The 112,690-nt window shown below is 39.9% G+C and carries 131 protein-coding genes and 2 pseudogenes (2 of these 133 only partly in view); 38 read left to right on the top strand and 95 right to left on the bottom strand.

Annotated elements, in window-relative coordinates:
* Nucleotides 1-254, bottom strand: partial view of a ubiquitin-like small modifier protein 1 gene (locus ACZ5AE_RS08105; protein WP_464571156.1) — the 5' portion only. It extends 19 nt beyond the left edge of the window; 254 of the gene's 273 nt are visible here — the first part of the coding sequence; it begins with the start codon at nucleotides 252-254; its stop codon lies beyond the left edge, outside the window.
* A gap of 180 nt (nucleotides 255-434) precedes the next feature.
* Nucleotides 435-794 (bottom strand): YisL family protein, encoded by a 360-nt coding sequence (locus ACZ5AE_RS08100; RefSeq protein WP_213141041.1) that lies wholly within the window; start codon nucleotides 792-794, stop codon nucleotides 435-437.
* Between the two features lie 189 nt (nucleotides 795-983).
* On the opposite strand from ACZ5AE_RS08100, the gene ACZ5AE_RS08095 reads away from it, so the two are divergent.
* From ACZ5AE_RS08095 to ACZ5AE_RS08065, 7 genes are all read left to right on the top strand, one after another.
* The gene (locus tag ACZ5AE_RS08095) at nucleotides 984-1,205 is read left to right on the top strand and encodes a spore germination protein (RefSeq protein ID WP_464571154.1); all 222 of its coding nucleotides are present in this window, start codon (nucleotides 984-986) and stop codon (nucleotides 1,203-1,205) included.
* Nucleotides 1,206-1,222: 17 nt separating this feature from the next.
* Complete coding sequence (locus ACZ5AE_RS08090) at nucleotides 1,223-1,465, top strand: spore germination protein GerPB (protein ID WP_464571152.1); 243 nt, start codon at nucleotides 1,223-1,225, stop codon at nucleotides 1,463-1,465.
* Nucleotides 1,466-1,574: 109 nt separating this feature from the next.
* The gene (gerPC, locus tag ACZ5AE_RS08085) at nucleotides 1,575-2,186 is read left to right on the top strand and encodes a spore germination protein GerPC (RefSeq protein ID WP_464573572.1); all 612 of its coding nucleotides are present in this window, start codon (nucleotides 1,575-1,577) and stop codon (nucleotides 2,184-2,186) included.
* A complete protein-coding gene (locus ACZ5AE_RS08080; RefSeq protein ID WP_464571150.1) occupies nucleotides 2,183-2,389 on the top strand; it encodes a spore gernimation protein GerPD in 207 nt (68 codons plus the stop codon). Before gerPC ends, ACZ5AE_RS08080 begins: the two co-directional genes overlap by 4 nt.
* A complete protein-coding gene (locus tag ACZ5AE_RS08075; protein ID WP_464571148.1) occupies nucleotides 2,370-2,837 on the top strand; it encodes a spore germination protein GerPE in 468 nt (155 codons plus the stop codon). Before ACZ5AE_RS08080 ends, ACZ5AE_RS08075 begins: the two co-directional genes overlap by 20 nt.
* Nucleotides 2,803-3,021, top strand: a complete 219-nt coding sequence (locus tag ACZ5AE_RS08070) for a spore germination protein (RefSeq protein WP_464571146.1) — start codon at nucleotides 2,803-2,805, stop codon at nucleotides 3,019-3,021. The genes ACZ5AE_RS08075 and ACZ5AE_RS08070 overlap by 35 nt, the downstream gene beginning before the upstream one ends.
* A 72-nt stretch (nucleotides 3,022-3,093) precedes the next feature.
* Entirely contained in the window at nucleotides 3,094-3,312 is a 219-nt protein-coding gene (locus ACZ5AE_RS08065; RefSeq protein WP_464573571.1) for a spore germination protein, read from the top strand.
* 42 nt (nucleotides 3,313-3,354) lie between these two features.
* Here the strand turns inward: ACZ5AE_RS08065 and addA are convergent, their stop codons facing one another.
* From addA to ACZ5AE_RS08035, 6 genes are all read right to left on the bottom strand, one after another.
* Complete coding sequence (gene addA / locus ACZ5AE_RS08060; protein ID WP_464571144.1) at nucleotides 3,355-7,134, bottom strand: helicase-exonuclease AddAB subunit AddA; 3,780 nt, start codon at nucleotides 7,132-7,134, stop codon at nucleotides 3,355-3,357.
* Nucleotides 7,127-10,624 carry a helicase-exonuclease AddAB subunit AddB gene (addB, locus tag ACZ5AE_RS08055; RefSeq protein WP_464571142.1) on the bottom strand — a complete coding sequence of 1,166 codons (3,498 nt, stop codon included), beginning with the start codon at nucleotides 10,622-10,624 and terminating at the stop codon, nucleotides 7,127-7,129. The genes addA and addB overlap by 8 nt, the downstream gene beginning before the upstream one ends.
* 130 nt (nucleotides 10,625-10,754) lie before the next feature.
* Nucleotides 10,755-10,922, bottom strand: a complete 168-nt coding sequence (locus ACZ5AE_RS08050) for a hypothetical protein (protein ID WP_464571140.1) — start codon at nucleotides 10,920-10,922, stop codon at nucleotides 10,755-10,757.
* Nucleotides 10,923-11,265: 343 nt separating this feature from the next.
* Nucleotides 11,266-11,820 (bottom strand): signal peptidase I, encoded by a 555-nt coding sequence (gene lepB / locus ACZ5AE_RS08045; protein WP_464571138.1) that lies wholly within the window; start codon nucleotides 11,818-11,820, stop codon nucleotides 11,266-11,268.
* Nucleotide 11,821: 1 nt separating this feature from the next.
* The gene (locus tag ACZ5AE_RS08040; RefSeq protein ID WP_464571136.1) at nucleotides 11,822-12,475 is read right to left on the bottom strand and encodes a TVP38/TMEM64 family protein; all 654 of its coding nucleotides are present in this window, start codon (nucleotides 12,473-12,475) and stop codon (nucleotides 11,822-11,824) included.
* A 48-nt stretch (nucleotides 12,476-12,523) separates the two neighbouring features.
* On the bottom strand, nucleotides 12,524-13,408 hold the full coding sequence (locus tag ACZ5AE_RS08035; RefSeq protein ID WP_464571134.1) for an LCP family protein: 885 nt from the start codon (nucleotides 13,406-13,408) through the stop codon (nucleotides 12,524-12,526).
* Between the two features lie 324 nt (nucleotides 13,409-13,732).
* Here ACZ5AE_RS08035 and ACZ5AE_RS08030 point away from each other — a divergent pair, with 324 nt between their 5' ends.
* The gene (locus tag ACZ5AE_RS08030) at nucleotides 13,733-14,098 is read left to right on the top strand and encodes a hypothetical protein (protein ID WP_464571132.1); all 366 of its coding nucleotides are present in this window, start codon (nucleotides 13,733-13,735) and stop codon (nucleotides 14,096-14,098) included.
* Nucleotides 14,099-14,116: 18 nt separating this feature from the next.
* Here ACZ5AE_RS08030 and ACZ5AE_RS08025 read toward each other — a convergent pair whose 3' ends face one another.
* Complete coding sequence (locus ACZ5AE_RS08025) at nucleotides 14,117-14,659, bottom strand: competence protein ComK (RefSeq protein WP_464571130.1); 543 nt, start codon at nucleotides 14,657-14,659, stop codon at nucleotides 14,117-14,119.
* A 192-nt stretch (nucleotides 14,660-14,851) separates the two neighbouring features.
* On the opposite strand from ACZ5AE_RS08025, the gene ACZ5AE_RS08020 reads away from it, so the two are divergent.
* Nucleotides 14,852-15,088 carry an IDEAL domain-containing protein gene (locus tag ACZ5AE_RS08020; RefSeq protein ID WP_464571128.1) on the top strand — a complete coding sequence of 79 codons (237 nt, stop codon included), beginning with the start codon at nucleotides 14,852-14,854 and terminating at the stop codon, nucleotides 15,086-15,088.
* 513 nt (nucleotides 15,089-15,601) lie between these two features.
* Here the strand turns inward: ACZ5AE_RS08020 and ACZ5AE_RS08015 are convergent.
* From ACZ5AE_RS08015 to hemE, 9 genes are all read right to left on the bottom strand, one after another.
* Nucleotides 15,602-16,873, bottom strand: a complete 1,272-nt coding sequence (locus ACZ5AE_RS08015) for a M48 family metallopeptidase (RefSeq protein WP_464571126.1) — start codon at nucleotides 16,871-16,873, stop codon at nucleotides 15,602-15,604.
* Nucleotides 16,874-17,009: 136 nt separating this feature from the next.
* Nucleotides 17,010-17,786 carry an enoyl-CoA hydratase-related protein gene (locus tag ACZ5AE_RS08010; protein WP_464571124.1) on the bottom strand — a complete coding sequence of 259 codons (777 nt, stop codon included), beginning with the start codon at nucleotides 17,784-17,786 and terminating at the stop codon, nucleotides 17,010-17,012.
* A 73-nt stretch (nucleotides 17,787-17,859) separates the two neighbouring features.
* Nucleotides 17,860-19,422, bottom strand: coding sequence for a fatty acid--CoA ligase family protein (locus ACZ5AE_RS08005; RefSeq protein WP_464571122.1), 1,563 nt, complete (start codon nucleotides 19,420-19,422; stop codon nucleotides 17,860-17,862).
* Nucleotides 19,423-19,590: 168 nt separating this feature from the next.
* On the bottom strand, nucleotides 19,591-20,580 hold the full coding sequence (locus ACZ5AE_RS08000) for a lipoate--protein ligase (protein WP_464571120.1): 990 nt from the start codon (nucleotides 20,578-20,580) through the stop codon (nucleotides 19,591-19,593).
* 17 nt (nucleotides 20,581-20,597) lie between these two features.
* On the bottom strand, nucleotides 20,598-21,332 hold the full coding sequence (locus ACZ5AE_RS07995; protein WP_464571118.1) for an MBL fold metallo-hydrolase: 735 nt from the start codon (nucleotides 21,330-21,332) through the stop codon (nucleotides 20,598-20,600).
* A gap of 116 nt (nucleotides 21,333-21,448) precedes the next feature.
* Nucleotides 21,449-23,683 (bottom strand): YhgE/Pip family protein, encoded by a 2,235-nt coding sequence (locus ACZ5AE_RS07990; RefSeq protein WP_464571116.1) that lies wholly within the window; start codon nucleotides 23,681-23,683, stop codon nucleotides 21,449-21,451.
* 200 nt (nucleotides 23,684-23,883) lie between these two features.
* On the bottom strand, nucleotides 23,884-25,311 hold the full coding sequence (gene hemY, locus ACZ5AE_RS07985; RefSeq protein ID WP_464571114.1) for a protoporphyrinogen oxidase: 1,428 nt from the start codon (nucleotides 25,309-25,311) through the stop codon (nucleotides 23,884-23,886).
* Nucleotides 25,312-25,347: 36 nt separating this feature from the next.
* Complete coding sequence (gene hemH / locus ACZ5AE_RS07980) at nucleotides 25,348-26,280, bottom strand: ferrochelatase (RefSeq protein ID WP_464571112.1); 933 nt, start codon at nucleotides 26,278-26,280, stop codon at nucleotides 25,348-25,350.
* A 164-nt stretch (nucleotides 26,281-26,444) separates the two neighbouring features.
* Entirely contained in the window at nucleotides 26,445-27,491 is a 1,047-nt protein-coding gene (hemE, locus tag ACZ5AE_RS07975; protein ID WP_464571110.1) for a uroporphyrinogen decarboxylase, read from the bottom strand.
* 235 nt (nucleotides 27,492-27,726) lie between these two features.
* Here hemE and ACZ5AE_RS07970 point away from each other — a divergent pair, with 235 nt between their 5' ends.
* Together ACZ5AE_RS07970 and ACZ5AE_RS07965 are read left to right on the top strand one after the other, a co-directional pair.
* Complete coding sequence (locus tag ACZ5AE_RS07970) at nucleotides 27,727-28,221, top strand: antibiotic biosynthesis monooxygenase family protein (RefSeq protein ID WP_464571108.1); 495 nt, start codon at nucleotides 27,727-27,729, stop codon at nucleotides 28,219-28,221.
* A 97-nt stretch (nucleotides 28,222-28,318) separates the two neighbouring features.
* Nucleotides 28,319-28,840, top strand: a pseudogene (locus ACZ5AE_RS07965) (TRAP transporter large permease subunit); the annotation flags it as partial.
* Nucleotides 28,841-29,014: 174 nt separating this feature from the next.
* On the opposite strand, the gene ACZ5AE_RS07960 reads toward ACZ5AE_RS07965, so the two are convergent.
* The 3 genes from ACZ5AE_RS07960 to ACZ5AE_RS07950 all read right to left on the bottom strand — a co-directional run bounded on the left by ACZ5AE_RS07960 (nucleotide 29,015) and on the right by ACZ5AE_RS07950 (nucleotide 30,356).
* Nucleotides 29,015-29,575 (bottom strand): hypothetical protein, encoded by a 561-nt coding sequence (locus ACZ5AE_RS07960; protein ID WP_464571106.1) that lies wholly within the window; start codon nucleotides 29,573-29,575, stop codon nucleotides 29,015-29,017.
* Between the two features lie 5 nt (nucleotides 29,576-29,580).
* Entirely contained in the window at nucleotides 29,581-29,973 is a 393-nt protein-coding gene (locus ACZ5AE_RS07955) for a hypothetical protein (protein ID WP_464571104.1), read from the bottom strand.
* A 221-nt stretch (nucleotides 29,974-30,194) separates the two neighbouring features.
* A complete protein-coding gene (locus ACZ5AE_RS07950; protein WP_464571102.1) occupies nucleotides 30,195-30,356 on the bottom strand; it encodes a hypothetical protein in 162 nt (53 codons plus the stop codon).
* Between the two features lie 95 nt (nucleotides 30,357-30,451).
* On the opposite strand from ACZ5AE_RS07950, the gene ACZ5AE_RS07945 reads away from it, so the two are divergent.
* A complete protein-coding gene (locus ACZ5AE_RS07945) occupies nucleotides 30,452-30,697 on the top strand; it encodes a hypothetical protein (protein ID WP_464571100.1) in 246 nt (81 codons plus the stop codon).
* A 145-nt stretch (nucleotides 30,698-30,842) separates the two neighbouring features.
* Nucleotides 30,843-31,766 (top strand): hypothetical protein, encoded by a 924-nt coding sequence (locus ACZ5AE_RS07940; RefSeq protein ID WP_464571098.1) that lies wholly within the window; start codon nucleotides 30,843-30,845, stop codon nucleotides 31,764-31,766.
* A gap of 39 nt (nucleotides 31,767-31,805) precedes the next feature.
* Here ACZ5AE_RS07940 and ACZ5AE_RS07935 read toward each other — a convergent pair whose 3' ends face one another.
* Genes ACZ5AE_RS07935 through xerA form a run of 6 tightly spaced genes read right to left on the bottom strand, consistent with a single transcriptional unit; the run spans nucleotide 31,806 to nucleotide 37,204 of the window.
* Nucleotides 31,806-32,714 (bottom strand): GH25 family lysozyme, encoded by a 909-nt coding sequence (locus tag ACZ5AE_RS07935; protein ID WP_464571096.1) that lies wholly within the window; start codon nucleotides 32,712-32,714, stop codon nucleotides 31,806-31,808.
* Nucleotides 32,714-33,079, bottom strand: a complete 366-nt coding sequence (locus ACZ5AE_RS07930) for a phage holin family protein (protein ID WP_464571094.1) — start codon at nucleotides 33,077-33,079, stop codon at nucleotides 32,714-32,716. The genes ACZ5AE_RS07935 and ACZ5AE_RS07930 overlap by 1 nt, the downstream gene beginning before the upstream one ends.
* A gap of 47 nt (nucleotides 33,080-33,126) precedes the next feature.
* Entirely contained in the window at nucleotides 33,127-33,264 is a 138-nt protein-coding gene (locus ACZ5AE_RS07925) for a hypothetical protein (RefSeq protein WP_464571092.1), read from the bottom strand.
* Nucleotides 33,264-33,563: a hypothetical protein gene (locus tag ACZ5AE_RS07920; protein WP_464571090.1), complete on the bottom strand. Its 300-nt coding sequence runs from the start codon at nucleotides 33,561-33,563 to the stop codon at nucleotides 33,264-33,266. The genes ACZ5AE_RS07925 and ACZ5AE_RS07920 overlap by 1 nt, the downstream gene beginning before the upstream one ends.
* An 8-nt stretch (nucleotides 33,564-33,571) precedes the next feature.
* Nucleotides 33,572-36,169 (bottom strand): phage tail spike protein, encoded by a 2,598-nt coding sequence (locus ACZ5AE_RS07915; protein WP_464571088.1) that lies wholly within the window; start codon nucleotides 36,167-36,169, stop codon nucleotides 33,572-33,574.
* A gap of 42 nt (nucleotides 36,170-36,211) precedes the next feature.
* Nucleotides 36,212-37,204, bottom strand: a complete 993-nt coding sequence (gene xerA / locus ACZ5AE_RS07910) for a site-specific tyrosine recombinase/integron integrase (protein WP_464571086.1) — start codon at nucleotides 37,202-37,204, stop codon at nucleotides 36,212-36,214.
* Between the two features lie 120 nt (nucleotides 37,205-37,324).
* On the opposite strand from xerA, the gene ACZ5AE_RS07905 reads away from it, so the two are divergent.
* Complete coding sequence (locus ACZ5AE_RS07905) at nucleotides 37,325-37,543, top strand: helix-turn-helix domain-containing protein (RefSeq protein ID WP_464573570.1); 219 nt, start codon at nucleotides 37,325-37,327, stop codon at nucleotides 37,541-37,543.
* Nucleotides 37,544-37,557: 14 nt separating this feature from the next.
* Here the strand turns inward: ACZ5AE_RS07905 and ACZ5AE_RS07900 are convergent, their stop codons facing one another.
* From ACZ5AE_RS07900 to ACZ5AE_RS07685, 44 genes are all read right to left on the bottom strand, one after another.
* Nucleotides 37,558-37,821: a hypothetical protein gene (locus ACZ5AE_RS07900; protein ID WP_464571084.1), complete on the bottom strand. Its 264-nt coding sequence runs from the start codon at nucleotides 37,819-37,821 to the stop codon at nucleotides 37,558-37,560.
* Between the two features lie 109 nt (nucleotides 37,822-37,930).
* Nucleotides 37,931-40,423 carry a GDSL-type esterase/lipase family protein gene (locus ACZ5AE_RS07895; RefSeq protein ID WP_464571082.1) on the bottom strand — a complete coding sequence of 831 codons (2,493 nt, stop codon included), beginning with the start codon at nucleotides 40,421-40,423 and terminating at the stop codon, nucleotides 37,931-37,933.
* Between the two features lie 15 nt (nucleotides 40,424-40,438).
* Complete coding sequence (locus ACZ5AE_RS07890) at nucleotides 40,439-41,263, bottom strand: phage tail family protein (RefSeq protein ID WP_464571080.1); 825 nt, start codon at nucleotides 41,261-41,263, stop codon at nucleotides 40,439-40,441.
* Nucleotides 41,263-44,169: a phage tail tape measure protein gene (locus ACZ5AE_RS07885; RefSeq protein ID WP_464571078.1), complete on the bottom strand. Its 2,907-nt coding sequence runs from the start codon at nucleotides 44,167-44,169 to the stop codon at nucleotides 41,263-41,265. The genes ACZ5AE_RS07890 and ACZ5AE_RS07885 overlap by 1 nt, the downstream gene beginning before the upstream one ends.
* Before the next feature lie 150 nt (nucleotides 44,170-44,319).
* On the bottom strand, nucleotides 44,320-44,802 hold the full coding sequence (locus ACZ5AE_RS07880; protein WP_464571076.1) for a hypothetical protein: 483 nt from the start codon (nucleotides 44,800-44,802) through the stop codon (nucleotides 44,320-44,322).
* Nucleotides 44,803-44,818: 16 nt separating this feature from the next.
* Entirely contained in the window at nucleotides 44,819-45,403 is a 585-nt protein-coding gene (locus tag ACZ5AE_RS07875) for a phage tail protein (RefSeq protein WP_464571074.1), read from the bottom strand.
* Nucleotides 45,400-45,759 (bottom strand): hypothetical protein, encoded by a 360-nt coding sequence (locus ACZ5AE_RS07870; RefSeq protein ID WP_464571072.1) that lies wholly within the window; start codon nucleotides 45,757-45,759, stop codon nucleotides 45,400-45,402. Before ACZ5AE_RS07870 ends, ACZ5AE_RS07875 begins: the two co-directional genes overlap by 4 nt.
* 58 nt (nucleotides 45,760-45,817) lie before the next feature.
* The gene (locus ACZ5AE_RS07865; protein ID WP_464571070.1) at nucleotides 45,818-46,222 is read right to left on the bottom strand and encodes a hypothetical protein; all 405 of its coding nucleotides are present in this window, start codon (nucleotides 46,220-46,222) and stop codon (nucleotides 45,818-45,820) included.
* On the bottom strand, nucleotides 46,215-46,565 hold the full coding sequence (locus ACZ5AE_RS07860) for a phage head closure protein (protein WP_464571068.1): 351 nt from the start codon (nucleotides 46,563-46,565) through the stop codon (nucleotides 46,215-46,217). The genes ACZ5AE_RS07865 and ACZ5AE_RS07860 overlap by 8 nt, the downstream gene beginning before the upstream one ends.
* Nucleotides 46,549-46,845, bottom strand: coding sequence for a phage head-tail connector protein (locus ACZ5AE_RS07855; RefSeq protein ID WP_464571066.1), 297 nt, complete (start codon nucleotides 46,843-46,845; stop codon nucleotides 46,549-46,551). Before ACZ5AE_RS07855 ends, ACZ5AE_RS07860 begins: the two co-directional genes overlap by 17 nt.
* Before the next feature lie 9 nt (nucleotides 46,846-46,854).
* Nucleotides 46,855-47,160 (bottom strand): hypothetical protein, encoded by a 306-nt coding sequence (locus tag ACZ5AE_RS07850; protein WP_464571064.1) that lies wholly within the window; start codon nucleotides 47,158-47,160, stop codon nucleotides 46,855-46,857.
* A 13-nt stretch (nucleotides 47,161-47,173) separates the two neighbouring features.
* The gene (locus tag ACZ5AE_RS07845) at nucleotides 47,174-48,325 is read right to left on the bottom strand and encodes a phage major capsid protein (protein WP_464571062.1); all 1,152 of its coding nucleotides are present in this window, start codon (nucleotides 48,323-48,325) and stop codon (nucleotides 47,174-47,176) included.
* Complete coding sequence (locus ACZ5AE_RS07840) at nucleotides 48,325-49,032, bottom strand: head maturation protease, ClpP-related (protein ID WP_464571060.1); 708 nt, start codon at nucleotides 49,030-49,032, stop codon at nucleotides 48,325-48,327. Before ACZ5AE_RS07840 ends, ACZ5AE_RS07845 begins: the two co-directional genes overlap by 1 nt.
* Complete coding sequence (locus tag ACZ5AE_RS07835) at nucleotides 49,029-50,195, bottom strand: phage portal protein (protein ID WP_464571058.1); 1,167 nt, start codon at nucleotides 50,193-50,195, stop codon at nucleotides 49,029-49,031. Before ACZ5AE_RS07835 ends, ACZ5AE_RS07840 begins: the two co-directional genes overlap by 4 nt.
* A 15-nt stretch (nucleotides 50,196-50,210) precedes the next feature.
* Nucleotides 50,211-51,863 (bottom strand): terminase TerL endonuclease subunit, encoded by a 1,653-nt coding sequence (locus ACZ5AE_RS07830; protein WP_464571056.1) that lies wholly within the window; start codon nucleotides 51,861-51,863, stop codon nucleotides 50,211-50,213.
* Nucleotides 51,847-52,164 carry a P27 family phage terminase small subunit gene (locus ACZ5AE_RS07825; RefSeq protein ID WP_464571054.1) on the bottom strand — a complete coding sequence of 106 codons (318 nt, stop codon included), beginning with the start codon at nucleotides 52,162-52,164 and terminating at the stop codon, nucleotides 51,847-51,849. The genes ACZ5AE_RS07830 and ACZ5AE_RS07825 overlap by 17 nt, the downstream gene beginning before the upstream one ends.
* A 113-nt stretch (nucleotides 52,165-52,277) precedes the next feature.
* Nucleotides 52,278-52,592 carry an HNH endonuclease gene (locus ACZ5AE_RS07820; protein ID WP_464571052.1) on the bottom strand — a complete coding sequence of 105 codons (315 nt, stop codon included), beginning with the start codon at nucleotides 52,590-52,592 and terminating at the stop codon, nucleotides 52,278-52,280.
* Nucleotides 52,593-52,594: 2 nt separating this feature from the next.
* Nucleotides 52,595-53,005 (bottom strand): hypothetical protein, encoded by a 411-nt coding sequence (locus tag ACZ5AE_RS07815; protein ID WP_464571050.1) that lies wholly within the window; start codon nucleotides 53,003-53,005, stop codon nucleotides 52,595-52,597.
* Entirely contained in the window at nucleotides 53,002-53,163 is a 162-nt protein-coding gene (locus tag ACZ5AE_RS07810; protein ID WP_464571048.1) for a hypothetical protein, read from the bottom strand. The genes ACZ5AE_RS07815 and ACZ5AE_RS07810 overlap by 4 nt, the downstream gene beginning before the upstream one ends.
* Before the next feature lie 251 nt (nucleotides 53,164-53,414).
* Nucleotides 53,415-53,957: a site-specific integrase gene (locus ACZ5AE_RS07805; RefSeq protein ID WP_464571046.1), complete on the bottom strand. Its 543-nt coding sequence runs from the start codon at nucleotides 53,955-53,957 to the stop codon at nucleotides 53,415-53,417.
* A 389-nt stretch (nucleotides 53,958-54,346) separates the two neighbouring features.
* Nucleotides 54,347-54,730, bottom strand: a complete 384-nt coding sequence (locus ACZ5AE_RS07800) for an ArpU family phage packaging/lysis transcriptional regulator (RefSeq protein WP_464571044.1) — start codon at nucleotides 54,728-54,730, stop codon at nucleotides 54,347-54,349.
* Between the two features lie 20 nt (nucleotides 54,731-54,750).
* Complete coding sequence (locus ACZ5AE_RS07795) at nucleotides 54,751-54,978, bottom strand: hypothetical protein (RefSeq protein ID WP_464571042.1); 228 nt, start codon at nucleotides 54,976-54,978, stop codon at nucleotides 54,751-54,753.
* The gene (locus ACZ5AE_RS07790) at nucleotides 54,971-55,228 is read right to left on the bottom strand and encodes a DUF3310 domain-containing protein (RefSeq protein WP_464571040.1); all 258 of its coding nucleotides are present in this window, start codon (nucleotides 55,226-55,228) and stop codon (nucleotides 54,971-54,973) included. The genes ACZ5AE_RS07795 and ACZ5AE_RS07790 overlap by 8 nt, the downstream gene beginning before the upstream one ends.
* 2 nt (nucleotides 55,229-55,230) lie before the next feature.
* Nucleotides 55,231-55,476 carry a hypothetical protein gene (locus tag ACZ5AE_RS07785; RefSeq protein WP_464571038.1) on the bottom strand — a complete coding sequence of 82 codons (246 nt, stop codon included), beginning with the start codon at nucleotides 55,474-55,476 and terminating at the stop codon, nucleotides 55,231-55,233.
* A gap of 37 nt (nucleotides 55,477-55,513) precedes the next feature.
* The gene (locus ACZ5AE_RS07780) at nucleotides 55,514-55,684 is read right to left on the bottom strand and encodes a hypothetical protein (RefSeq protein WP_464571036.1); all 171 of its coding nucleotides are present in this window, start codon (nucleotides 55,682-55,684) and stop codon (nucleotides 55,514-55,516) included.
* Between the two features lie 63 nt (nucleotides 55,685-55,747).
* Nucleotides 55,748-56,212, bottom strand: a complete 465-nt coding sequence (locus ACZ5AE_RS07775) for a hypothetical protein (RefSeq protein ID WP_464571034.1) — start codon at nucleotides 56,210-56,212, stop codon at nucleotides 55,748-55,750.
* Nucleotides 56,213-56,222: 10 nt separating this feature from the next.
* Nucleotides 56,223-56,558 (bottom strand): YopX family protein, encoded by a 336-nt coding sequence (locus ACZ5AE_RS07770; protein WP_464571032.1) that lies wholly within the window; start codon nucleotides 56,556-56,558, stop codon nucleotides 56,223-56,225.
* A gap of 165 nt (nucleotides 56,559-56,723) precedes the next feature.
* On the bottom strand, nucleotides 56,724-57,248 hold the full coding sequence (locus tag ACZ5AE_RS07765; RefSeq protein WP_464571030.1) for a DUF5651 domain-containing protein: 525 nt from the start codon (nucleotides 57,246-57,248) through the stop codon (nucleotides 56,724-56,726).
* A gap of 541 nt (nucleotides 57,249-57,789) precedes the next feature.
* Entirely contained in the window at nucleotides 57,790-57,915 is a 126-nt protein-coding gene (locus tag ACZ5AE_RS07760; protein WP_464571028.1) for a hypothetical protein, read from the bottom strand.
* A gap of 17 nt (nucleotides 57,916-57,932) precedes the next feature.
* Complete coding sequence (locus ACZ5AE_RS07755) at nucleotides 57,933-58,466, bottom strand: dUTP diphosphatase (protein ID WP_464571026.1); 534 nt, start codon at nucleotides 58,464-58,466, stop codon at nucleotides 57,933-57,935.
* A gap of 56 nt (nucleotides 58,467-58,522) precedes the next feature.
* Complete coding sequence (locus ACZ5AE_RS07750) at nucleotides 58,523-59,239, bottom strand: hypothetical protein (RefSeq protein WP_464571024.1); 717 nt, start codon at nucleotides 59,237-59,239, stop codon at nucleotides 58,523-58,525.
* 22 nt (nucleotides 59,240-59,261) lie between these two features.
* On the bottom strand, nucleotides 59,262-59,639 hold the full coding sequence (locus tag ACZ5AE_RS07745) for a replication terminator protein (protein WP_464571022.1): 378 nt from the start codon (nucleotides 59,637-59,639) through the stop codon (nucleotides 59,262-59,264).
* Nucleotides 59,639-59,824, bottom strand: coding sequence for a hypothetical protein (locus ACZ5AE_RS07740; RefSeq protein WP_464571020.1), 186 nt, complete (start codon nucleotides 59,822-59,824; stop codon nucleotides 59,639-59,641). Before ACZ5AE_RS07740 ends, ACZ5AE_RS07745 begins: the two co-directional genes overlap by 1 nt.
* Nucleotides 59,821-61,128, bottom strand: a complete 1,308-nt coding sequence (gene dnaB, locus ACZ5AE_RS07735) for a replicative DNA helicase (protein WP_464571018.1) — start codon at nucleotides 61,126-61,128, stop codon at nucleotides 59,821-59,823. The genes ACZ5AE_RS07740 and dnaB overlap by 4 nt, the downstream gene beginning before the upstream one ends.
* A 5-nt stretch (nucleotides 61,129-61,133) precedes the next feature.
* Nucleotides 61,134-61,490, bottom strand: a complete 357-nt coding sequence (locus ACZ5AE_RS07730; protein WP_464571016.1) for a hypothetical protein — start codon at nucleotides 61,488-61,490, stop codon at nucleotides 61,134-61,136.
* Entirely contained in the window at nucleotides 61,483-62,247 is a 765-nt protein-coding gene (locus ACZ5AE_RS07725) for a DnaD domain-containing protein (RefSeq protein ID WP_464571014.1), read from the bottom strand. The genes ACZ5AE_RS07730 and ACZ5AE_RS07725 overlap by 8 nt, the downstream gene beginning before the upstream one ends.
* Before the next feature lie 206 nt (nucleotides 62,248-62,453).
* Nucleotides 62,454-62,624, bottom strand: coding sequence for a hypothetical protein (locus ACZ5AE_RS07720; protein WP_464571012.1), 171 nt, complete (start codon nucleotides 62,622-62,624; stop codon nucleotides 62,454-62,456).
* 207 nt (nucleotides 62,625-62,831) lie between these two features.
* Entirely contained in the window at nucleotides 62,832-63,569 is a 738-nt protein-coding gene (locus ACZ5AE_RS07715; RefSeq protein WP_464573569.1) for a phage antirepressor KilAC domain-containing protein, read from the bottom strand.
* 21 nt (nucleotides 63,570-63,590) lie between these two features.
* Nucleotides 63,591-64,049, bottom strand: coding sequence for a hypothetical protein (locus tag ACZ5AE_RS07710; protein WP_464571010.1), 459 nt, complete (start codon nucleotides 64,047-64,049; stop codon nucleotides 63,591-63,593).
* Between the two features lie 142 nt (nucleotides 64,050-64,191).
* The gene (locus ACZ5AE_RS07705) at nucleotides 64,192-64,389 is read right to left on the bottom strand and encodes a hypothetical protein (protein ID WP_464571008.1); all 198 of its coding nucleotides are present in this window, start codon (nucleotides 64,387-64,389) and stop codon (nucleotides 64,192-64,194) included.
* A gap of 6 nt (nucleotides 64,390-64,395) precedes the next feature.
* Nucleotides 64,396-64,773, bottom strand: coding sequence for a hypothetical protein (locus tag ACZ5AE_RS07700; RefSeq protein WP_464571006.1), 378 nt, complete (start codon nucleotides 64,771-64,773; stop codon nucleotides 64,396-64,398).
* 9 nt (nucleotides 64,774-64,782) lie between these two features.
* Nucleotides 64,783-64,974, bottom strand: coding sequence for a hypothetical protein (locus ACZ5AE_RS07695; protein WP_464571004.1), 192 nt, complete (start codon nucleotides 64,972-64,974; stop codon nucleotides 64,783-64,785).
* A gap of 13 nt (nucleotides 64,975-64,987) precedes the next feature.
* Entirely contained in the window at nucleotides 64,988-65,110 is a 123-nt protein-coding gene (locus tag ACZ5AE_RS07690) for a hypothetical protein (protein ID WP_464571002.1), read from the bottom strand.
* Nucleotides 65,111-65,223: 113 nt separating this feature from the next.
* On the bottom strand, nucleotides 65,224-65,424 hold the full coding sequence (locus ACZ5AE_RS07685; protein ID WP_464571000.1) for a helix-turn-helix domain-containing protein: 201 nt from the start codon (nucleotides 65,422-65,424) through the stop codon (nucleotides 65,224-65,226).
* A gap of 173 nt (nucleotides 65,425-65,597) precedes the next feature.
* Here ACZ5AE_RS07685 and ACZ5AE_RS07680 point away from each other — a divergent pair, with 173 nt between their 5' ends.
* From ACZ5AE_RS07680 to ACZ5AE_RS07645, 8 genes and pseudogenes are all read left to right on the top strand, one after another.
* Nucleotides 65,598-66,023, top strand: coding sequence for a helix-turn-helix domain-containing protein (locus tag ACZ5AE_RS07680; RefSeq protein ID WP_464570998.1), 426 nt, complete (start codon nucleotides 65,598-65,600; stop codon nucleotides 66,021-66,023).
* Between the two features lie 83 nt (nucleotides 66,024-66,106).
* Nucleotides 66,107-66,892, top strand: a complete 786-nt coding sequence (locus ACZ5AE_RS07675) for a hypothetical protein (RefSeq protein WP_464570996.1) — start codon at nucleotides 66,107-66,109, stop codon at nucleotides 66,890-66,892.
* Nucleotides 66,893-66,915: 23 nt separating this feature from the next.
* Entirely contained in the window at nucleotides 66,916-67,530 is a 615-nt protein-coding gene (locus tag ACZ5AE_RS07670) for a hypothetical protein (RefSeq protein ID WP_464570994.1), read from the top strand.
* Nucleotides 67,517-68,122, top strand: a complete 606-nt coding sequence (locus tag ACZ5AE_RS07665; RefSeq protein ID WP_464570992.1) for a hypothetical protein — start codon at nucleotides 67,517-67,519, stop codon at nucleotides 68,120-68,122. Before ACZ5AE_RS07670 ends, ACZ5AE_RS07665 begins: the two co-directional genes overlap by 14 nt.
* 77 nt (nucleotides 68,123-68,199) lie before the next feature.
* Nucleotides 68,200-68,718, top strand: coding sequence for an ImmA/IrrE family metallo-endopeptidase (locus ACZ5AE_RS07660; RefSeq protein WP_464570990.1), 519 nt, complete (start codon nucleotides 68,200-68,202; stop codon nucleotides 68,716-68,718).
* 62 nt (nucleotides 68,719-68,780) lie between these two features.
* Nucleotides 68,781-70,208: a recombinase family protein gene (locus ACZ5AE_RS07655; RefSeq protein WP_464570988.1), complete on the top strand. Its 1,428-nt coding sequence runs from the start codon at nucleotides 68,781-68,783 to the stop codon at nucleotides 70,206-70,208.
* 14 nt (nucleotides 70,209-70,222) lie between these two features.
* Nucleotides 70,223-71,191 (top strand): annotated as a pseudogene (locus ACZ5AE_RS07650) (hypothetical protein); the annotation flags it as partial.
* Nucleotides 71,192-71,312: 121 nt separating this feature from the next.
* Nucleotides 71,313-72,488, top strand: coding sequence for a M20 family metallopeptidase (locus ACZ5AE_RS07645; RefSeq protein ID WP_464570986.1), 1,176 nt, complete (start codon nucleotides 71,313-71,315; stop codon nucleotides 72,486-72,488).
* 358 nt (nucleotides 72,489-72,846) lie between these two features.
* Here the strand turns inward: ACZ5AE_RS07645 and ACZ5AE_RS07640 are convergent, their stop codons facing one another.
* The 3 genes from ACZ5AE_RS07640 to ACZ5AE_RS07630 form a co-directional block, all read right to left on the bottom strand.
* A complete protein-coding gene (locus tag ACZ5AE_RS07640; RefSeq protein ID WP_464570984.1) occupies nucleotides 72,847-73,569 on the bottom strand; it encodes an EcsC family protein in 723 nt (240 codons plus the stop codon).
* Between the two features lie 85 nt (nucleotides 73,570-73,654).
* On the bottom strand, nucleotides 73,655-74,881 hold the full coding sequence (locus ACZ5AE_RS07635) for an ABC transporter permease (protein ID WP_464570982.1): 1,227 nt from the start codon (nucleotides 74,879-74,881) through the stop codon (nucleotides 73,655-73,657).
* Nucleotides 74,874-75,614 (bottom strand): ABC transporter ATP-binding protein, encoded by a 741-nt coding sequence (locus ACZ5AE_RS07630; protein WP_464570980.1) that lies wholly within the window; start codon nucleotides 75,612-75,614, stop codon nucleotides 74,874-74,876. The genes ACZ5AE_RS07635 and ACZ5AE_RS07630 overlap by 8 nt, the downstream gene beginning before the upstream one ends.
* A 573-nt stretch (nucleotides 75,615-76,187) precedes the next feature.
* Here ACZ5AE_RS07630 and ACZ5AE_RS07625 point away from each other — a divergent pair.
* Nucleotides 76,188-76,607, top strand: a complete 420-nt coding sequence (locus ACZ5AE_RS07625; RefSeq protein ID WP_464570978.1) for an HIT family protein — start codon at nucleotides 76,188-76,190, stop codon at nucleotides 76,605-76,607.
* A 142-nt stretch (nucleotides 76,608-76,749) separates the two neighbouring features.
* A complete protein-coding gene (locus tag ACZ5AE_RS07620) occupies nucleotides 76,750-77,277 on the top strand; it encodes a tryptophan transporter (RefSeq protein WP_464570976.1) in 528 nt (175 codons plus the stop codon).
* Nucleotides 77,278-77,328: 51 nt separating this feature from the next.
* Here ACZ5AE_RS07620 and ACZ5AE_RS07615 read toward each other — a convergent pair whose 3' ends face one another.
* Entirely contained in the window at nucleotides 77,329-77,520 is a 192-nt protein-coding gene (locus ACZ5AE_RS07615; RefSeq protein ID WP_464570974.1) for a hypothetical protein, read from the bottom strand.
* A gap of 303 nt (nucleotides 77,521-77,823) precedes the next feature.
* Between ACZ5AE_RS07615 and ACZ5AE_RS07610 the strand changes: the two genes are divergently transcribed.
* The gene (locus ACZ5AE_RS07610) at nucleotides 77,824-78,399 is read left to right on the top strand and encodes an HTH-type transcriptional regulator Hpr (protein WP_464570972.1); all 576 of its coding nucleotides are present in this window, start codon (nucleotides 77,824-77,826) and stop codon (nucleotides 78,397-78,399) included.
* 4 nt (nucleotides 78,400-78,403) lie between these two features.
* Here ACZ5AE_RS07610 and ACZ5AE_RS07605 read toward each other — a convergent pair whose 3' ends face one another.
* Entirely contained in the window at nucleotides 78,404-78,742 is a 339-nt protein-coding gene (locus tag ACZ5AE_RS07605) for a DUF1878 family protein (RefSeq protein WP_464570970.1), read from the bottom strand.
* Nucleotides 78,743-78,915: 173 nt separating this feature from the next.
* On the opposite strand from ACZ5AE_RS07605, the gene ACZ5AE_RS07600 reads away from it, so the two are divergent.
* A complete protein-coding gene (locus ACZ5AE_RS07600; protein WP_464570968.1) occupies nucleotides 78,916-79,095 on the top strand; it encodes a hypothetical protein in 180 nt (59 codons plus the stop codon).
* A 135-nt stretch (nucleotides 79,096-79,230) separates the two neighbouring features.
* On the opposite strand, the gene ACZ5AE_RS07595 is transcribed toward ACZ5AE_RS07600, so the two are convergent.
* The gene (locus tag ACZ5AE_RS07595) at nucleotides 79,231-79,323 is read right to left on the bottom strand and encodes a YjcZ family sporulation protein (protein ID WP_423801450.1); all 93 of its coding nucleotides are present in this window, start codon (nucleotides 79,321-79,323) and stop codon (nucleotides 79,231-79,233) included.
* Nucleotides 79,324-79,536: 213 nt separating this feature from the next.
* Between ACZ5AE_RS07595 and ACZ5AE_RS07590 the strand changes: the two genes are divergently transcribed.
* Nucleotides 79,537-80,397 (top strand): peptidylprolyl isomerase, encoded by an 861-nt coding sequence (locus tag ACZ5AE_RS07590; RefSeq protein WP_464570966.1) that lies wholly within the window; start codon nucleotides 79,537-79,539, stop codon nucleotides 80,395-80,397.
* 43 nt (nucleotides 80,398-80,440) lie between these two features.
* On the opposite strand, the gene ACZ5AE_RS07585 is transcribed toward ACZ5AE_RS07590, so the two are convergent.
* From ACZ5AE_RS07585 to ACZ5AE_RS07560, 6 genes are all read right to left on the bottom strand, one after another.
* Nucleotides 80,441-80,635 carry a sporulation YhaL family protein gene (locus ACZ5AE_RS07585; protein ID WP_464570964.1) on the bottom strand — a complete coding sequence of 65 codons (195 nt, stop codon included), beginning with the start codon at nucleotides 80,633-80,635 and terminating at the stop codon, nucleotides 80,441-80,443.
* A 102-nt stretch (nucleotides 80,636-80,737) separates the two neighbouring features.
* Nucleotides 80,738-81,682, bottom strand: coding sequence for a 3'-5' exoribonuclease YhaM (yhaM, locus tag ACZ5AE_RS07580; RefSeq protein WP_464570962.1), 945 nt, complete (start codon nucleotides 81,680-81,682; stop codon nucleotides 80,738-80,740).
* Between the two features lie 52 nt (nucleotides 81,683-81,734).
* A complete protein-coding gene (locus ACZ5AE_RS07575) occupies nucleotides 81,735-84,722 on the bottom strand; it encodes an AAA family ATPase (protein ID WP_464570960.1) in 2,988 nt (995 codons plus the stop codon).
* Between the two features lie 17 nt (nucleotides 84,723-84,739).
* Nucleotides 84,740-85,957: a metallophosphoesterase family protein gene (locus ACZ5AE_RS07570; protein WP_464570958.1), complete on the bottom strand. Its 1,218-nt coding sequence runs from the start codon at nucleotides 85,955-85,957 to the stop codon at nucleotides 84,740-84,742.
* Between the two features lie 115 nt (nucleotides 85,958-86,072).
* The gene (locus ACZ5AE_RS07565) at nucleotides 86,073-87,326 is read right to left on the bottom strand and encodes an ABC transporter permease (RefSeq protein WP_464570956.1); all 1,254 of its coding nucleotides are present in this window, start codon (nucleotides 87,324-87,326) and stop codon (nucleotides 86,073-86,075) included.
* Complete coding sequence (locus ACZ5AE_RS07560; protein ID WP_464570954.1) at nucleotides 87,319-88,218, bottom strand: ABC transporter ATP-binding protein; 900 nt, start codon at nucleotides 88,216-88,218, stop codon at nucleotides 87,319-87,321. The genes ACZ5AE_RS07565 and ACZ5AE_RS07560 overlap by 8 nt, the downstream gene beginning before the upstream one ends.
* A gap of 123 nt (nucleotides 88,219-88,341) precedes the next feature.
* Between ACZ5AE_RS07560 and ACZ5AE_RS07555 the strand changes: the two genes are divergently transcribed.
* Nucleotides 88,342-88,527 (top strand): YhzD family protein, encoded by a 186-nt coding sequence (locus ACZ5AE_RS07555; RefSeq protein WP_464570952.1) that lies wholly within the window; start codon nucleotides 88,342-88,344, stop codon nucleotides 88,525-88,527.
* Between the two features lie 37 nt (nucleotides 88,528-88,564).
* Here ACZ5AE_RS07555 and ACZ5AE_RS07550 read toward each other — a convergent pair whose 3' ends face one another.
* The 5 genes from ACZ5AE_RS07550 to ACZ5AE_RS07530 form a co-directional block, all read right to left on the bottom strand.
* Nucleotides 88,565-89,356, bottom strand: coding sequence for an enoyl-CoA hydratase (locus ACZ5AE_RS07550; protein WP_464570950.1), 792 nt, complete (start codon nucleotides 89,354-89,356; stop codon nucleotides 88,565-88,567).
* Between the two features lie 131 nt (nucleotides 89,357-89,487).
* The gene (locus ACZ5AE_RS07545; RefSeq protein WP_464570948.1) at nucleotides 89,488-91,107 is read right to left on the bottom strand and encodes a long-chain fatty acid--CoA ligase; all 1,620 of its coding nucleotides are present in this window, start codon (nucleotides 91,105-91,107) and stop codon (nucleotides 89,488-89,490) included.
* 154 nt (nucleotides 91,108-91,261) lie between these two features.
* Nucleotides 91,262-92,773 carry a coproporphyrinogen III oxidase gene (locus ACZ5AE_RS07540; RefSeq protein ID WP_464570946.1) on the bottom strand — a complete coding sequence of 504 codons (1,512 nt, stop codon included), beginning with the start codon at nucleotides 92,771-92,773 and terminating at the stop codon, nucleotides 91,262-91,264.
* 432 nt (nucleotides 92,774-93,205) lie between these two features.
* Entirely contained in the window at nucleotides 93,206-94,075 is an 870-nt protein-coding gene (locus tag ACZ5AE_RS07535; RefSeq protein WP_464570944.1) for a Cof-type HAD-IIB family hydrolase, read from the bottom strand.
* A gap of 112 nt (nucleotides 94,076-94,187) precedes the next feature.
* A complete protein-coding gene (locus tag ACZ5AE_RS07530) occupies nucleotides 94,188-94,535 on the bottom strand; it encodes a YlbF/YmcA family competence regulator (RefSeq protein ID WP_213141083.1) in 348 nt (115 codons plus the stop codon).
* 178 nt (nucleotides 94,536-94,713) lie between these two features.
* Here ACZ5AE_RS07530 and ACZ5AE_RS07525 point away from each other — a divergent pair, with 178 nt between their 5' ends.
* From ACZ5AE_RS07525 to ACZ5AE_RS07490, 8 genes are all read left to right on the top strand, one after another.
* Nucleotides 94,714-96,060: a YheC/YheD family endospore coat-associated protein gene (locus ACZ5AE_RS07525; protein WP_464570942.1), complete on the top strand. Its 1,347-nt coding sequence runs from the start codon at nucleotides 94,714-94,716 to the stop codon at nucleotides 96,058-96,060.
* 5 nt (nucleotides 96,061-96,065) lie between these two features.
* Nucleotides 96,066-97,169, top strand: a complete 1,104-nt coding sequence (locus ACZ5AE_RS07520) for a YheC/YheD family endospore coat-associated protein (protein WP_464570940.1) — start codon at nucleotides 96,066-96,068, stop codon at nucleotides 97,167-97,169.
* Nucleotides 97,147-98,511 carry a YheC/YheD family endospore coat-associated protein gene (locus tag ACZ5AE_RS07515; RefSeq protein ID WP_464570938.1) on the top strand — a complete coding sequence of 455 codons (1,365 nt, stop codon included), beginning with the start codon at nucleotides 97,147-97,149 and terminating at the stop codon, nucleotides 98,509-98,511. The genes ACZ5AE_RS07520 and ACZ5AE_RS07515 overlap by 23 nt, the downstream gene beginning before the upstream one ends.
* Complete coding sequence (locus ACZ5AE_RS07510; RefSeq protein ID WP_464570936.1) at nucleotides 98,508-99,554, top strand: YheC/YheD family endospore coat-associated protein; 1,047 nt, start codon at nucleotides 98,508-98,510, stop codon at nucleotides 99,552-99,554. The genes ACZ5AE_RS07515 and ACZ5AE_RS07510 overlap by 4 nt, the downstream gene beginning before the upstream one ends.
* A gap of 72 nt (nucleotides 99,555-99,626) precedes the next feature.
* Nucleotides 99,627-99,836 (top strand): YheE family protein, encoded by a 210-nt coding sequence (locus ACZ5AE_RS07505; protein WP_464570934.1) that lies wholly within the window; start codon nucleotides 99,627-99,629, stop codon nucleotides 99,834-99,836.
* 74 nt (nucleotides 99,837-99,910) lie between these two features.
* Complete coding sequence (locus tag ACZ5AE_RS07500; protein WP_464570932.1) at nucleotides 99,911-100,102, top strand: hypothetical protein; 192 nt, start codon at nucleotides 99,911-99,913, stop codon at nucleotides 100,100-100,102.
* Between the two features lie 101 nt (nucleotides 100,103-100,203).
* Nucleotides 100,204-101,106: a PucR family transcriptional regulator gene (locus ACZ5AE_RS07495; protein WP_464570930.1), complete on the top strand. Its 903-nt coding sequence runs from the start codon at nucleotides 100,204-100,206 to the stop codon at nucleotides 101,104-101,106.
* A 110-nt stretch (nucleotides 101,107-101,216) separates the two neighbouring features.
* Nucleotides 101,217-102,329, top strand: a complete 1,113-nt coding sequence (locus ACZ5AE_RS07490; protein WP_464570928.1) for an ABC transporter ATP-binding protein — start codon at nucleotides 101,217-101,219, stop codon at nucleotides 102,327-102,329.
* A 61-nt stretch (nucleotides 102,330-102,390) separates the two neighbouring features.
* Here ACZ5AE_RS07490 and ACZ5AE_RS07485 read toward each other — a convergent pair whose 3' ends face one another.
* Complete coding sequence (locus ACZ5AE_RS07485; RefSeq protein WP_464570926.1) at nucleotides 102,391-102,633, bottom strand: hypothetical protein; 243 nt, start codon at nucleotides 102,631-102,633, stop codon at nucleotides 102,391-102,393.
* A 444-nt stretch (nucleotides 102,634-103,077) separates the two neighbouring features.
* Here ACZ5AE_RS07485 and ACZ5AE_RS07480 point away from each other — a divergent pair, with 444 nt between their 5' ends.
* Nucleotides 103,078-103,281, top strand: a complete 204-nt coding sequence (locus tag ACZ5AE_RS07480) for a small, acid-soluble spore protein, alpha/beta type (protein WP_464570924.1) — start codon at nucleotides 103,078-103,080, stop codon at nucleotides 103,279-103,281.
* 76 nt (nucleotides 103,282-103,357) lie between these two features.
* Here the strand turns inward: ACZ5AE_RS07480 and fumC are convergent, their stop codons facing one another.
* The 3 genes from fumC to ACZ5AE_RS07465 all read right to left on the bottom strand — a co-directional run bounded on the left by fumC (nucleotide 103,358) and on the right by ACZ5AE_RS07465 (nucleotide 108,812).
* On the bottom strand, nucleotides 103,358-104,737 hold the full coding sequence (fumC, locus tag ACZ5AE_RS07475; RefSeq protein WP_464570922.1) for a class II fumarate hydratase: 1,380 nt from the start codon (nucleotides 104,735-104,737) through the stop codon (nucleotides 103,358-103,360).
* Between the two features lie 302 nt (nucleotides 104,738-105,039).
* The gene (locus ACZ5AE_RS07470) at nucleotides 105,040-107,058 is read right to left on the bottom strand and encodes an ABC transporter ATP-binding protein (protein WP_464570920.1); all 2,019 of its coding nucleotides are present in this window, start codon (nucleotides 107,056-107,058) and stop codon (nucleotides 105,040-105,042) included.
* Entirely contained in the window at nucleotides 107,055-108,812 is a 1,758-nt protein-coding gene (locus ACZ5AE_RS07465; protein ID WP_464570918.1) for an ABC transporter ATP-binding protein, read from the bottom strand. The genes ACZ5AE_RS07470 and ACZ5AE_RS07465 overlap by 4 nt, the downstream gene beginning before the upstream one ends.
* Nucleotides 108,813-109,306: 494 nt before the next feature.
* On the opposite strand from ACZ5AE_RS07465, the gene ACZ5AE_RS07460 reads away from it, so the two are divergent.
* On the top strand, nucleotides 109,307-110,221 hold the full coding sequence (locus tag ACZ5AE_RS07460; protein WP_464570916.1) for a nuclease-related domain-containing protein: 915 nt from the start codon (nucleotides 109,307-109,309) through the stop codon (nucleotides 110,219-110,221).
* A 1,157-nt stretch (nucleotides 110,222-111,378) separates the two neighbouring features.
* On the opposite strand, the gene ACZ5AE_RS07455 is transcribed toward ACZ5AE_RS07460, so the two are convergent.
* The 3 genes from ACZ5AE_RS07455 to ACZ5AE_RS07445 all read right to left on the bottom strand — a co-directional run.
* Nucleotides 111,379-111,537 (bottom strand): hypothetical protein, encoded by a 159-nt coding sequence (locus tag ACZ5AE_RS07455; RefSeq protein WP_464570914.1) that lies wholly within the window; start codon nucleotides 111,535-111,537, stop codon nucleotides 111,379-111,381.
* 441 nt (nucleotides 111,538-111,978) lie between these two features.
* Entirely contained in the window at nucleotides 111,979-112,437 is a 459-nt protein-coding gene (locus tag ACZ5AE_RS07450) for a helix-turn-helix transcriptional regulator (RefSeq protein WP_464570912.1), read from the bottom strand.
* Between the two features lie 118 nt (nucleotides 112,438-112,555).
* Nucleotides 112,556-112,690 carry the 3' portion of a FeoB-associated Cys-rich membrane protein gene (locus ACZ5AE_RS07445; protein WP_464570910.1) on the bottom strand. The gene runs 24 nt beyond the window's last position, so 135 of the gene's 159 nt are visible here — the last part of the coding sequence; its start codon lies off the right edge, out of view; the stop codon is at nucleotides 112,556-112,558.

The raw sequence follows: 112,690 nt of genomic DNA, 5'->3' as shown, positions 1-112,690 counted from the left end.
GGAAATAAGGCGAACTGGTCGCTTTCCACTACTTTTGTCTCCAGGTCATCAAGATGTATGATATTTCTGCCGTTGATGAACACATGGACAAATTGCCGTAATTTTTTTTCCTCTGTAAAGATTTCTTCCCTTAGTGCTGGAAATCTTTCCACCATTTTATCAAGAACATCAATTACCCGATCTCCCTCAGGCACTATATTTACGGATACACCGCCGCAAATCTCTCTTAGGTTAGCAAATACCTTCACAACCACCAGCTTCACTCCTCTCTATTTATTAAAATATTAAAAGAAAAGCACCTAGTTGTCATCCTATTACTAATAATAAAAAAATGAAAACTCGCCGATTGACGAGTCCGATAGGACGGTTCATGAGGCGTAGTTGAATTTCCTATTAACTAAAAAAGCTCTCGGAGATCCGACAGCTTAAAAATTTTATGGGTTTAGAATGGACATTGGCAATTCAACAAAACCCAAATATAAAACAAGAGCCCATGCAATCACAAACTGAATCCAAAATACTGAAGTTTTTCGCTTAGCAGCAGCGCGGCTGAGAATCATTTCAAAAAGGCCGATAATCCAAAGTCCAACAACTGCTTTTAAAATATACAACACGCTGATATTTGACAGCATGAATAGCAGACCAACACCAGTTGCGATGATAACAAGATAAAGCACCCTTAAAATCATTTGTACAATTTTTGCCCCTTTTGCCTTCCCGCTAGAATGCAAGGAAAGGGCTACAAAAAACAATATGAGAGCCAGAGCCCATGCCGTAACGTGACCATGAATCATGTAATTACTGCCTCCTATGTATTATTATCCTGTTTATCATATCACAGACAGAAGGAAAAGACGAAAAAAAAGGATGACTAAAACGGAAACTATTATATAAGATGGCACTAACTTTTTTGGGCTTTTTTATCACATTATAAGAGCCCAATCATAAGATGGTAAAGATAATAAATGCAAAGGGTGTTGTTTATGCCGGCCATTGTTGGAGTTGCTCAAGTCATTACCCTCGGAAACAGCTCGGTTTTCCACATTGGAGACGTGTATAAAATTATGCCGTTTGCCGCTGCGAAAACATTCTCAGGAGCTGGATCCTTTAACACCGGTGAACGATTGGATGTAAATAACAGATTAAGTTCAACAAATACCTACGATCCAGAGCTGATTGACCAAGCAAATGCCTTTAATATGTAATGAATGGGTGGGATATTATGAATTTTTTTATTCAACAGTCCATTCACATCAATATTATCAAAATCGGCGGTATTACCAATTCTTCCATCCTACAAATTGGCAGTGCTGGAATCATAAAATCAGCTGCCTATCTAAGCAATACAGGCGGGTTTACCAAACCAGCGCCGCCTGCCATTAAACCAGGCGAAGCTTTTAGTACTAAGCCTGTTTCAGAATTAATATTTGCCCCTGCTGTACCGCTGCAAGCACCAGTTCAGTAGGAGGGAAAGAAGAGCATTTAAATACCCTGCTCTCAAAAAAAAAGCCAGAATACAATGGCTGATGCATATACTTCAGTAGGAAAGTTGATTTTCTAGTGAGGTGAAGTACATGTATCAGGATAATAACCAATATATTCAATGGCTGATTCGGAGTATTCAAGAGCAGGAATATCGAATCGCTTCATTAGAAAAGGCTATTCAACAACTGATGGAAGAAATCAAGAAATTAAAGGATAAGCCGCCTATCAATGTTGAGAGAATTGAATATAAATTTGACCAATTGAAAGTGGAAACACTCGAGGGTACATTAACCATTGGCTTAAATCCGAATGATCTTTCGGGAATCGAGGATTTTGCCGTACAAAATCAATCTCCAAAGACCCCATTCCCACCTCAAGACCTCATGCAAAAAACAATGAGAATAGAAGAAGCGATTTATCAATATTTAGAATCAGAACTGCCGAAGATTATTGATAATGCCCAAAATCAACTGGCCATCCATCCAAATGAATCCTATTATAGCTTCATTAGGGATGACATTTTGAAACAGCTTCCTAATCGAATTGATTTCCACTTTAAGTCATTAAATCAGGACCGGACAATTGATATCAGTATAATTGAAGAACAAATTATTGAACTGATAAAAAAGGAAATCCAAAGTGGAGTATTTGTTTTTCTGCAAAATTTACCTGATAACATGAAAGGAATGAATATGGAATGATATTTGAAGTCTATAATCGGGACCTTTGCGTCGGCAACATTAAAATCACCGGTGTTGCCAGTTCCTCATTGGTAATGGTCGGTGATACACAAACCATCCAGCTGGCAAGTGCTTTTGATACTCCTGCTGAATCCTTAATTATCGGACCCTTTATACCGCTAGCACCGGATGTGACTCCAGGATATGCTGGGAAGACTGTCTAAAGTTGATTTTTTAGGAGTAAAGGTCGCCTCTTATTCCTCCATTCTTCAATTGGGTGATTCTTGCATATTAGATGGTTTTTCTCGTGCCCTTGCAGTTCAGAGGGAAGCGGAAATCTTTTTTGGTCAGGAAGGAAACACACCTTCATTCACGGTTACAACAAAACCGATTCCATTTCTACCGATAGATGAAGATATCACCATTACGTCGCACCATGCCAATCCGGTTATTAGGGTCAAGAATATGGATATAATCGGTTTTTCTAATGCCTCTGTGCTGCATATTGGCAATACGAGGAATGTTTCAATGGAAGCAAGGGTTAAGCATATTCGGCAGGAACTGCCATATGGGCACGAACAGGACCTGCTGGATTTACCTATGCTGTCACAAAGTCAACTTGCAAAGGAAGTTTCGAATGCCGGCGATAATAGGTCCAGTTCAGATTGTTAATGTAAGCGGCGGAATCGTGCAATTTGGTGATACCGTCTATATTTCGCCAAAATCCACTTCGAAAACAGCCGCGGGTTCTGGAGGGTTTAATACTGGTGGAGTAGTGATAGCTAATAATGGTCTTAGCGGGACTAATGTGGTTGATACAAAGCTGCTTGACCAGCCGATTGTTGGAAACAATTAAAAATGACAGTTCTTCCTTAAACCTTATGATGACTTTAAGTCAATTTAGTCTATTTACAAAGGATGTTTTATGATGCCGGCAATTATAGGACCAGTTCGGATTATAAATATTAGCGACGGACTCGTGCAATTTGGTGATACTGTATTTATTTCTCCAAAAGCTGGCTCGAAAACAGCCGCGGGTTCTGGAGGATTTAATACTGGTGGAGTAGTGATAGCTAATAATGGCCTTAGCGGGACCAATGTGGTTGATACAAAGCTGCTTGACCAGCCGATTGTTGGAAACAATTAAAAATGACATAAACCGAAATTGGGTTTATGTCATTTTTTACTTTTATTCGAGCTTTAAAATATGGGCGCCATCAAAGAAAAATAAATATCTTTCGCTAACATTTCTTTTCCAAATTTGTTCGATTGCTTTTGTATATAAATTAATTTGCACTTTGTATCTTTCTTCAAGAATTGGTTTTGCCTGTTCAAACCCGCCTTTAAACCTGTCGGTAATTCCATCTGATTTATAATCAATTAGGACAAGACCCCGTTCATCCTCGAGAATGCAGTCGATGATACCTTGGACAAATACGGATTCCTCTTCATTCTTCCAATCAGGGTAAACCTCCCTTGCAGGCAAGGCAAGTGTAAAAGGAACTTCTCGATAGGTCGCAGCAGCTTGAAAATATCTTCTTCCCAATTCCGTTTGAAAGAATTGAACAATTAACTCAACTGGAATGACTTCTGCCTGTTCAAGTGTTAATAATTCATTATTAACCATCCAGTATATCTTTTCAGTAACACTTTCTGAATGAACAGGTTTAGTCAAATCAAGATGCTGCATGACCATGTGCATGGCTGTCCCGCGTTCCGCAGGAGTAATCGATTTTTCCTGCATAAACCTCGGCCGCTTCAGAATCGGTTTCTTCATTCTGCGGACAATGTCTGTACCGCTTTGCTCATCCTTTAGCTCCGAGAAGCGTTTAAGCTCCGAAACCGATTGCTTTGAGCGATGAACAGAAGCCTCTGGATACGGATATACCCATGATAGTCTGGCTGTTATCTCATCAGAGAGTGCGGAGGACTGGGGAACCTTTTTCCCTTCCCCTACCAAGTCCAAATAGTGGTTTTCCTCCTCTTCCTGAGCGATTACTTGGTTTTGAATCTCATCTGCATGCAAAATGGCTATTTTCCAGGAGGACGGATGATGGGTGATTTCCTCAGGAACCAGATCATTTAGCGCACCAACAGCCTTTAATACTCCGCTGTCTTGGTGACGGATTATAGCTGGCCCGATCCAGTCTATATAACTTGAGGCAGAAGCCCGTTCAAAGTCCTTCAGCAGCCAATCTAGATGATTAGCGGATTCGTTCCACTGGTCGATTTTCTTTTTGGCATCTTTTAATGTGGCTGTCAAATACAGCTTTTCCTTTGCCCTTGTCATGGCCACATATAATACACGCATTTCTTCAGCCAGCATTTCCATTTTCTTTTTACGCTTAAAGGCAATTTGCGGTAGAGACGGATAGGAGATTCGCTTTTCCGGATTAACATATTTAGATGCAAACCCATATTCTTTATCAAGTAAATAGGGATTGCGTATATCCGCCATATTAAAGCTTCGACCCATTCCTGCCATGAAAACTACTGGAAATTCCAGCCCCTTACTGCTGTGGATGGTCATGACCCTTACAACATCCTCCTGCTCCCCAAGTGCCCTTGCAGCCCCAAGATCCTCGCCTCTCTCCATCATCCGCTCAATAAAGCGCAAAAAGCGGAATAGACCGCGAAAGGAGGTTTTCTCATAGGCCCGTGCCCTGTCATATAATGCTCTGAGGTTAGCCTGACGCTGTTTTCCTCCCGGCAGGCCGCCGACAAAATCATAAAAATGTGTATCTCGGTATAGCTGCCAAATAAGCTCTGAAAGCGAGGCCTGCCGAGCCGCTGGGCGCCATTCCTTCAATAAATCATAGAAGTGCCGAACTTTTTCATAAAAAATTTCAGAGTGTTCAGCTGGTTTACTCATACAAAAAGAATGAACAGCTTCCCAAAATGAGCCGTTTTTCTTACATAATCGGATTTGCGCCAGCTCTTCCTCGTTCAAGCCGACAACGGGTGAACGCAACACTGACGCTAATGGAATATCTTGAAACGGATTATCAATGATTCGCAGCAGCGACAACATAATGGCCACTTCTGATGCCTCGAAATAACCAGATGACAGATTGGCATAAATTGGTATCCCTTGTTGTTTGAATTCCTCCATTATCTGCGGAGCCCATGTCATGGACCGGAGAAGAATGACGATGTCCCGATACATAATAGGCCGGTGCGATTTCGTCTTGGGATTATAAACATGAGCTCTATTTTCCATTAAGTCCTTTATTTTGGCCGCGATCGTCCGTGCTTCCAGCTGTGATTGTTCAAGATCGATCTGATCGAATTCAGCAGGATGGGCATCATCATCGATCCCCCCTGCCGATTCTGATCCATCAGTATCGCGATTTTGGTCAATCAGAATCAGCTCAGCTGGAAATGATTCATCCTCAGGATAGGGAGCCCCTTTTTTCAATTCAGCGGCTTCATCGTACTCAATTTCCCCAACCTTTACACCCATAATTTGTTTGAATAAATAGTTGGTCGCGTCAAGGACTTCCTTACGGCTGCGGAAATTGCGGGCTAAATCAATTCTTAATCCCGATGCTTCACCATCCAACCGAAATCGATTATATTTTGAAAGAAACAGGTTAGGTTCCGCTAAGCGAAAGCGATAGATGGATTGCTTTACATCCCCGACCATAAATAAATTTCCTTCAGCCTCATCCTCTTTAGCGATCAGTTTTAAAATCGTTTCTTGAACCATGTTGGTGTCTTGATACTCATCCACATATACCTCTTTAAAATGACGCCGGTAGGCAAGTCCTGCCTCTGAAGGATGAAAAGTCCCGTCTCCCGTAATTTCACCTGTCAATATATCAAGGCAATAGTGCTCCAAATCCGCATAATCGACAAGCCCTTTATCCTTTTTTACACTCTCAAAACGAATGGAAAATTCTTTTACAAGATTGACGATCGTTTGAATGAGCGGCTTCATTTCATCCATGTCACGTAAAAAGCTGTCCGGCTTTCGTGAAAAAAGCTCATCCTTCAAATCTTGAAGCTTTTTCTTTGCCTTATCCCGAAGCTTTTGAGCCTTTTCCGTCAATTCTTTATCAAAAGAGTCCCCCTTGACCTGTTTCGCTCTTGAAAATGACCATGCCTGCATAGCATCATAGAGAATAGTCCAGGATTCCTGTCTTGCCAGCATCAAAGTGTCAATTAGCTGCAAGTCCTCGAGAAAATTTTCCGCTCTCGGAGCAGGTCCGCCCGGAAGCTTGGCAATCTCTAAAGCTTTTAAAATCATATCTCTTGCAGCCTCTAATTGAAGCCCAATATCAAAGAAAAGCAATTCCGCGAAGGGCAGCTCCTCGATATTTTTTACAGCAGAAACGTCATACATATCCACAAGTGACTGCAAATAACCTTGAGGTGAAGGATTTGCCCGGGCAAAGTCGTAAATTGACAGGACAATTTCCATTAAGGCGGCATCGCTTCTGTCGCTTGTAAAGGAGTCTACTAATCTAAAAAATGCCTCATTGTTCTCTTTCCCATATTCCTCTTCAAGCAGCTCATCCATTACTTCATCCCGGAGTAGCTGTGCTTCTGTGTCGTCCGCAATTCGGAAACCAGGGTCGACATCGATCAGATAATAATATTTTCGGATGACTTCCATACAAAAGGAATGCAGCGTTGAAATGGATGCTTTATTTAACAAGCTGAGCTGCTTTCTTAAATGCCTTGAAGCAGGATCATTGTCAATTGCTTTTTCCAATGCCTCTCCGATTCGATGACGCATTTCAGCCGCGGAGGCATTCGTAAATGTAACCACGAGCAATTCATCGACATTGATGGGGTCTTCTTCAGCTAGGATTTTTTGGATCATTCTTTCAACCAGCACCGCTGTTTTACCCGAACCTGCCGCAGCTGCTACAAGAATGTCCTTATCTCGCGCCTGAATGGCTTTCCATTGGTCATCCGTCCATGTTACGCCTTCAGGCTTTTTGGGAATAACGATTTTACTCATTCTCATGCAGCTCCTTCCTGATTAACTCGAGTACCTCATCCTTGGCACGCGGCAAAAGAAAACGATAATGATTATTTTCAATCGATTCATCAAAATGACAGACAGATTTAAAGGCGCAGAAAGCACATGGTGTTTTGTCCTTTAACTTATATGGAGAAATATCCGTACGTCCTTCCATAATGTCATTTCCTGTTTTCTGATATAAATTGCGAACATATACTTTTAGATCCTCAAAATCTTGTAAACTCGCAACCTTTGATTTTTTTGATAATTGTCCATCCTTCTTGATTCCAGCGGCGATAATTTGGGAATCACCTGATTCGAGCGATTGATCCATAAGCTGAATAACCTGCTGATCGCCAAGCATTAATCCATTCATTTTAAACTTTTTCATGATTTCCCTTTCAATCTCGTCGATGCCAAGCATTTTCGTCGACTGGACAAACGGGTTATGCACGTGAAAATAGAGCACACCGGCCGGGCTTGCCTTCATTTCGACTAATTCATTTGAATGAGTCATAACAATATCAAGATAGGTCAGCATCTGAAGGGCAAGTCCATAATAGACTTCCGTTAAATTGACATCTTTTTCGCTTGATTTATAATCAATTACCCTTAAAAAGATGCTGTTATCCTCGGATTTTGCCTGATCAACCCGATCGATTCTTCCTGCCAGCTCCATCCGTTTGCCATTTTTTAATGTAAAGGATAAAGGTGGAAGTTTCTCATTCCGGCCAAAGCCTAATTCTAGGCCAATTGGCGAAAAGCCGCTTACCTTTGCATGCTCGCTCAAAACTACGGAAGCCCTGGTAATGATCTGTTCCAGCTTACGTTTAATATAATGATGGCGCTCCGAGCTTAACAGGATTTGATTTTGCAATTTAGGTGCCAGGCTTTTAACCGCATCTTTGGAAAGCTCCTCACATTGTTTTCTCGTCAAGCTGGCCCATGATAAATTTTGTTCCGTAACTGTGTCAGCAATCTGCTTTAAAGCCGCATGAAACAACTCCCCGATATCAGGGGCCTCAAGGCGGAAAATTTGCCGTTCCCTTAGCTTAAGCCCATGCTGAGCAAAATGAGAAAAGGCGCACGAGTTGTAAAGCTCCATTCTTGAAACGCTGGCCTGAATCGTTTCCCCATAAAGATTGTCAGCTGTCTCCGTTGACAATTTTACAGTTTGATTAGCATAAAAAAGACTAGAAAATACTTTTTGTGCCCTGTCTTTCCACTGTCCATCCATATAAAAGTTATAGACATCCCACCAAAGGTCAGGAATCCCATAATGCCGCTTTTTCAATTGAAGCTGGGCATTAAGGTATGAAAGGGTAGCTCCCGTATTGGAAACAAAGGTCAGCTGCTCTTCTTCTGAAACCTGTGAAGGGTCGATACTCAGAAGCCGTTCAGTAACCTCCGGAAACATATCTTTTATTCTCTTAATAAACGAAGATGGAATTAGCGCTTTTCCTTCATCATTTGCAAGTGGATAACTGATATAAAGCATATCTGTTGGGGCGGTAAATGCTTTATAGGCAATAAAGTTTTCATCCAGCAAGCGTATTCTGCTGCTTGGCGCAACTGCAATGCCGCCCGCTGCAAGCTGTTCCCGATCATCGTCTGAAAGAATCCCTTCGTCAGCAATTTTCGCCGGCAGCACACCTTCATTCACGCCAACAACGAATACAATTTTGACATCATTCAGCCGTGATTTCTCCAAATCACCAACTAAAACCTGGTCAAGGGCCGGCGGAATCAGGGAGAAATGCATGGATTCAAAACCTGCCTCCAAAATAGCTGCAAAGGATTTTAAGGAAACAGGCTCCCCACCCAATATTTCCACATACTGGTCAAGGAGATCAATTACAGCATTCCAAACCTGCTCATGCTCCCGTGCCCTTACCAGATTCCCCTTTTCTTCCGCGTCTATCTTCCATTTCTCAAGCTTAGCCGGAACATCTAATTCTTCTAAAAATAAATAAATGGCCTCACATAACTTTTTCCCTGAATCTGACTTTTTCAATCTTCTCGATAGCCGAAGAATAGGAGCTGTTATCATAAGCTTCAGCTCATTCAGTTCTTGTTCCGTCTTTCTATCGGCGTCTGTCTGAACATTTCGCTCTACATCCAGCCCGTGGTAACGTCGATAAGTCCAGCGATCCTTTTTCGTCCAGCTGCTTCCATTTATTCCGTAAGCTAAACAATAGTTTTCCAGCCTATCCATTCGTTCACGCATTTTCACGGGGTTTTCCTGAAGCGGATAGATTAACTCTGTTTTTATTACCCTAAAGACCGGGTCATAACGCCAATAGGAATTGATGACTTCGAGCGTAGACCGAATCAATTCAACAAGCGGATGGCTTTGCATCGTCCGTTTTTGATCAATAAAAAAGGGAATTTGATGGTCGGTAAACACGGGTTCCACTAGTTCATGATATTCCCCGCCATTTCGAACCAATAAAGCAATATCGCGCCAGCGGTATCCTCTTAACCGAACTAAATCACGAATCTCACGGGCAATTCCTTCAACTTCAGCCCTTCTGTTTGCCGCTTGGAATAGGTTTAAATTTTCTTTTTCGTGATATGGCGCAGCTGGCCTTGCATCGAAATGTTCCTCTAGGTAACTTAAAACGCTCCCAGACCATTTTTTTGATCCTTTAAGAATAACAGGCTTCTCAACCGCTATCCCTTCGATCTTTGCTATCTCATTGATTGTAAAACAAGCCTCACTCGAAGCCCGAAACAGATCTAGTTCATCCGGTCCGGAATCAACCTTAATGGAATCGGTTGTCAGCGCAACCGAAACTCTCCGGCAGCGTTTCATTAACTCAGCGATCACTTGATATTCCTGGGGAGAAAAGCTATAAAAACCATCTATATAAATTTCCGCATCTCTTAAATAGTGGGAGGAGGAAATTTTCTCAGAAAGCAGCCGAAAGTAATCCTCGGAATCTAAATATTTACCGAAGATTTCATCCTCAACTCTTTGATATATCAATTCCACATCATTCAATTTATCCTGCAGGGATTTTGAAGCGGAAGAACCTTCCGCCTCCATCCGGAATGAACCTAGGGCAAGATCCTGAGGGGTAATACAATACCGCCTAAGCTCCGTAATCATTTGCTCTACCTGCTGAATAAAACCATTTTTATCTGCCGCCCGATTGAATAGTTTTAGCTGTTCCTTCTTTTCGTCGATGATTTTACGGATTAGCATACTCATGCCGACAGTGCTTAAATGCATCCGGCTGATCCCGCCTGTTTCCTGTAGGATTCTCCATGCCAAGCGAGGAAAACTATACACCTGGGCGCGAATCATCCCGCCAATATTGGGGTCTGTTGCTAAACGATATTCAGACATGAAGGTCATTTGCTCAGGAACAATATATATAATCGGCGTTCCTTCCGGGTTCTCCGAAAGGCTGCTGGTAATTTCATTAAAAAACATGGACGTTTTGCCGGTCCCTGACCGTCCGATTACCATTCTTAATGACATGAATTCCCCTCCATCCTATCCAAACTACGTATCCTTCATTTTATCATAAAAGAGGTACAAACGTTTGCAATAGCCAGTAATAGATTAAAGCCAAAAATGGTAAAACTAAGCTTTAGTAGGCAAAATACACTTATAATTCACCATTATCAGATTGTCGGGGACATTTAATATGTTTCAACAAGTCCGTTGATTGGCGCCAAGGGAAATGTCCTTCATAAAGCCAATGAAGGACAAAATCGATGACATCCACAAGGGAAATGTCCTTCATAAAGCCGATGATGGACAATATCGATGACATCCACAAGGGAAATTCCCCCTCATAAAGAAGACCACTTTGCAAGTTTCGAAAAATGTGTGCGGAAATTCTTTAGTTATATTTGCCTCCCTGTTGATTAGAGCGGAGAGCACCGACTCCTGCGCAGGATATAGAGGTCACTGGAGACCCTGCAGGTAAAAAAGCGCCGAGGAGGCTCCAGGGCCTCTCCGCGGAAAATGAGTACGCGGAGAGGAAATCAACAGGCCCATTAGCAGGGACAATCAATAATAATTCGGTAAATAGGTTTAAACAAAAAAATTGCCGAGAAAATACCTTTTCTTCGACAATCGACCGATGTTTACCATTGTGCTTTCCAACTAACTATTTAAAAATGCACGCCCATTTCATCCAACGGCCAATAACGTAAGTCCACCTTACCGACCACTTGACTTTCTGAAATGAATCCAAAGTGTCTGCTATCCCAGCTTCCTAACCGATTATCGCCAAGAACAAATAATTTTCCCTCGGGGACCTTATCTTCACCGGTAATCTCTTTTAAACTGAAATCACCAGTCAATTTCATACCAATCGACGCTTGTTTATATTTCTTTAAAAAGGGTTCTTGATATTTATGGCCATTAATAAATAATTGGTCATCCCGATATTCAATTTTGTCGCCGGGAAGGCCGATAATCCGTTTGACAAAATCCTCTTTTTCATTAGCATGAAAAACAATAACATCGAATCTTTCCAGTTCGCCAGTTTGAAAGCCCAGCTTGTTGACAACAAGTTTATTCCCATCCTGGAGCGTTGGCATCATCGATTCACCTTCAACTACATAATTCGAGAAAAAAAACGTTCGAATAAAAACGAAAATAATAATACCGATTGCAAAAGCCTTAACCCATTCAATTCCTTCCTGTCTCCATTCACTCCTCACTCTATCCCCTCCGTTTTTTTAATTCTTTCTCCTGGTGCTTCTCCTCAACATCATCATTTTTTATATTTTTGTTAAGTCTTGCTTCAATTCTTTTTCCTGCGACCCAAAGAATAAAAATGATAATAAAAACAATAATCGTCCGAAACGGCTGAGTAACCAAGGAGCGAAGATCATAACCGATGAAACTAATGGTAAAAATCATCACCATTTTTCCAATGCATACTGCAAGTATATACTGGGCAAAGCTTAGCTTCGAAAGCCCAGCCACAATATTAACCACTGCAGAAGGTGTAAAGGGAAAACAAAGCAGCAAAAACAACGGGCCAAATCCATGCCGTTCCACCCAGTCCATCAGCCTTCGGACTTTCTGGTGCCTCGGCAAAAAGGCAAGCAATCGTTTTTGCCCATATCTTCTGATGAACAAAAAGACTAGCAGCGCGCCAATGCAGGCGCCCAGCCAAGAATACAGAAATCCCAGCCAGAGCCCAAAAGCACTGGCATTGGCCATCACAAATAAAAATAATGGGAGAAACGGCAGGAAGGCTTCAAGTATCGTCAACAGAATTCCAGGCAGTGGCCCAAGGGCTTTATAGTCCTGAATAAGGTTCATGATATTTTCGAGTGTAAACCAAGCTCTAAATGTTTCAAAATCCATCCGTGTTCTCCTGCCACTTCTAATTCTATTTTATATCCTAGACAAGTATTATTTTGTAATAAATTGGTGAAGCGCTTCTTTATTTTTTGCAAGATTTATATCTAAAATAGCGCCCTCCCCTTTAACCCGCGTCTCGTCAAAACTGTTATCGATAGGAATCCGTAATGTTTCGACACTTCCTCTTTTATCAGCGAAGTAGTCTTTCCCCATAAAGAGGATATCCGATGTTTTCATATTTGTATTTACGTACGGAGTTACCACACCTATTAGCTTTGGCAGCTTTGGAAGGGTTTGAATAGCACTTAATTGGTCACCAATGGCCTTGACTGCCTTCTGCTGCCGCTCGACCCGCCCAAAATCACCAATGGCATCATGACGGAAACGGACATAACTTAGCATTTGCTGACCATTCAACTTTTGCAGCCCAGGCTGCAGCGGCGGATCAACATATGCGGACATTTTCTTCTCCACGTCGATTTCTACCCCATGTGGGAACGCTTCGTCAATCAGCTGGACAAACCCTTGGAAATCGACAATGGCATAATATTGCAAATCAATATCAAAATTTTGCTTAATTGTTTGTCTCATTAACTCCGGACCACCTATTGCAAAAGCGGAATTTATTTTATGCTTGCCATGCCCAGGGATGGCCACATAGCTGTCACGCATAATGGAGGTCAGTTTAAAAGTCCCTTTGTCCTCGTTGTAATGGGCTATCATAATGGTATCGGAGCGAGCTTTTTCTTCCCCCCTCGTATCGCTTCCGAGCAGCAGAACATTTGTGTCGCCATACTGGTCCTTCTTTCCATTAAATTTATACACTACCTTTTGCTCTTTCGTTTCATTATCAATTTTTTTTAATGATTGATTGACACCCTGTTTATATTGAAAATAGGAGTAAGCCGCACCGGCCCCAATTAAAAGTAATAACACTAATAATATGGATTTCCATCTTCTCCTTTTCTTATTTCGATGTTTATCAGCCCGCATGTTTATCACCTTAATCTATGTAGTTTTGGTTTCACCACTATATATGACTGTTTTTTTCTATCCTTCGTTTCTTCTTTAATTCATTTTCCCCTATCAGATATCCTTCTATTAATAAAAACTTTCTCATGAATTTGTCGAATATTTCAATGAAAAAGCTCACCTAAAGCAAAGCTTGAAGCGTCGCAGCAGTATTGCATTTCTGTTTGCTTTTTTGTAAAATAAAAACAGGAACATAGGTTCGTATTGAATGAAGGGTGAGATCTTATTATGACGCGAATTCCGGAGAATGACCGTGATATTATGGAAAAAGCCATTTATTTACCAATGGTTTTAACGATCTTAAATAGGGATTTGAATGTGGTGGAGAAGAGCCCATTTAAATTAAAAAAGCCATATTTGGAGTTAATCGAAGAAACGATGAAGGCTATTCAGGGGGAATTAGCCGAGGTTAAGCAATATATGAAAAAGAATAAGCTTCAGGTTAGTGAAACCAAACGGGACGATGCCTTTACCATGTACATGTTTATCTATAAAGGTTATGAAGAGCATCATAATTATTTTAATCCGCGTATCCGCAATAAGGTCCAAGAATTAATGGAAACTTACTTATTAAAAAAACACCTGTCCCGTTAACCCGTCACAAAGTTATTTTTATTTATAATCATGTGAATGTTCAGAGGCTTTAATAGGCTTTGGACCATTAAATATGTAAGTCATTTTTTTATTACCTTCGATTCTTTGGAGGAGCTTTGTTTTTAAAAACGCTGTTCTTAACATTTGGCCTTCAATAGTCCCAAACGACACTGAAAAAAGGTGCGTTTGTTTGTTTTGGAAAGTAACTTGAGTTTGATGAGGACCTACACGACGGTAATTCTCAACGTGCTCATGTGAAATCCAAATACATTCGGGGCGGCTCGGTGATGTGGTTGGAAAAAAGAATATATGGTTTGCAGGCTCAATAGCAATAGGAATCTTACGGGAATATCCAATTAGTTGTCTAGTCCCCTTCTTTCTGCTTTCATAATCGACCCCAAAATAGTCGCAGCTTTTTTTGATGATGTCTAATGGTTTAAATGGTGAAATAAATTCATCATCCACCTCAATAATCTTTGTGTAAACTTTACTTCCGTACTCCATTGGCTCCAAAAACATGGTACATGAATTAATCTCATACTCTTCTATTTGTTTTTTCAAACTCGTCAACTCCTAGTTTAATGACTTCCACCATATCTTAACACTTTTATTTCCCAAATCATTTATTTTTCTGAATTGTTACTAATTTATTCACAAATCCTGTCAAGGAAAAAGTTTTACGAAAATTATAAATATTAATGATAATATTGTAAAAACTCCATATAATAAAAAAAAGCATCAGAGGTGATTTTCTTGAATGAAAAATCCTACACGGACTTAATGAAAATTGCTGCCATGAAACGTAACCAAAGGAAAGAGAATTACGTCCAGGACCTCTACATCGACATGCTTTTATCGGAAATCCAGCTTACGGTTGAACGTGAAAAATTGCTGCGAAAAATTGATTCAGCTATTGACCGCCGTGACAAGAAATCTTTTCTTCTTTTATCAAGCCAGTTAAAGGAAATAAACAAACGATTCGGAACGTAAAATGTTAAACTAGGCCGCCACAATTGGCGGTTTTTTTATGTATTATTAGAAAAGAGTAAAAGTGCCGATCATATCTGCATATCAGACGAGATCAAGCACCTTTAAATAAATCCCCGAAGTATTTATTCCAACGCCTTTACGATCTGCGAATGAAAATGGTTATACCCAAATTCCCAGACCTTTGTTGAAACACCCTCCGAAAGCCGTTATCCAATAAACAATTTCGAGCACGTGAATAACGATCATTACGGTCTAACAATCTCCCGCATGGATTTGCACTCCCGATAACTGTAGCCTGAACAATTCTACGGGAAGATCTTCTATTACGAGGGTTCCTTTCCCAAACCACGATAACAATATCTGGTCTCCTTTCATTTCTTCCATTACTCAATATAAGCACCACCTTTCACCTTTCTATATACAATGAAAGTGAACGACGGCTTGTCTAATGAAAACACATATTTATTAAAAAAAAGGGCTGAAAACGGTAAAGTTTTTTCAGCCTTGTTCGTGCTATTCTTTTCGATGTTCTATTTCATATTCCTCCAGCTTGGAAATACGATCCAGCATTGGCGGGTGGGTGTAGCGGAAAATTTTCACCAGCAAAGGCGGATTGACTTGACTTAAGCCGTTGCGGGTCAACTCCTGAAATGACGTGATGGCGGCATCCGTGTTTTTCGTCATCTTAATCGCATAAGTGTCAGCCCTTGTTTCCTCATAGCGGGAGACGAGGTTTGATAGTGGACTTGAAGCAAACAGCAGCATTGAAATAATCATGTAAAATAAAGGAAGAGACATTATATCCTTTGTGTCGGAAATTTTCAGTTCCTTTCCAAAGCGGGCAACAGCCCAATCCATTAGCCGGTAGGTTAAATACAACCCCAGAAGCGATAGCAGCAGGTAGCCTGCAATTCCCCAATATATATGCTTCTCCACATAATGCCCCATCTCATGAGCCATGATAAATAAGATTTGCTCATCTGACAGTTTATTTAAGGTAGTATCCCAGAGGACAATCCGGGCATTGGAACCAATTCCAGCGACATAGGCATTCATGGCATTTGTTTTTTCCGCCATATTTACCTCAAAGACATGCTCCGCAGGGATATGGGCCTGATTGGCCAGCGTCAGGATTTTAGTTTCTAACGCTTTGTCTTTCAAGGGGTAAAAGTCATTATATAAAGGGTCGATAAGCACAGGCTGAATAAACATCATAAATAAAGTGAAAGGAACCGATAACAGCCAGCCGTATAGCCACCATCGCTTTTGGCTTTTTCTCATAAGCCAATATAAAACAGGAACAATAATGAGCCATGTTACATAATTTAGCCAAAAATCAATTAGTTCGTCCTTCATCCAAGAAGGGAAGGTTTGCGTTGAAATATGATACGTTTTCGATAAGGAATAGCTGATATAGCTTAATGGCAATACCGCAATAGCGGCAAACAAGGATAACCAGAACAGGTAGACTGGGGTGTGCAGCAGTTTATGTTTCACCGAATCCTCAGCCCAGCGTTTGAATGCCTTCGACAAGCCAAATAAAAGAATAAGAAAATAAATCAGCCATTCGAGCGGAGTAGAGAGGAAAAACAGCAGATTTCTAATTTTCGAATATTCCTCACTCAAGCTAAGTTCTCTTCCATTTAAAAAAGTAGCCGGATCCGCCTTCGTTCCTTCATATTCAAACGGAAGCTTCGGGTCGGCAAATTGGAATAAATACCAATAAATGAATAAGCCATATAAAACAAAGGCCAAAACCGCATAGACCCCCATTTTTCTCGCCATGATTTGTCCCCCTTTGTGTACAACCCTCTATATTTAGTTTAGTTTAAAATGCTGGAAATAGAACTTCGTGTTTTTTTTCTTCTAAAATAGTTTCGGTCACGCAGAAACATCTGCGTGACCGAATTTAATAACTTGCTTATTTCCCTTTAAAAACCGGTTTCCTTTTCTCTCCAAATGCCTGAAGTGCCTCGATTCTGTCTTCTGTCGGGAGTGTCACCTCATATGCCTTGCGCTCAATTTGCAGCCCGGTGTTCAAATCAGTATTCATCCCTTGTTTAACGGCAAATTTTGCTTGCTGTAAAGCCACTGGACCATTAGCGAGGATTTGTGAGCAGAATGCGAGACTTTCAGCCAATAGCCGATTACCTTCTACCACTCTTGTCAAAATACCATAGTTAAAGGCTTCATCTGCCGTTAGCCTTCTAGCAGTTAAAATAAGCTCCAAAGCCTTCGCCTGCCCAATCAAGCGAGGCAGCCGCTGTGTTCCCCCTGCCCCCGGAATGATAGCAAGACTCGTTTCTGTCAGCCCCATCAAAGCATCGCTTGAAGCAAACCGAAAATCGCAAGCTAAAGCAAGCTCCATCCCGCCGCCAAAGGCAAATCCATTAATCACTGCAATGGTCGGCTGCGGCAGCTGGTCAATCGCATTAAAACATTCATTGATTTTAAATAAATTACGCTTTACCTGTTCATCCGTGAGGCTTTTGCGTTCTTTTAAATCGGCACCGACACTGAATGCCTTCTCCCCTGCACCAGTAATAACAACAACCCGTATATCCGGATTGACGCGTATTTCCTCAACTCTATTCTGCAATTCCACTAAAGAATCATAGTTAAAGGCATTCAGCGCATCTGCGCGATTAATCGTAACAACTGCTATTTGGTTGTTAACCTCAAGTAAAATGGACTTCATTTATCCTGCACCCCTTTCCCCTATTAAATTCGAAAAAGGCAAGCTAAAAGCCTGCCTTTTTCATTAAAAAATTTTAGTTCCCAACAGTTTGAGCTACCTGCGTCTTTAAAGCGCGTCTTAAGATTTTACCGGTCGTATTCTTTGGAAGTTCCTCTATAAAGACAACCGAAGATGGAACTTTATATTTGGCAAGATGCTCCTTGCAGTAGCTAATCATGTCCGCTTCCGTAAGCTCTCCTCTTTTACTTACAACATAAGCCTGTACCGCTTCTCCTTGGTTCAGGTCCGGAACTCCAAGCACCGCAACTTCCACAACATCAGGATGATTGTAGATGACTTCTTCTACCTCACGTGGATATACATTGTAGCCGCCAACGATAATCATATCCTTTTTACGGTCAACAATATAAAAATAGCCATCTTCATCCATTCTTGCCATATCGCCTGTATGAAGCCAGCCATCCTTAATGCTCGCTGCCGTTTCCTCCGGCATTTTATAATAGCCCTTCATTATGTTTGGACCACGGACAATCAGTTCGCCAACCGCGCCGACAGGAACCTCTTCGCCAAGTTCATCCACAACCTTGTTTTCCACATTAATGATGGAAGGTCCGATCGAACCAGCCTTGCGCGGACGATCAAGCGGGTTAAAACAGGTAACGGGAGAAGCCTCTGAAAGACCATAGCCTTCAGAAATGAGCACATCAAATTTCTTTTCGAAGTTTTCTAATAGGGCAACAGGCATTGCTGCACCGCCAGAAATGCAAAGACGTAATGAACTTAAGTCCTCAGGGCTCCCTTCCGGATATTGAAATAAGAAATTATACATCGTTGGTACACCCGCAAAAACAGTCGCCTTATATTCCTTCGCAAGATGAAAGATATCCTTTGGGCTAAATTTCGGAGCAATCAACAGTGTTGCTCCCTTTAACAGCGGGGCATTCAAAGCAACCGTTAAACAAAAGACGTGGAACATTGGTAAAGTTGTAATCACACGGTCGTCATCATTCATTTTCAAATACGTGCCGACATCACTGGCATTACTATACAAATTTTTGTGTGTCAGCATCGCCCCCTTTGGCTTACCTGTTGTACCTGAAGTATAAAGGATAATGGCAGTATCATCGTCATGAAGTTCAGGTCCTGCATAGTGAAAATCCCCGGAAGCCAAGATATCTGTAAACGATTTCATTTTCGGGTACACGGAAAGTCCTTCAACACCAGGCTGTGCCAATCCATTTTGCTCTGTTTCGCAAATAATATAGTGGGTCACTTTCGGAAGCATGTTATGAACTTTTTCTACTAATGGAATCATCTGATCTAGGCCGACAACCACTTTTACATCACCATTTTTCAGGATATAACCGATTTCATCAGCGGTATAAATCGGATTGACCGGAATAACTGTTGCTCCCAGGCGGAGTGCCCCGTACAACCCAATGACAAAATGCGGGGAATTCCCTAACAATAGTGCTATGTGGTCCCCTTGTTTTACCCCCAATTTTTCAAGACCTGAAGCAAACTTGGTAATCGCCCCATCCAGTTCAGCATATGTACTGGATTTGCCCATAAAGTGATAAGCAATTTTCCCGGCTGAACCTTTGGCAGTTTCATGGAGCTGTGACGATAGATTCATATTCTCTCTCCTCTCAAATGAATGAATATTCATTCATATATTTAGTAGCAATTTTCTAAATATATTATATTGCTAGAAATTTATCTATACAAGTATAATACTTAAAAATTTCAGAAAAAAATAAAAATGGGAAACGTTTTAAATTCCAACGCTTCCCACATCTGAAAATTAGTATATTAAGTTGATGAAATCTTCTTTGGAAACATTCCCAAAATAATACGTAGTATCCACATCTTCCAGCGCTCTTTCCATTTCACTTTTTTCATAACGAATCCCACTAAGCCGCTGTTCTATTTCACTGACATCGCCCACACCAAAAAAGTCACCATAAATTTTGCAATTGTCGATGAATCCTTTGTTCACTTCAAGCCGGACATCAATGGAACCGACCGGGAACCTGTGCGAGTGCTGTAAATTGAATTTGGGTGACCTTCCGTAATTCCACTCCCAGTTTTGATATCTTTCTTGGGAAAGCTGATTGATTTTTTGCCAGTCTTCCTCCGTTAACACATACTCAGGAACATCTTCCTGCCCTTCAAAAATAAATTTCAGGAGCAGGGAGCGGAATTCCTCAATACTAATTTTTTCAGATAAAAACTCAGAAATGTTCGCAACACGGCTGCGGACTGATTTGATTCCTTTTGATTCAATCTTATCCTTCTTCACCTTTAAGGCAGACGAAACGTTCTCCATTTCCGAATTCAAAAGCAACGTTCCATGGCTAAACATTCTCCCCTTAGTGGAGAATTGGGCATTCCCAGAAATCTTCCGTCCTTCCACTTCAATGTCATTACGGCCGCTTAGCTCGGCATTTACCCCTAACTTTCTTAAGGCCTCAATCACTGGTTCTGTGAATTTACGGAAATTATGAAAGCTTTCACCGTCATCCTTCGTGATAAAACTAAAGTTTAAATTCCCCAAATCATGATAAACTGCCCCGCCGCCTGATAAACGGCGAACCACATGGATTCCATTCTTCTCCACATATTCAGTATTAATTTCTTCAATCGTATTTTGATTTTTTCCAATGATGATGGATGGCTCGTTTATGTAAAATAGTAAATATGTTTCGTTAATATCAAGATTTTTCAATGCATACTCTTCAATCGCTAAGTTAATGCGTGGATCGGTAATACCTTTATTATCAATAAATAACATCTACCTTCTAATCCCCCTTAAAATTCAGTAGTTAGGAATTCTTCCGCGAGCTTTATTATACCAGTAAATTCAGTTGAAGCCTCATGAACTAAATCACTTATATTTCCGTAATGAGGCAGATGGGTAAGGATTAGTTGTTGAACTCCTGCCGCTCTGGCAAATCTACCCGCCTCTATACTGTTCATATGGCCTGCCGATTTGCCGTTTTGATGACCATAGAAGTTGCATTCGCATAACAGCACATCGGCATTGCTGCTAAACTGAACAAACTCGTCTTTAAAAGCGCTGTCTCCTGTATAAACCAATGATTTGCCCCCAGCTTCCAATCTCATCGCGTAGCAAGGAACAGGGTGGTCTGTTTTTAAAAAATTCACATGAAACGGACCTACAGAGAGAATTTCATTTGGTTCATAAGCAATTCCTTTCGTAATCGTTTTATAAGTTAATTTTGTGAATTCATAGTGATCAAAATGATGCCCATAAATCGGAAGGGTTGGGAATTGCTTTCCCAAGAACCCTTGAATAAGCCGTGCATGCTGAAGAACACCAATATCTGCAATATGATCGGGGTGATAATGAGAAAGAATGACGGCATCAAGCTGTTCTGGCTCAATAATATTTGGAAGCTTTGAAAGAACTCCGCTCCCACAATCGATTAATAGCCGGAACCCTTCGTGTTCAAGTAAATAGCCTGCACTTGCTGCATCCTTTTTCGGATAGCCGCCCCAACATCCGATAACTGTCAATTTCATGATATTTACCTCCAAATTTTCACGATACTTTTAATATGTACATAGTCTGCAGCCCTCTACTATATTCATACATGAAAAAACCAGCCGCATCAATAATAACGGCTGGTCTATCTTAGTTATTCATGTGCTAATTTAAATTGAGATTTTAGCCTCATCGCATAGTTGACAATTGACAATAAGCAGAAGCCAATCATAAAGCCTAATAAGATTAAGATGTTATCCCACATAAAGCTGAAATCACCACTTGAAATGACCGCTTTAAAGCCCTGTACCGAATAGGTCATCGGCAGGAAGGCACTAAAATACTGCAAGAAATTCGGAATCAATTCAAGCGGGAATGTACCTGCACTGGTTGTTAGTTGGAAAATCAAAATGATAATCGCAATAAAACGCCCCGCATCAGCAAGAACTGATACAAGCAGTTGAATTAACGCGATAAAAGTTAAACTAGTAATAATTGAGAACAAGATAAACTTTGGCGTACTTTGAACGTCAAGATTTAATCCAAACAGAAGGATTGCATCAGCAATTAACGCTTGGATTATTCCGATGCCTGCCATAATGGCAAATTTGCTTGCAAACCAAGTAAAACCGCTCGCAGGTTTGATGGCAGCATCCTTAATTGGGAAGACAATCGATAATAATAGGGCACCGACAAATAATCCTAGAGAAAGGAAGTATGGAGCAAACCCTGTCCCATAGTTTGGTACAGTGTTTAAACTTTCCTTATTCAGTTTTACTGGCTTTGCCATCATATCATAGGTCTTATTGTCTGTGTGAACCTTGGCAGCCTCATCGGAACCCTCTTTCAATTTATCAGCGAGCTCCTTGGCACCAGCAGACAGTTTGCCTGCTCCATCATTTAATTGGCCTGAACCATCTGCCAGCTGCCCTGTTCCAGAGGTAATTGCATCGGCACCAGAGGTTAATTGCTTCATTCCAGTCGAGAGACTGCCCGCACCGCCATTTAACTCATTGGAACCCAGATATAATTGATGAACCCCTGCCTGCAATTCCTGTTGGCCTTGGTTGATCGATCCGATTCCTGATAATAATTGATCAAAGTATGGATTTGTTTGGCTGGCAATTTTTTGCTCCAGGCCAGAAGTTGCTCCTGAAAGTTTACCAGTTAACTCTGTTTTAAACGTATCAAACCCCGCACCCAAATTCGAGGTCAGCTTGGCAGATACAATCGGCTTCATGATTGCCTTGATTTGGTCCTTTGTTTCAGCCTGAATGATTTGCTTTGCGTACTGTTCCGGAATACCGCTCGAAACTAGTGCCTTTGTTTGACTATCAATGATTGGCCCCATTATGTCTTGCACTTCAGCCGGAGTAAATTTCCCACTTGAGACTAGGCTTTGAGCTATTTGATTCATAGCTTGCTTTTGCTGATAAATTTGTCCGGCAGTCTGATCAGCCATTTGGTCAATTAATGATGTGGATAACTGGGATTTAAAACTGTCTATCCCTTTGTTTAACTCCACGACACTGCCGCTTAACTGGTGAATAATTTCTTTTGCAATTCCACCAGGAAGTTCCTGTTTCAATTGGGCAGCGCCAGCATAGGCCTCATTTGTTCCTGCAACAAGCTTTGGAAAATTGGAGTCCACCTCTGCTAACCCGGCGTTAAGCTTTGAGGAACCTTCCACAAGTTTACTTGCTCCTGCATCCGCTGTTTTCATGCCGTTATCAAATTCAATTGATTTATCCGCAAGTGTGGTGAGACCTTCGTAAAGGTCCTTCGCACCTTGATTTAATTCAACCGATCCATCGCTTAACTGGCCGGCCCCATCACTAGCCTGTTGAACTCCATCAGCTAGATCGGTTATTTTGGAAAAAATTGTTTCAGCATATGTCTCCGTTACCTGTTCAGAAACAGCTGTCTTAATTTTTTCTGCAGCCGTACCGCCAATTTGCGCTGACAGGAAATTATAGCCTTCGTTTGGTACATAGATTAATTTCAGCTTTTTCGGCTGGTCATCCATTAATGTGGTGGCATTTTTAGAAAAGTCTTTCGGTATCTCGATCAGCATATAATATTTTTGCTCTTTAAGCTTTTTATAGCCCTCACTTTTGCCAACCGATTCAAAGCCAAAATCCTTGCTTTTCTCTAGTTTTTGCACTAATTCATTACCAAGCTTAAGCTTTTCTCCGTCAAGAATTGCGCCATTATCTTCATTAACAATGGCAACAGGCAATTTGTCCAGTTTGGCGTATGGATCCCAAAATGCCCAAAGGAACATGCCAGCATATAACACCGGGACCAGCATGACAGCAATGATCGGGATTAAGATTTTTTTATTTTTAAGAATAGTTGATAGTTCAGCCTTTAATAGGTTTGATTTCAACTTTATCCTCCTCTCTATTATTGACCAATTCGTTCATTCAGTCATTTATGTTTTAAAAAGAAGGACTATCCAGCAGACAATCCTAAATGAATCACTCATAAAATGACCATATGAACATTTCAGTCATTAATCACTTAATGAGTATACTCCCATTTTAATTTATTGACAAGAAAAAATAAAAAAGAAGCTGGATAAACTGTTCAGCTTCCTTTTTGTTGTAAAAAATTAAGTACATGTTTAACGGCTGCTTCTCCTTGGTCGATACAATCCGGAACGCCGACACCACCATAAGAAGCTCCTGCTAAAAATACCCCTGGCAGTTCTTGTTTCATAGCTTCCAGAATGGAAGTGAGCCGCTGTTTGTGCCCGACCGTATATTGAGGCATCGAGTTTTTCCAACGAGAAATGACGGCAAAATCTGGACTCATGTTAATTTGCATGATTTTGTTTAAATCATCAAGTACTATTTTTACGATTTGGTCATCGGACAGATCTACTACGGTTTCATCCCCAGCCCTGCCTACATAACAGCGGAGCAAAACTTTTCCCTTTGGCGTTGAATGCTCCCATTTTTTATGTGTCCAGGTACAGGCTGTAATTGTATAATCACTGTTTCTAGAAACGACAAAGCCAGTCCCATCGATGTCTTCATTTATGGCCTCTTCCGGGAAGGCCAAGGCAACCGTGGCAACTGAAGTTGATGGAACATATTTTAACGGTTCAAAAAAACGATAATCAGAAAAAATGGCCTGCGTTACTTTATGGGGTGTAGCAGCAATAATACTATTGGCTGTCAAGCATTCCCCATTGTTCAAATAAACCTCATATTTATTATTTACCCGAGCAATGTTCTCCACGCGATGCCCTTTTAAGACCGAGTTGGCATCTAATTTTGCTTCAATTGCTTCAGCAAATGATTGCAGGCCTGTTTTAAAAGTGAGAAATCCTCCTTTTTTTGATTTCCCTTTATTCCCCTGCTGTTTTGGTTGTGATGAAGTTGACTTTTTCATCCCCAATATCAGGCTGCGATATTTCTGTTCCACCTCATAAAATTGCGGGAAAGTAGCCATCAAACTCATTTGGTCGATATCGCCTGCGTAAATTCCAGAAAGCAGCGGTTCAATTAAGTTCTCAACCACTTCATCACCCAGCCGTCTTCGAAAAAAATGGCCTAATGCTTGGTCTTTTCCGCTCTCAGAGCGCGGCAAAATAAAATCAGCCGCTGCCCTCAGCTTCCCTGAAACGGAAAATAAGCCCGTTGTCACAAATGGCCCGACTTCGGTCGGGATTCCCATGATCGACCCCCCCGGCATGGAATGGAGCCTTTCATTCACCAAAACATAGGATTTTCCGGTTGAGTTTGGAACTAATTGATCGTCTATCCCGACTTCCTTCGCCAGTCTGGTGATACTCGTTTTTCTAGCCAAGAAGGAATCTGGTCCTCTTTCAATGGTAAAACCATCTTTGACAACGGTCTGCATTTTTCCGCCGAGACGGTGCGATGCTTCAATAAGCTGGATCTCAAGAGGGAGATTTTTCTCTTTCACTTCTTTTTGAAGATAATAGGCTGCGGTCAAACCGGCAGCTCCCCCACCAATAATAATTACCTTCTTTTTTTCTTCTGCCACCTGACGTCACCTTCTTCAAATTAAATTTTCAAGTCCCTAATCTCTTAACTTCTTTAAGATGACGGTTGACAATATATCAATAAATTCTTCCTTTGCATTAGGCATTTCCGGGCGATAGTAGCTTACACCCAACTCACGGGTAACGGCCTTACATTCATAATCATTATCATATAGAACCTCAAGATGGTCCGAAACAAATCCAACCGGTGCATAGACGAATGCCTTATAGTGATGGGTATGATATAAATCTCTCGTTAAATCTTGAACATCAGGTCCTAACCATGGCTCTGGCGTATTTCCAGCACTTTGCCAGCCAATCACATAATTCTTTACTCCTGCTTCAGCAGCAATTAAATCCGCAGTTTCTTGCAGCTGTTTTGGATATGGATCACCAAACTGAAGTATTTTTTCCGGCAGACTATGAGCCGAAACGACCAGCACCGCATGATCCTTTTCTTCTTCAGGCATTTGTTCAAAAGTTTGTTTGAGCTTATCTGCCCAATAAGAAATAAACTTCGGTTCCTGATACCAGCTTTCAATCGTCTTTATCGTAAGTCCACCTAATTTTTCTGCCTCTTCAACCGCTCTGCCATTATAAGATTTTACACTGAAAGTTGAAAAATGCGGGGCAAGCACGATACTTACTGCCTCTTTGATACCGTCCTCATGCATCTGTTTAACGGCATCTTCAATAAATGGCTCAATATGTTTTAAGCCAAGATACATCTTAAATTCAACTTCATCCTGAACGTTATTTAAATAGGCTTCCAGATTTTCACCTTGTTCAAGGGTGATTTTTGCCAGAGGAGAAATCCCGCCAATCGCTTCATAGCGGTTACGAAGATCCTCAATCATTTCCGGGGTTGGTTTTCTTCCGTGCCGGATATGGGTATAGTATCTTTCCAGGTCGTCTGCATTGTAAGGGGTACCGTATGCCATCACTAGCAAGCCCATTTTCTTTTTCATCATCGTTTGCACCTCTTATGTAATTTTCCGTATTACTTTAATAATTAGGGATAGGGCCACAAGGCTTGTACAGTCTTAACCTGACATCCCTTATGGCCCTTTTTAACAACTCTTTTATTTTGCCAAAAATCTGCTCTTATTACCAATAAAAAGCTTAATTCAACAGGTTACCTTCCGTTTTTGGCTGTTGAATATTCATGGATAATTGCCGTAAGTTTTTTTAGGTTTTCCGGATTAACAGAAGGGAATACCCCATGGCCTAAATTAAAGATATATCCGCCTTGCTCCATTCCCTGATCTAAAATGGCTTTTGCCCTCTCTTCAATTACTTCCCATGGAGCCAGAAGGATCGCTGGGTCAAGATTTCCCTGTACCGTTTTATGGATCCCCATTTCCCGTGCTTGGCGGATTGGCAGACGCCAATCAAGACCAACAACATCCAGCGGCAGGTCATTCCACTCCAATGCTAAGTGGCTTGCGCCGACGCCGAACATGATTAATGGAACATTCTCTTCTCTTAATGAAGAAAAAATCCGGTTCATGATTGGTTTAATAAAATAACGGTAATCCTCCACATTTACCGCACCAACCCAAGAATCAAAAATTTGAATAGCGCGTGCTCCGGCTTTGATTTGTGCTTTTACGTATGTAATCACCATATCACCTAGTTTATCCATCAATGCAAACCAGGCCTTCGGCTCAGCGTACATAAACGCTTTTGTCTTATTATAGTTTTTTGAAGGGCCGCCTTCGATCATATAACTGGCAAGCGTAAATGGGGCACCTGAAAATCCGATTAACGGCACGGACAACTGTTCCTCTGTCAATAATTTAATCGTATCGATGACATAAGGAATATCTTCTTCAGGATTCAATTCCCCTAGTTTTTCCACATCTGCAAGCGAACGTATTGGATTGTCAATGACCGGACCAATGCCGCCTTTGATTTCCACATTCATCCCGATAGCCGGAAGCGGCGTCATGATATCCTTGTACAAGATCGCGGCATCAACGTTATATTGTTCAACAGGCAGGCGGGTGACATATGCACACAATTCCGGTTGATGAGTGATTTCAAATAGAGAGTACTTTTCTTTAATTTCACGGTATTCCGGCTGTGAACGTCCTGCTTGGCGCATGTACCAAACTGGAACATAATCCGTCTTCTCTCCCCTGGCTGCTTTTAAAAATGTTTCATTTATAGGTTTTGCCATAAAAATAAGTCCACCTTTCAAGACATTCTGTTAACCATTTTAATATATAGGACAAGATTTTAAAAACTTTCTTTCATACACAGTTGTCTTCACTATATCGATAATTTTCTCCTCTGCATAGCAAACGATTACTTTTGTCAAAAAAAAGTCATTTTTACGTTTGAAAATGAGTTTAAATAAGAAAATAGTTTTTGCATAAGCTATTACTTAAGATTTGTTTAAGGGGGATTTGAAAATGACCGTTTATATTACCAGCGGAACGCTCGATTTTTTAAAATCGATTAAAGCGAAATATCCCGCTGAGAAAATTATTACGATGAGCAGTGCAAATGGAGCATTATTATTCCATGAAACTGCCGGAAAAACTGTTTTTAATGAACCAAGGAAATATGAAGTCTTTGAATCAATCGGGGAAATGAGTGGCGAAGGGTTTGTCGTGATGAAAAATATTCCCGTTACACCTGAAGGCCACCCAATATTTGAACATCACTTAAAAAATCAGAGCAGGCAATTGGTGGGCATACCTGGTTTTATCGCCCTTCGCGGGCTCCGCCCCTTAGACTCAAATACATATGTAATTATGATCGTATGGACCGATGAAAAATCTTTTGAAAATTGGCATGTCACGAATTCATTCCTTGAAGGGGATAAAAATAATCCCGAGAATGATAATCTATTAAACATATTCGAAAGTTCACCCTATATCAGCAGCTATACAATTGAAGATTAGTCTCTCAAAAGGAATGGAGAATCTAAAGCCATTCCTTTTTCCTTTCCACGGTTAAAAATATTGTTTTTCCTCCCGCTCACCTCTTTTAAGCAATTTCATATTCTGTATTACATCCAGCCGGGCAGAAACCTATTATAAAAGGTCCATGGATGAAAGAAAGGGGGTTAATTTTATGCTCGTGGAGCTCACTGCTCTTCATTGGATATATGTCGTCTTTATAGCACTGATTATTGGTTTTATGGTCATGAGACGAGACACGACGATTGTCTGTATTGCCGGTATTTTCTTAATTGGTCTTATCGCCACAGGCAGTTTAAGTCATGCGATAAGCAGTATTTTTAATAGTTTCGCTTATGCGATAACAGAATTATTGTCCACCATCCTTGTCATCTCCATTATTGTGGCGATGAGCCATACGTTAACCACAACAGGGATCAATGATGTAATGATTTCACCTTTTCGAAAGCTGATTCGCAACCCAGCATTAGCATACTGGACAATTGGGGTTTTAATGATGGTCATTTCCTGGTTCTTTTGGCCTTCCCCTGCAGTAGCCCTGCTTGGTGCAGTTCTCCTTCCAGTAGCGATTAGAGCAGGCTTGCCAGCGCTAGGCGTAGCGAATGTCAACAAAGGAGTTTAATAATTGAAGAGTTTTAGAGGTTAATAATGAGGTAGGTTAAGAAGTTTACTTATAATTTACTTTTATTTGTTTATAAATTTCAACAATTAACCATCCTGCTAAACAACCATATTGAAATGATTCCCAGTCGACAATCATTAATTTTTACCCTCCTTAATCAATATACATTAAAATTTCCTTAATCACGTTTTTTCTTCGGCCTTTGGAGTATTCAAGCAAAAAATCTAAATATACGATTTCGATAAGCTTTTCCACATCAATGCCATGATTTGGCTTAAAGAAGGCTAAATCCTGTAGCAATACCTCTGCCCGTAGTACATCCTCCCTTTCAATTTTAACGAGTAACTTTGTTTGGCTCCTAGATGGAACAATTGGACGGTCATTTACTAATGGCAGCTCCTGCTTTCTTACATCTATTCTCGTATAAATAGCCCCGACATTTCCATCGTGATTCCGTACTTCATCTAAGAAATCTAAAAAGACATGCTGCGCTAATTCCGATTGTGTATATTCTTTATCAATACTTCTTTTTTGCAAGATATCATCGCACAACACATCAGCCCTAAAATATAGATCGTTAGGGACCATGATTTCAAATATTAATCTTTTGTCCTTTAAAAATGCATTAATAACTCGCCCAAAGAGACTTTTTTCTTCAAGTGCCATTAATTCCTGGTTGATCAGGTCATATTTACTGTATTTAACCTTAGTCACACCAATCACTCCATTAATTCATTGTGCAAAATCCTATGTGCAGCCTGTTTAATGCTGCGTAATCCCCACTCAACTTTTAATTCCACAATCTTATCGTAAACTTCTCTTTTTACCTTAGTTGATGCATAATTCCCTGTGTCTTTGTATGGAATTGGTTTACAATAGGATACATAAGGTCTTTCTGTTGCTGCTGAAAAAACTTCGGATAGGAATGAATCAATTTCTCCTTTATGCCCATTCTGGAGACTCATCCTTCCAATTCTGATTTTTTCTTCTTCAGTAACAGGGACCTTTATTTGATTTTTCTTATCACTGCGTTTTTTTCGCTCCACCGACTTATTGTGATCATCCAGTGTAAACAATTTTGTTTTTTGAAACATTGGGGTTAATGCACTCACTTCTTCTCACCTCCTTTCGATTTGGTGAGAAATAGTTGATATCCTAGTGACAGAATTCCAGAATTCCAAAATTCCATAAATTTATTGGTGGGGAGGAGGATTGTGTATATTAAGAATCCTTGATTTATTAGGTATCCCTTATTTAAATATTGAAAGATAATATTATTGGCCCCGGTCATCCTCCCCTAGCTCGCCCCTCATCGTCTTGAGGGAGGTTAACGTCATTTGTTAACAATAATTTTTCTAGACTTTATGTCTTTCTCGATTAACCGCTTAATGTAATCATTAAAATTTGGTACACTCTCAATACGTTCAATAAGTGGGATATCCTTTTCATTCGTAATGTTTAATGAAATGGTTTTTCGGATTTTGTTTTTGCTCATCTGGACCACCTCCTCTTTGTCTTATTAAAAGGTATGACCGCGATGACCGATTTATGATATGTTTGTACTAATAATTTTTTAAAGGAATGGGACAAATGAACGTAACCATCGAAATTCACTACATAGCAGATTCAAAGATATCGCAAATAGGCACATTCCCACTTAGAGGCAAGAAGCCCGAGAAGGTCGCGCTGGAATGGTGGAAGCAAATTAGGATAGAAATGTCTTATCATGCTAAATTAGAAAAAGTGATTATAAATGGTGAAGACATTACGCATCTGGTGGAGGAATTGGAACTAGAAGAGTGGAATATCGCCATGAATGATAACTGTCCCTTTTAACAAATTGCAAAATAGATTTGCCATTTTTGGTGAAACTGACTTAAATTGTACACAAATTTGTAAACTTTTTGAAACTTCCCCAAATATTTGGACGTACACATGATATAATTCTACTCGAATAGAAAAATAAGGGGGAAATTTGAAAGTGGGTACGTTTCTTACTGTAGTTGGTTTTTTAGGTTTTATTGTTTTATTCGTGATGGCCATTGTTGGTGCCATTAGAAAGACAGGAAAAGGCAAAAAGAGAATGCTTTATGCTGCTGGATGCTTTATTTTAATGATTATAGGTGTATCCGTTTCGCCGGATGCTAAAGAACCATCTAGTACAACAGCTAGTACAACGGTAAAATCGGAAAATAAAACTGACGATTCAACAAAACAAAAGGCTGCAGAAGAAGATAAAAAGAAGGAAGACGAACAGAAGAAGGCAAAAGCCGAGGCTGATGCAAAGAAAAAGGCTGAGGCTGAAGCAGCTAAAAAGAAAGCACAAGAAGAAGCTGCTGCTAAAAAGAAAGCTGAAGAGGAAGCTAAAAAAACTCCGCAACAAAAAATGCTTGAAAGCATATCCGGGTTAATTGGTGCCAAACAGGCATTTGATGCCGGCTCATATATTAAAGGAGACATTCCAGCTGGTGAATATGCATTTATTACATTCCCTGGAGGCGGCCAGTATTACGCTGAAAAGGATCCTGGTGGAAATATTATAGATAATGAAAACTTTGATAGTTTTGGATATGTTTACGTCCATGATGCAGGAAACTTAGAGACTCGAGGGGTTTTGATAAATATCAATGCATTTGGGACGTTAGGAGTAAACAGTGCAAAACAAATATATGAAACTTTAAATAAGGTGGAGAACTATAAAGACTCTGGATGGTATAAAGTAGGAGTAGACATACAACCAGGTCAATATGTTATTGAGAGTTATGGAGAAGGTTATGTCGCTGTCATGGCCGGTCCAGTTGGTAAGAGTGATATCGTAGATAACGAGAATTTTAATGGTCGTTATAGCGTAAATGTTAAGAACGGACAATATCTAAAAATTTCACGTGCAAAAATTGCTCAATAGTTGATAAGCCCCCTCTCAAGCGAGAAGGGGCTTTTCGCTTTAAAACATTCTTGCCCAGGTGATCGGGCCAACACGGCCATCAACTTCTAATCCATGGCGTGATTGATAGGACCTCACATATCTATCTGTTATCTTACCGAATTTCCCGTCTACTTCACTTTCCAGCATTCCTGATGCTCGTTGGATTCTTTCAACGTCCTTCCCTGTCATAAGAGGCTTTCCCTTTTCATAATAAAATACTCGGCCCGGATAAGGTACGATTGAATCCATATTAGGTTTTGTTTGTACCGGTTGTGGTTTTTGCTTTGGTTCCTGTACGGCTTTGACTTCTGTAACTACCTCAACTTTTATAGAACCACCTGTAAACCACTCAAGAGGCTTATCGCTGATAATCGTATTTACATCCAAATTGCCATCATAGCCAGGCAAACGGCCAACGCTGGTATACTGCCAAATATCACAAGAAAAGTCTGGCTTTACTTGTGGTTCTCCGTTATTGGTACCATAACGTGGGATCCAAACGGCATCCGCTTCCGATAAATCAAGATTAAAAGACTTATAGAGATGGTGGGCAATATACACACCGACTTTTCGCGCGCCCAGCTCTCTCAGTTTCCGGATATAAGCCGACACGCCGCCGCGCATGTCGTTCATGGTCCTTTCCTCTACATCGAGCCACCAAACCTCTGGATTAAGGTCTTTCGTGCGATTATAGAAGTCGGTTGCTTCCACTTCCATATCAGCATTACTAACGCCCCTGACCCATGCGTAAGCGTTCGTAGGTACGCCGCGTTTCTTGAATTCTGCATGATGGGTTTGGTAATGCTTATCCACCGTTTTAGAACCGTATTGGGTCCGAATGATAACTAGGTCTACTTCTTTTGCTAGAGCGTCATAATTAATCTTTTCCGGTTGTTGGTGGTGTGAAATATCAAGGAGTTTAGCCATTATTTACCCTCTCCTTTATCAAAGCTTTTTAATTTCTCAGTAACTTCACTTGGTAGCTCTACTTTGATTGCCCTTAAATTCTCCGTGATGCTGCCGCCTTCTTTGTAAATGAATAGTCCTAAAGTAAAGCCCGTTAGGTAAAAATTTAGACCAAGAATAATATCTAAACCTAATACAAAAACAATTCCCACAAGCTCTCCGATCCAGCGAATAATACCATCACGCATAACCCGTGATTGATAAGGAGAAACACCTTTCCATGTTTTAAGTAAGCCTGATATAAAGTCTAAAACTTTGACTAGGAAATAAAAAACAATCATAGACTTAATTAATTTCGGCAATAAATCAAGTAAATGTAATTCCATCTCACACCGTCCCTGTTCAAAATAAAAAGAGCCCGAATTCAGGCTCTTTACTGTGTTATTAAATCTTCTCTACCTTGAGAAATTAAATAAGCGTCAATGCCCTCTTTCAGGTCTGGGCGCTTAGAAATCACATAATCATAGGTGTAAGCTCCATCAATGATTCTTTGCCCCATGTATGCCGCCATCACATCATACCTCCAAGAATTAAGTCGTCTATAGCTTGTTGCATGAGGTCTTGCCGGACTTTTAACTCGGCAATATGATCTACTTTTTCAACCTTGTACTTCTCCCTTTGGTCTAAGGTCCTTGCTTCCTCTATTGTGGCCGGTATTTCTGTCTCGTTATCTAACAAAACATGTTTTTGGTCAAAACCGGAAATACTGCCATTGTCAAAGGTTAATTGGGTATCAGTTAATTTTGGATTATTAATTCCTTCAAGGACGGTTGCATAGGTACCGTCCTTTTTATAGATTGCTACTTTCATCTTTTCACCTACTTGTATCGAATATTGATTGTCGGTGTGGTACCTAAAGACATGTAATCGGTGCTACCGGTCGTATATACACCGATACTGGTATCAATGCCGTTTGCGATATTGTTTTGAATCATATCTGTAATATCAAAAGTTACAGTCTGGCCTACGGCGATTGTGCCCCGTACATACTCGCCTGACATCGCCGGAGCTCCTCCGGGTCTGCTTGCTCTGGAAGTATACCGGTGGGTCCTAAAGTGAATATTACGACCACCTGAGTTACCTCCTGCTGCTCGGTAAACTGTAATAGTAGCAGAAACAATCTGCTTACCTTTAACCGCTGATAAATCAACATACCATAATCCATAGCGATCTCCGTATCCCCAGTTACCCTGCTTAACCTCATCATTTGTCCAATAACCAGATGTTGACCAGTTATCACCTGTTGATGGTGCGATAGAAAAAGTTTGTTCGGTTGCAGGTGGTGGCGGTGGCGGTGCTGACTCTCCATAATCAGGTGGATCATTCCATTGGCCCTGAATATATCCGCTATTCCAGGTAACAACAGAACCGGCCCATCTTGAATGATACGCTACAACAATAGCCCCAGCCTCAGCAAGCACCGCAACCGGTACATCACCTTTACAAAAAGACATTTCTACCCTGCTTAATTTTGTGGCATATAAACCTCTATCTGTTATCCCATACGCTTGGCAGGATTGGACAATTCCTGATGAATGGTCATACCAAAACGCGTGACTTGCGGCATTATTACCGTAAACTTTACAGTCATAAAAAAAAGCATAGTCAGAATCATACGCAGCACATACTGGATTACCGCCCGTCGAACTATCTCCGTGCATATCAAAACCGATAAATTGAAACATCCCTCTATTACAACGGTTAATAATATTTCTTCCGAATATTTTAGGTCGTATGTCACCTGCTGCAGCAACAAACATACTGCCGTTATGAAAGCCTTCTAATTTTATTCCTCCATAAATATCGCCTTTAACATTTATTCCGATATAATAACCGTTTAAATTTTTTGGAATAGAATCAATAAATGCAACAGGATTTTTCTTAGGGAATGTCCAGTTCAATCCGTGATTGCTGTCATTTCCGTTGACGAAATCAAAATAATAATTACCGCCGGGACCTTGATATGCATTTTCCACGTTTCCCCTGATGTTATCTGCAGACATTAAAGGAAAATAAGCACCATCAGTATCTATTCGGCCGATAACGTCTAAGATTCCATCACTATCTTTATCAGCATAGACCTCTAGAACCCCGTTTTGATACGCTTGACCAAGCTTTAATGAACCGCCCTGCAATCGGTCAAAAAGCATCGTTCCAACTGTAATCAAGTCAGCTACAAATCCCTCAGCTGTCATCGCTTGCCTAAACGTAGCGCCGCCGTCCACACTGACACCAACGCCAGCGCTGTTAAATAAAACGAGTTTGTTCGGGTCATCTTTTGACCTGGCAATGATGCCATTGTTAAATTCAAGTTCGGTCTGTGCTGATTGAAGAGCTTCTGTTGCTCGTAGAATCGCATCATCAACAACACTGTAAGGTAGTTTCTTATTCCCTTCCACAATGTCACTCACGGTCTTTTGTGTCCGAGAAAACTCCACAAACTGGTCAACCATGTTATTTCGATAGTTTGCCAGGGTTACATCCGTTTTGATTGGATAATCATTAAACTCGGTAAACTCTTCGGTAATGTCGATGATCCGCGTTTCTAAATCCAGTTTCATCGGCTCGTAGATGAGGAAGACATCGTCACCTTCATTCGGCACATCATAAGGATAGCCCGCCTTCCGTAAATCCACGAAATCAAGCGTTATAGACACTTCAGGAGTATCTTTAAGCTCAGCCACTAATCGTTCATTTAAGCCGTCCAATGTTGTATATTTTTCGTCACTCACCGGCTTAGCATGACGAATACCAAAAATAGAGGCATTGGGAGAAGTATACTCCGATTTGACAACGTAGCTGCCGTCCTCATTTTTTTTGCCGTAGCCTTTTATATATGTGCTTAAATTGTTCGTATTAACCGACCGATTGATTGTCTTAATATTGTATCTATACCGGAATTGAAAATCCGTAGCATTACCTATTTTTCTCCTAAAGGTCAGGTAAGTGCCGTTTAGAGTGAACTCTGCACTATAACGGTTTAAAATCTCCTGAAATAATGAAAGCCGGTTGCCATTCCCGAAGTTTTGAAAGTCCTGGGCGTAAAAAGTGTCGAGCACATTCCAGGTATATCCGGTGCCGCCTAAAACAAAATTAAGTGCAGCATCAAACGTCATGGATCCATTGTGTAAGTCGTATTGGAAATCATCGATTAAATCAAAAAACGTGTGGATGGCCACAACTTCTTTATAAAATGTCTGGCCCCTGTTTTTTTCATTCATTTGCTTGATTCGATATTCCTCGCCTTTAAACTCCACAACGCTCTCTTCCTGGACCATATCGAAAGAATGGCTATTCTGTTCAGTCGGCAGCACTAAAAAAGCCAGCGTTTTTTCTCCGCTGACGCTTCGAAACCTTTTAATACTTTTTAAGCCGGACAAGTATTCCGTATTACCAACTATGTCTGTAATAATCAAGTTTTCACCGCCTTCCAAATAAAAAAGAGCCCTGGAAGGACTCTATTGAACGTGGTATCGTTTATGCGCCTGTTGTTTGCGTTCCTCAGATACATGGGCGTATACAAGGGTAGTGTTAGGATTTTCATGTCCTAGGATTTGCTGAACATCTGCCAGGTCAGCCCCGTTTTCCATCATGAGCGTCGCCTTGGTATGCCTGAAAACATGTGGCGTCAACTTCTTCGAGATTTTAGCTCTTTCAGCAATCTTATCCACTATTCTCTCTATGGTTCTATTTGCCATCTGACGGGCAGGCTTACGATCCGTAACAAATAAATATTCGCAATCATCATTACGGCTTTTTAGATATTTTCGCAAATGGTGCAAGGCCTTAAATGATAGGTAAACGATTCTCTCTTTGTCACCCTTACCAATTACCCGCAAGCGCATTTCCTGAATATTTACATCGTTAATTTTCATATTCATGATTTCACCGAGACGGCAGCCGGTAGCATATAAAACTTCAATTAATGCCCTTTCGCGTAATGACTCACACGATTCTCTAACGATTTCCAGCTCCTCGATAGATAAGCTTTTCGGCAATCGTTTCGGCTTTTTCGGCGCATTTATTTTAGCGCTTGGATCACGCAATAACATTTCCTCTTTAACCAGCCATCCGAAAAAGGTTTTGATAACAGACAATTTACGGTCAACTGTCCCAATCTGCCAAGACTTATTATGGGCTAAATACTTTCGAATGTCTGATGTGTTAATCTGGACAACAGCCTTATTGACGTATTTCGCAAACATTCCCAGTTCGATTTTATAGCCTTCAATTGTTTTATTTGAAAGCCCTTCAATTTTCCTTGCTGACATAAACACTTCAAGTTTTTCCTGCAAATCATTTTCGATATCTTTTTCTGATTTTCTTTGAATCATGTAATTACTAAGGACCTCTTCCAAACGTACCGGCAGTATTTGCATATCCACATCAGGAGCAAGCGTGCTAACTATAACTAATAAATCATTGGCAAGACGAGCTGTATCGTTTATCAAGTTTCCCTCTCCTCATTACTCGTTTTTCGTGTAATTAGATAGTATCATTACACTATTTTCGAGTAAATAGGACTTATTACACGAATTTCGTGTATAATTAATTTAGGAGGGATTTATTTGATTAAAGTGAAATCAAACTTGCAGCCTATTATTGATGAAAGAGGTATTTCTGTTCATAAATTATCAAAGGATATTGGCTACCGTTATGAGTCTGTTCGGCAGATGTATAATGACGAAAATAAGACTTATCCCCGAGAATTACTTGCCAAGCTTTGCGCATACTTAAAAGTAACACCTGGAGAGATACTCGTCCTAGAAAAAGACGAACCCGACTGTTAAGCAGCCGGGTTTTTTTATTTTCCTATACGAGGATTGCCTAAAGGACCTTCATTAGGTCTCATTGCATCAATAACAATGTAAGAAGCGCATTGTAATGCTTCAGCTGCTCCTAAGTGTTCGATAATCGCTAAGTTATTTTTTACTACTAACTGTGCTTGAGGAGACGGATCATTAATAATCTTATTAATTTTTTCGGATACCTCTTTTTTTACTTGAGCTAACAATTCCTCAAGTTTGAATCCTTCAGCGTTCTCACTGCTCATTAAAATTGGTTTCATTTTTCATCCTCCTTTCCATAAAAAATAGGGCTGAAATCAGCCCCCAAGAGTGTAATAATACACCATTATTTTTTAATTCAGTTACGTCTAAATTTCTTCCGATAGCGCATTAAATTGCTTTCATTTTAGCTTCAATTCTTGGTACATAATACTTACGATAGCCATCTTCTGTCGGATGTGTTGCTCCACCGTTTACACCGTCTTGAGCATATGCGATTCTATGTGCCTCTAATTTGGTGTTCAACCCACCTTCTTTGAACATATTAACGTAAGGAATACTCCACTTTTCGCATATTTGCAATGCTAAGTCGTGTCTAGCCTCTGTATCTACTCCTCGTGATGACATCTTATGCACACGAATATAGAGGATTTTACAACCTAAGAAGTTGGTAATTAGCGTTTTGCAAATGTATTCAAAGGCTCCGCAGAATGTTGAAGTGTCTAATGTTACACCATCATACCCATCTGTTATTGCCCCATTAGTAGCTCCATCATTGGTGCCACCATCAAATAAAATGTAATCAGGTTTTTCGCCATTTGATACTGCTAAATTAACCTGATCCACAATGGAGTTTACTCCAGCCGCAATCGTCGCTCCACCTTTGGCATAATTTTTTAAAATCATTCCATTTGATGATGAAATTATTTGGGCATATCCTTTATTTCCTGCACCATCAAGATTCGTTCCATCGCCAGCAGCTATGCTATCACCAAAGTTTAACAGTGTTTTAGCTGCCAATGGGTTAGAATCTGAAGCGAATTTGCTCTTATCTACAGAACCTTTAACAATACTTTCAGTTCCAACTCTTAAATATTCTTTTTTAATTTTCGGATAGAAAGTATCATAATCAGTAATTACATTGCCACTTTCAACCTGCAATTTATCAAAACTATAACCGTAGGCATCGGTTCTTACAGAAATTCTAATATAATAGCAGTTTACTGGAACGATTCTAAAGGCAGTAGTATTATTAAAGGCTTCGATACTTATGACTGCTTTATTTATATCAAGGTACATGACAGAATATGGCAAGACTTCTGTAGTAGCTGCTGTACTAAGCAACAAAGATGAAATTCTTAGTTCTTCACTCGGTATAACAGCAATATACCCTGTTAATTTATAGTTACTGTCATTAACATATGAACCATTACTTGCATAACGACCTACAATGACATCAGGATCATTTATATTAAAACGGTTTTTACTCGCCACAAAAATAGAAGTTTTATAAGGCGTGACACTTCCGTTTTGCAACATGCTTTCAGTGATAGAATTACTTTTAACCCTTGATATTTCAGGAAGGTTTTTGTCTTTAATAATTTCCTTATATTCTTCAAAACTAGTTATGTTTGTTCCACCTTCAACTTGCAAGGTTTCTTGTTTATATCCAGACACCACTTTATAACTGATTCGGATAAAATAAGCCCCTGCTGGAACTGTTTTGAATGCTGTTGTATTGTTATATAAAGTTGTGGAGAGACGAGTTTTATTTTGGTCATAAACTGTAACGCTGTATGGAAGAACTTCTGCTCGGGTATTATCCGATTGTTTGTTTGCTGATATTCTGATTTCTTCATTTGGTGTAGATGCAATATAACCAGTTGTGGAATAGTTTGCATCAACAACATATGTGCCATCTGCGATATAGCGTCCACCTTGAATATTACCATCAAGGTTGCTATATCGGTTTTTTCCTATTTCAAAGAACGTTGTTTTAAAAGGAACAATAGAACTGTCTGCAATCCCTGTACTCTGATATGTTCCCCCTGCTGTCCATGCTGAACCATTCCAGTAATACCACTTACCATCGGCAGTAACTAGATAAACTCCTGTTGTTCCGGTAGGGAATGCTGTTTGAAGTGCCGACAAGGTTGCATAGACACCTTTGGGAGAGCCGTTACCTATATTATCAATAAGTGTTTTATCCGCTTTTTCCGCCAACTTCGCATTAACATCAGCTATTGCCGTGGCCGAATATCCCTGTGTATACACCCACTGAGAGCCGCTATATCGGTATACATATCCGTTGTCTAAACACTGTACTGTATCCCCAATTTTTGGAGCAGAATAGGTAGTTGCGATAGCTGCATAATTGGCCACAGGAGCGAGCCAGTTTGTTTTTGCTGAGTCTCCCTGGGCTTTAGCGTAGTCCCCTTGATCCTTGGCATAGTCACCTGATGCTTTTACGTCGGAAACTTCCACAAATAACTCCTGAAGGAGAGTAAGACTAGTTCCTTCATAAATCTTGTCTGTTCCAATCGATTCCACCATAACAACTTTAAAACGTTTAGTGGAAATTCTTTTTTCATTCTCAAAAAACTGGATTTCAATTTCCCCAGAACCGGCTTTTTGCATTTCCTCTGTACCTATTTCATACGTTACCGTGCTCCCTGTAGCTGTTACAAGACGAGATATAACCACATGATCTGGCCTTTTATAATTTACTACTATACGGGTAATATTACTAAGGTCTGCGTTCTGGTCATTCTCTTTAACAATAATATCAACGACATTGGTATCATTTTGAATAAACTTTGGCAGCTGAATGATTGAGCTTTTTTTCAAATCGATGGTTATCGTTTGTTTATTCTGAACCTGCAAGTTTACTCACCTCGCTTACAAATAATAAAAACGGAAATCAAAGCTTATTTCAAAAGGGTCTATTGCCCCCGTCAATTCAAAGTCATTGAGACCTGGTGCAAGGCTGATTAGTTTATGGTTAGTATCGCGAAAAATAGACAACCCGTTTTTGACAGCCCTGAGACCATTCAATTCAATGGTGTCAGATGGATTGCTGGTGCCAGTATAATTCCATACGTCACCAGTAGTAAGGTTTTTTATAGTAAGATTATTGGATGCACCCTTAAATGTGATTAGCAAAGGTTGCTCCCGGGGGTTAACCGGAACATGGCCGTCATTGTAAATTCGAAATGATGTAGTTGTATGGATGTATTCCAAATCCTCAGGCGATTGATCTATTTGCCAAATTGTATCTGCATTCAAAAGTGACAAAGTCGATTCAGCTGATTCAATAAATGATGAGTGGATAACAAAATCCATATCAAATTCTCCATCTTCAAGAGATAAATAGTTCACATTAAACTCACTTGCCACTGATACTTCTAGCCGTTTCCAAGGTTGTATATCTCGGATGATATAAAACTTTTCCAAGGGATTAAAAATTTGATTCAATTCATCCTTAAGAAAGTCAAATTCCACACTGTCAGCTGCTTCGATCATCATGGAAGATGGAATGATTCTTTCCCTTAGACTTGTGCCAAGATAAATGGATCCGTGTCTGCCGTCTACTGTTTCTGTCATATGTTCAGGGGAGGGAGAAGGAATGCGAAAGGAGCTTACCCAAATGTTTTTATCTTCGTGTAAATCTATTACATTCCCATCTTTTTTTAAGATTTTAAAGTTGAATGGGCTCTTTTCCATTATTTTTTCAACCCTCCCAATATCGACTTTGTATCAATTTCCGACTTCATCATCCCATCGATATATTGATATTGATTTCGTGCCACTTCATACCCGTCTAATTGGCTGATAACCGTTATTTCCATCGGCCTGTTATTGGATAAACTTACTTCCAATCCATCGGCGATCGACTTTTGTTCAAACATCTCAAATGGTTTTCCTGTATTGATTTCTGGTACCGCATGCTGCGCCAATAATTCTGAGGCTTGAGCAACAGTTTTCTTCATTCTTTCAAGACCTACAGCAAGTCCTTCGCCGGTATATTCACCGATTTCCATCATGACTCGAGAAGGAGAATTGATGTCTAATGCTTTTCGGATTTTCTTTTGGATTCCATCCGCTATTTCCTTTGCCTTATTGTAAAGAGAAGATGCCATAGATGTAATACCGTTTAGCAGACCTTTGATAATGTCCTTTCCTATCGATGTTAAATCAATAGAAGAAAGAAAACTTTTTGCCCCGTCCCATATTTCTCTAATCTTACCCGGAATTTCACTCATTTTACTTGCGATACCATTTTTTAAATCTTGGAATTTTTGAATAGCGCTAGTTAGTAACGATTGAACTAGATTAACTGTAAAGTTTTTTGCATTTGTCCACGCAGTGGAAATGCCATCTTTTATCGCATTGAATACGGCAATTGTAGTGCTTTTAAGATTGTTCCATGCAGCAGTAACATAACCGACAATAGCTTGACCAACACCGATAAATATCTGTTTGATTCCTTCCCATATCTGATTAAAGGCATTCTTTAGATTTTCAAAAATGGCCATTGCATCATTCTTTAATCCCTCAAAATCACCTTTAACTAAGTCAACAATTAAGAGGATTGCGCCGAGGAATATATTTTTAATCACATCCCAAATGCCAGTGAAATAAAGTTTCAACCCTTCCCAAATGTTAGTTAATCCTTCTTTCATCCCATTAAAAATGTTGGTGATTCCATTTATAAACGGCGTAATGATAGCCATTACACCAGCTTTTAGGGCTTCCCAAGCTGTTACGGCTATAAGCTTTATATTGTTCCACATATCCGATAACCATTGTGAAACTGCTCCCCAGGCAGATATTAAGCCTTCCTTTATTGAGGCCCAAGTTTGAGTAAACCAATCCTTAATGGCTCCCCAAATCTCTATTGTTTTAGCTTTAATGGCATCCCAGTTTTTATAAATGATAACGGCCAGTACTCCGATTATCGCAATGATAATACCAATAGGACCGGTCAAGGCAGCTAAGGCAGTCCGAACAGCAGTAAATACCGGGCCAAGTTTAGAAATCCATCCCCATGCCGTTACGACAGCTGGAATGATCGCTCCTATAGCACCGACCAAACTACCAATAAAAATTAATAAAGGTCCTATCGCTGCCGCGACGGCCCCAATTGCAATGACGACAGTTTGACCTACCGGGCTTAAATTACTAAACCATTCGGCTAATTTTTGTGCTGCAGCTGTTAATGGAGGCAATACTTTTTCGGCGAATCCAAGTAATGCTTCTCCTAATGGCTGAAGGGCAGCGCCTAATTCTCTAAGAGTGCTTTGGAGCCTAGAACCGAAATTATCTTTAAGAGCTTCTCCTGCCTTTTTGGTTGCCCCGTCTACTTCACCAAGAATGTCTACATTATTACTTAAGCTAGTGACTACCCTGCCGCTTACATCTTCCCACTGTGTACCGAATAACTGGGTTCCTAATGAGGTTCTTTGCCGGGCATCGTCTACATTAGCCAATGCTGTCACCAGCATCCCGAATGCATTATTCGCCTGTTCCCCACCAGCCGCTACTGATTCAGAAAATGTTTTAGCGTCAAATCCTAAATCCTCTAATGCCTGGGAGACATCGTCACTCGGGTTTGAAATTTGAAGGAAGCTTTCTTTGGCAGCATCCCCGACTTTATCTAGTGAAAAAGCTCCGTTTTGAGCCCCGCTGATTAGAAGTGCTAAAGCCTGGTCCGCACTCATTCCCCATTGTTGGAATTGTGGTGCATATTCGTTCAAGGTGTCTAATAGTTCACCACTATAGTCTCCGCCTTTTTGAAAACCGACAGTGATTAAATCCATAGCGTGCTGTCCATCAATTCCGAATGTGCGCATCATTGTTGCAGCAGTTTTACTTGAATCAGAAATATCAGCATCAAAGGCATCCGATAAAACATAGGCATCTTTGGTTAATTCTTTTATAGTTGATTCATCTGCCAGGTCGCCCATATTTTGTTTTACTTTTATTAGAGAGTCGGTAACTTCTTGGATGTTTTCACCAAATGATTTTTTCCAAAGTTCTTGCGCTACACCGCCTAATTTTTCAGCTTCATCGGCGCTAACTCCAAGTGCCGCTTGAATTTTACCATTGGCACTTTCAACATCATTTGCAGCCATTATAGCTCCGGCTCCCAATGCTACAATTGGTGCCGTAACAGATGTCGACATGGTCTCCCCGGTGCCCTTCATTTTTTCGCCAGTTTCTGATAAGGCATCAGCAGCCTTTTGGGCCCTATTGGATTGTTCAGATAGTTCATCATTGGTTTCGGAGATTTGGTTCGCTAGCCGCTGTTCAGCTATTTGAGCGTTTAATAATTGCCTTTGGAGCTTATCAACTTCCTGCGAATTTTCTCCAAATACTTCCTTTGCTCTTTGAAGTTGTGCTTGTGTAGCCGCCACTTTTTGAGCTGCGATCTCTTGTGCCTTTTGCAGGTGCTCTATTTTCGCCTTCAGTTTATCCGTTTCCGATGCACTATTCTTCATCTGCTCTTCTTGGAGTGCAAATTCCTGACGAAGCTTTGAGCTTGCAGAGTTCATCTCGCTAATCCCTTTGTTAAACTCCTGGTTAAAGACTTTAAAGGTCACTCTTGCTTCTGAATTATTGTTAGCCATTTTTCTCACCTGCCTTTTAGAGAGGACTATTCTTCCAGGAATCAAAAGCCGCTTTTCCCTCGTAAATCCGTTCTACCGAAGTAATAGGTTCATGCCAGAATGTTTCGTGATCTATCCCACAAACTAAAACGTAGAGGACATATTTATCCTCTACGCATTCGATTTTGATTTTTGGTGATTGAATTTTTTTTTATTATTTTTGGTGCTGTTTTTTAACCCATTAGCGAACTGATTTGGATCTTTTTTTATCAAAGAGGAAACCAAGGATGAATAGAGAATTAATATATCTTCATAAGATTCCTGGAATAGTGAAACAAACTCATCGAAATCATATTCAAAATTGATATTTGCTCCTATACATCCAACATAGATAACCTTCATCATTTCAAGCTCATCCAAATCCTTTAATGTCTCAGGGTCAATATCATCCACCGATTTTAGCTTTGTTAGAGGTAACAGCTTCATAACATCGGCAACCAAAGAACCGTTTAAAATCCCTAAATCTTTTCCCCGCTTTAAGCAATAGTTTGTTAAAAAACAAGGGACTGTTTTTTGATTTTTGAAAACTTGCTTATATTGACCATCAACCTCTATGATTTCAGACTCTTTCAATACGACTTTTTCAATTTTCATAGATTACTATCCTCCATTATGGCGCAGGAACGGCCTCGACTAGCGTAGCATCAAATTTTGTATGCCATTGATCTGCTACTGTTGTGTCAGTTAATTCGTCAACAATTGCCTCGTAATAAATATTCCCTAAGTCATCAACTACAGCAGTAAATTCAATTTCCAGAGCTGCGACTTCATCGGCTCCGTTTTCAATTGCAAATTTAAAGCCAGAGGTATCGGTGCAATTAGGAAAAGCAATAAGTTTCTTTACGTCTTCAAAATCATCGATAACGTCGGCAGTAAAAGCAAATCGGTTCCCCTTTGACAAAGAACCGTATGCCCAAATACCTGGCTTCAGTCCATCTGTTTTTAATCCGAAGTAATCACGGGCTACCTGTACAGGAACATGGCCGGAAACGGTTATATTCATTTTTGTAGGTTTCGACGTGCGTTTTACTTCAATACCTTCAGCTTTTTTCACAACTACGATCAGTTCAGTTTCGCCTTCAACGGATCCGAGCAAACCAAATTTAGTACCGGTCTGCTGCGTTCCACTTTTAAAAAATTGAACACTTGCATTTTTAATGGAGACCGCATCAAATTCCTGAATAACTGTTGTCATCGAAATACCTCCTCTAAAGTCCTATCTATTTTTTCATGTAGCTTTTCTAAAATTTTTGGTGTAGCTGTTGCCAAACCTCTTTCCATAAACCGTTGTTCAACTGGATTAGAAGGACCACGGCCTTCATTTGGGAATACTAAATATCCAAAGCTGCCTCTTTTGTTTGCAGCTCCTCCCTTGGACTTAATTGTGAAACCTAAATTATTTGTTTCACTTTTTGACCACTTGCTTGTCTTAGCATGAGCCTTGTTAAGGCTTCTATTTTTCCATTGTGAATTAGGTATTAATTGGGTTATTTCTTCAGTAGCGATGGTCACACCATCAGTATGAAGAGATTCATTGATGGTTTCTTCCATTTTTTCTGGAAGACGCCTCATTTTTTCCTCCAATCGCTCTATCTCACTATGATCTAGTTCAAACCTGATACTCAATTGGAATCACCCTTGTAAAAGTGATAGAAACCCGGTCTATGAATCGATCCGTTTCCTTCATCTGCAATCGTTCTTTTCTGGAGCTTGAAAAGTTAACTCCCTTGACCGCGCTTAAGGTGGAAATAATGTCGATTGTGGTTTCATCCACATCATCCCGATTTTCGGAATAATAAGAAACGTAAATATTTTGCCGAAGTTTTTTAATGTCTTGAGTGGTCTGAAATTCACTTGTTTCGAAGACAAAACAGTTATAACCATTTTTATCAAGCGCCTTCTCCTCATCTTCCGCAATCTCATCTTCAAATACAGGAAGGTTGAATTGAATTTGAAGGTTATTAAATATTCCCTCTTTTTGTTCCTGCATCAACCGTTTAGTTTTTTCATTCACCAATTCCACCTACTTCCTGCAAGTAAAAATAGAGATAGATTTTCTCACTATCCGAATCAACCTTAATTACGTCATATTCCACGGAGTCAATCAGAACTTTATATTTGTTTTTATTCACTTTACGGAAAGATGGGGGATAAAGTGTTTTTACTTTTAAATCTAAACTTGCCCCCATTATTCCGGCCATTTGATAATCACTATCCCGACAGGACATTTCTTTATATGCTAATTTTCCTTCCGGAATAAATGATTCACCAATTCTTTTACCAGTTGAAGACCTCTGTGTCTGCTTATGTCCATACTCTAAAAAGCCATCATTAAAGGTTTCACGATAAGGTTTCATTTATAGCACCGACTTTCCCTAACGCCACCAGAAGTATTAAACGACCCAATTCAGGTTGAAAGTTAACTTCAAACTCGTCTGCAGCGTTGTTATAGACATATCGGCAACGCTCAAGGAGAATTTCCTTTGGCCATTCATCCTTTGAAAAATCAAAAGACGCACCTGTCAAATTAGACAAGTACGCCTTCGCCCTACTGATTATTTTATTTAGATCAGTATCTTCATCATTCCACGTAATCCTTAGACGGGCTTTAAGATCAGATAATAACTGTTCATCCATCGATATCACCTACTTTTTAGTAGATGTTTTCTTTTTAGAATTGGTCTTTTTAGTTACTTTTTCTGTTTCACTTGGTTTTACATTATTTGCATCATTTAGTCGCTCAGAATCGACAGGAGACACGTTTTCCGAGGTGATTTTCTCTTCCTCTGATTCTATCGAAAGAAAAGCCACACCATATTTAGGATGTGGCTTAGATAAAAAAGAGACACGTCCTGCATCGGCTTCAAATCCTTCTGCTGGATACGTGTCTCCTTCTTCGTAGGTATGATCGTTATGATTGATATCTCTGAACCGCCTGATTACTTTCGGCATATATCATCGCTCCTTATACGGCAGGGGTACCTAAGTTAGTGATATCGAACACAGTGAAAGAATCAGCATCCAGTGGACGTCCATTTGCCAGCTGACGAACTAAATATAAACGCTGATCTTCAATCATCCGAAGCACATCCGTTGTTTCCAACTTCTGCTCGGCCGCCACGCCCATAAAATAATCTTTAGGTAGACCAGAAATCGCAGTATTTGAAGGTACCGCAGGAGACTGAACAATGGTTAATCCAGGAACACCAAAGTTATCATATGTCCAAGAACCATCATCCTTTTGCTTTGCACCAATTGGGAAAAACTTAGTTGCATAATCCAATGGATTCACAATTAAAGTAACTCCGGTATAACGACGAGTACCGCCCTTAGTGGTAGGTGCAAGGATTTTTTCACCAATCGTTTGTGGTGTGAAATCTGCAAGTACAACTTTTGTTTTTTCTGGATAAGCTCCACCTACAACAGCACCATTGAGATCACGAGTCATGCCAATCGGCTTTTTATTTCCGTCACCTGTGACAATCGCAGTTTCTAATTCATCAGCCACAACTTCTGCCATGAATGTGCGGACATAACGGTCTAGCCATTCAGGCCCTAGTTCAAACATTGCTTTGGAAACAACTAAGAATCCGCTAAGTTTATACATGCCCTGCTCAATAGTTTTGAAACCTTCATCCAGCATTTCTTGAATAGCTGCAGTTACATCTCCCCAGAATGCTGCTGATGTTCCCGGTACCCTTAACACCCAAGCAGTAGTGGCGCCTGTACGCTGGAAGTTAACCAAGGATAATAACGGATGTTCTTTTTCCAGGTCCTCAAATACACGCTCAAAAACAGTTGGGGGCATTAATTTCTGCACTTCATCGAAAGACTGAGCCTCGATGGCAGCATTATAGAATTTCTTTTCTTCAGTCGTAAGAACACGAACCCCGCGAGCAGCTAATACTTGAGCATCCCAATTTTCATCTTGTGCGCGCTTTGCCTCTTTTATGGTGTCATTCATCAATGTTTGAATGTGAACCATATTGTTTTCAAAATTGGTTACAATGCGTTCAGCCACAGCCTTTGCATCGCCGCTTTCGAATACTTCCTGAATGGATTTGATTTGCTCATCTTTGTTTTCAATTACTGGCTTATCCAGATTTTTAATAGTCATTAGTCATTCCTCCTGAATCTTGCTAATAGATTTTTATTTGAACTTGCAGCAAATTGCTCTGGAGTTTTATTACGCAATCTTGCAAGGACGCTGTTTTTAAATTCTTCCGGATCAACTGGTTCCTCTTTAGTGACCTCATTTACTTTATCGGCCAATCCAGTGTCTACCGCTTCTTGGGCAGTGAACCACGTTTCATTTTCAATCATGGTTTCAATTTCTAGACGCTCACCAGAGAACCTTGTCATGTAAATATCGGCAATGGATTTATCAATGCCTTCTAATGCATTCAATGTTTTCTTGATATCAGCTTTGGTTCCCCACGTAAAAGTGGATGCCTCGTGAATCATTAACATGGAGCCAACATTCATGATTAGTTCATCAGCAGCCATGGCAATTAATGAAGCAGCTGATGCCGCCAGCCCATCAACAATAACTACAACTTTTGCCGAGTGATTCTTAAGTTGATTATAAATAGCAATTCCGTCGAATACATCCCCACCTGGGCTGTTCAAGTGTACGATAATGGTATCGGATGCAACATTCTTTAATGCCGCTTCAATATCCTTAGCGGACGTGGATTCTCCCCACCATGATTCACCTATATCACCATAAATAGTTAACGTAGAAGAATCATCTCCTGCTTCAGCTTTAAACTGGTGACCAATGGATGCCAAATGGTTATAATTTTCATTTTTAAACCTTCTCACCTTCCCTCACCTCCTTCCGTTGCTTCAACGTTTTCGATAGTTTGATAGTTTTTCGTGACAAAACGCTGATTTGCCCATGCCTCATTCAAGGTCTCCCTTCCCAGCATTCGTAGATTGTCATTAATGCTATTAACTCCTATTGCAAAGAATTTATCCGCAGCAGTAGCCAAATCCACAATATCCAAAATCTTTATCATGGATGTATCAACCTTCATATACGTTCTGTTTAAATATTCTTCCTTGGTATAAATCTTTCGGTTGAATTCATCTGCGATTAATTCTGCTAGAGATTTAATCCGGAACATTAAAAAATTATCAGTCTGCTTTTCTACCTCAGCGAGATCACCTTTTAATAAACCTTGGGGCACAGTAAAGGCACGTGCGACAAAATCAAAAGTGTCGTCTATTAGCGCCCTGACATCCCGGCTGTTTTGTGTAGCCGCTCCGCTCTTTCCATTTCCGCTCAAATCGGTAAGAGTGTAGCCCTTCTGCAATTGAAAAACAGCACCGGCATTATCTGCTTCAAACCAATTCTTAAACTGGTTATCAAACATATCATTAATGGCTGCCTGTTCTTCATCTGTCTGCGGACGAAGAAAGTCCCCTTCTAAGACAACTCTTTTAGCGTTTGAGCGCTTATAAATATTCATGGAAGAAGTAATCAATTTTCCAAAGTCATCATACAAACTGTTAATAACTGACTTGATATCTTCATCATTCAGTTTCATATGGAGGACTTCTGATTCGTAAAATGTTTTGTCAAACGTTAGATTTTTAACCTTTACATTCTTGTACCGATTATCATTCAAAGCAGACTCTTCAGTTACAAAATCATCAGCTACATATAGCTTATCGTTTTGCATAATGACCAGCACTTCATTATCTTTAATAAGATGGCTGACCAGGCTTTGCATAAACTCAGTAGCATTTTGATTCTGATTGGGAGAAACATTCAATAAATAATAATTTTCCCCGCGTTTCTCCACCCCTTTTTCGTATGTCCTGAATTCACATTGAGAGAGTGTATTAGCTATCAAACTAATGCAGGTTTCAATAGCTAAATTCTTATAATGAACCTGAGCTTCCAGCAAAAAAATATCGTCCTTCAGTTTCCATATGCCATCAGTATCAAAGAAACCTTTAATCCAATTAAAGAATCCCAATCTTTCACCGCCCTTCTAGTAGGTTCTAGCTTTAAACATCCCAGGCTTAATAGGAGAACGTTCTTTTAATTCAGAATCGTGATTAAGTGCATGTAAAAAAGCGAAAAAACCATCGGTCTTTCGCTTCTCTTTATCGATTTTCTTATACTCGATGTTACCGTTCCCTTTTTCTTCTTTGTACACATTACCCACATACCAGCGCATAAGAGGATCATCACCAAAAACAATGGTACGCTTCACAAACATTTCCTCAACTAATGGGGCAAGCATACTGTGAGTAGCCGGACCTCTGCGTACTATAGCCACTTCAAATCCTGCAGCTTCTAATGGTTCTTTTAAAATAGATGAACGATAAAGGTCCATACTTATTTTTAAAATTCGATATTGCTTATTCATCATGACAAACCAATCTACTACATGATGTGCACTAATTGACTCATCGTAGACAACTGTTAACAATCCTTTTTCTTTAGCCAACTGGATAATTTCCGGATTAATGTCCTGTAGTTTCGGGGCCGAATGGTGCATGAAAGTATGTTGTAACCAAAATCGTTTTCCATCAGCTTTTGCAAAAACACCTACTGAACAAAAATCGCGTATTTGCGCAAAGTCTACACCGCCGATAGCATCCACGCCGTTTAAGTTCTCAGGAATCGGTTGTTCCGTTGCAAGTCTGTCCTCATAAGTGGCGATTTCTTTTCGGGAATCTTCCACGGGCGAATTCATGCGCTTAGTCATAAACTCAATACGGAGTGCAGCATTAAATTGCATATCATGGTATTCTTGTTTCATTTCTTGTTGCAGGTGAGTATTAAACCGGTATGAAGGATTAGCCTTTTCCCAATTCGATTCATCCTCGACTTCCTCTGGTTTATCCAATTTGCAGATAAATGGAAACAATCGAGAATTAGGAAGTTCTTTGTTCAAGACCATCCTGGCCTCTTCTTTTAAATCATCAAGTACACCGCCGCGGACATATCCGTCCGTTGTGATATAGAAAGTACGTGGATCCTTTTTCTTTCCAAGGCCGGATGTAAAAACTTTAATGTTTCTGTAGTCCTCATATTCATGAACCTCATCGAAAATAATTGCTCCGCTCCGTTTACCATCTTTCGTCCTGGCATTAGAAGTATTGTATTCAAGTTTCGATTTCGTCTTCCGGTGCTGGATCAGTATCTTCGACCAATAAAAAACCTTTTTCGTTTTCTTTGCATGTTTAGGCTCATCCAAAACGTTATAAACATCTTCAAATGAAGTTTTGGCTTGGCTTTCTGATGTGGCCACGATATCAATATCATAATTCTTGATGCCGTGATGTCCAGTCGTCATGTAAAAGCTGTTATAGGAGATGTATCCGTTTTTACCTGCACCACGACCAATTTCGATTAGATAACGATTGAACATTAGGGTGCCGTCCTCGTAACGAACCCCATAAATAAACGCATTGCAAAAACGCTCCCACGCGAATAATTCAAAAGGGAAATATTTGGCTGGTACTTCAACCGATTTTTCAATGGCTTCAGCATCAATAATCACGCCAGGTTGATCTAGTTTCCATTTCACAAAATCAATTAGCTGCCATTGTTCCTGACAGGCTTTAATTTCTCCACTTTCAATCATTCGAATGTAGTCGTCTATAAAAGGATGGTACCTATACGTCCTCTTCATCGTCGCCATCACCACTTGGATTCTTAAGACCCAGTGTTTTCAATAGCTCAGTCATGCGTTTATTGGTTTCCCTATACTCTTTTCCAGCTGGGTTTGGTTTGATTCCTTTTTGACCGCCGCCATTGTTCCATTCCATCATACGACCATGTTTTTTCCAATCTTTCTCCAAGTCTTTGGCAGCGTCCCACATGACCATATATTTATCAACCAGGTCAACATAGTGCATTCCGAACAGTCCTGCATTTTCCAATTGTTGTAACAAATCATCTTTAATTTGTGCTCGTTTGGATAGTTTTGTCACTGGTACCCCCCCTTCAACTTTAAAAAATGGAAAAATATTATCGCCGACTAACCCTTACCCGTTGAATGTTTCCCCTTAAAATGCCAAAACTTTTGACCCGGGGGGTGTTATATTTACCAACGTTCTTCATTCATGAAAGGCTTTTGTTTATTTTTAATCTTGTCTAAGCGATCATGCTCTTCATTGTGGCAAGTATTACAAAGACTTTTAAGGTTGTCCAAGGTTAATGCCAAGTCAGGTCTTTGCTTTACTTCTTCAATATGGTGAACGCAGTCAGCTTTACGATACTTGCCACGACTCCTACAGCTCTGGCATTCGTATCTATCACGTCTTAAAGCTTCCATTCTTAAAGACATCCAATCTCTGCCTTTGTAGAACTTCATTAGGTTATCTGTTTGAATTAGCTTAATGATGTCCTGTGTATCCATATCTAAATCATTCCTATACTACTGTTAATGAATTGAGCTATTTGTTTACCGTCTAACTCCACAGTGATATTTATAACATTAGGCTTAGGTTTAGGTATTGTTGGTTTGACTTGTTTATATTGAGCAATCTTCCAGGCGTCTACAAATGCTCCATTACATCTTGGACAGACCTTTACTTCTGAATAATCTTCCTTCTTCCCTCTTACGCGTTCGCTATGGTTGCAGCATAAACATTGATAAACAGCAAGTGTCGCATCCTCATTGGTCTTGCTGACAAGTTCTACGAAAGGAGTAGGTACAATTGGGCCTTTACATCTTGGACAACTACGTCCATCTAAATATTTTCCGTTGGCATATACAATAACTGTTCTGCAGTGTTCATCTAGACATTCATATTGTATGTTTGATGTCATTTCCTTCTCACCGCTCCGTTCTTTCGTGTATAGATATCACGGTTCATTCCCATTATTTCTTTCCAATTAACATGTTCCTTTTTCTTCTTTTTCTTAGGTGACTTTATATTCTCTAGCTGCTTTATTTGTTCATCGGATAACTGGTCAGCAATTCTCATCACATCACCCTCTCAGGCAAAATAAAAAAACACCCCTTTTGGATGCTCATTTTTTGATGTATATTCGCATGTTTTTAACCCAATCAGAGGCTGAATTATACACTATGAATTAGCTACAAACCATATTCTGTATAACTCGCTATCTCTCAAAAAACAAAGTCACCACAAGGCTTTCCTGAGCGTCTACAAACGAATTAGACACTACCATTTTTGTAGCTAATTGATTTCAAAAAAATAAATTCCAAGTTTTCCTATATTTTTAATTTAGATTGATAATTATTTAAATTGTCCTGGGTAATTCCGATGTATCGAAGTGTTATTTTTGGATCACTATGGTTTAGCATTTGCTGCAGGACGGCAACATCCTTGAATTGTTTATAGTGATGATAACCATAGGTTTTTCTAAATGAATGGGTCCCGATTCGTTCGAGGTTGAATTCATCGGCTATTTCTTGGAGGATGACATAGGCCATGCCTCGAGTAATAGGTTTGTTTTTGCCTTCCCTGCTCCTAAAAAGGTATTCATTCTTAGGCTTATCTTTGCAATATTCTCTAACAGCTTTTTTTAGCTCTGGTGGCATCCTGACTTCCTTGGTCTTTTTCGTTTTTCCCTCACGGACAAAGACGCTCCATCCTTCGACATCTTTCACTCGAAGCTTTAAAATATCTGAAATTCTCATACCGGTGTTAATTCCAAAAAGAAAAAGGATATAATTCCTGTCGCTTCTTGCCTTCAACCATTTTTTTATATCCTGGATTAATTCCTTTTCCCTAATAGGCTGAACTAAATTCATTAGTTTTCACCTCTCATCATTATTTAGAATAAACACCACCTTATGCTAATTGCTAATTAGAATATATTTCCCAATGCTCCGAGAGTCGGCTGAGATCGAGAAATCACACTAGTCATAGTGATTTCAAAAAATCCCCGCTCGATTCGGTCGCTAGTTCCTTTCAGAACCCTCTTTGCCAGCCGCGCTTGGGACTCCATGTCCTCCCCTCGTTAACCAAGGACACTTCATCGTCTTGCAGAAATCGTTCGAGTACATCATTGATAAGGGAAAGATGCTTCTCCCAAAATTTTCTTCTAAAACAATCGTACAAATTTCGACAATAAAAAAAGGCACCAATTTTGGCACCTTTTTTGTCCTGATTTTGTTCGGAATTTCTCCGTTTTTTATCCTTAAATTATTCCTAATGAAGAGGCAAGCATAAATATCGCCATCTTTTTCTTCTCGTAGTACTGAGTCTTTTGCAATCCTAACTCAAGATATATATTTAAATCATTTTGCCTTTCCGGACTGAGATATTTTAATTCAATTATTCTTCGTTCGATAGGATCTAAGCTGTTTTGCAACGCCCTATCCATTTGAATGACCTTAAGCTCATTTTCCAAATCGTTCGGCAAAAGTTTGGGAAATAAACTGCTTATCCCCTTTTCTTTCATTTCCTTTTTGTTTTCCATCTGGATTTTAAGAGCTTTATATTTTATCAATTCCTTAACGACAATTGACCGAATTTCTTTTTCATTCACATCCGGAAAGAAAGATAATTGTGCACTCAACAACTTATCCCTCCCATGATGACTTATCCATTTTCCACTTTTTTAAGTTTAGCTACCCAGCAGCTGCTTTCAATATTTTCTTGAAACACTTTTCGATTATAGCTATCCCTGGTAAATCTTTTTCCGTCGTTTTTTAATTGGGTAAGAGGATACACGATTTCATATCCTCTCTCTTTTAAATCTGCTATTGCTTGTTCAGCTTCATGTTTATGCTGACGGGTGATAACGACTGGACGATAAATTTTATTCATTTGCATACCCAATCAATTTGTCGATATAATTTTTAGCTTTCTGGAGGTCGTCAATGCCGCCTTTTTCTTTGTGCCTTGAAATGTACTTAATGGCATTTCCGATTGCAAAACCCTCAGCAACAGTATACTTGCGATCAGGAAAATGTTGTTCCAGATACCCAATTACATCTATACTGCCTTTATGATAATGAGGTGGTTTATTAACGATATCAATCGACTTATGAGTATGTTTGTCTAAACAACTGTCCATATTCATTCTCCTTTGTATGGATTTCTTTCCTTGTAAAACTCAAGTTCATACTCAATCCCGTGAGATTCTAATATTTTTCTAAGTTTCAAGTTTCTCTGGTATTCTCGGTTGTAACAGTCCTCGAACTTTCTAGATCGATGCAGTAAAAATTGCATCCTTGTTCTGATATATTCAAAGTCGCCTTCTTTAAACGCCTGTTCGACTAGTGGATGGACTTCATAATTTTTGTATGGATTAGGGTTGGCCATATTGCCCCTCCCTCTTTATTTCATAAATTTCCTTTAACTACGACTTACCCCAATAACCTTTTTCAATCATGTGTTTTGCAATAGCATCTTCTCTTGAACCCCAAACCTTACCACTCTTTTCTTTATAAAAAACCAAACCACCTTCAAATCCTAGAAGTTCATATCCTTCATCCTCTAGAAATTTTTTAGTTGCTTGATAAAAATTCATTAATCTTACTCCTTCGCAATTGAATCGAATTGTGACGAAATTATTTTTGAGTTTGTGAAAATTCTATTCACGTTCAACTCGATATTCTTCTAGTACTTTTTCAGCAATATCAGAAACAGTTTTTATTTCGAGTCTTTTTTCCGTTTCGATAATTTCAATTAAGGCTTTTTCATACCGTTCTATAAGATTTTCTAATCGCGGAACTCTTATATCACGTTCATAAGCGTATTTTTTTTTACCAAGCCTTTGGTAATCAGAGTAAGTCATTTCAAAGTCTATTTTTGCCTTTCTAACCTCTTCGTTCTTCAATTGGGCAAGAGATTTCAGTGTTTTTATTTCTTCTTCCAATTGTTTGATACGGTTAAAATCTTTGCGTTCTTGTGTGGTGCGATTCCGTCTGATTATGTCATTTTCAAACTGTAGGTGTTCCACTTCCTCAATTAACTCTCTAACTGTTTCCGTCGTGATAACAAATGTTCCAGCATTTTTAACCATTTCAAATTGCTTTTTAATATGGTCAAGATTCATATAGACCTCCTTAAACTTCCCATTCGGGATTTTCGTAAATATTCCCTAATACTTCTGAACTTTTCAGTGATTGAGCATCACCAGATTCTAAAAAGTAATAGCCCTTTTCAGGAACGTAAATCACAAACGAACAGTGTTCTTGAATCCATTTAACTTCACCAAGACCAAACTCATCTTTAAGGACATCACCTTCATAAATTTCCTTACCGTTTTTATCCTTTAATCCTGTGTATTGCATATAAACGCTTGCCGGGTTTGGTTCGGTTGTACAAGGTAAATGTAATCTGTCCATTTCAAACATTTTCTGAATATCTAAAGCGTACATTCTGAATTTTAATTCCCTCATTTTCACAATCTCCTTTACGTCGCTTTTGGTGTCAACTATGTCTATTCAATGACATTTTCCGACATTTATTTACAATGGTTTGCTATCATGCTAGTCTACAGATGGGACTGATCGCCCCCAGCCCCATCCTTAAACCCGTGCTGGCTCCACAGCGCGGTTTTTTATTTACTTCACATCAACCGGATGATAAGCAAATTTACAGTTCTTGCAATCAAAGCCGGATTCAGGGACAAAGTTATCTTCAAACACTGTATGCAGATCGCAGGTGTTCCAATCTTTTGTGCAGCCGTTACACTTTACTGCCATAATCTCCGAGCACCAGTCATAAAACTGCTGGCGAGGCATTACTGCGTTTTGGATTTTATCCTGGGCATCCCGACTCATTTTTTGAAAGGTATAATCATCAACCAATTGGAAAGCATATTTGAACAATTTCTTTTGAATTTTTTCCTGCTCTTTGGGACTTAACCGGTTATAGACGGACATGACAAACTTCTCCATATACGTCTCTGCCATTTTTAAGCTCCTGTGTTCTTCTTTGGTGAGGTTTCCTCTTTTTGCCCAATCCTCCCTCATGCTCTTGAACTTTGGACCATCAACACCGGCGTTATTAATCCCCAGAACCGATTGCAATACGGAATTCATGACCATAAATTGATTTGTCTCAAATTTATTTAGATAATCTTTCATGGCTTTAAAATCCCATCTTTCACCCAGATATTTCTCCAGCACCTTTTTAGATGATCCTTTTCCCGGCGCTTTATCGCCTTCTTTAACCGTTTTTTCTGCTTTGTTTTGTTGGCCATTATTTCACCCTCCAGTCACCATTCATTACTTCGAATAATAAAACTGCGAATAGCACTGTGCACAGACTCCTTTTACTGCGTAACCATTCGGCCTTTTGCATCTTGGACAAATTTGGGATTCAGCCATCCAAGTGACTTTGCAATCCAAGCACTGTAGCTTTACCTCTTTTTTCTCCTTCTTTACGACAAATGCCTGGCCACCACATTTTCCACATTTTACGCTCATACGGTTCCCTTCTTAACAGCTGCTGTTTTTAATTTGTTGTCTTCCTCAAGTTTTTCGTGAAGCAATTCTCGGAAACACTCCTCACAAAAAGAACTACTCCAATAACGAGCTGGGCGCTCTTTGCATTCAATACATAATTTCGACACTTTCAATCACCTCGGAATTTGATTTGCACAGGTGATAATCTAGTTGAGTCATCTTAATAACGATTAGCTACCTTGCTATTCTTTTTCTTACACTCATGGCAAACTCTTTTTTGTTCTATCACGACAGTCTTTTTCATGGGCAATACATTATGGCATTGACTGCAGCTGACTAATTTCATCTTCCATGCCACCTTTTTTAATATCCTTGGTCCTGGCGCTGATGGTTCACGGCATTCTTTTCAAGATAGGCTTGTTCAATTTCTTCCCAAGTGAACCCTAGCATTTCTCCTAGACCTACGTAAGTATTTAATAAATCCCAATAAAACGCTTCTTCCATCCAAACATTTGTAATCTCTCTATAAACCTTTATAAATTGATACTCTATTGACCTGGCTTTGAAAATTTCTATTTCGTCAGCATGGAACGTAGCATTAAGAATAATTCCTATTTCTAAAACAAAATGAAGACCGTCCACGTACTCTTCGAGCAAAGGATTATAAAACTCCTTATCTTCATCCATCATGCAAGGAACTCTAACTGCCGATGTGTGAGGTAGCTGGTTAACACTCCAAAACTTGAAACCTCTCCATTCATTGGCGCACTCACCAACTTCAGTTAATAATCCTACTAATCTTTTTTGAAATCTATCCTCACCAGGTATTGGAGGATGCTCCTTTTCAATCCGATCCATAAGATTCTTTTGTATTTCAAATAATTTTGCAAAATCCAATTGACTCTCTCCTTTTTCTAAAAAGGGGACAGCATTTGCGCTATCCCCATATTCAATTAAGCAATAATGACAATCTTTCCGTCCTCGATTTCTGATTCCAAAGCAGCTTGTAAAAATTCTTTGATATTTCTCATTGACCTTAACTTCCAAGCTCCTCCGTCCGCTTCGAACAGCGCACAACGCGGGCCGTTTTGCATTCGGAAAATAAATTCACTTTCAGGCTGATCTACTTCGACAAAAGTTCTAAATGGTGCTAATACAACAGGATTTGGAACTTGAACCGTTGCTACTGTGGCGACTCCAACTTTAGCTTGAACAGCTTGGGATATACCATCATCGCCCACTTGACGCACGTTTTCTTCCCGAATATTGCCGACTACCTGCAGCATGATATCCCGATCATCATTTTTGACAAAGGCTGATTGCAATTTGATATTGAATTCTTCCGAGTCGTACCACCTATCAAACGAAAAGGCCGGAAGCATCGCTGAAGCTTTGATGTATTCATTTCGCTGGTAATCCCGGTTAAAGGTGCTAAATGCTATGACTTCCGTTGGGCTTACAATATGGATCATCTTCTGTTCGCTTAGTTGGTCCCCATCAAATCCTGAAATCAAGTAATCTACTAATCCTGAAAGACTACGAACTTGTAATGTATCAGGAGTGAGCTCATTAACCAGATGAAGTTTTTGACTTGAGTAGGTAGATTCACCAATACCAAAGGTTTCCACACTTCCTAATTGAATTAAATACTGCAGGGCTTCTTTAATCATTTTCCATCCTCCGATTTATAAATTATTTGGTTTGCTGCTTTAAATTAATAATCTTATTGCCCTTATCGTCAGCCACGTCACCTTCTGGATCTATGTATGTCTGGCCTTTTGCACCTGATTTTAATTCCGCACCGGTCACCTGACCGTTATTGTCATAATCCATAATGATTTTGGTTTCGATATTTTTAGCAGGTGCCAGGGTGCTCTTAACTTGGACGCTGACATCGGATAATTCCCTGTTCTCGTTGGAGCTGATGCTCACGGTCATGGTAACTTTACGAACCTTCTTAGGGTCCGTATTAGGATCAACTACATTGTCAAGCACCTTTTGTAATTCCTGGTTAAATCTTTCTGCCATTGCACCATTGGCAAAGGTGTTTAAATCCACAATCTTTGACATTATGCTTCCTCCCCTTTGGTTATTTTTGTAACCGTTGCAGTGGCACCGATTAAATCAATCCCACTAACAAATCCTTCACATTTGAATTTAACTTTTTCTATTTCATACCCATGTTTTAAAAGCATGTCCTCAATGGCTGCTTGAACATCAGTCAAATCCAATTCAACTGTAATTACCTCTCTCATGCTCCCTGCCTCCTTTCTAAATTTAAAAACACTCCATATTCTTTCAAAAAAGCTAATTGTACGGTTCCAATAGGGCCATTACGCTGTTTGGCAATAATAATCTCGATGATATTTTTGCTTTCACTTTCTTTGTCGTAATAATCATCCCGATATAAAAATCCTATAACATCGGCATCCTGTTCAATTTGACCGGATTCTCGAATATCGGACATCAATGGTCTTTTATCTTGCCGTTGTTCCACTGCCCTAGATAGCTGACTTAAGGCAATAACATTGACGTCTAGTTCACGGGCTAAATGCTTTAAGGTCCTGCTGATCTCGCTTATTTCTTGCGTTCTGTTTCCACGATGTTTTTCGCTGCCGGTAATTAGTTGCAAATAGTCAATGATGATAACAATTTCTTTTCCCTCGAATTCCCGTTTCATCTTTCGAACCTTAGCCCATATCTCATTGACAGTGACACCCGGCTTATCAAAGATACGTAAATTCATTTGGCCCACTTCGGCAATGGCCATGCTGAGCTTGTCCCATTCATTGCCGGCAATTCTGTTCTTGCGAATGCTTTGACCGAAGATCCTGCCGTTGCTGGCTATCATCCGTTTGAGTAATTGTTTCCTGCCCATCTCCAGAGAAAAAATGCCTACTGCGTATTTTTCCTGAGATGCTACGCCGGCTGCTATATTGAGACAAAAAGCTGTCTTTCCAACTGATGGCCTGGCAGCAATAATAACCAAGTCCTGCTTTTGCAACCCGGAAGTTATCTGGTCAAGTTCGGAGAATCCGGTTGGAATACCGGTAATATCACCCTTTGGATTCTCGAAATCGCCATAAATATCAACCAAGTCATCTTTTATGGAGCCATCGTCATTCGTGCTTTCATCGTCCAAACTGATTAAATCGCTGATAACTGTTTGGATAAGCTCGGAAGGGTTTTCGCCAGCTGCAGACTCTTTGATTTTATTTGCCAGTTTAATTGCTTCTCTTCTTTGCCAGTGTTCATAAACCACTTTTTCATAAAAAGTAAAGTTAGCCGTTGTCGGTACAGCCCCAGACAAATCTGATAAATAGCTAATGCCACCTATCTTTTCGATTTTGTCATTTCCAACACGATCTATGATTGTAACGAAATCGATAGGAATACCTTTGCTGTCCAAGTCCAACATAGTCCACATAAGGTTGAAATGGGCGCCCGGCGAAAAATACTGTGGCTTGAGCCTGGACTCTTTTATTAGTTCAGGTTCGAGAAGTAAACTTCCTAAAATGGCTTGCTCAGCTTCAACGCTGTATAAAAACAGTTCCTCCATCCGTATCAACCCAACCCTAAAATTTCCCTTATTTTTGCTTTTGATTGTTCAATCGATTTCTTCTCTTCATCGGTATACTCAGAAACTCTTATAACCGACTCTAAATACTTACGAGTTTCCTCGGCGTCCGGTATGGCATTCATTCGGTCAAGTACCTTGGACTTTTCATTGATTAAATCAGCGACCTTGGGAGGATATTTGTTTTCTCGACAATAGCGAAACAAGTTATCTTTGAGTCTTTCAAAATCGTAATCTTTGATGGCCAAATGCCAGGAATCTATCTTGCTTTGATTAATTTCAAATTGCTCATAAAAGGCATTTATGGTTTGCAAGAGTTCAAAGGTTTCTTTTTTGCTAATCATCTAAGTTAAAATCCTCCTTCCTGACCGTCTTTTTACGATAACCGGATGCCGGAGAAGCTCGTTTTTCTTTAAAAGCAAGGACAGCTGCACGAACCTGTTCGACTGTTGAATACTTCTTTTCAGCCCAATCTCTTAGAATCTGCTCGACGTAGCTCCACCTTTTTGCGCCGTTCTCCACTGCTAGTTTCATAGCCTCTATGACTATTTCGGGAGATAGATCGTCGCACCAATCATAAATTTTTTGTGCCATATGGCTGCCAATAGTTCCAAATCCATTCTGTTCAAAAAATACAACCGGATTTGAATCCTGGACGGGTTCTTCTTCTTCTTCTTCTTTATCTCTGTAGTAATCTCTGGTTATTGGTGTGTTCAAGTTGGCCACTTCCTCTGTCCATTCTGAACACTCCGTCTGTTCATTTTGAACAGGTGGTCTGCTCATATCTTCGAGAAGTTCGTAGTTTAGCCGATACCATTTTGTATTATCGATTTTCATTTTGTTGTAATTGCCAATAATAATTAAATTCCCTTTTTCTAACTTGGTGATAATCCTTCTGATTGTGCTTATGGACCAGAATGGAAATTGCTCTTGCCAGTCCTCATAAGTGTTATAAACCCATTTATGATTATCACGAATGTTGTTGCTTTCCTTTAACCAATAATGTAATTGTTGGATGAATATCGCCTCATTTAGCCCGACTCTCGTTGCTAAGGAAGGAAGGACTAGTATTGGGCTTTCATCTAGTAAGAGTTTGCTCACCTTCTTTTCCTCCTTTCTCTGGTTTCATCTGCTCGATCACAGATGGCAAACGGCCCGTCTACCCGAATGAATTGATAATTTGGGTAACGAAGCAAATAATCTCGAACAGCTGCTTGAAATGCTTGTTCTGTCCTGTTATCTTTTTCCCTTAAAATTTTTTCCGGTAACAAAACTTTTGTACGTGTGTAGGTGATCATTGTGATATACTAAGCCTCAATGAAAATATGAAGATGCTGCTGTTTATTTTGAGGCAGTTTGTCGCGAATGTTTTCTGCCATGTCCTGGCATTCAGATACGCTTTCGGCAAAAATAAAGGCTTTATGCACAATCTGAAAATTCCCGTTAATTTTCAAAGCAAAATCAACATGAAATAACATACTAACCACCCTTCTTAGATTTTCGGTGCGCACCGTAATGGCCAAGAACGCTGGGGGATGGGGAAACAGTTCCTGACCATTACGGTAAGACCGAAATAATGCTACGGCCTTACATCTTTCTGAACTCCTTTTCTGCTTCCATATCTCCGATAATGACTCCAAAAATGAAACAGATCATCATCAAGCAATAGACAACAAATGGATTCATTACACTAACACCTTCTTTTCAATTAATAACCTGAAGGTTTCTTTTCCCTTTGGTGTAATCAGTGTTTGAACACCAGCTCTACCATTCTTTTCAAAATCTTTTATATCAAGGAGTTCTGGAACATATTGTGCATACGGCTTCAACTTATCTCTTTGGTCCCTATAAATATATTTGTTGTCAAGTAACCATTTAATAAAGTCTCTCTCTTTGACATGAATTTCTTTTGCTGTATCTCTGAAATTTGTTAGTAGATTTCTATTTACAAGCGCATCGAAATATTGCGCTTTTGGTTTCATGATAGAAATCTGCTCATTTTGTTTTCGAACGGTTTCAAGTGTTGTCTTAAACATTAATTTTGTGTGGTCATCCGCAAACGGTAAGTATGTATTGATAAACATGTCATCATTGCTAATATAACCGCCTGTTTTTCGGATTGTAGGTAACACTTCATCAAAGATCCAAACTTCGAATTTTTCTGCAGAAGGTAGTTTAGATTTTGTTATTAAACGATATAGATTGCCTTCATTGATAAATTTCTTCTGCTGCCTGCCACCAGCTGTAAGGACCTCGTGAAACGCTACCCCCTCTGGTCGACAGTGTTTAGCTATTGCATCATGTGGATTTGAATATCCTAATGAAATTGCTGCTTCATTAGCTCCAAAAAATTCTTTTCCGTTTATCATCAAAACCGGAAGTTCTCCAAAAATGGGATGATTAAAGTTTTTAATTTCATTCATCACTCTATTGCCTCCACTCTTTTATTGAACAACAGATACCCAAATATCAAATTCATCATGTTCCTTTGAGGAAATAAGGAGTGTCTGGCCCTTGGAATCTATCGAAAATGCGAATTTACTATCGGTCACTTCAATTGAATTGGATTCCTCGAAATAGACTGCTAATGCATAACCTACTTCTTGGTCAATCAAATCAAGAATGGTGAGCTTTACTGCGCCGTCCCAACCAAGAATCGTTTCTTCGGAATTATTAAAATGCAAAGCTACTGAAATCTTTGCTAGTTTATTAGTTTCAAAAAAATCGCGAGCTTCCTCGATAGAACAGAAGTTTAATATTTTGATTTCTGTATTTTCATATGCTTTAACAGCGCTAAAAACCTTTTCTGTTCCATCGATATGATTAATATTTCCTTTTTCGACATCGATAAGGATGTCCATAATTGAGTGAAATAAATTGGCTTGATCTAAATTTTCTTTCATTTCGACATTCTCCTCTATTTTTCTATTTTTTTACTATTGTTTTTTCAAAAGAACAGATATTAACCTATATTTCAGCACAACGATTCGACAAATTTTCGTCAAAAAAATGTGAGGTTTTTCAACCTCGGAATTATTTAATCTTTCACCAATCCCTATATGTGTTTCTGGACAGCCATTCCCGGGCAAGAGCTCTTTCGTCGGAACCGCCAGATCGTTCTGAATAAGTTAGATCTTGAATAAAAGCCCCAACCAATTTAGCGACATTTGTGTTTTGACCATCAGCGATTTCCTTGAGAAATTCGTAATCATCATTATTGATATCTACTTTTATTATCTTCATGAGTGATTACCACCACTGCCCGCGCCGATCATAGTGCCACCAGGTATCGTCATAGTAGACTTTTAAGCAATCTTCTTGCTTGTCGTATTTAACTTCGCGGACATTCGGCAACGAATATTTTTTTTGATTCTCTGTTCCCCAGGCTTTCATGTGCCGGCGATGGATCTGCATGAACCAATCAAAATGCTCCGGGCTAAGCTGGAACTTATCTTTATAGACAATATCAGCTGCTAGATTGGCTGCTTTTTGATATCCAGCTCCATAAGTGTTTCTAAGCGCATCGGTAAAAAATGTTTTTTGTCTTTCATCAAGCTTCTTACCAGCGATTAATTCAACATATTCAATGACATCCTGAAGATGTATTAAATGATCAGTGTTCATCATCTATACCTCCTACCCCATATATTTCTTAGCCAATGCCGGATACTTATCTGCAATCTGCTCATGCATGAGTTTTTTATAGAGCATTAAACGCTCATTGCGATATTTGTGAGATCTAGGAGGTACTTTCGTTGGATGAACTGACATTTTTTGATTAACCTTTTTAAGATAATAAGCAATCCGATGAGTCACATCTTTTTCCACTTCCAAACCCTCCTCAAGAGCTCTTTTTAGTGTCCTGTTGTTGGGTTCTTTGCTGCTCTGCTACGTACCTTAATACTCCCGGCAATAAATGTTTTTCGACCGCACGCGCTAACTTCTCAGCTGGTACCTTAATCATTTGATCGCCTCCTTAATGATGTATATGTGGATCCGTCTGTCCGCCTTTCATGACAGGTTTGAGTATTGGGTAAAATATACTGATAATAATTTGTTGCTATTTTAGAAACAAATTTAACAAAAAAAATCTTTTATTTCGCATTGTAATACACTGGCTAGTAACGGTAACTGCTCTGCCTTAAATGAATAATCACCATTTTCATATTTTAAATATGTTGAAGCACTTTTAAATCCTAATTGACTAGCAACGTTTTGCATACTGAGCTTCAATTCTGTTCGTCTTTCTTTGATGTACATGAGATTCACAGTACTCATTTTGCACCTCCGATACGTTTCTAAATTAGCAACACCTTGTAATTTGATTATATGTTTCTATTTTAGAAACGTCAATAGTTTTTGTTGCTTTTTTAGAAATATTTTTATTTCCGTTTTGGAAACATGATAAAATTAAACAAAGATAAATTGATATAAGAATTGGTGGTGAAAAAATGTCAGAGAGTATTGGTAATCGTATAAAGCGTTTAAGAGAAGAAAGAGAATGGTCTCAACGTGAATTAGCCGACCGTGTAGAAATTAATTACAGTGTCATTAATAGGATTGAACTAGATAAACGGCCGGTAAAGGACCATGAGATTAGCAAATTCGCTGATGTCTTTTCAGTCACTACCGATTTCCTGATGGGAAAAACTAATGATAGAAATGAATTAGACAATCAATCAAAAATAATCAATCATGATGAGATTTACGATTCACTTGCAGAAATAACCAAGCTTGCTAAAAAATACGGCCTCGAGCAATTAGGTTTTTTCGATATCGAGGAATGGAAAAACCTTGGACCAGAAGAAATCCAATTACTTGATGCACAATTTAAAGCAATTGCTGATATGGCTAAGAAACGCAACGAGAAAAAATAAGACACCTAGAACATTAATTTAGTTCTGGGTGTTTTTGTACGACGACATTAATTACAAAAATTAATACATATGGAGGCATGAAATTGGCTAGTTACCTTTATGTTTATTCTTTAAATACTGCCGAGCAACCAGATTTGTTCTTTTCGGAAGAAGGAAAATTAAAATTAACTTATCTTCAGGAACAAATGGATAACAATAAAGCTCCGATAAATGTAGAAGGTTTTTTCGAAGGGCAAGGTTTCGGTAAAATACAACGAACTACACTTATGGATAGAAATGCCATTCAAAGTTTTTGTGTAACATTAGGAAGTTTAGGAAATTTCAATGAGGCAAAATTTTCGGATGATACTTTTACCACCGAAAAAAGACAGCATAAATATTATTCAAAGTCCAAAATATTCATTACAGATCAAAGCGATTTTATTATAATTTTTGATAATTCTATAGAAGAAAGGGAAAAGGCAAAAGTAAAAGCGCAAGTAGAATCTTTAGGTTTTGAAACCACTAGTTTTAGGATTACTGACAAATTGATTAGGTCGATACAAGCTAATTATCAATGGAGTGCTGCCACTTTTAACAAAATAGTAAAACACGGAGACAGCACAAGGAGAGTATCTTTTGTTATTGACCCAGCTAATGATACTGATCCATCTCTAGTTCAGGAGCAATACAGTGAACATGGAGAAATGTCACATATAAAATTTGAAATGCCTTATTCTCAAGAAGGTGCTCCTAATCTTGTTTCAGTTACATTATATTCTGACAAAAATAGAATAATAATTAACGAAGAAGAATTTTCCAATAATGATATGTTCAATAATTTTGTTGTATATTTAATACAAGAATTATCTAGGTTACAACATCAATAGTTCAATCTAAGGAGGGTTAGATTTTGAACTTTAATCTTTTTCAAACCAATAATATAAAGAAATTGACTAAGCTCGCAAAAAAGAAACCTAAGTTCTTATCTAAAAAAGAAGAAGTGGACATCTTCCATGTAAACAAACTTAATGAAAAACATTTACATCTTGTGTTTTATATTTCGGATGAGTATCAATTCGGTACAAAAAAATCTGGGGAAAAACTTAATGTTCCTTTCGATCAATACGTAAATACATTTATATTTTTTGATTCTGATTATTTATTAATTGAATCGATTAATGATAAATATACTGAATTAATATCTAATTATATAGAACTGCAAACAAGTTCAAAAATAATTAAAAGTAAATTAAACAATGGAGAAATATCCAAAATTGCTTCTAGACTAAATGGATTTGTAAAGGGATTAGAATATTCAGATGGCGAGGAAGAATACAGCGTAGAATCTATGCCTTTGGAAAAGCTACTAAATTTGATGTCTGAGAATGTTTCAATTGATTTCTTATTATTAAATGTGGAAGATAAATTAATTTCAATCACAAATTACAATAAAATCTCTGTTAATAACAGCGACGAAGATTACCTGATAAAATTTACTGGGGAAATAGTACATGCGATTAGTTAATCTTGCAGTTCAGATTTTAATTCCAACAATAATTTCTATACTAGGAGCTTATTTAGGCGGTTTATTTGATAGCAATAATAAAATTACTATTTATTGGGTATGTGGTGTATTATTAATTGGATTTATCAATACTTACATTGCTTCTAAACTATACAAGTGCCAGGACGATTTGGATATCGCTAATGATAAAATTAGTAGACTATTGATAAAAAAGGAAATAAAGTCTACAGGCTTTGACCTTACAATTTTTCCTAAAGTTATTGGTGATCGCTTTCAAATCAATACAAGGCATAACATGCAAATATATATTAATGCGGTTCATCCTACAACTAAACTGCCAAGTTTAGAAATAAAATCAAATAAAAATATTAATATCAATGTTAATAATACAAATATTAACTCAACCAACCACTTGAGAAAGTTTATTTATCTAATTCCTGACAATTTCCTTACCAACCTTTATTCATCAAAGAGGTTTTTTCTCTATGACTTGGAGATTGAGCCACATGATAGAGGAATATTAGAATTAACCATTATTGCTGAGTCTGAAGAATTTAAAACAGAACTTACTTATAATTTAAATTGTATATAGCCCAAAAATGGGCTTTTTCTTTTTATTGTAAAAGCGAACAAATGTTTGTATAATTTTATCGAAAGGTGGGACTTTTGGTGGAATTATACAAAAACACATATAAAACGACAGCCCTAGAGGATTGGGTGACAAACTTTTATACTCGTCTAAAAATCCTACATCCACGCCAAATAAACGAGGAATACATAGCCCGAGTCTATAACATTTTTATTAATCGGTGGGAATTACCATCGAAGTATTTAGTAAACGGAAACTTTCGAGGAATTTATATCAATCAACGTAAGTCAAAGGATCAGCAGCGAGAAATTTTCTTCCATGAGCTCTGTCATATTCTTAGGCATACCGGTGTGCAAACCATGCTGCCGGCAGCGTTTCGTGAACTGCAGGAATGGGATGCCAGGCATTTTACTAAGTATGCTGCTATTCCACGTCATATGCTTAAGTTTATTGATTTTGAGGACCCGTATGTAATTGACCAAATGGCTTCCCTTTTTAGTGTTACTCCCGAGTTATGTGAAGAACGACTGGTGCAAATCAAAAATCGATGTATGTCTTTTAGTTTTGTGGCAGAAAGCCGGCATATATATGAAGTGTAGAATTTACCAAGATAACTTATTACTAAATTTATATATCATTAATGTGGAAAGGAGGAAAAATAATGAGAGCTGTAGATTACGATCGTGTCTCAACGGATGAGCAATTTAAGCAAGGATACAGTATCGATTCGCAGAAAGAGTTAAATGGTAAGTTTATAGAATCGCAGAAATGGGTGCATGTTGATTCATATGTGGATGACGCCAGCGCGAAGTCATTGAAAAGGAAAGATATGCAGCGTTTAATTAAAGATGCCAAGGAACGGAAGTTTGATGTTGTTGTATTTTATAAGCTTGATAGACTTGTCCGCTCAGTAAGTGACCTGGATACACTTTTAAAAATATTCGATGCGCATGATATTGCTATACGGTCCGTAACTGAGCCATTCGACACCACTACCGCTATGGGTAGGTTTCTTATTACACTAGTTGCCGCAATCGCTCAGTGGGAGCGTGAGACGATTTCTGAGCGTGTTACAGTAAACATGTTATCAAAAGCAAATAAAGGTGAGCGTAACGGTGGCCGTGCCCCTTTTGGCTATCGATTGAAAGACGGTGAACTGGAGATTTCTGAAAGGGAAGCAAACATCCTAAAAGATGTATTTCATCTTTATATTTCTGGAAAGGGTATTCGAACTATAGCATTATATTTACAGCAATACGGAATTTATAAAGATATCCGAACAATTGGAAGATGGCTCGAAAATCCTGTTTATACTGGCCGACTTAGATGGGGTAAAAATTCAAAAATGGATACGATTTTGTATGAGGATTATACACACTCGGCTATTATCGACGATGAGACTTTTGAAACAGTCCAGCAGCTGCGTAACAAAAGAACGATGGAAGGAAAAAAAGCGACTTCACCCTTTCCTTTTTCAGGTGTTTTGCGTTGTGCTCGATGTGGGGGTCCGTTGTCGGGATATTTTCGAAAAGCAAAGGGTAGCAAACACTATGTATGCATCAATAGAAAGAATAAAGGTACCTGTGACCTTCCACAATTTACGGAGCCAGCATTAACCAAAACGTTTTTGGATGAACTGACTACAGATGATCCGGAACGATTCCTCCAGCTATCTAAGGACTTTAACATCGAACAAAAAGAGCAGGATGACCAAACGCATTTAATTAAAGAATTAGAGCGCGAATTGGCTGCCATTAAGACACGTAGAAAGAACTGGTTAATGGCTTTAGGTAACGGAATAATGACTCAGGAAGATTATTTATCCTTGACTGCTGAAGACACAAAAAAAGAACAGCTTATTAACGAGCAGCTGGCCGAGATAGCACCGCCAGAAGTACGGTATGACCGGGAAGAAATTCTATCTTTGCTAACATTTATCCCCCGTGCTTGGGATACGGCTAATGATATGGAAAAGAAAAACTTTATCAATGATTTGTTTGAATCCATTATTGTGGATGTGCCAAGTGATTATTACCGGGCCCCGGGTAAGACACCCAGCGTTATCATAACAGAAGTGAAATTCTTGTAAAATATTAAACTCCTTTGTTGTCGCTAGGTGTTGCCATGGCCATGAACCTGTTCGGGCACGGAATTGCTTTATCGGGTGATTTTGTCATTCAAGCTGCACCTAAACTGACATCTGATGCCGCCGGGATCCCCATCCAAGATGTCATCGATGCCAGTATTCCTTTAGTATTTATCATGGGTATTGTGACAACAATTGCGGCCTTTTATTTCCTGCGCCGGGACATGAGGCGTGGAATTCTAAAGGCCGATACAACGATGATCTCCGCTTCTGATGCTAAAACCACACAGCCGGGGCTGCTTTCTCTCTCCCAGAAACGATTCTTTGCCATATTAGTTCCTTTATTATTTGCCGCTGACGTTGCTGCTATGACAATCCTAGATTTAACCGGTGGAGATGCAACAGCTTTGATTGGCGGAACCTCGATATTAATTCTTCTGTTAATCTCATTGACAAGTTATAAAAATGAAGGTCTTGAGAAAACAACAAGTTACTTGATTGAAGGCTTCCAATTTGGCTTTAAAGTCTTTGGTCCGGTCATTCCAATTGCCGCTTTCTTCTACTTGGGAGATGCCGGCTTTACGAAAATCATCGGCGAATATCTGCCGAAAGCATCCCAAGGAATAGTCAACGATCTAGGTCTGGCCCTTGCTAACATCGTACCGTTAAGCAAGGCGGTTGGAGCCGTTACTCTGACTGCTGTTGGTGCTATTACCGGACTTGACGGCTCAGGATTTTCCGGTATCTCACTAGCTGGTTCAGTTGCTTCTCTTTTTGCCGTCGCGATTGGAAAAGGTGCGGCTACCCTGACTGCGCTAGGTCAAATCGCTGCCATCTGGGTTGGCGGTGGAACCCTTGTCCCTTGGGCCCTCATCCCGGCGGCGGCAATTTGTAATGTTGACCCCTTCGAACTTGCACGGCGAAATCTTCTCCCTGTCGTGATCGGACTTGTGGTGACCACGATAGCGGCAATGTTTCTAATCTGAATTTCCAAATGGGGCTGAAAATCTTCAGCCTCTTCTATTTGTTCCAAATGTTTTATAAATGTTAAAATAGTATGAAAAATAGGTTAATTTTTATAGTAAAGACTGAGAGGGGGATTTACATATGTTAGATGACTTGTTTGCTAAATTGGAAAACTCCTATGAGGAAATGGTCACCATTCGCCGACATCTTCACCAGCATCCTGAACTATCCTTTCAAGAATACGAAACGGCCAAATTTATTGTTTCCTTTTATGAAAAACTTGGAATTGAAGTGAACAGCAATGTCGGAGGAAATGGTGTAGTGGCAAAGGTTTATGGTAAAAAGCCGGGTAAAACCGTGGCATTGCGAGCAGATTTTGATGCCCTGCCGATTCAGGATGAAAAGGATGTCCCATATAAATCAACAGTGCCAGGAGTTATGCATGCTTGCGGACATGATGGGCACACCGCCACCCTCCTGCTCCTTGCCAAAGCATTGAATGAACTTAAGGACAATCTCGAAGGAACCTATGTGTTTATTCACCAGCATGCAGAGGAATATGCCCCAGGTGGTGCCATATCGATGATTGAGGATGGCTGCTTGGAAGGTGTGGATGTAATCTTTGGCACTCACTTATGGGCAAGCGTGCCAACTGGTACCATTCAATATCGAACTGGCCCTATTATGGCGGCTGCTGACAGGTTTGAAATTGAAATTCAAGGTAAAGGCGGGCATGGCGCACAGCCTCATACTACAAAAGATGCGATCGTGACAGCCTCCCAGCTCGTCTTAAATCTTCAGCAAATTGTGAGCCGCAGGGTTAACCCGATTGATTCGGCCGTTGTTACCATTGGATCTTTTACTGCACAAAATGCCTTCAATGTCATTGCCGATAAAGCAAAGCTTATCGGAACGGTGCGGACCTTCAATGAGGGGCTTAGAAGCTTTATTGAAGAAGAAATCGAACGAATTGTCCACGGCACCTGTTATATGTCAGGCTGCACTTACGACTATAAGTATTATCGCGGTTATCCTCCAGTGGTCAATCACGCCAAGGAAACGGAATTCCTGGCTTCCTGTGCTCGCCTTGCAGCAGAAGTAAAAATCGTGGAAGAGACCGAACCGGACATGGGAGGAGAAGATTTTGCCTATTATTTGCAAAAGGTGCCGGGAACCTTTTTCTACACCGGTGCAAAGCCGGAACGCGGTGATGCTGCTTACCCGCATCACCATCCACGATTTGACATCGATGAAAAAGCCATGCTGATTGCTGCCAAGACATTGGGAACAGCAGCCATAAAGGTGCATAACGAATAAATGAAAACTCGGCATTGTCGAGACCGTTAGGATGAAGACATGGACGTAGAAAAGATTGCAACACAATTATCAAGGAAGGAAAAGTGTGTTGCACACTTAGGTTGACTTGCCTCCCTGTTAATTGGAGAGGAGGGCACTCGACTCCTGCGGGATACAGAGGTCACTGGAGACCCCGCAGGCGCTTTTAGCGCTGAGAAGGCTCCAGGAGCTCCCCGCGGAAAGCGAGTGCCCGGAGCGGAAATCAACAGGCCATTTTGCAGGGATAAACAACAAAAGTTCGGTAATTTAAGTTTGGACAAAATAAAAAAATGCCGAGAGAAATACCCTTTATCGACAATCTGAACCCCCTGTACTTTATTTAAAGCTCAGGGGTTTTTTGCAAAATTCTTAACCGATAAGCGTTCATCGCCGTTTCGCCTAATGTTTTCATTAAGTTGTTATTGGCATATGCTCCAACAAAGGCACCGATCCCGGGAACAAGCTGAAGCATTTTGACAAAATCAATATAATCCCGATATTCCTGCTGAAACTTCCGCCAATCCATTTCCACAAGAACCTGTTTTCGCTCCTCCCAGTTTTCAATCTCAGATAACGTATTTCTGCGGATTTCATCGCTTGAAAAAGCAAGCTGAAAGACATGAAGAATAAATAGCCTTTCCTCATATTCCTTCGTATTAAAGCCATAAACGGATGCTGCATCAAATAGAAATTTCATCTTGATAGATAACAGCAAAGGAAAGTCTGCAAGTCCCAACAATATTCCTCCGGCCCCTGTACCGGCTCCTTCCACCATCGCTGTTTTTTGGTAAGTAGAAATTTTCTTGCGAACTAATTCATCTCTTTCTTCAAGAGTTAACCCTTCTGCAGCGTTTCTGTTGGTGGTCATTTGCGAACCAAATAAAGTAGCCTTTACCATTGTTTTAATGCTGTCCGTCATGACTTCATGAACTTTTTCGGGGATGATTTCATTGATTTTCCCCTGCGCCTTTTTCGAAATCCTGTTCATCATTCCTGACCGTCTCGTCAATTTTCGTTTCCAATCTTGAACTTCATCATATACCTTTAATTCATAATCGTTCATCAAACCTCACCTCACCATACTAATTTTATGCGTAAATACGTAAGAATCAGCATTTTGTTTTCAAAAAAACCCCCTTAGCCTTAGCTCAAAGGGGGTTCATACTATCCTTCAATCTATTTTTACTGTAAAAATATACAAATAGGACGTTAAACAATAGGCCTGCGGCAAGCTCCAATAATGCCAGGGACATTTCTCCCTTTAGAAGTATAGACAGGGCAAAAACGATGTTTTCTATTGTTAAAACGACCATCAGCAATAAATGAAAAGCTTCGTGCTTGTGTTTTTCAGCAACCGGATAAAGGTCGACCCACAGCTTGTTTTGGTGGTGATGTATAAGCGGAAGCAGTTGAAATCCAGTTAAATATAAAAACAAAATACTGATGATAATTTGTCCAAATCCAAACGAAATAAAATAAATCCCTAGTATGCCAATAGCCGTTAACCTGAAAAACAGTCCGAGATAATCCGATGACCGCAAAAAAGTCCGTGCATACAAAGAGAGATACGTATTTTCTTGTGAAAAGCGAATCCCCCCCAAGAGAAAATCTAGGCATTTTCTTCTTTTTACCGTATCCTTTAGTTTTGGTACATCTGTAAACATATTCGCAAGCCGATAAAAGGAAGCCATTCTTTTTTCTTCCTGGTCAATTAATAAATCCCATTTTAACCCTAGGGTTTTTGTACTGTTATGGAAAAAGAAAAAATACAAAACCATAATCAAAACAATTACCAAAAGGATCACAAAATTTGCCTGTTTAAACAACAGATAGGTCAGCAAGAGATTAATGAAATATCTCACAGTCAGATCCCATTTATGTACTGATGTCTGAACAAAATAAGAAATCCGCCAGCTGACTATTAAGTTCCATCCCTTGATGAGAAAAAGAACAATGAAAAACGGGAAAAACAAGCGAAAGCCAGTGCTGCTTATATGTGCATACATTGGCATAAGAACTGCAAAAATGAGTAAGAGTATGTAGCCTTGAAGAACAAAGCTGACGAATCCAGAACGAAGAAAATACCCTTTTAATTTATCTTCTAACGGAAGCAAAAAGACCTTATCAGCTTCCAACAAAAAATTATAAACTGGGCTGTACGTTAAGAAAAAACTAATAAACAGAGCAAGAATGATTTCCGCCGGAAAATCAGTAGATAATGTTTTAATCCACTCCTGATAATAATAAGCACCGCTGCCGATTAGAAACAATAAAACAATGACAAGATGGCCATTGAAAATATAGCGGAGATATGTGCTCAAATCTTTAACACGCCGGCCTGCCCGTTCCTTCCAAAATTTCACCGCATCAAACATAATTTTCTTCCTTTGTTAATTGAATATAAATGTCATCTAATGATGCGGAAGGCATCGAAAATTGGTCCCTAAGCTCTGAAAGTGTCCCTTTTGCCCGAATTTTCCCTTCATGCAAAATAACAAACCGGTCGCAATATTTTTCTGCAGTGGCCAGAATATGGGTCGACATTAAGATTCCCGCTCCATTTTCTTTCATTTTCCTCATTAAATCGAGCAATGATTGGATTCCGAGCGGGTCGAGGCCGACAAACGGCTCGTCTACAATATAGAGCGATGGCTGCACTAGGAACGCGCACATGATCATCACCTTTTGCTTCATCCCTTTAGAAAAATGAGCTGGAAACCACTTTAGGCGCTTCTCCATCCGAAATTCAGTGAGTAATGGCGAAACACGAACTTTATAGTCCGTTTCAGAAAGCCCATATGCCATTGCTGTTAAGCGCAAATGTTCCTCCAATGTTAATTCTTCATATAAAATTGGTGTTTCCGGAACAAACGTAAACATTTTACGATAGGCCTCTTTATGATTAGTGATAGTTAGTCCATTTATTTTTATGACACCATGATGTGGTTCCATTAATCCGATGATATGCTTGATAGTTGTACTCTTTCCTGCGCCATTCAAGCCAATTAGGCCAACCATTTCTTTTTCTTTCACCTCAAAAGAAACGTCTTTTAAGACCGGATTCCTTGTGTAACCGCCAACTAGATCTTCAATCGTTAATAAAGACATTTTTTTAAGTCCTTCCCGTAATGATTTCCTTTATTTTAACAAATCGAACCCAATAAAAATAGAAATTCAATTTTATTTGTATATTTCCTTATCAATCGGACATCATAATATTCGAAGGGGAGTTCACTTGATGAAGTGATTCATCAACCATTTGAAATGAGGTGTCTACAAAAGACAATATCCGTTTCAATCCAAAGAGCTTCTAAAACGTTTCAGATAAGGGGATGGTTGTTTTGTACAGTGTGCATGGTAACCATTTGAAGTTCAAATAACACCAGGTTTTTGGATAAAAAACTGAAAATGAGGTGTTTGTCGCAGACATCGTCCGTTTTTAAAGGTGAGAAAACCGATAAAAACAAATAGGGGATGGTCAGCTTGAACAATGATGTTTCTTTATAACAACACTCTACTGTAAAATGAGGTGTTTATCAAAGAACACTCCTATTGAACGTCAAATTTGAAGCAATTTCCCCTTCGAGAGGGCGGGATTCTAAGCGAATCCTGCTCTTTTCTTTTTTGTCTGAAAGTTTTATGGTAAAATATACAAAATATTTATTGAAAGGGTTGTCAACAATGAGCGATTGTATTTTTTGTAAAATTGTAAATGGTGAAATTCCTTCCGCAAAAGTATTTGAAAATGAACATGTCCTAGCCTTTATGGACATTAGTCAGGTGACAAAAGGTCATACACTGGTAATCCCTAAGATACATAAAGAAAATGTCTTTGAACTGACGCCTGAAATCGCCAGAAACCTATTCGAAGTGGTCCCTGCCATTGCTAATGCTTTAAAACTGGAATTTGAACCGCCCGGTTTAAATACCATTAACAATAATGGCGAGTTAGCTGGACAAACTGTTTTCCATTACCATATGCATTTAATCCCCCGTTATGGCAAAGGAGATGGCCTTGGTGTAGTGTGGAAAAATAATCAAAGTGACTATACACCACAAATGCTAATGGAAATGGCGGCAAATATTGCCAATAGATTGTAGGCCTGTACAGTAAGTTGTCTGAAAATTATTTCTTTCTTATTATTATCGTAATATGTTATAATGTGTATAAATTCTTCGCTGCAGGCAATGAGTGCACTGCAGGAGGAAAAAAGCTTTTAGAAGAGCAGAGGAGAGATGAGAAATGAAAACAAAAAACCTTGTCATTTTAGCACTTTTAGCGGCAATTGGATTTGTGTTGCACGCGGTAATGCCGGCTTTTCTGACCATTAAACCTGATATGATGCTGGCGATGATGTTCTTAGGAATTATTCTTTTTCCGGAAATCAAAAGCGTTATGCTTTTGGCGATTGTAACAGGAGTATTATCTGCTATCACCACTCAGTTCCCTGGGGGACAATTTCCAAATATCATTGATAAGCCCGTCACTGCATTAGTCTTCTTCGGTTTATTTTTAGCATTAAAAAAATACCGCCATTCTATTGTAAGTGTTGGTGTTTTGACAGCGATAGGAACGATTGTGTCCGGAACTGTCTTTTTAACATCTGCCTATTTCTTGGTTGGTCTGCCTGGCCCATTTGCAGCGTTGTTTGGCGTAGCTGTTTTACCTGCTGCTGCCATCAATACCGTCACAATGGTTATCATTTACCCAATCGCGCAATCGATTGCTAAAAGAACTAAATCATCAACTGTTTCCGTCATTGAAAAGTAATGACAGGTAGTTAAGAAAAGAACCCTTAAGGGTTCTTTTCTTAAATTCACTTTAGAAAAAATAGATAAACAATAAGGCTAACACTAAAAAGATTCCCCCGCCGCTAGCGCAGACAGCTGCCCTTTTCTTTATTATTTGTTTAGGCGGATATACGCCCGGTCTCGTTAAATCTATGACAAACTTACCTGTACCCATGAAAAAAATGGTACTTAGAACAAAAAACATGATAGCAGCACTTTTCATAGTAAGATCCCCCTGCAGGATTCCGAATTTTCTTAATGTTGTAATTATTTATATGATTTTCTGGCCATACCTATGAAATATTTAATAACACTATATAAGGAAATTAAATTTTTAACAAAAATATTCAAAAAGTTTCCATTTTTCGTATAAATCAATTATAATAAAATAGAAATCATACAAACAATTTAAATATCAATATAAAATTATCGTAATTTCTAAAAATTTTGTGAATTTTTTCTTTATTAATTTTTATTTTATTGGCATAATGAAAATAGAGTAATAATAAAGTAGGTGAAAATGGAGATGACGGAGAAACAATATTCGGCCAAGGAAGCAATGATTTTTAGTCAAAGAATTGCACAATTAAGCAAAGCGTTATGGAAATCAATTGAAAAAGACTGGCAACAATGGATAAAGCCTTATGATTTAAATATTAATGAACACCACATTCTTTGGATTGCATACCATTTGAACGGTGCATCTATTTCCGATGTAGCAAAGTTCGGGGTCATGCATGTCTCAACAGCTTTTAACTTTTCAAAAAAATTAGAAGAACGGGGCTTGCTGAAATTTTCTAAAAAGGAAAATGACAAACGGAATACCTATATCCAATTGACACCAGAGGGTGAAAGCATTCTCCTGCAATTAATGGAAACCTATGATCCAAATGCCTACTCAGCATTTACCGGCGCTCTGCCTTTAAGGGAATTATACGGAAAATTTCCGGACATCATTGAAATGATGGCGATTATCCGGAATATTTATGGACAGGACTTCATGGAGATTTTTGAACGTTCCTTCCATAATCTTGAAAGCAAGTTTGTTGAAGAAGACGGGAAACTAAAAAAATTAGAAGAAAAAGAACAGGAACTTGCTTAAATAACTAAATAAATTTTTCAATTTCCTGAAAAAGTGGTTTGTATAGATTCTGTGATAGACATGCCTTGACGGTTTGTCCTATATCCAGATTTTCTGGCATAGAGATTGAAAGCTCAGCAAAAAGCGGATGAAAGTATACGTACCCTTCCGCTTTTTGTTCTTCCAATTTTTTGCTCAATCTGTCACATATGGAATAAAAATGTTTCACTTCTGATTCGGATAGGCCGGCTTCAATAATCAGCCGGCTGAACTTCTTGGATGGATGGTCCAATACCTCTAACAACAGCTTTTGATGGTATTCAAGCATATTGATTTTTTCAGCCAGCATTTCAAATTTATCCATGAAAAGCCCCCCTTTTTCCATATTATTCACCTTTTTGGGACTTGGATAAACGTATTTCATTATTTACCTATCTGGCATAAAAATCTGAGAGCCTTCCATTCTTTTTGACTATCTTTTTAGTAAATTTTTTGGTAAGGTAAAATGGAGCAGAATCTGTGGGGAGGGATTTCTTAATGATCTCCATTTTTATCGTCTTAGCCATCTTTATTTTGTTTTATGTCAATAAAATGACTAGTTCATTATGTATTCAAAAGGAAATTCCGGAAGATCGTCAGCATAAGGTGTTCCGTACGATTAATGTTCTCGTTACTATTTTATTAATTTCTTCCTATTTGGAAATTTTGTATACATAGTGATATAAAGAAAACTTGCCGATTGGCAAGCCCCTAAAGGCGGTTCATGAGGAGCAGTTGCAATTAGGCTTTCTTATTAGCTAAGAAAAAACAAGCGATGAGGTGTCTCCTCATCGCTTTTTTCTAATGGCTGCATTACCAAACCCAAGCAGCACCAACGATAATCAATAAAATGAACAGAACAACGATTAACGCAAAGCCTGCTCCGTAACCTGCTCCACCACTCATATTTTTGCCTCCTTTCGTTATCTACGATATACTATTCAATCAATCGCCAATTGACTAGGCTCTTATCTTATTTTTTGGGAAAAGACAGGTTTGGGCTTGTTGAATTTTTTAGAATGATATTCCTTTAAATTTTTTGCAGGAGTTGCCATTTATGTTATAGTTAAGGATGTGGACAAAAACCCATAAGAATTTACTATTTAGGAGAGATTCATCATGAAAAAATGGATAATGGCCCTTACGCTTGCTAGCTCAATTCTGGCCTTAAGCGCTTGTAATCAAAATGGTTCGGAGACGGTTGCGGAGAGCAAAGCTGGGGATGTGACACAAGAGGACCTTTACAAGGCAATGAAGGACAAGTTTGGCAATCAAGCTTTACAGCAGCTTGTCTATGAAAAGGTTCTTTCTAAAAAATACAAAGTAACTGACAAAGAATTAGATGACAAAATTAAACAAATCAAAGAAGACCTTGGCTCAAACTTTGAAATGACCTTGGCCCAATATGGCTATAAAAGTGAAGCCGACCTAAAGAAAACAATGAAGCTTGGCATGCTTCAGGAAAAAGCGGCAATGAAAGACATTAAAGTAACCGATAAAGAATTAAAGGATTACTATGATAATTATCAGCCTGAAATTAAGGCACGCCATATCCTCGTTGCTGATGAAGCAACAGCTAACACTGTAAAACAAAAGCTTGATGGCGGTGCAAAATTCGAAGATGTGGCAAAAGAGTACTCAACTGATAAAGCTTCTGCCCAGAATGGCGGCGATTTAGGCTGGTTTGGTACTGGAAAGATGGACCCTGATTTTGAAAAGGCCGCCTATGCCCTAAAAGTTAATGAAATCAGTGCACCAGTAAAAACACAATTCGGTTACCATATTATTCAGGTTACTGATAAAAAAGAGAAAAAATCCTATGATGAAATGAAAAAAGATATTGAATATCAAGTAAAATCTCAAAAGTTAACTACCGATGTGATTAATAAAGCCATGGAACGTGAGTTAAAAGACGCTAATGTCAAGATTAATGACAAAGACTTAAAAGACGCTCTAACGCCACAGACTGCAGCCCAATAAAAATAAAAAAACGGAAGCGCCTAATTTTTGCGCTTCCGTTTTTTTATTCGCCTGCTGCATGTTCATTTTTCCGGGCTTCCTTTTCTTTTTCAAGGCGCATCATATAGATTTCTCCCTCACGCTCAATGTCTTCCAATTCAAGCTGTCGTTCATCTCGTCCTGTTTTAATGGCCATTAATGCGCTAATAATAATCCCAACCACAACTGCATAAACCCAAATTGGAATAGTCAACTTCACTTGCCCCCTTTAAAATGGTTGTCCAATTTTCTAATAAATAATATGCATGGAATAAAAAATTATGCATAAAAAAAGGATAACCTCCTAGAGAGGCTACCCTTCCTATTTATGAAAAGCAGGCTTGTAAAATGATCGATTATCCAGCGCAAAAACCCGTTCAGTAAATTCACCTGGCTTGACTCTTTCCAAAGCACGGTCAAGCATGTTCATTTTTGCATCGAGATTATCAATGTAATGAAGGATTTCTGCTTCTTTCACTAATGGCGGTTTCGGGCTTCCCCACTCCGCTTTTCCGTGATGACTGAGAACCAGGTGCTGGAGGATTAACACTTCCTCCCCGTTAATACCAAGTTCTTCGGCTGCTTTGCCAATTTCATTGATCATAATCGTAATATGTCCAAGTAAATTTCCTTCAAGCGTATAAACAGTTGAAATTGGCCCAGATAATTCCATGACTTTGCCCATATCATGCAGGATGATGCCCGCATAAAGCAGGTCCCTATCAAGACTTGGGTATAGACCGGAGATCACTTTGGCGAGGTCAAGCATGCTGACCACATGATAGGCAAGCCCGGAAACAAATTCATGATGATTTTTGGTCGCCGCCGGATACTCCAAAAATGCCTTTTGGTGCTTCTTTATTAAATGGCGGGTAATCCTTTGGATATTCGGGTTTTTCATATCAAAAATATACTGGGTTAGTTTACTCACCATTTCATCCTGACTTAACGGTGCGGTTTCAAGGAAGTCTTCCAATTTCACCGCATCCGCTGGACCAGTTCTCCGAATCTGGCGAATTTTCAACTGGCTTTTGCCCCGATAGTTTTGCACGTCCCCCTGAATTTTAACAATCGTTTGGGCTGCATACATTTTTTCATCTTCTTCATTTGCATCCCAAAGCTTGGCTTCAATTTCTCCACTTTGGTCTTGGAGGATTAATGTTAAGAACGGCTTCCCGTTACTCGCAATTCCTTTTGTGGACGTTTTAATTAATAAGTATAACTCAATCTGTTCCCCAACATCATAATGTAAAATACCTTTCGCCAACCTAGACACGCTCCCTTCCGATAGTAAAAGTATAACATATCCTACTTTCACTCTATGAAATTATCTGAACAGCACCTTTTTCCAAGAAAAGAACATTTTCCTTTGGAAAGAACTGCAGTAAATGCTGATGACAAGTAAAAAATAAGATTTGATTTTGTTCCAGTGTCTTTAAAAGCGCGATGACCCTTTCCGTTCTGCCAATATCAAAGTTTACGAAGCTGTCATCAATGATAATCGGGAACCGGTATTTTTCATAAAGGGTTGTAGCCAGTGCAAGTCTGATTGAAATATATAGTTGTTCTGTTGTGGCTTGGCTTAATTCGTTTGCTTCAAATACGGTCCGGTCCTCTCGTTCTACTAAGAAACCAATCCCTAATGGATGCAGGTGAATTCGGTGGTATCTGCCATTGGTAAGAAAAGACAGAAACTCCTCCGCCCTTTCCAGCATTCTAGGCAAATGTTCATTTTTGTATTTCTCGATCGCTGCCGTCAGAATATTTTGTGCAAGAGAATATACCGCCCATTCTTTTGCTGCTTCCTCGAGTTCAAATTTTTTCTGTTTATAATGATGGAGAATATCGGAATAAACGCCGCCTTCTTCAAGAAGCTGTAATTCGTACTTGACCTTGGCTTGCTCCTCCTGCAGCTCTTTTAATCTTGTTTGCATGCGCTTAGATTCATCAAGTCCATCAGTTATTAATTCATCCCAATTATGGATGGTTAGGAAGCTTTCCCTCTCAGCCTTAGACAGACTTGAATATGTAAGCTGCCTGCGGATATTGTCCAAAGTAGCCATCAGTTCAGATCTTTTTGCAGCCTTTTTTCCAAGTTCATAGAATTGCTGTTCCGTATCCGTATTAGCAGACTGAAGAAGTAAAGCATACTCTGCTTCAAGCTGCTCCAGTTCTTGTGATTTGCCTTGCCAATCCGCTTCCATGCCAGCAAGTTTATTTTTTCTTTCCTGGTTTTTGATTCTCTTTTCAAGTTCTTCCTTAAGCTTTGTCCTCAAACAAAATGCGGTCTTATGTAAATCGGGATCCTTTTCCGGCAAAAAGCGCTTGCCATATTCTAGAATTCCTTCGGCAATCCGGCTTTGCTGCTGATTAGCTTTGTCCACTTTTGCAATAAGCTTATCTCGCTCCCATAAAATCTCTTTAAATTTTTCTATTTGTTTAAATGTCTCCTCTAAAAAAGAGTCAGCAAGATTATGAGGTATATTTAACTCCCTGCAAATTGTAAGCAGCGTCTCCTTATGCTGACTAGAGGCAATCTCCCATTCTTCAAATTTCGAAATCACTTTTTCAAATTGGCTTTGCTGCTGCTTAAGCTTTAATTTTAATACCCGCAGTTGTTCGCGCCGCTGATTGTCGATCTTTAATTCTTCAGCTGCCTTGTCAATATCCAAGTATTCTGCAGATTGAAGCTTTTCACTTAACTGTTTTTCTTTTTCGCGCAGACCGTCAAGCTGTTGAAAAAGCTGCTTGTCTTCAGCCTGTTTTAAGGATTGAATCATGTACACAGCAAAAGCCAAACAGCCTCCTAACCCTAAAATACACAGCACCCATTGCTTTGTCAGCAGTCCGTAAAGAATTAGGCCGAGGAGAATCAGCTCGATCGTGATAAATTGAAGCCTTAGCCTTGATTTTACAGTCTGCTCCTGGTCAAGCGATCTTTGCTGAAAATGGATTTTTTCTTTAATTCCCTTTAATTCCTCTTCTAAGCCTCTTTTATCATTTCTGTGAAGCTGTTCTTCAAGGAGCATTCTCTCACGGTCTGGCAAACATAAACCCTTGGTTAAGAGAACCTCCTTTTCAATAATCTCTAAGGCATTTTTTTCTTCCTCATACCGTTCATCAAGTTCCTCTTTAGCCTCCGCCAGTTTTCTGCTTTGTTTCGCCGTTCTTTCAACCTGCCTTTTCATAAACATATTTGTATTAATGGCTTGAAAATCTTGATCCTGCAATGGCAGATGGAGCCTTGCTTTAATATTGGAAAGTTCCGACTCACAGTCAGCCAGCCTCTGTTCATATTGGCCCAGTTCCAATTTGAACTGGTCATAAACTGGCATCTGATCCAGTAACATTAATATCGCCGGCTCGTTCTCAAGGAGCCCCTCATTTGGCTCCGAATCGTCTATTTCCAGCTTTACCTTTTCAATCCGTTCTGCAAGACTGTTCAGCTGGCCTTTGCAGGGAAGAATAAGTTGGTTTAATTTTTCGAGCCTTTCCATTCCTCGTACAGGGAACTGTACTTCTTCAAGTTCAGCAAGCTCGTTCTCAATCCATTTTTCTTGTTTAACAGAAGATTCTATCCTTTTCCACTCCGAAAGCTTTGCTATCTTTTCTTGAAGGGCGGAGAGCTGCTCGTTAAGCTTGGCCATTTCTTGCAGCAGACTTTCTTTTTTTGCTGCCAAGGTCTCATATTCCTTATTTTTCGCAGCGGCTTTTTTTAGCTCTTGATTGACCTCATGAAGCTCCTGCAGTTTTTCATTTAGCTCAGGCTTTTTTCCCCCTGGCTTAAAGCGGGTATCCAGCTCCTTTTGGAGGGCAGCCTCTGCTTTTGCGAGTTGTTCTGTCCCTAGTGTTCCTGCAGAAAATAGGTATTTACCCAGCTCTTCACCCTTCATCTGGTTGATATTTTGCAGCCCATGTATATTAAAGGAAAAAATAGCCTGAAATAGATTTTTATCAAAGCTTTCTAGTAATTCCTTTAAAAGTTCTTCACCGCCAATGATCCCGTTATCCATGACTACCTTGACATCACCGGCAGCTTTTCCTTTTACCCGTTCTATTACTGCAAAGCCTTGCCCTTCAAGATAAATTCGGATATTCCCGCCGTACTTTGTCCCATGTTTCGGTTCGTAGCGCAGATCGGATTGCTGCCTAGTTGGAAAGCCAAATAAAATACTATGTATAAAGGCCATAATAGTAGATTTTCCAGCCTCATTTTCCCCAAAGAAAATCTGAAATTCATTCAGATTTTCGATGATGACATTATCCAGTTGTCCAAAACCGTAAATATTCATTGCCGTGATTTTCAATTTGGAGTCACTCCTCTCTATTTATAAAGTAATTCAATTAGCAGCTTCTCCGCCCTATCAATTAGTTCATGCTGCTCATCGAGGGACAGTCGCGATAAATATTTTTTACCCAAGCGATGTTCGTACAAAACGGCCAAGGCTTCATCTACATGATCGAATTGTTCAATTGCGTCAAAAAGTTCACCATAAAAACTAGCTTCTTTTTTTAATTGTTCCTTATTTACCAGCTGCCTTTCGGACAAAGATAGCTCCACAATCCAGACAAATGCTTCCTCCTCCTTTTCATCTTCTAACAAAAGATCAAGCAGGTCCGTTTGTAAGCTTCTTTTCTCCATGTTGTCTTCGAGGTGAATGTTTTTGATGGCTAGGGACAAGAATGTGCCTGTTTTATCCTTTCTCCAGCTATTTAGGCTTGACTGACATAATTGAAGAATATCATTGAAATTTATCGCCGATGCTGCATCAATTTCAGCCTCTTCCCAGACAATATCTGCTGCTTCTACAAAGTCCAGTTTTGCTTCAAGTTCCGTAAACGTAATATGATAAAATCCTTTTGCATCTTTTTCTTTCTTATTTCTCCCTTGAATATTACCGGGATAGATAATCGGAGGATTTTCAGATAATACAGTGCGTTTATGGATATGGCCCAATGCCCAATAATCAAAATCTTTTTCAAGTAAATCCTTAACAGTAAACGGGGCATAGTTATCATGTTCGGAGGAAGAGCTTTCATTTCCATGAAGGATCCCAATGTGGAAATCTGAACCCACTGACTTCAGATACTCCTCTATTTTTCTCTCAAACACATGCCTGGTTGGGTAACTGAAGCCATAGAGTGATACTGTTTCACCTGTCTTTGTCTGCAGTTCCATCCTTTCGACCCTGCTGCCAAACACATGAACATTGTCCGGCATGTCAAGGTGAACCCAGGAACCATTTAAATGATCATGATTGCCGTGGATTACATAGACAGGAATACGGTGTTCCGAAAGCCTCTGCATTTCCGCTCTGAATCGTGATTGGGCCCGGAGACTGCGATCCTCTCCGTCAAATAAATCACCTGCTAGAATGACAAAATCAACCTGCCTTTCAATTGCTGTCTCAGTAAGCTTTTTTAAGGAAGTAAAGGTGCTCTCTTTTACTCTTGAAAAAATAGCAGCAGGCAAATGCTTTAAACCGACCATTGGGCTGTCCAAATGTAAATCTGCAGCATGAAGGAATGATAATTTTTTCATAAAATTTCCTCTCAAACGTTCTTTTCTTTCATTTTAGCACGGCTTAAATACGAATGCACGTTCTGTATCAAAAAACAATAAAAAGCTTTACCAAAAATGGTAAAGCTGAGACAGACTATTCGCTTTTTGTTAATTGCAGTGCTTTTTTAATATCTTTAAAGGAATTAGATTTGCCATACATCAAAACACCGCCGCGATAGACTCGTGCGCCAAAAATGGCTAATACAGCAATCGTTGCCGCCAGGATGGCAATCCCTAAAACAGCTTCCCATACCGGAATGGTCAGCATTCCAACTCGGAGAAACATAATCATTGGTGTAAAAAACGGGATATAAGAGGTAATAGTAATAAACGGGGCATCCGGCTTGCCAAGACCAAACATGGCAATCATAAAACCCCCCACAACCAGGAGCGTCATCGGCGTAATCATCTGCTGGACATCTTCAATCCTGCTTACCAGCGAGCCTAAAAAAGCTGCCAGAGTTGCATAAAGAAAATAGCCAAGAATAAAGAAAATAACTGCATAAACGATAGTTGCTGCCGGAATATCACCAAACCCAAATTCTCCAAAGAATCCGTCCTTTAAAGACTCCATATTATTCTTTAGGGAATAATAACCCACAATCAAAAACACCGCCAGCTGCGTTAAACTCAATAACCCTATCCCGAGAATCTTGGCAAACATTTGCTTGATTGGCGAGACGCTTGAAATCAGGATTTCCATTACCCTTGATGATTTTTCAGTCGCTACCTCCATGGCGATCATATTTGCATACATAATGACAGCAAAATAGATGATAAATAATAAGACATAGACAAGCCCGCGAGCTTGGTTAAGTTCCTCTTCAGTTTTCGCATTCTTCTCAAGGGCTGTTTTTTCAAACGAAACAGGTTCATAAAGCTTCTGGAGCTGTTCAGGCGTCAATTTAATTTTCGATGCAGCAAGCATCGTTTTAACCTGCTGCAATCCTGCCTGCAAGTCTGTATAGACGGATGAATCCGCAATACTCATCGCTTTATAGCGTGCTTCCGGAAGATCTTCTTTGTTAGAACGCAAAGCAATTAAACCACTAAACTTACCATCTTCGACTGCTTTTTCCGCTTCCTTTTCAGTACCTTTATAGTTAGTTAATTTTATATCTTTGTTGATGATTTTCAATTGCTGCTGTAAAGGCGCATATAATTGCCCAGTTTGATCCAGTACAGCAATATTGTCCTTGCCGCCGTTTTTATCAAATAAACCAATGATATTTTGAATATTTGTTAAGGCCAGGACAATGACAACTGTCAAAAGAGTTGTCACTATAAAGGATTTGCTTTTTAATTTATTCAGGTAGGTATGTACTAAAATAATCCAAAAATTATTCATAGGCGTTACCTACTTTCTCGATAAAAATATCATTCAATGACGGCTCTTCAAGGGCAAACTTTCGCAGCAAACCTTTGCCGGTAATTTGCTTCAAAATTTCTTCTGCGACCTGTTCTTCTTCAATCTGCAATTCCATTCCTTCCATTGTTGGTTTGGTTTTTACCACACCTGGAAAGTCTTTTATCGAATCCAAGGAAAAATCTGCATGGATACTGAGGTTCTTTTTCCCATAGGCACGCTTGATTTCCTTTAAGGAGCCATGAACCACTGGACTTCCTTTTTGCAGAATACAGAGATGTTCGCACAGTTCCTCGACATGATGCATTTGATGGCTGGAAAAGACAATAGTTGTTCCATTTTCCTTTAGCCCTATAACTGCCTCTTTTAACTGCTCGACATTGACAGGGTCCAGCCCACTAAACGGTTCATCTAATATTAACAGCCTTGGTTTATGGATCACAGCAGCAATGAATTGAATTTTCTGCTGATTTCCTTTAGAAAGCTCTTCGACCCTTTTATTTTCATATTCGGGTATATTAAATTTTTCGAGCCAGCCTCTAAGCTCCCTTAAGGCCTCACCTTTAGACATTCCTCTTAATCTAGCTAAATAGACAATCTGGTCCCGGACCTTTAGTTTTGGATACAGCCCTCTTTCTTCAGGGAGATAGCCCACCAGATGGCTGGTAGAATAATCAATAGGTTTATCGTCCCAGGTTATTTTACCAGAGCTTGCATCAATTAACCCTAAAATCATTCGAAACGTTGTTGTTTTTCCAGCGCCATTTGCACCCAAAAAACCAAACATTTCTTTTTCCGGAATCGTCAGAGATAAATCGCTGACAGCAGTAAATTCTCCGAAACGTTTGGTAACCCGTTCCAGTTTAAGTGCCATTTTACCTACTCCTTTCCTATAGCAATACAATTATACCATATTATGGTTTTAATTTTCTCTTTGCACAATTTATAGAATTATGCAAAAATAATAGTAAGAATTTTATAAAAAGGGGTATGTAGAATGAAAACTTATAAATTAACGGCGTTTGAGGCAAATGGCGAAAAAATTGTAGACGAAGCCTTCCAAGCGGAGAACGATGATGCTGCAAAGGTGCAGGGAGAAAAACTATTATCAGAGAAAAATTTACTGGATAAAACGCACCGCTGCACATCTCCTGCAGGCAAATTGCTGCTTTTCCATCCTTAAAAATCAGTAATAGGCTGTCTCATGACAGCCTCTTGTTTTATTTTCCGATAAAATTTGGCTTTCTTTTTTCAATAAATGCCTTGATTCCCTCTTTGTGGTCTTCGGTTTCGCGCATTTTCTGCTGGCCATACTTCTCTAACTCTAGTATTTTTAAAAGCTGTGGTCGATTCTTTTCAGCCAATATCTTTTTCGTTTTGATCATCGCTTGAACAGGTCTTTGCAGCCAATCTGCCACTCGTGCATGTACAGCCTCCTGCAGATCGCCATCAGCTGCTTCTTGAATAAGACCAATTGAATGCGCTTCTTCCGCACTCATCATCTTACCTTCCCAGATTACCTGCTTTGCCTTAGTTTCTCCTAATCTTTTTTCCATGAAGAAATGGGCACCGCCATCCGGGATCAGCCCTATACCGATAAAATTCATTGCCAGTTTACTAGATTTTTCAGCGATAATATGATCGGTTGCAAGCGCTAAGCTAAATCCTAAGCCAGCAGCCGCACCGGTAATAGCGCTGATTGTTAATTTTGGCATGCTATATAAGGTGATTACCAGCTCACTAATGCAGTCCATGAGCGGAAGGAATCCATTCTCGTCCATGTCTGATAGCATTGTTTTAATATCTCCTCCGGCAGAAAACGCTTTACCTTTTCCGGTTAAAATCAGGATATCCACATCATCCGATTCGCTGATTTCTTTCAGTTTGCTGACAAGGCCTTTAATCATATCCACGTCCATCGCGTTAAGCGCTTCCGGGCGATTCATTTCCAATGTGGCTACCCGGCCCTTTACTTGTAAATTCACCTTTTCTGTGACAAAATTTAAAGCCATTCCAATCCCCCCAATAAACTTGTTCAACTTCATTATATAGAGAAATGAAAAGAATAAAAACTTCTTTCGTAATAGATTGAATTTTCCGCAGGCAAAAAAGGACAAAAGGGCCGCCCCCTTGTCCTCGTCAATTAACTTTTTTGACTTACTTCTTTTTGCACCTGGTCACGAAGGGCCATTTTCAAAAATTTACCTACAGAGGTTTTTGGAACCTCATCGATGAATAAGATATCATCTGGAATCCACCATTTTGCGAATTGCGGCTGGAGGAATTCAAATAGTTCTTCTTTGGTTGTTTTTCCTTTATAGGCGTCCTTCAGTACAACGCAGGCAATTGGGCGTTCCTGCCACCTTTCATGAGGAACGGCCACAACCGCGGCTTCAAACACTGCTTCATGGGCCATTAAGGCGTTTTCTAAATCAACGGATGAAATCCATTCTCCGCCGCTCTTGATCAGGTCCTTGGTTCTGTCGACTATTTTAACAAACCCTTCTTCGTCTATAGTAGCGACATCCCCGGTGTGCAGCCAGCCATCGTGGAAAGCATCCTTCGTCCGTTCATCCTTATAATATTCGGAAGCAATCCATGGTCCTCTTATGCATAATTCGCCCATTTCCTTGCCGTTCCATGCTACCTCACCGTTCTGGCCAAGTATTTTCATCTCAAGTCCAGGGACAAGAACTCCCTGTTTAGCTCTTAATTCCAACCTTTCCTCATAATCGAGCTCCTGTTGATAGCTTTTTAATGAGGAGAATACCGCAAGCGGGCTAGTTTCGGTCATCCCATAGCCGTGCATAAATGGAATATTGTATTTTTGTTCAAATGTTTTAATCATTCCTTTAGGCGCTGCAGAGCCGCCGCAAAGGATCCCTCTTAGGCTGCTTAGATCATAACTGCCTTCTTCAAGTTCTTTCAGCAATCCCATCCATATCGTCGGGACCCCTGCCGTGATAGTTACTTTTTCCTCCTGAATTAATTCAGCCAGCAGCTTTGGTGTGAAATTTGGCCCTGGAAGGACTAACGTTGTTCCAAACCAAACACCGGCAAATGGCATGCCCCAAGCATTTGCATGGAACATTGGGACAACCGCTAGGGCAACATCCTTTTCACTTAGTGCTAAAGTGTCAGCTAATCCTACCGCCAGACTATGCAAGAAAATCCCCCGGTGGGAATATACGACCCCTTTTGGGTTCCCCGTCGTCGCGGATGTGTAACACATTCCTGCAGGGGCGTTTTCATCAATTTGAGTGGTGTATTGGAAATCTGGGTTTGCCTCAGCTAATAGTTTTTCATAATGATAAACAGGTGTGAGTGACGTCTGTGGAACCTCTTTTTCGTCGGTCATGATAATAAAAGCTTTTACGGTTTTAAGTTCATGTGCGCATTTTTCAAGCAGTGGAAGGATGTCTGCATCGATGAGGAGTACTTTGTCTTCGGCATGGTTGATGATATAACTGATGTGCTGTGGTGAAAGACGGATGTTTATCGTGTGAAGGACAGCGCCCATACACGGTATTGCGAAGTATGCTTCTAGATGGCGGTGATGGTTCCAGGCCAAAGTTCCCACCTTGTCGCCTTTTTCAACGCCAAGCTTGGTCAAGGCATCAGAAAGCTTTCTGGTTCTTTGGCCAATTTCTTTGTAAGTAAACCTTTGAATGCCGCTGGCAGTTTTAGAGACAACCTGCTTCTTTGGAAAGTACCTTTCAGCCCTTTCTAGCATTTGCGTCATTGTTAAAGGTGTTTGCATCATAGCTTATTCCCCCTTATAAAAAATGCGTTTTAACCCCATAGTATCCTATGTGGCGGTTCCTCTTAAATATTCGACATCCGGGAAAATAATCCTTTATTAAGAACCAAATTACCGGTTCGAAATCTCTATTAGCAAAAAAATCCCCTGCTTAAAACTAAGCAGGAGATCCTTTTTCCGAGAATAACTCATCTAATATTTTGATCTTTTCTTCTGTGTATGCCTCAAATCCGTCATTATAAGATTTCGGATCCTTTGGGTTGGCGAAGTGCGTAATTTTTCCAGTGACAGGGTCAATGAATTTGCTCGATGCCCCGCAGCCGAGTCCGATGATGGTCTGCTGCTCTTCCATAATCATGATATTATATATACTTTCTTGATTTGGCAGGGAATAGCCGACATTTTCAAGGTTGCCCAGGATGTTTTTCTGGCGGTATAAATAGTAAGGCACATAGCCATGGTATGCAGTCCAGTCCTCAGCAAGATTCATCATTTTTTCAACCTTGGAACGGTCAGCCACCTTGTACTTCTCTTTATTTTTCGTCATTTCAGACGCCCGCTTGAATGATAGAGTATGAACTGTTACCGACTCAGGCATCAGCTTTTCAGTTTCAGCCAAGGAATGGGTGAATTCCTCGAGTCCCTCACCCGGCAGGCCAATGATTAAGTCCATATTGATATTATTCATCCCCATTTCCCGTGCCAGATGATATTTTTCAATTGTTTCCGTTACCGTATGATGTCGTCCGATCGCCTTCAAGGTTTCCTGCGTATAGGATTGCGGGTTGATGCTGATTCGGTCGATGTTCCATTTTTTCAAAACGTCAAGCTTCTCCGGGGTAATCGTATCCGGACGCCCCGCCTCCACCGTAATTTCGCGAATATTAGCGACATCAGGAAACGAGTTGTACATTTCCTCATAGAGCATGTCCATCTCTTCAGCAGTAATGCTTGTCGGTGTCCCGCCACCGTAATAGACGGTTGTGATTCGTACACCCTTCTCCTTCAGCCACTCGCCGACTTTCCTCATTTCATAATGAAGGCCGCCTAGGAAGGAATCGACAGAGCCCTGCCGCCCGTTAATTGCATAAGCCGGGAACGTACAATAGGCACATTTAGTTGGACAAAACGGGATTCCAATATAGATGCTCACTTCCCTTTCGAGCGAGTATAGGTCTGGAACAACTGTCAACTGACGGTCAACGATGTGCTGCATCAGTGCAATTTTTTCATCAGTAATTAAATACTCATCCTTTAATTGCCGATGGGCCACATCAGCTTGGATGCCTTCCTGCAGCTTTTTGTGAAGCAGCTTAGTCGGTCTCACACCTGTTAAAATTCCCCATTTTTGCGTGATGCCGGTCAAGTCCTGGAGAACTGTTAAATAAACATGGGAAACGGCATTTTTGATCTGTTTAAATCGTTCTTTTTCCGTATCGTTCGCCTTAAAATCCTGCTGAAATTCAGCGGATAGGAATTTTCCGCTTTGATCCGTTAATTTTGCCGAAACAACAATATTTTCCTGAACCTGTAATTGAAATGCAATCTGTATATCAGCATCATCCGTCTGAGATGTCAAAATCTGTGACTCTTCAAAAAATAAATTCGCAATAAGCGTCAATGGCCGGTTGAATCTTTCATCCTCTAAGCCTAGTATCGAAATTCGCAAACTTTATCACCTTTCAAAAATAAACTTCTTTAAGTGTACAAAATCACAAAAATAAGGTCAATATAGTGGAAATCATTGGACTAAATAAATGAAATCTCGCCGATTGACGAATACGCCAGGACGAAGACAGAGCGTAGTTGAATTTATACTTATTAGCAGAGGCTCATTTCGTAAAGTTTGTTGTTTTTGGGAATAACACTGTCCGTTCCTTTCCGCTACAGGCGCTCAGCAAACCCGCGGGGAGGAAGTCGAGCCTCCTCGACGTTCCGTCTGCGGGGTCTCGATCTTTTCTCTATTTCCCGCAGGAGTCAAACGCCTTTCGCTCCAATCCACTCGGTGTTTTCAATATAGTTAAAAGCAACATTCTCTGAGAAAAGAGCCTTAGCAAAAAAGATACCAGAGGTCACATCCCCCTGATATCTTCTTTTAAGATTAATTTTTGATAATCTTCATTTTTCTTAAAAAATCAATTGGCTGCTGCTTTCTGAAGTGTTCCTTTACCATATAGGAAACGCCGTGTTCGTTTTCCGATCTAGTTACCCAATCTGATGCTTTCTTCACCTCAAAAGGAGCATTCCACATCGAAACACCTAGACCCACCTCCTCAATTAACGGGATGTCATCTAGGCTGTCACCTATATAGACCATCTCTTTTAACTGGAAACCGAGCTGGCTGCCAAGAAACGCTAACCCATTAAGTTTGGAAACTCCAGCAGGAACAATATCAAGCCGCAATGCATCAAGTTTAATCGGAGTGATTTCCGTAAACATTTTTTCAATTGCGGTTTTGGCATCCTCCAAATCTCGTTTATTTTCAAAATAGACTTCAATCTTTGGAGGGGTTGCCGGCTGGTCATGCAAATATTCGCTTAGCGATTCGACAAATTGCTGTGAATAAACAAAGGGGTCGCCTGTAGTGAAAACCGTTTTTGCTATTAATTGCTGATGCAGTTTATATTTATTGGCAATCGAAAAATTCTCGTGAACCAAACGGATTTGACACGGCAGCGCCTCGAGCAGGCGAATGGTATCATAGGTAATTTCCTCATTAATCCGATTCACGAATACCGGCTTATTTTCCTCCCGCGCAATGAATGCCCCCTGATGGGTGACGAGCGGTGACGATATCTTTAAGGCTTTCGCCGCCTTCTTGGCTGAGTGAAAGCTCCGTGATGTAACGAGTGTGACATAAATCCCCTTTTGCTGAACATAGTCTATGGCTTCCTTTGTCGATTTATGGATTTTGCCATTGCTTTGTAAGAGTGTGCCATCAATATTTAACGCAAGTAAGCGATAAATCATAAATGCTGCCCCCTGTTCTTGGTGAAATTACCCTTATATCACTTTTATGATTTTTCACCAATTTATAGAACAGTGCTAGTGAAAGTGAGGGCTTGGCAGCTTCTTAAAAAAATTAAATTTGTCCGTATAAGTCAGCCAATGGTTTTAGGACGATCTGGTTTAACTCGCCGATTACATTATTCATTCGCTGTTCCACCTGCATAAGATGGGCGATTTTCGGATTCTGCTGAACAACCCCGACTGTTGCTTGGGCCTGCTGAATTTCCTGCTCGGAAATGTTTTGTCCCATCATTTGTTTTTGCTGCAAATTCATTTGAATATGGCGAAATTGATCAAACAGCTGCTTCGCTGCCGGGTCAGCATTTACCTCTTGATAAGCTTGCTGTAGTTGTTTAAATTCATCACTTTGCCGGATCGCGTTTTCTAAAGCATAGGCGGAATCATATAAATTTACTGCCATTTGCGGGCTCACTCCTTTTTGGTTAACAATACTTCCCAACTATATCAAACTATTCAAGGAAATGCGAGAATGTTCAAATCACCTTCGCGCCAGCTTTTACATAGGATACTACATCAGCGGATGCCTATTTAATAAAGAATGAGGAGTGATTATGTCCCTTTCATTAACGAGCGTAACAATGTTACCAGAGAAATCCGAAGAAACTAATTCTCGTTTGATTAAAATGTCCCGCAGGCTGTATCTCTACCTGCAAATGGAGAATGACCACGAATTACAAATCTTGGTCGGAACGAAAACAATTCGTGCCAATATCCAAATCATCGATACCCTTCCACGGGAACTGCATGTCCCAGAGTATTTCTTTACCTATTTTTGTTTGCCTGTCCGAAAGGTTAACCTACAGGCAAAATACATTTCTGAGTCCAACACACTTAAGCTTGGTCCGGTAATCGGATTACTGACAGATTTTTCACCGAAGGATGGTGAAGAACCTAATTTCCGTTCCATTCATAAGTTTTGTGAGGACCTCCATCATGTGGTGTCAGAAAATGGCGGTTTTTTTTATGTTTTTTCTTTTAAACATTTTTTACTTCACGGCTATTATTTTGAAAACGGAAGTTGGATCGGAACAAGCCCACCTGCCCCTGATGTTATTTACAATCGAATCCATTCTCGAAGACTGGAAAACAAACAAGAATTTGTTGAATTTCGAGGTATTCTTGAACAACTAGCCATTCCCATCTTCAATGACCGCTTTCTGTCAAAATGGGAAGTATACAACCAGTTGAAAAATGAACACCATTTGTCATCCTACATTCCCGAGACTGCCTTGCTCTCAAGAGAAACTTTACATTCCTTCCTGCAAACCTATGGAACAATCTATATTAAACCGATTCATGGCAGCCAGGGAAAGCATATTATTAAACTGGAAAAAATCGCGGAAGACCAATTTACCATCCAAACTTCAGGCCAATCCCAGACTGATGCCTTACAAACCCTGGCAGCTCATGAAATTTATCAAGAAATAAAATTGCTGCTGCAAAACCGAATTTGTATTGTTCAGGAGGGTATTTCTTTTATTGACTATCAATCATCTGCCATGGACTTCAGGGTATTGGTCCATCGAAATTATGAAAAAAGGTGGGAAATTACATCGATTGTAGCAAGAATAGGAGCTGAACAGGAATTTGTCTCCAATGTTGCCAGAGGCGGCCATACGATAAAAACGGTAACAGCCTTACGTTCCAATATGCCTCCAAAAAATACAATGCAAACATTGAAGCTAATAAAAGAGCTATCGTTGGCAACCGCAGAAAAGGTCAGTGCGCTATCCGCTGGAATTACCGGCGAACTGGGGATAGATGTCGGTGTTGATGAAAACGGAAAGCCCTGGCTGATTGAAGTAAACTCAAAACCATCTAAGGTATTTGAAGATGATTCAGGGAAAATCAGGCCGTCTGCAAAAGCAATCATTCGCTTTTGCACAAGCCTGGCCTTTGAAGCCCTGAATGAAAAGGAGGTTTAAATCACTTGATTACATTTGGCATTATGTCCTTAAACCTGGAAATTGAGGCCCCCTATATAACGGAAATGGCCGAACGTGCAAAAGACTTAGGTATCGAAGCTTTTCGCTTCGTGCCAACTAATATCAATCCAAATACACTTCAGGTTCAAGGAAAAAAATTTAACGCTGAACAAAAGGATTGGGTCAATGCCGAATTTCCCGTCCCCCGCATCCTCTATGACCGTTGCTTCTACGGGGAGGATGAACAATCGAAACAATGTCTTCCGATCGTATCGTGGCTAAAAAGCAGGAAAGATATTACCTTTTTAGGATATGGTCTGCCTAATAAACTAGACCTCTATCAAGCGCTGAAAGACACGAAGCTATCCGCTTATCTGCCGCCGACAAAGCAGGTAGTTGATACAGTTGAAATTTTAAAAGAATTAAACAACGGAAAAAAGATTGTCATAAAACCCATTAACGGTTCACAAGGTTATGGCATTTATTCCTTGAAGAAAAATGACAAATCGATCCATGTTAAAACGGAAAAACAAAAACAGATTATATCAAGGATTTTTCCAAACGAAGGTAAATTTTCGCAGTGGCTTAGGAGCTTGCTTGCGCGGCATCAATATCTTATGCAGCCTTATCTTGAATTAACCAATAGTGAATTGCAGCCCTTTGATATCCGGATTCTCCTGCAAAAAAATGAGCATGGCAATTGGGGAGAAATCGGGCGAGGAGTGCGAATCGGTACAAGCGGCGGGATTTTATCAAATATAAGCGCAGGCGGGACGGCAACAGCTTTCTCAGAATGGTCAGCTTCCCTTCCTGCAACGAGAAGGGAATTTATTCAACAGGAATTAACCAGCATTCTTAGTGAATTACCACACCTTCTTGAAAAAAGCTTCCTGCCGCTTTTTGAAATCGGTGTCGATATTGGTATTGCCAAAAACGACTCGATCTGGATTTTAGATATGAATTCAAAGCCCGGCAGGAAGGTTATTTTGCAAACCCGGCCCAATCTTAAAGAAAAGCTGTACTGCGCACCACTGCTTTACGCAAATTATCTGTCCGAATCGAAAGATCAAGAAAGGAAGAACATCTATGAGAAAACGTTATCTCATTGAGGTCGTAAAAAATGATCAATTGATTGTTTTTTGCCCTCCTTCCCTCCTTCAAGAAAATCGGCCTAAGCGAATTGCTTTTGGTTCAAATTCAATGGCAGTGGAATTTCTGCCCCATCCGGACCGAAAAGATCGGATTGTGATAAGCAGGGTCATTCAAAAAGAACTGCAATTTCCTGAATTTAAGCTGCCGCTTCACGTCTTTTTAGATAATCAAACCCTATATATCGGTCCTCTTGTTGGCATTTTCACGGCTGGATTTACATTGCTTCCTGATCAGCTAATCGGTGAGAGAACACAGTTTTTTTCAAAGCTCTTATCAGTAAATAAAAATGTCGGCGCACTTGCTTTTGTTTTCGGAGAGCAGCATATTAATTGGGAACAGGGCACGATTGAGGGGTATTTTTTCTACGATGGAGATTGGGAACAGCGCGAGGTCCCTTTCCCTAACGTCATTTATGACCGTCTGCCAAACCGAAGGAGTGAAGGAACTCCCAAATTAGTTAAAGTAAAAAAACGGCTCCAAAAGGAATATTTAATTCCTTGGTATAATCCCGGCTTTTTCAACAAGTTAGATATTTACGAACGGCTTCTCCAAGACCATACAGTAGATAAATACCTTCCTGAGACCCATCCATTTACCTCTTTTTCCTTAATCGAGAGGATGCTTTCAAAATACGGGCATGTGTATATAAAGCCGAAAAACGGCAGTCTTGGCTATGGCATTCATCAAATTATTTTTGATAAAAACACTAACAACTATTACTGTCGTTATCAAGATGACGATGGCGCAAACAGGTTACAAAAATTCCACAGCCTGGAGAAATTGTTTGAACAGATATTCGCGAAGCAATCGCTTGAAAAAATGGTTGTCCAACAGGGGATTCATTTGATTCGCTATGAGCAGCGGGCAGTTGATTTTCGTATCCATACGAACAAGGATGAAACAGGCACTTGGCATGTTTCCGCTCTTGCAGCAAAAATAGCCGGGCATGGAAGCCCCACAACCCATAAGAGAAGCGGCGGGGAAATTAAAACCCTCAGCGAAATCTTCCCTGCTGAAGATGCCGGTATGTTCGAAGAGAAGCTTTCCAATGCTGCCCTCTCCTTAAGTCATGCATTAGACCGAAATGTCGAAGGAATTATCGGCGAAATTGGCTTTGATCTGGGCATTGACCGTAACGGCGATGTCTGGCTGTTCGAGGCAAATTCCAAACCCGGCCGTTCGATTTTCAGCCATCCGGAATTAAAAGAATTTGATTTATTGACACGCAAATTGTCCCTTGCCTTCGCGGTTTTTCTTACCGAGCAATCCTTACTGCATCCCGAGGAACTTTTTCAATGATCGACAAACAAGCAGGGCCGCTGATTGGCATTATGACCGCGCTTAAATCCGATGGAACAGTCGCAGGAAACGGGGAGCTTTTTATCAAACTGCAAAAAAGGCTTATTTCGCTTAATGGGATAAGCTTTATTTTTACCCTTGAAGGGGCAGGAGCAGAACATTTCGAAGGCTTCAGCTATTCACTCAAGGAAAATCGCTGGATAAATGGCTCTTTCCCCTATCCAGATTTGGTATATAACCGGATTCCTTTCAGAAAAACAGAACAGACCGAAGAATGTAAAAGCTTTTTTCAACATTTAAAAGATAAAGGAATTCCCTATTTCAACCCCAGTTTTATAGATAAATACGAGCTTTATCAATTAATGGAAAACCATCCTGTCCTCAAAGATTATGTACCTAAGACGATTCTCCTTCAAGAAAAAAAAGACCTAAAAATGTTATTGACAGTGAACTCCAGCGTATATTTGAAGCCGGCGTCTTCTTCAAAAGGTAAGGGCGTTTTTCGCGTCAGGCATTTATCCTCGCCATTCCTCCAATTTGAGTCAAGAAAAAGAAGCATCTGCTACCAATCCTTTGATGATTTTTGGCAGGATTGGAGCGAATTGCTCTTATCGAAAACCTATCTGGCACAGATTGATATCAATTCTGCTGAATTTGAAGGCTTTCGCTATGATTTTCGAATTATTGCCCACGCTGACAAAGACGATTACGTAATTACCGGCGTCGGTATCCGGCAATCCCAGGAGCAAAGGGTTACCACGCATATTCCGTCCGGTGGAAGACTTCTTCCCTACTCTTTATTGCAAACGAAGGAACATGATGAGTTTTTTCAAATGATCATCCCGCACATTGGGAAAGCATTATCGGAACAGCTTGGCTTTTTCGGGGAATTTTCAATCGATGCTGGCATTAGCAAAAATGGAAAATATTATATTTATGAAGTGAATTCAAAACCAATGCGTTTTGATGAATCTGAGATTGAAGAGAAAAAAATTGAACAGCTATGCCGTATTTTCCTCCATTTAACAAGCTCCTGCCCGTAAAAATTTTATTTGCATAATATTCAAAACAAGGTAAGCTATAAGTAATATAAGGTGTTAGAGGAGGACTATAAGATGATCATGCATTTTCAATATAAGCCGCTCTTTGAAAATACAAATATACCCGGCTGGAATATTTCCTTCTATTTAAAAAAACAGAGATATACAGGAATTTATCACCAAACAGGAAAGCTTGAATGGACCTCAAATCCTCCTGCCGAAGAGGATTTGAAGGAAGTGACAAGCCAGATTCATGAACTAATGCTTTATCATGTATATGAATAATCGACTTTTTCCTGCATGAAACTTCATCCTTTCTGTACAAACTAAAACGAATTAGAAGGAAAGGATGGTTGAATGTGACTAAAAAAAATGAACAGCCGATCGCTGAAGGGTCTGCTTATGAAGGCAGAGACATGGCTTACATGGATATTGACAGAATGATTAATGAAGGAATGTCAGGAGGGTCTGTCCATGCCCGTCATGATACAACAAATATTGAAGAAGCGCGCGATCTTATAGAAGAATCACCGCCAAATGAAAATACATGATAACATTTGCCGAGCCAGTTTAAATGGTTCGGCAATTTTTCTGTGGAACCAAATTGAAACTGGTATAATAGGCACTAAGAAATCTAATGGGGAAATGAACGATGCTAAAAAAATTACTTACTGTCTATGAAAATTCAATACTGTTTTCTGAACGGCCGGATGTGCCATCCGAACAGCTTTATTTTTTTTACGACCTTTCAGCTGATGAATGGCTGGGTATTCCCAAAAAGGAAATTAGTGATAAAGAGCTCCATCTTCTAAAGAATTTGTATGAACTGGTGGAATGGCAGTCTTCAGCTGGCTCGTCCAGAATAAAAATTTGGTATGAGTTTTTATTTTTAAACGGGGGTCTTCCATCCGAAAGGCAGGAAACGTCGTTTCGCTTTATCCAATTTCATTTGAATGGCGATGACACAAATCAACAGGAAATGGAGTCGGCGTTAAAAGGATTCTTTTCAGATGAGGCAGTGTTTCTTTGGGAAAGTAAGTCAAAAGGTGTGATTATTGAAGAAAAAAAACAAATTTCTCTTTCTGAAGAGGAGCTGCTAGCCATTTCAGAAACATTGGAAAGCGATTTTTACGAAAGTATCACTTTTTTCATTGGAAAAGTCCATCCTTTTTCAGAGCAGCTAAGGGCCTTCTTCCAAGAGGAAAGAGAACTATTCCAGTTCGCTCTAGCGAAAGTGCACAATTCCAAGATTTTTTCTTTTGAAAAAATTTTTCCGGCTTACCTTTCTTCCCGCTTACCCGCTGAAATTAAAAATATGGTTCCCGAAGCGGTTTTTTCCCTTTTTGCTGATGATCCGGAAATGTTTTCAACGATAAAAGTATTTCTTGAAACGAATTTAAATGCCAGTCTTACAGCAAAAAAATTATATATCCACCGAAACACGCTTCAATATCGGATTGATAAATTCGTAGAAAAAACAGGAATAGTATTAAAGGATTTTAACGGTGCATTTATCGTGTTTTTAGCCTGCCTGCTCTTTGAACAAGAGGGTTAGTGTCAATCTGCCCAAAAGAACGCTTTCAAAATTTGTGCAGCCTTACCATATTGATTAAAGCGCTTTCCTTGTAAACTTAACTTACAAACAACCACAAGGAGGCAGTTAACATGGCTGAATTAAAATTAGACCATATTTATAAAATTTACGACAACAAGGTAACTGCAGTTAAAGATTTCAATTTACACATTGATGATAAGGAATTTATCGTATTTGTCGGCCCTTCCGGATGCGGAAAATCAACGACCCTTAGAATGATTGCCGGTCTTGAAGAAATCTCAAAAGGGGATTTTCTCATTGATGGCAAACGCGTAAACGACGTAGCACCAAAAGACCGCGATATCGCAATGGTATTCCAAAACTATGCGCTTTACCCGCATATGACCGTTTATGATAATATGGCATTTGGTTTAAAGCTTCGTAAGTTTCCAAAGGATGAAATAGATCGCCGCGTGAAAGAAGCTGCTAAAATCCTTGGCCTTGAAGCATATTTAACTCGTAAGCCGAAAGCGCTATCAGGTGGTCAGCGCCAGCGTGTTGCATTAGGACGTGCGATTGTTCGTGATGCAAAGGTGTTCCTAATGGACGAGCCATTATCAAACCTTGATGCCAAGCTTCGCGTGCAAATGCGTGCCGAAATTGCCAAGCTTCACCGACGCTTAAATACAACGACTATTTATGTAACGCATGACCAAACTGAGGCTATGACAATGGCCACCCGTTTAGTCGTTATGAAGGATGGCATCATCCAGCAGGTTGGTTCACCAAAAGAAGTGTATGAAAAGCCTGAAAATGTATTTGTTGGAGGCTTTATCGGATCACCAGCGATGAACTTCTTCAACGGGAAGTTAGAAGACGGCAAGTTTATCATTGGTAAAACCTCCATTGCTGTTCCGGAAGGAAAAATGAAATTCCTTCGTGAGCAAGGCTACGTCGGCAAATCGCTGATACTTGGTGTCCGCCCTGAAGATATTCATGATGAGCCTTTGTTTATTGAAGCTTCGTCTGGTACAAAGATTGCTGCCCATATTGATGTTGCTGAATTAACGGGTGCGGAATTAATGGTATACTCCAGCATCGATGGTCAAGATTATGTGGCCCGCCTTGATTCTCGCAGCGATGTAAGACCTGGCGATAGATTAGAGTTGGCATTTGATTTAAACAAAGCCCACTTCTTCGACGTTGAAACAGAACTACGTATCCGCCCGCAAAGCGAAAAATAAACCATGTTATCTTTAGGGTCCTGCCCCTGCTCTTTTAAAAGAGCAGGGGCAGGACCCTTCATTATTCTTTTATTAAAATAACATCATTTTTATGGCAGGCAGAACAACGATACAGATGTGGACATTTATGCCCAGAATGGGTATCTGCATATCCATCCTCCATTTTCATCAAGTCAATTTCCATATAGGGACTGTAATCATCGTAATAATCTTGAAGTCTGCCGCTTTCCAACATTGGTTCACCGCAATTGGCACATAATAAATATACTTCCCTCAAGCCATTACATACCGGGCACACGTTCATCTAATTCACCCTTTTAATTTGTTTTCTTTAGTTTGCTTCACTTTGTAAGCCCTATGATAGGGAATAAATTTCCACTTAAAATTTTCGAATAAGCTTTTTAGATTTAGTCATAATAAGATTACAAGCAGCACCCCACCAAGAAAACAAGCAACACTTACAAACCGATGGATGAAGCCAGAAAGGGTTATAACCGGTGCAACTCCGGTTCATCCAACTAAGAAAAGCTTCAAGCGCCTCGTTCAGGGGCGACAGGCATAAGTCTAGCCGGCATGAAGGTTGTTTTTTAACCTTCAGGACGGATTGGCTGTAGACCTTCGAGCCCCTAGGCGCTGAAGCTAGACAGTTTAATTATCATGGGTTAGGCCTAGGAGGCTATGGTAATAATCCCATTATGGTTCAAGTCCATACTAACCCCAAAACTAAAAAGAGGAGTGTTAACTAACTATGGCTAACAACAACAACTCTAATCAACTTTTAGTACAAGGAGCACAACAAGCACTTGATCAAATGAAGTTTGAAATTGCTCAAGAATTCGGCGTAAATCTTGGTGCAGACACAACTTCTCGTGCTAATGGATCTGTCGGAGGAGAAATCACTAAGCGTCTAGTCTCTATGGCTGAATCTCAACTTGGCGGTTTCCAACGCTAATCAAGTAATATCTAATCGATAAAAGTTCATAATATGGCTAAGAGCCCCCTCCTTTTGGAGGGGGCTTGCATGTTGTTTAGACCATTTTTTCTGGCTTAATCCACTCATCAAATTGTTCAGCGGTCAGATATCCTGTTTTGATTGCCGCTTCCTTCAGGGTGCTATTTTCTTTAAAAGCAAGTTTGGCGATGGCAGCTGCCTTTTCATAACCGATATAAGGATTTAAGGCTGTAACCAGCATTAATGAACGTCCCACATGCTCCTTAATGGCTTCTTCATTTGCTTCAATTCCAACTGCACAGTTGACATTAAAGGAACGAATGCTGTCAGTTAAAAGCCTGATGGATTGGATTAAATTATAAATAATCACAGGCTTAAAAACATTTAATTCGAAATTGCCCTGGCTTGCGGCAAAGCCGATGGATGCATCATTCCCAAAGATTTGGCAGGCAACCATCGTCAATGCTTCACTTTGAGTTGGATTCACTTTCCCGGGCATAATCGAGCTGCCAGGCTCATTGGCCGGTATCGTCAGTTCGCCAATTCCACTGCGTGGGCCGCTTGCCAGCCATCTGACATCATTGGCAATTTTCATTAAATCGGCTGCCAATGCTTTTAAAGCCCCATGGACATAAACGATTTCATCATGGCTTGTAAGAGCGTGGAATTTATTTTCTGATGATTGAAACGGGTAACCCGTCAGCTTGTGGAGCTCTTCAGCGACTTTTCCGCCAAACTCTGGACTAGCGTTGATTCCCGTACCGACTGCAGTTCCGCCGATAGCTAATTGGAGCAGGTGCTGGCATGCCTCTGTAATCATTCGCTCATTATTTTCGAGCATGTACCTCCAGCCGCTGATTTCCTGCCCCAAAGTCAGCGGTGTCGCATCCTGAAGATGGGTTCGGCCAATCTTTACGATGTTTGTGAATGCCTTTTCCTTTTCGAGAAGCGTATTTTTTAATTCTCGTATCGCAGGAATAAGGTTTTCGGTAATTTTTATAAAGGCTGCTATATGCATCGCTGTCGGAAACGTATCGTTTGAGCTTTGCGACATATTAACATCATCATTTGGATGAATCTTTTCGGTGCTATTTTGACTTTTTAACCATTCATTTGCGCGATTGGCAATGACTTCATTGACGTTCATATTTGATTGTGTACCGCTGCCTGTCTGCCAAACCGCCAATGGAAAATGTTCATCATGTTGTCCAGCTAAAATGTCTTCAGACACCTTCTTGATGGCGTTCATTTTATCCTCACTCAATTTACCCAACTGATGATTAACGATCGCAGCCGCCTGCTTAATATAAACCAAACCATAAACGAGCTCGAGCGGCATTTTTTCCATCCCGATTTTAAAATTTTCTTTGCTCCGCTGCGTCTGTGCTCCCCAAAACTTATCTATAGGTACACGGACTTCACCTAATGTATCGTGTTCGATTCTAAATTTCTCCATTATTTTTCCACCTCACTATTTATCATCCTTTCATATGTATTCCCAAACTAATCTGTTTTATAAATAAAAAAAAACTGCGGACTTTCCGCAGCCTTAATGTCTTGAAATAAGTGTATAGCCAATGTAATACGTCAGGATTAAAAAACTGCCGATGGTTAGAACAACTGTGTAATCTGACATTGATTCTCCACCCCATTTTAAAAATTGATTATTACAATAAAAGTATCATGGGGCGAAGGTAAGACAAGTGATAAAAATTACACTTTTACAACGAAGAAATGAATTTTTCGTGAACTTTTTTATTAGCCTGCCATGTCTGTGCTTCCAAGCTGAAGCTCATACATTTGATAATATTTTCCCTTTAACTCCATTAAATCATTATGGGTCCCGCGTTCGACAATGGTTCCGCGGTCTAATACGAGAATCTGATCGGCATTTCGAATCGTCGAAAGACGGTGGGCAATGATAAAAGTTGTTCTTCCTTTTTTCAAGACATCCATTGCCTCTTGGATCAGCGCTTCTGTCTCCGTATCAATGCTGGAGGTCGCCTCATCCAAAATAAGAATGGCCGGATTAAAGGCAAGGGCCCGGGCAAAAGAAATCAACTGGCGCTGCCCGCTGGATAATGTGCTGCCTTTTTCAATTACCGGTTCATCATAACCGTTTTCAAGGTTTTTAAAAACTTTTTCAGCGCCAACATCTCTTAATGCTTTCTCGATTTTTTCCTTTGTAATAGACGGATCATTTAAACTTACGTTAGAGGCAATTGTTCCTGTAAATAAATACGGATCCTGCAGGACAATCCCCATATGCTGACGAATCGTTTGCCGCGGGATACATTCAATATCTTTTCCATCAATCAGGATTTGTCCTTTCTGACAGTCGTAATATCGGAAAAGTAGATTCATGATAGAGCTTTTCCCTGAACCGGTATGGCCAACAAGAGCCACCGTTTCCCCTGGTTTTGCTTCAAATTGAATATTCTTTAAAACATATTCACCGTCTTTGTAACCAAAAGAAACATTTTCGAATTTGACATTGCCTTTAATCCTTGAAATACGTTCCTGACTGACATTTTCCCCCCGCTCATCCAGCAGCTTAAACACCCTCTCACCTGCAACAAGCGCTGTCTCAAGATTAGCCAATTGGTTGACAATTCCCTGGACGGGCTGAAACAGCCTATTGATGTAATCTACAAAAGCATACAGCATGCCTAAAGAAATAACAGATGAAGGTGAAAGCGCCTGGCCGCCAAAATGCCAAATAAATGCCACAAACACGAGATTTCTTAATATCCCAACAAGGTTGTGACCTGTTAAGGCATTCAAGTTTAACAGTTTATTTTGGTAGGTAAAATGGCCATGGTTCAGATTGTCAAAATCCTTCATCGTTTCCTTTTCCCGGTTGAAGGCCTGAATAATATTCATACCCTGAATCGATTCATTAACCATGGCATTGATTTCACTGTTCCGTGAACGAATCACCCGATTATATCTGGAAGCATACTTCCGGTAAATCAAAATCCAAATATACAAAACGGGCAAAAGAAGTAAACAAATTGCCGCCAGCTTTGCACTTAAAATAAACAAGGCTGAGTAAATGCCTGTAATATAAATAGTGCTTGTAAAAAAGGCTGCCAAGACAGTTACATAAAGCTCGCGGATCGCCTCAGTGTCATTTGTGATTCTGGCAACGACCTTTCCAGCGGGAAGATTGTCAAAATAGCGGACTGGGAGTCTTTGAATATGATGAAAAACATCCTCGCGCATTTTTTGAATAATCCGGTTTGCTGATTTTTTTAAAAGAAAGTGCTCACCGTATTGAAAAACCGCAGAAACTACTAAGAGCCCAAAATAAAGTGCCAGCAGTTTAAAGATCCCCGGTATTTCCGGCTGATAAAATGCTGCTAGCTCGGGCACCTTGATAATTTTGGCGGGATATTCCGCCTGCTCTTTCCCTTTTGTGATCATTAGTTTGCTGCCTTCGAGACTTCTTTTTCCGTCAAATTCCAAATCGTCCTCGATAAAAACAAATTTTGTTCCTACCTGGAGGATCCGGACTTTTTCTCCCTTTTGCTTGCCGTTTGTAAAATACTTTTCCCTTTTATAATACTTTCCGTTATAACTTACGGCTTTATCACCTTTTGATGCTGTTTCATACCAAACCGACTCAATCCCTAAAATATGCTGGTCGATGATGTTCTTCGCAATAAACGGGCCAGCCAAATCTGTTACGACCGAGATGGTCAGCATGAACAAGGCAGCGATAATGATGTTTTTATAAATCAAAGCGTAGTTGATTAAGCGTCTGCCAACCTTCATGCTGATACCTCCTCTTCGATTTTGGCTTCCACTTGCTGGCGTAAAAATTGCTCTTTATACCAGCCGTCCCGCTCAAGCAGCTGTTCATGGGTTCCTTCCTCAATAATGGCCCCCTCATCAAGGACAATGATATGATCTGAATGCTGAACCGCCGACATTCTGTGCGTAGTGATAATCGTTGTTTTCCCGTTTCTTACTGTACGGATATTGTCGATGATTTTCTTCTCCGTTTTCGCATCTACCGCAGATAAGGAATCGTCGAGAATCAATATTTCCGGATTTTTAATGAGCGCACGGGCAATCGAAATCCGCTGTTTTTGTCCTCCCGATAACGCGACCCCCTTTTCCCCAACTAGTGTCTCAAGACCTTCCGGGAGCATTTGCAAATCCTTACGAAAAGCCGCGAGATTAATAGCCGTCTCTAGGTCGTCCTCAGTTGCTTCTTTACAGCCGAACAAAATATTTTCCTTCACGCTTCTCGAAAAAAGAACATGGTCCTGTGGAACGTAGCCAATCCATTCGCGTACTTGTTCTAGTGTTTGTTCTTCAATGGAGGCCCCGCCGATTGAAAGCCCGCCTGTTCCAAGTGGATATTGCCTCAATAATTGCTTGATAAAGGTTGTTTTTCCGCTGCCTGTCTTGCCGACAACTCCAAGGGTCTGGCCTTGAAGCAGTTTGACGGTGACACTTCGCAAATTATCCGTTTTCGAAGATGGGTAACGAAATGTTACTTTTTCGAAATGGATTGGGTTTGGTTCTGCTATCTTTTTTGGCTGGGATGGGTTTTGGACCTCTTCCTGGTAACTTAATGTTTCATGGACACGGTCGAGTGACGCATTCCCCCGCTGCATTACGTTGATCAGTTCGCCGACGGCAAACATCGGCCAAATCATCATCCCTAGGTACACATTAAAGGAAACGAGGTCCCCCAAAGTGATAACCTGATGAAAGACGAGCGTTGCCCCGTATCCAATGCCAATTAAATAGCTGATGCCGACCAGTATTTTAATGGTCGGATCAAATAACGAATCGATTTTTGCCACGTTTATATTTTTTTGAAAAACATCTTCGGTCAATTGGTGAAACCGCTCGCGGTCCGCATTTTCCTGGACATAGGCGCGGATTACCCGTACTCCGGCAATCGATTCGAGAACGCGGTCATTTAATTCGCCAAAGGCATCCTGTGCTTCGGTGAAGCGGGTGTGAATCTTTTTTCCATACATTTGCATCAGAATGGCCATGATCGGCAACGGCAGAATCGCCGCCAAAGTAAGCTTCCAGCTAATGAAAAAGCCCATCGTAAACAGAATGGTTAGCATCCAGACACTTGAATCGACGAGCGTCAAAATCCCGAATCCCGCCGTAATCGAAATGGCCTTTAAATCGTTGGTGGCCCGGGCCATTAAATCTCCAGTTCGATTCTTTTCAAAAAATGCCGGCGTCATTTTTAAGAGATGCCCCATGAACCTTGACCGCAGCTTTCTTTCGATTAAAAAAGCACCACCGAACAATTGATATTGCCAGATATAAGTGATGGCATAGGATGAAACCATAATGATGGGGAGATAGACAAGATACATGAAAATTTTCTGGTTTGTCATCGCCCCGGAATGAATATCGTCAATCGCCAAGCCAATTAATTTAGGAGGTATGACATCCAATAACCCCACAAATATAAGTAAAGTGACTGCTACTAGGTAGCGCTTCCAATTTTCTTTAAAAAACCAGCTTAATTTCTTTAATACGGAAAACATACTGTTTTTCCCCCTATTTCTGTTTAATCTATCCGCTTTCTAGATCTCCTATTTTGTGTGCGAGCCTAATATTGAATCTTTTCACCATGCTAATTCCTCCTTTTTGATAAAAAAAGAGACATACTGCCGCAACCGTGCAGTATGCCTCTTTTCTAAAAATAAAAAACACACGCCGCGCATCACAAAGTAACGCAGCCTGTGTTTGTAAATACATACGTGTAGATTACAAGGAAATCATTCAGAATTGGCTGCGTTTATATATTCAGTTGATTGGTTAGTTAAGTGGTTTAAAATAATCATGTCGCAGCCCTCCATTTCCTTTTTTCTTACTTTGTAAGATTAACATCAGATATTTTAATTGTCAATTCCCATTTTTCAGAATTGTCTTATCGGCTGTTGTTAACAAAATATTCATACATTTAAAAACTCCCTGTCTGTAAATTGGAGTAAAATGGGGGATGGGATTTATTAATTTGAAAGGATGTGGACTGACTATGCCTACACCCAAAAAGTCACGCCATGAACCAAAGGAGTTACTTGAATTACGGGCCTTAAACCCGCGGATGAAACTTTCTGACAAGGACGGCAAAAAGTACTACGCTCTTGAAAAAGGCTATCAAGGAGAAGTGATGTTTGATGCTATTACCGAAGGATTGAAGAATAACTGCATCGTATTAAATGGCTTGCTCTTTAAATTGAAAGAAAAGCATTTTCAAATCGATACGGTGATTATTTTTCAAAAAACCATTTACCTGATTGATGTTAAAAATTTTGAAGGAGACTATATTTATAAGTCTGATCCCGACCGTTTTTGTAAAAATGATACAGAAATTGACGACCCTTTCCTTCAATTAATTCGCAGCGAGTCCAAACTGAGGCAGCTTCTCGGAGAGTACAGATTTAATCTGCTGGTTGAATCCTACGTGGTTCATATTAGCCCCACATTCACCCTATACAATGCTCCCCAAAACAATCATGTTATTCTCCCAACACAAATCAATCGCTTCATAAGAAAATTAGAAAATATCCCATCAAACCTAAATGATGGCCATGAGAAACTGGCAGACCTGTTAATTTCACTGGATCAAGGTGATTATCCAAATGCTGCAAAGCCGACTTATAGTTATGAGCAGCTGAAAAAGGGTCCTTATTGTTCGAAGTGCAACTCATTTTCGGTTTCTGTTAGGGAAAGGAAAATGGTTTGCAATACTTGTGGGTGTGAGGAGCGTTTGGAGTCTATTGTGCTACGGTGCGTGAGAAAGTTGATGTTGCTTTTTCCGGAGTGGCGGATTACGACAAGTATGGTTTATGATTGGTGTGGATGTGTGATACCGAGAAAAACAGTTGCGAGGGTTTTAAAACAAAACTATCAGGTAATGTCATCTGGAAAATGGACTTATTATGTATAAATGGGGAATGTTTCTGGTTTGACAGCGTATCTTTTTATCAAATCTTGATTTTAACGCGATTTTGGTAGCATAGAATTTTCTATGCTACCAAGCTCTTCGTCCTTTCGTTGGTTTGGGCTCATAGACCATCTCTATGCTCCCCAACTCTTCGTTCCACCGACATTTCGGGCTCATAGACCATCTCTATGCTTCCCAACTCTTCGTTCCATCGACTTTTCGGGCTCATAGACCATCGCTATGCTCCCCAACTCTTCGTTCCATCGACTTTTCGGGCTCATAGACCATCGCTATGCTCCCCAACTCTTCGTTCCATCGACTTTTCGGGCTCATATAGCCCTTCTATGCTCCCCAAACCTTCGTTCCATCGACTTTTCGGGCTCATAGACCATCTCTATGCTTCCCAACTCTTCGTTCCACCGACATTTCGGGCTCATAGACCATCTCTATGCTTCCCAACTCTTCGTTCCATCGACATTTCGGGCTCATAGACCATCGCTATGCTCCCCAACTTTTCGTTCCATCGACATTTAGGGCTCATAGAACATCACTATGCTCCCCAACTTTTCGTTCCATCGACATTTCGGGCTCATAGACCATCTCTATGCTTCCCAACTCTTCGTTCTTTCGTTGGTTCGGGCTCATATACCTTTCTATGCTACCCAACTCTTCGCTCTCTCGAAAATTCGGGCTCATATAGCCCCTCTATGCTTCCCAACTCTTCGCTCTCTCGAAAATTCGGGCTCATATAGCCCCTCTATGCTACCCAACTCTTCGCTCTCTCGATAATTCGAGCTCATATAGCCCTTCTATGCTTCCCAACTCTTCGTTCCATCGACATTTCGGACTCATAGACCATCTCTATGCTTCCCAACTCTTCGTTCCATCGACTTTTCGGGCTCATAGACCATCTCTATGCTCTCCAACTTTTCGTTCCATCGACTTTTCGGGCTCATATAGCCCTTCTATGCTTCCCAACTCTTCGTTCTATCGACATTTCGAGCTCATAGACCATCGCTATGCTTCCCAACTCTTCGTTCCATCGACTTTTCGGGCTCATAGACCATCTCTATGCTCCCCTACTCTTCGTTCCATCGACTTTTCGGGCTCATAGACCATCGCTATGCTTCCCAACTCTTCGCTCCAACGACTTTTCGGGCTCATAGTCCATCTCTATGCTCCCCAACTTTTCGTTCCATCGACTTTTCGGGCTCATATAGCCCTTCTATGCTTCCCAACTCTTGTTCTATCGACATTTCGAGCTCATAGACCATCTCTATGCTTCCCAACTCTTCGTTCCATCGACTTTTCGGGCTCATAGACCATCTCTATGCTCCCCAACTCTTCGTTCCATCGACTTTTCGGGCTCATAGACCATCGCTATGCTTCCCAACTCTTCGTTCTATCGACATTTCGAGCTCATAGACCATCTCTATGCTTCCCAACTCTTCGTTCCATCGACTTTTCGGGCTCATAGACCATCGCTATGCTTCCCAACTCTTCGCTCCAACGACATTTCGAGCTCATAGACCATCTCTATGCTTCCCAACTCTTCGTTCAACCAACATTTCGGGCTCATAGACCTTCCCTATGCTTCCCAACCCTTCGTTCTTTCGATAATTCGGGCTCATATACCCTTTCTATGCTTCCCAACTCCTCGTTCTCTCGATGGTTTGGGTTCATATAACTCTGCCATCAAACCAGCCCAAAAAAGAAAAAAGACAGCCACACACACACCCAGCCGTCCCACCTTCATGTATTCATTCTTCACTCTTAGACAATTCCTTGAACCGCTGCTTAGAAAGCTTTTCGTCAAAGCTGCTGAAAATACGGTAATTTGCACCATCCAGGATCCGAAAATGCTTGCTAAGAATATTCTGCTGAAGGACATATCCATTCTTCTTTGCAACAACCCGCCACCAGACCCGGCCGCCAAGTGTTTTAGCTTTCCGATAATCGATCCCTTCTCTTGCTACCGTTTCAAGTACTTCAAGGGGCTCGTTTCCAAATAAAAATTGAACCGTTTCCGTTTCACGAAATAAGGCACAAACAGAAACTACCGTTGACCAGTTGGCAAGAACTCTTCCTTTTTCAATTTGCACAAGGGTTTTCTTAGAAACACCAATAATATCTGCCATTTTATCCTGAGTGTAGCCTGCTTCAGTTCGAATTAGCCGCAATTTCTCTGAAACATTCTGAATAATTTCATCTCTGGTCATACAAAGCCCTTCCTTCAATAACATCTAGTGTAATTTTACACAAGTTTTCCTAGTTTTAAAAGTAATAAAGTTGTTCTTCAAAAAAAACTGCTATCCCATATAGATAGCAGTTCGTTTATTAGCTATTGATTTCTGGCGGTACACTACATCCGCCGGAGCAGGATTTGTTCAATTCGCACGCAGCACATTTTCCTTGTTTCGAGCGATTAATAAATCGAACCAGAGCCCAAGCGGCATATCCAAAAATAGCAAC

This window comes from Neobacillus sp. S1227 (assembly GCF_055385255.1).
This window is presented reverse-complemented; position numbering and strand designations above follow the sequence as displayed.

Bases quoted from the DNA above. Each gene is read 5' to 3' on its own strand.
- ACZ5AE_RS07795 (WP_464571042.1), bottom strand. From the start codon at position 54,978: ATGAATAAAATTTATCGTCCAGTCGTTATCACCCGTCAGCATAAACAT.
- ACZ5AE_RS07645 (WP_464570986.1), top strand. From the start codon at position 71,313: ATGTTAGATGACTTGTTTGCTAAATTGGAAAACTCCTATGAGGAAATG.
- ACZ5AE_RS07860 (WP_464571068.1), bottom strand. From the start codon at position 46,565: ATGAAACCTTATCGTGAAACCTTTAATGATGGCTTTTTAGAGTATGGA.
- ACZ5AE_RS07600 (WP_464570968.1), top strand. From the start codon at position 78,916: ATGATCTCCATTTTTATCGTCTTAGCCATCTTTATTTTGTTTTATGTC.
- ACZ5AE_RS07770 (WP_464571032.1), bottom strand. From the start codon at position 56,558: ATGAGGGAATTAAAATTCAGAATGTACGCTTTAGATATTCAGAAAATG.
- dnaB (WP_464571018.1), bottom strand. From the start codon at position 61,128: ATGGAGGAACTGTTTTTATACAGCGTTGAAGCTGAGCAAGCCATTTTA.
- ACZ5AE_RS07850 (WP_464571064.1), bottom strand. From the start codon at position 47,160: ATGCCGAAAGTAATCAGGCGGTTCAGAGATATCAATCATAACGATCAT.
- ACZ5AE_RS07935 (WP_464571096.1), bottom strand. From the start codon at position 32,714: ATGGCTAAACTCCTTGATATTTCACACCACCAACAACCGGAAAAGATT.
- ACZ5AE_RS08010 (WP_464571124.1), bottom strand. From the start codon at position 17,786: ATGAAGTCCATTTTACTTGAGGTTAACAACCAAATAGCAGTTGTTACG.
- ACZ5AE_RS08075 (WP_464571148.1), top strand. From the start codon at position 2,370: ATGCTGGGAAGACTGTCTAAAGTTGATTTTTTAGGAGTAAAGGTCGCC.
- ACZ5AE_RS07550 (WP_464570950.1), bottom strand. From the start codon at position 89,356: ATGGCTTTAAATTTTGTCACAGAAAAGGTGAATTTACAAGTAAAGGGC.
- ACZ5AE_RS08015 (WP_464571126.1), bottom strand. From the start codon at position 16,873: ATGGCGAGAAAAATGGGGGTCTATGCGGTTTTGGCCTTTGTTTTATAT.
- addB (WP_464571142.1), bottom strand. From the start codon at position 10,624: ATGTCATTAAGAATGGTAATCGGACGGTCAGGGACCGGCAAAACGTCC.
- ACZ5AE_RS07815 (WP_464571050.1), bottom strand. From the start codon at position 53,005: ATGACATCAAACATACAATATGAATGTCTAGATGAACACTGCAGAACA.
- ACZ5AE_RS07505 (WP_464570934.1), top strand. From the start codon at position 99,627: ATGATCATGCATTTTCAATATAAGCCGCTCTTTGAAAATACAAATATA.
- ACZ5AE_RS07830 (WP_464571056.1), bottom strand. From the start codon at position 51,863: ATGAAGAGGACGTATAGGTACCATCCTTTTATAGACGACTACATTCGA.
- ACZ5AE_RS07605 (WP_464570970.1), bottom strand. From the start codon at position 78,742: ATGGATAAATTTGAAATGCTGGCTGAAAAAATCAATATGCTTGAATAC.
- gerPC (WP_464573572.1), top strand. From the start codon at position 1,575: ATGTATCAGGATAATAACCAATATATTCAATGGCTGATTCGGAGTATT.
- ACZ5AE_RS07715 (WP_464573569.1), bottom strand. From the start codon at position 63,569: ATGAATGAAATTAAAAACTTTAATCATCCCATTTTTGGAGAACTTCCG.
- ACZ5AE_RS08095 (WP_464571154.1), top strand. From the start codon at position 984: ATGCCGGCCATTGTTGGAGTTGCTCAAGTCATTACCCTCGGAAACAGC.
- ACZ5AE_RS07930 (WP_464571094.1), bottom strand. From the start codon at position 33,079: ATGGAATTACATTTACTTGATTTATTGCCGAAATTAATTAAGTCTATG.
- ACZ5AE_RS07880 (WP_464571076.1), bottom strand. From the start codon at position 44,802: ATGAAAATTGAAAAAGTCGTATTGAAAGAGTCTGAAATCATAGAGGTT.
- ACZ5AE_RS07945 (WP_464571100.1), top strand. From the start codon at position 30,452: ATGAACGTAACCATCGAAATTCACTACATAGCAGATTCAAAGATATCG.
- ACZ5AE_RS07640 (WP_464570984.1), bottom strand. From the start codon at position 73,569: ATGAACGATTATGAATTAAAGGTATATGATGAAGTTCAAGATTGGAAA.
- ACZ5AE_RS08000 (WP_464571120.1), bottom strand. From the start codon at position 20,580: ATGTTATTTATTGATAATAAAGGTATTACCGATCCACGCATTAACTTA.
- addA (WP_464571144.1), bottom strand. From the start codon at position 7,134: ATGAGTAAAATCGTTATTCCCAAAAAGCCTGAAGGCGTAACATGGACG.
- ACZ5AE_RS07720 (WP_464571012.1), bottom strand. From the start codon at position 62,624: ATGTTATTTCATGTTGATTTTGCTTTGAAAATTAACGGGAATTTTCAG.
- ACZ5AE_RS07875 (WP_464571074.1), bottom strand. From the start codon at position 45,403: ATGACAACAGTTATTCAGGAATTTGATGCGGTCTCCATTAAAAATGCA.
- ACZ5AE_RS08050 (WP_464571140.1), bottom strand. From the start codon at position 10,922: ATGTCATCGATATTGTCCATCATCGGCTTTATGAAGGACATTTCCCTT.
- ACZ5AE_RS07745 (WP_464571022.1), bottom strand. From the start codon at position 59,639: ATGTCAAAGATTGTGGATTTAAACACCTTTGCCAATGGTGCAATGGCA.
- ACZ5AE_RS08040 (WP_464571136.1), bottom strand. From the start codon at position 12,475: ATGGATTTTGAAACATTTAGAGCTTGGTTTACACTCGAAAATATCATG.
- ACZ5AE_RS07570 (WP_464570958.1), bottom strand. From the start codon at position 85,957: ATGAAAAAATTATCATTCCTTCATGCTGCAGATTTACATTTGGACAGC.
- ACZ5AE_RS07485 (WP_464570926.1), bottom strand. From the start codon at position 102,633: ATGAACGTGTGCCCGGTATGTAATGGCTTGAGGGAAGTATATTTATTA.
- ACZ5AE_RS07565 (WP_464570956.1), bottom strand. From the start codon at position 87,326: ATGAATAATTTTTGGATTATTTTAGTACATACCTACCTGAATAAATTA.
- ACZ5AE_RS07920 (WP_464571090.1), bottom strand. From the start codon at position 33,563: ATGAAAGTAGCAATCTATAAAAAGGACGGTACCTATGCAACCGTCCTT.
- ACZ5AE_RS08090 (WP_464571152.1), top strand. From the start codon at position 1,223: ATGAATTTTTTTATTCAACAGTCCATTCACATCAATATTATCAAAATC.
- ACZ5AE_RS07555 (WP_464570952.1), top strand. From the start codon at position 88,342: ATGAAAACTTATAAATTAACGGCGTTTGAGGCAAATGGCGAAAAAATT.
- ACZ5AE_RS07480 (WP_464570924.1), top strand. From the start codon at position 103,078: ATGGCTAACAACAACAACTCTAATCAACTTTTAGTACAAGGAGCACAA.
- ACZ5AE_RS07495 (WP_464570930.1), top strand. From the start codon at position 100,204: ATGCTAAAAAAATTACTTACTGTCTATGAAAATTCAATACTGTTTTCT.
- ACZ5AE_RS07780 (WP_464571036.1), bottom strand. From the start codon at position 55,684: ATGAATTTTTATCAAGCAACTAAAAAATTTCTAGAGGATGAAGGATAT.
- ACZ5AE_RS07700 (WP_464571006.1), bottom strand. From the start codon at position 64,773: ATGATGAACACTGATCATTTAATACATCTTCAGGATGTCATTGAATAT.
- ACZ5AE_RS07515 (WP_464570938.1), top strand. From the start codon at position 97,147: ATGAGAAAACGTTATCTCATTGAGGTCGTAAAAAATGATCAATTGATT.
- ACZ5AE_RS07535 (WP_464570944.1), bottom strand. From the start codon at position 94,075: ATGATTTATCGCTTACTTGCGTTAAATATTGATGGCACACTCTTACAA.
- ACZ5AE_RS07620 (WP_464570976.1), top strand. From the start codon at position 76,750: ATGAAAACAAAAAACCTTGTCATTTTAGCACTTTTAGCGGCAATTGGA.
- ACZ5AE_RS07855 (WP_464571066.1), bottom strand. From the start codon at position 46,845: ATGGATGAACAGTTATTATCTGATCTTAAAGCCCGTCTAAGGATTACG.
- ACZ5AE_RS07595 (WP_423801450.1), bottom strand. From the start codon at position 79,323: ATGAGTGGTGGAGCAGGTTACGGAGCAGGCTTTGCGTTAATCGTTGTT.
- ACZ5AE_RS07765 (WP_464571030.1), bottom strand. From the start codon at position 57,248: ATGAAAGATTATCTAAATAAATTTGAGACAAATCAATTTATGGTCATG.
- ACZ5AE_RS07455 (WP_464570914.1), bottom strand. From the start codon at position 111,537: ATGAGCCCGAAAAGTCGATGGAACGAAGAGTTGGGAAGCATAGAGATG.
- ACZ5AE_RS07615 (WP_464570974.1), bottom strand. From the start codon at position 77,520: ATGAAAAGTGCTGCTATCATGTTTTTTGTTCTAAGTACCATTTTTTTC.
- ACZ5AE_RS07690 (WP_464571002.1), bottom strand. From the start codon at position 65,110: ATGATTAAGGTACCAGCTGAGAAGTTAGCGCGTGCGGTCGAAAAACAT.
- ACZ5AE_RS07635 (WP_464570982.1), bottom strand. From the start codon at position 74,881: ATGTTTGATGCGGTGAAATTTTGGAAGGAACGGGCAGGCCGGCGTGTT.
- ACZ5AE_RS07545 (WP_464570948.1), bottom strand. From the start codon at position 91,107: ATGATGCAAACACCTTTAACAATGACGCAAATGCTAGAAAGGGCTGAA.
- ACZ5AE_RS08100 (WP_213141041.1), bottom strand. From the start codon at position 794: ATGATTCATGGTCACGTTACGGCATGGGCTCTGGCTCTCATATTGTTT.
- ACZ5AE_RS07995 (WP_464571118.1), bottom strand. From the start codon at position 21,332: ATGAAATTGACAGTTATCGGATGTTGGGGCGGCTATCCGAAAAAGGAT.
- ACZ5AE_RS07710 (WP_464571010.1), bottom strand. From the start codon at position 64,049: ATGAAAGAAAATTTAGATCAAGCCAATTTATTTCACTCAATTATGGAC.
- hemH (WP_464571112.1), bottom strand. From the start codon at position 26,280: ATGATGAAAAAGAAAATGGGCTTGCTAGTGATGGCATACGGTACCCCT.
- ACZ5AE_RS08070 (WP_464571146.1), top strand. From the start codon at position 2,803: ATGCCGGCGATAATAGGTCCAGTTCAGATTGTTAATGTAAGCGGCGGA.
- ACZ5AE_RS07655 (WP_464570988.1), top strand. From the start codon at position 68,781: ATGAGAGCTGTAGATTACGATCGTGTCTCAACGGATGAGCAATTTAAG.
- ACZ5AE_RS07790 (WP_464571040.1), bottom strand. From the start codon at position 55,228: ATGGACAGTTGTTTAGACAAACATACTCATAAGTCGATTGATATCGTT.
- ACZ5AE_RS07845 (WP_464571062.1), bottom strand. From the start codon at position 48,325: ATGACTATTAAAAATCTGGATAAGCCAGTAATTGAAAACAAAGATGAG.
- ACZ5AE_RS07510 (WP_464570936.1), top strand. From the start codon at position 98,508: ATGATCGACAAACAAGCAGGGCCGCTGATTGGCATTATGACCGCGCTT.
- hemE (WP_464571110.1), bottom strand. From the start codon at position 27,491: ATGGCAAAACCTATAAATGAAACATTTTTAAAAGCAGCCAGGGGAGAG.
- ACZ5AE_RS07760 (WP_464571028.1), bottom strand. From the start codon at position 57,915: ATGAAATTAGTCAGCTGCAGTCAATGCCATAATGTATTGCCCATGAAA.
- ACZ5AE_RS07610 (WP_464570972.1), top strand. From the start codon at position 77,824: ATGACGGAGAAACAATATTCGGCCAAGGAAGCAATGATTTTTAGTCAA.
- ACZ5AE_RS07775 (WP_464571034.1), bottom strand. From the start codon at position 56,212: ATGAATCTTGACCATATTAAAAAGCAATTTGAAATGGTTAAAAATGCT.
- ACZ5AE_RS07625 (WP_464570978.1), top strand. From the start codon at position 76,188: ATGAGCGATTGTATTTTTTGTAAAATTGTAAATGGTGAAATTCCTTCC.
- ACZ5AE_RS07450 (WP_464570912.1), bottom strand. From the start codon at position 112,437: ATGACCAGAGATGAAATTATTCAGAATGTTTCAGAGAAATTGCGGCTA.
- ACZ5AE_RS07870 (WP_464571072.1), bottom strand. From the start codon at position 45,759: ATGGAAGAAACCATCAATGAATCTCTTCATACTGATGGTGTGACCATC.
- ACZ5AE_RS07470 (WP_464570920.1), bottom strand. From the start codon at position 107,058: ATGAAGGTTGGCAGACGCTTAATCAACTACGCTTTGATTTATAAAAAC.
- fumC (WP_464570922.1), bottom strand. From the start codon at position 104,737: ATGGAGAAATTTAGAATCGAACACGATACATTAGGTGAAGTCCGTGTA.
- ACZ5AE_RS07890 (WP_464571080.1), bottom strand. From the start codon at position 41,263: ATGGAAAAGAGCCCATTCAACTTTAAAATCTTAAAAAAAGATGGGAAT.
- ACZ5AE_RS07885 (WP_464571078.1), bottom strand. From the start codon at position 44,169: ATGGCTAACAATAATTCAGAAGCAAGAGTGACCTTTAAAGTCTTTAAC.
- ACZ5AE_RS07460 (WP_464570916.1), top strand. From the start codon at position 109,307: ATGCCTACACCCAAAAAGTCACGCCATGAACCAAAGGAGTTACTTGAA.
- ACZ5AE_RS07630 (WP_464570980.1), bottom strand. From the start codon at position 75,614: ATGTCTTTATTAACGATTGAAGATCTAGTTGGCGGTTACACAAGGAAT.
- ACZ5AE_RS07530 (WP_213141083.1), bottom strand. From the start codon at position 94,535: ATGGCAGTAAATTTATATGATTCCGCCTATGCTTTAGAAAACGCGATC.
- ACZ5AE_RS07560 (WP_464570954.1), bottom strand. From the start codon at position 88,218: ATGGCACTTAAACTGGAACGGGTTACCAAACGTTTCGGAGAATTTACT.
- ACZ5AE_RS07740 (WP_464571020.1), bottom strand. From the start codon at position 59,824: ATGAGAGAGGTAATTACAGTTGAATTGGATTTGACTGATGTTCAAGCA.
- ACZ5AE_RS08080 (WP_464571150.1), top strand. From the start codon at position 2,183: ATGATATTTGAAGTCTATAATCGGGACCTTTGCGTCGGCAACATTAAA.
- ACZ5AE_RS07685 (WP_464571000.1), bottom strand. From the start codon at position 65,424: ATGAGTACTGTGAATCTCATGTACATCAAAGAAAGACGAACAGAATTG.
- ACZ5AE_RS07900 (WP_464571084.1), bottom strand. From the start codon at position 37,821: ATGAAACCAATTTTAATGAGCAGTGAGAACGCTGAAGGATTCAAACTT.
- ACZ5AE_RS07730 (WP_464571016.1), bottom strand. From the start codon at position 61,490: ATGATTAGCAAAAAAGAAACCTTTGAACTCTTGCAAACCATAAATGCC.
- ACZ5AE_RS08005 (WP_464571122.1), bottom strand. From the start codon at position 19,422: ATGAATCTATCGTCACAGCTCCATGAAACTGCCAAAGGTTCAGCCGGG.
- ACZ5AE_RS07750 (WP_464571024.1), bottom strand. From the start codon at position 59,239: ATGATTAAAGAAGCCCTGCAGTATTTAATTCAATTAGGAAGTGTGGAA.
- ACZ5AE_RS08030 (WP_464571132.1), top strand. From the start codon at position 13,733: ATGACGCGAATTCCGGAGAATGACCGTGATATTATGGAAAAAGCCATT.
- ACZ5AE_RS07705 (WP_464571008.1), bottom strand. From the start codon at position 64,389: ATGAAGATAATAAAAGTAGATATCAATAATGATGATTACGAATTTCTC.
- ACZ5AE_RS07465 (WP_464570918.1), bottom strand. From the start codon at position 108,812: ATGTTTTCCGTATTAAAGAAATTAAGCTGGTTTTTTAAAGAAAATTGG.
- ACZ5AE_RS07950 (WP_464571102.1), bottom strand. From the start codon at position 30,356: ATGAGCAAAAACAAAATCCGAAAAACCATTTCATTAAACATTACGAAT.
- ACZ5AE_RS07805 (WP_464571046.1), bottom strand. From the start codon at position 53,957: ATGAATTTAGTTCAGCCTATTAGGGAAAAGGAATTAATCCAGGATATA.
- ACZ5AE_RS07820 (WP_464571052.1), bottom strand. From the start codon at position 52,592: ATGGATACACAGGACATCATTAAGCTAATTCAAACAGATAACCTAATG.
- ACZ5AE_RS07590 (WP_464570966.1), top strand. From the start codon at position 79,537: ATGAAAAAATGGATAATGGCCCTTACGCTTGCTAGCTCAATTCTGGCC.
- ACZ5AE_RS07785 (WP_464571038.1), bottom strand. From the start codon at position 55,476: ATGGCCAACCCTAATCCATACAAAAATTATGAAGTCCATCCACTAGTC.
- ACZ5AE_RS07970 (WP_464571108.1), top strand. From the start codon at position 27,727: ATGACCGTTTATATTACCAGCGGAACGCTCGATTTTTTAAAATCGATT.
- ACZ5AE_RS07665 (WP_464570992.1), top strand. From the start codon at position 67,517: ATGCGATTAGTTAATCTTGCAGTTCAGATTTTAATTCCAACAATAATT.
- ACZ5AE_RS07925 (WP_464571092.1), bottom strand. From the start codon at position 33,264: ATGGCGGCATACATGGGGCAAAGAATCATTGATGGAGCTTACACCTAT.
- ACZ5AE_RS07680 (WP_464570998.1), top strand. From the start codon at position 65,598: ATGTCAGAGAGTATTGGTAATCGTATAAAGCGTTTAAGAGAAGAAAGA.
- ACZ5AE_RS07490 (WP_464570928.1), top strand. From the start codon at position 101,217: ATGGCTGAATTAAAATTAGACCATATTTATAAAATTTACGACAACAAG.
- ACZ5AE_RS07525 (WP_464570942.1), top strand. From the start codon at position 94,714: ATGTTACCAGAGAAATCCGAAGAAACTAATTCTCGTTTGATTAAAATG.
- ACZ5AE_RS07810 (WP_464571048.1), bottom strand. From the start codon at position 53,163: ATGAGAATTGCTGACCAGTTATCCGATGAACAAATAAAGCAGCTAGAG.
- ACZ5AE_RS08065 (WP_464573571.1), top strand. From the start codon at position 3,094: ATGCCGGCAATTATAGGACCAGTTCGGATTATAAATATTAGCGACGGA.